This window comes from Enterobacter sp. K510, assembly GCF_055804875.1.
This window is the reverse complement of sequence record NZ_JBNRLQ010000007.1, coordinates 113257-228599: the sequence shown is the minus strand read 5'-3', so window position 1 is coordinate 228599 and position 115343 is coordinate 113257. Positions and strand designations below refer to the sequence as shown.

101 protein-coding genes and 3 pseudogenes (2 of these 104 only partly in view) are annotated in these 115343 nt (G+C 56.8%); 43 read left to right on the top strand and 61 right to left on the bottom strand.

Features of this window, described 5'->3' with window-relative positions; all coding sequences use genetic code 11:
* Window positions 1-1888: the 3' portion of an EAL domain-containing protein gene (locus ACQUTD_RS14265; RefSeq protein WP_473275706.1), read on the top strand. Its footprint begins 614 nt before the window's first position; the window shows 1888 of its 2502 coding nt (coding positions 615-2502); the start codon falls outside the window, past its left edge; its stop codon occupies window positions 1886-1888.
* A gap of 36 nt (window positions 1889-1924) precedes the next feature.
* Here ACQUTD_RS14265 and ACQUTD_RS14260 read toward each other — a convergent pair whose 3' ends face one another.
* The 4 genes from ACQUTD_RS14260 to ACQUTD_RS14245 all read right to left on the bottom strand — a co-directional run bounded on the left by ACQUTD_RS14260 (window position 1925) and on the right by ACQUTD_RS14245 (window position 7056).
* Window positions 1925-2878 (bottom strand): aminoimidazole riboside kinase, encoded by a 954-nt coding sequence (locus ACQUTD_RS14260; protein WP_473275707.1) that lies wholly within the window; start codon window positions 2876-2878, stop codon window positions 1925-1927.
* A 21-nt stretch (window positions 2879-2899) separates the two neighbouring features.
* Window positions 2900-4243: a carbohydrate porin gene (locus ACQUTD_RS14255; protein WP_473275709.1), complete on the bottom strand. Its 1344-nt coding sequence runs from the start codon at window positions 4241-4243 to the stop codon at window positions 2900-2902.
* Between the two features lie 121 nt (window positions 4244-4364).
* Window positions 4365-5798 carry a sucrose-6-phosphate hydrolase gene (locus ACQUTD_RS14250; RefSeq protein WP_473275711.1) on the bottom strand — a complete coding sequence of 478 codons (1434 nt, stop codon included), beginning with the start codon at window positions 5796-5798 and terminating at the stop codon, window positions 4365-4367.
* 16 nt (window positions 5799-5814) lie between these two features.
* A complete protein-coding gene (locus ACQUTD_RS14245; RefSeq protein ID WP_321987463.1) occupies window positions 5815-7056 on the bottom strand; it encodes an MFS transporter in 1242 nt (413 codons plus the stop codon).
* A 243-nt stretch (window positions 7057-7299) separates the two neighbouring features.
* Here ACQUTD_RS14245 and ACQUTD_RS14240 point away from each other — a divergent pair, with 243 nt between their 5' ends.
* Window positions 7300-8295: a LacI family DNA-binding transcriptional regulator gene (locus tag ACQUTD_RS14240; protein ID WP_072568468.1), complete on the top strand. Its 996-nt coding sequence runs from the start codon at window positions 7300-7302 to the stop codon at window positions 8293-8295.
* Window positions 8296-8331: 36 nt separating this feature from the next.
* On the opposite strand, the gene ACQUTD_RS14235 is transcribed toward ACQUTD_RS14240, so the two are convergent.
* The 4 genes from ACQUTD_RS14235 to ACQUTD_RS14220 form a co-directional block, all read right to left on the bottom strand.
* Complete coding sequence (locus ACQUTD_RS14235; protein WP_473275715.1) at window positions 8332-9540, bottom strand: DUF4432 family protein; 1209 nt, start codon at window positions 9538-9540, stop codon at window positions 8332-8334.
* A 209-nt stretch (window positions 9541-9749) separates the two neighbouring features.
* A complete protein-coding gene (locus ACQUTD_RS14230) occupies window positions 9750-11111 on the bottom strand; it encodes a NosD domain-containing protein (RefSeq protein ID WP_473275717.1) in 1362 nt (453 codons plus the stop codon).
* Window positions 11112-11125: 14 nt separating this feature from the next.
* Window positions 11126-12520, bottom strand: a complete 1395-nt coding sequence (locus tag ACQUTD_RS14225) for a glycoside-pentoside-hexuronide (GPH):cation symporter (protein WP_473275719.1) — start codon at window positions 12518-12520, stop codon at window positions 11126-11128.
* Between the two features lie 108 nt (window positions 12521-12628).
* Window positions 12629-13639, bottom strand: coding sequence for a substrate-binding domain-containing protein (locus tag ACQUTD_RS14220; RefSeq protein ID WP_473275722.1), 1011 nt, complete (start codon window positions 13637-13639; stop codon window positions 12629-12631).
* A 192-nt stretch (window positions 13640-13831) separates the two neighbouring features.
* On the opposite strand from ACQUTD_RS14220, the gene ACQUTD_RS14215 reads away from it, so the two are divergent.
* Complete coding sequence (locus ACQUTD_RS14215; protein ID WP_473275725.1) at window positions 13832-15205, top strand: family 10 glycosylhydrolase; 1374 nt, start codon at window positions 13832-13834, stop codon at window positions 15203-15205.
* 3 nt (window positions 15206-15208) lie between these two features.
* On the opposite strand, the gene ACQUTD_RS14210 is transcribed toward ACQUTD_RS14215, so the two are convergent.
* Both ACQUTD_RS14210 and ACQUTD_RS14205 read right to left on the bottom strand, forming a co-directional pair.
* Window positions 15209-15940, bottom strand: a complete 732-nt coding sequence (locus ACQUTD_RS14210; protein WP_072568473.1) for a MerR family transcriptional regulator — start codon at window positions 15938-15940, stop codon at window positions 15209-15211.
* A gap of 177 nt (window positions 15941-16117) precedes the next feature.
* A complete protein-coding gene (locus ACQUTD_RS14205) occupies window positions 16118-17338 on the bottom strand; it encodes an EAL domain-containing protein (protein WP_473275729.1) in 1221 nt (406 codons plus the stop codon).
* Between the two features lie 343 nt (window positions 17339-17681).
* Here ACQUTD_RS14205 and ycgZ point away from each other — a divergent pair, with 343 nt between their 5' ends.
* From ycgZ to yddG, 11 genes are all read left to right on the top strand, one after another.
* Window positions 17682-17927 carry a regulatory protein YcgZ gene (gene ycgZ / locus ACQUTD_RS14200; RefSeq protein WP_136129556.1) on the top strand — a complete coding sequence of 82 codons (246 nt, stop codon included), beginning with the start codon at window positions 17682-17684 and terminating at the stop codon, window positions 17925-17927.
* A 111-nt stretch (window positions 17928-18038) separates the two neighbouring features.
* A complete protein-coding gene (locus ACQUTD_RS14195) occupies window positions 18039-18314 on the top strand; it encodes a biofilm development regulator YmgB/AriR family protein (protein WP_220408914.1) in 276 nt (91 codons plus the stop codon).
* 236 nt (window positions 18315-18550) lie between these two features.
* Entirely contained in the window at window positions 18551-20422 is a 1872-nt protein-coding gene (locus ACQUTD_RS14190) for a beta-glucoside-specific PTS transporter subunit IIABC (RefSeq protein WP_473275733.1), read from the top strand.
* 124 nt (window positions 20423-20546) lie between these two features.
* The gene (locus ACQUTD_RS14185; RefSeq protein ID WP_473275735.1) at window positions 20547-21554 is read left to right on the top strand and encodes a substrate-binding domain-containing protein; all 1008 of its coding nucleotides are present in this window, start codon (window positions 20547-20549) and stop codon (window positions 21552-21554) included.
* Window positions 21555-21849: 295 nt separating this feature from the next.
* On the top strand, window positions 21850-23388 hold the full coding sequence (locus ACQUTD_RS14180; RefSeq protein ID WP_473275736.1) for a methyl-accepting chemotaxis protein: 1539 nt from the start codon (window positions 21850-21852) through the stop codon (window positions 23386-23388).
* Window positions 23389-23797: 409 nt separating this feature from the next.
* Entirely contained in the window at window positions 23798-25510 is a 1713-nt protein-coding gene (locus ACQUTD_RS14175; protein WP_473275739.1) for an ATP-binding cassette domain-containing protein, read from the top strand.
* 192 nt (window positions 25511-25702) lie between these two features.
* A complete protein-coding gene (gene sra, locus ACQUTD_RS14170; RefSeq protein ID WP_072568482.1) occupies window positions 25703-25840 on the top strand; it encodes a stationary-phase-induced ribosome-associated protein in 138 nt (45 codons plus the stop codon).
* Between the two features lie 179 nt (window positions 25841-26019).
* Window positions 26020-27717, top strand: a complete 1698-nt coding sequence (locus ACQUTD_RS14165; protein ID WP_072568483.1) for an NAD-dependent malic enzyme — start codon at window positions 26020-26022, stop codon at window positions 27715-27717.
* Window positions 27718-27807: 90 nt separating this feature from the next.
* Window positions 27808-28098: a type II toxin -antitoxin system TacA 1-like antitoxin gene (locus ACQUTD_RS14160; protein ID WP_473275746.1), complete on the top strand. Its 291-nt coding sequence runs from the start codon at window positions 27808-27810 to the stop codon at window positions 28096-28098.
* Complete coding sequence (locus tag ACQUTD_RS14155; protein ID WP_473275749.1) at window positions 28083-28601, top strand: GNAT family N-acetyltransferase; 519 nt, start codon at window positions 28083-28085, stop codon at window positions 28599-28601. Before ACQUTD_RS14160 ends, ACQUTD_RS14155 begins: the two co-directional genes overlap by 16 nt.
* Before the next feature lie 65 nt (window positions 28602-28666).
* The gene (gene yddG, locus ACQUTD_RS14150; protein WP_473275752.1) at window positions 28667-29548 is read left to right on the top strand and encodes an aromatic amino acid DMT transporter YddG; all 882 of its coding nucleotides are present in this window, start codon (window positions 28667-28669) and stop codon (window positions 29546-29548) included.
* Here the strand turns inward: yddG and ACQUTD_RS14145 are convergent.
* Window positions 29545-31041 carry a SmvA family efflux MFS transporter gene (locus ACQUTD_RS14145; protein WP_473275754.1) on the bottom strand — a complete coding sequence of 499 codons (1497 nt, stop codon included), beginning with the start codon at window positions 31039-31041 and terminating at the stop codon, window positions 29545-29547. The two genes, yddG and ACQUTD_RS14145, sit on opposite strands and share 4 nt — an antisense overlap.
* A gap of 112 nt (window positions 31042-31153) precedes the next feature.
* Here ACQUTD_RS14145 and ACQUTD_RS14140 point away from each other — a divergent pair, with 112 nt between their 5' ends.
* Window positions 31154-31732 (top strand): TetR family transcriptional regulator, encoded by a 579-nt coding sequence (locus ACQUTD_RS14140; RefSeq protein ID WP_321987476.1) that lies wholly within the window; start codon window positions 31154-31156, stop codon window positions 31730-31732.
* Window positions 31733-31743: 11 nt separating this feature from the next.
* Here the strand turns inward: ACQUTD_RS14140 and ACQUTD_RS14135 are convergent, their stop codons facing one another.
* The 4 genes from ACQUTD_RS14135 to ACQUTD_RS14120 form a co-directional block, all read right to left on the bottom strand.
* A complete protein-coding gene (locus ACQUTD_RS14135; RefSeq protein WP_473275759.1) occupies window positions 31744-32580 on the bottom strand; it encodes an arylamine N-acetyltransferase in 837 nt (278 codons plus the stop codon).
* Window positions 32581-32656: 76 nt separating this feature from the next.
* Window positions 32657-34312 (bottom strand): ABC transporter permease subunit, encoded by a 1656-nt coding sequence (locus ACQUTD_RS14130; RefSeq protein WP_473275762.1) that lies wholly within the window; start codon window positions 34310-34312, stop codon window positions 32657-32659.
* Window positions 34313-34351: 39 nt separating this feature from the next.
* Complete coding sequence (locus ACQUTD_RS14125; protein WP_473275767.1) at window positions 34352-35320, bottom strand: extracellular solute-binding protein; 969 nt, start codon at window positions 35318-35320, stop codon at window positions 34352-34354.
* Complete coding sequence (locus ACQUTD_RS14120; protein ID WP_072568491.1) at window positions 35317-36018, bottom strand: ABC transporter ATP-binding protein; 702 nt, start codon at window positions 36016-36018, stop codon at window positions 35317-35319. The genes ACQUTD_RS14125 and ACQUTD_RS14120 overlap by 4 nt, the downstream gene beginning before the upstream one ends.
* Before the next feature lie 229 nt (window positions 36019-36247).
* Here ACQUTD_RS14120 and ACQUTD_RS14115 point away from each other — a divergent pair, with 229 nt between their 5' ends.
* Window positions 36248-36817, top strand: coding sequence for a flavin reductase (locus tag ACQUTD_RS14115; protein ID WP_473275774.1), 570 nt, complete (start codon window positions 36248-36250; stop codon window positions 36815-36817).
* Window positions 36818-36910: 93 nt separating this feature from the next.
* On the opposite strand, the gene pptA is transcribed toward ACQUTD_RS14115, so the two are convergent.
* From pptA to ACQUTD_RS14070, 9 genes and pseudogenes are all read right to left on the bottom strand, one after another.
* Window positions 36911-37141, bottom strand: coding sequence for a tautomerase PptA (pptA, locus tag ACQUTD_RS14110; RefSeq protein WP_072568493.1), 231 nt, complete (start codon window positions 37139-37141; stop codon window positions 36911-36913).
* 56 nt (window positions 37142-37197) lie between these two features.
* A complete protein-coding gene (locus ACQUTD_RS14105; RefSeq protein WP_473275780.1) occupies window positions 37198-37731 on the bottom strand; it encodes an AAA family ATPase in 534 nt (177 codons plus the stop codon).
* 102 nt (window positions 37732-37833) lie between these two features.
* Complete coding sequence (locus ACQUTD_RS14100; protein ID WP_473275784.1) at window positions 37834-38724, bottom strand: transporter substrate-binding domain-containing protein; 891 nt, start codon at window positions 38722-38724, stop codon at window positions 37834-37836.
* Window positions 38725-38733: 9 nt separating this feature from the next.
* Window positions 38734-39507 (bottom strand): amino acid ABC transporter ATP-binding protein, encoded by a 774-nt coding sequence (locus ACQUTD_RS14095; protein ID WP_072568496.1) that lies wholly within the window; start codon window positions 39505-39507, stop codon window positions 38734-38736.
* Window positions 39491-40417: an amino acid ABC transporter permease gene (locus ACQUTD_RS14090; RefSeq protein WP_318362946.1), complete on the bottom strand. Its 927-nt coding sequence runs from the start codon at window positions 40415-40417 to the stop codon at window positions 39491-39493. Before ACQUTD_RS14090 ends, ACQUTD_RS14095 begins: the two co-directional genes overlap by 17 nt.
* A gap of 9 nt (window positions 40418-40426) precedes the next feature.
* Window positions 40427-40933, bottom strand: coding sequence for a GNAT family N-acetyltransferase (locus ACQUTD_RS14085; protein ID WP_318372737.1), 507 nt, complete (start codon window positions 40931-40933; stop codon window positions 40427-40429).
* Window positions 40934-40943: 10 nt separating this feature from the next.
* Window positions 40944-43207: pseudogene (locus ACQUTD_RS14080) on the bottom strand (NtaA/DmoA family FMN-dependent monooxygenase).
* A 9-nt stretch (window positions 43208-43216) separates the two neighbouring features.
* Window positions 43217-44341, bottom strand: coding sequence for an amidohydrolase (locus tag ACQUTD_RS14075; RefSeq protein ID WP_473275796.1), 1125 nt, complete (start codon window positions 44339-44341; stop codon window positions 43217-43219).
* Complete coding sequence (locus ACQUTD_RS14070) at window positions 44338-45354, bottom strand: MsnO8 family LLM class oxidoreductase (RefSeq protein WP_318372735.1); 1017 nt, start codon at window positions 45352-45354, stop codon at window positions 44338-44340. Before ACQUTD_RS14070 ends, ACQUTD_RS14075 begins: the two co-directional genes overlap by 4 nt.
* Before the next feature lie 311 nt (window positions 45355-45665).
* On the opposite strand from ACQUTD_RS14070, the gene ansP reads away from it, so the two are divergent.
* The 3 genes and pseudogenes from ansP (at window position 45666) to ACQUTD_RS14055 (ending at window position 49104) form a co-directional block, all read left to right on the top strand.
* Window positions 45666-47159 carry an L-asparagine permease gene (ansP, locus tag ACQUTD_RS14065; protein WP_072568503.1) on the top strand — a complete coding sequence of 498 codons (1494 nt, stop codon included), beginning with the start codon at window positions 45666-45668 and terminating at the stop codon, window positions 47157-47159.
* A 239-nt stretch (window positions 47160-47398) separates the two neighbouring features.
* A pseudogene (locus ACQUTD_RS14060) lies at window positions 47399-47800 on the top strand (MBL fold metallo-hydrolase); the annotation flags it as partial.
* Between the two features lie 101 nt (window positions 47801-47901).
* Window positions 47902-49104, top strand: coding sequence for a DUF3644 domain-containing protein (locus tag ACQUTD_RS14055; RefSeq protein ID WP_473275798.1), 1203 nt, complete (start codon window positions 47902-47904; stop codon window positions 49102-49104).
* A gap of 50 nt (window positions 49105-49154) precedes the next feature.
* On the opposite strand, the gene yncE is transcribed toward ACQUTD_RS14055, so the two are convergent.
* Entirely contained in the window at window positions 49155-50216 is a 1062-nt protein-coding gene (gene yncE, locus ACQUTD_RS14050; protein ID WP_473275800.1) for a 7-bladed beta-propeller protein YncE, read from the bottom strand.
* Between the two features lie 266 nt (window positions 50217-50482).
* On the opposite strand from yncE, the gene pqqU reads away from it, so the two are divergent.
* Window positions 50483-52591, top strand: a complete 2109-nt coding sequence (gene pqqU / locus ACQUTD_RS14045) for a TonB-dependent receptor PqqU (protein ID WP_473275803.1) — start codon at window positions 50483-50485, stop codon at window positions 52589-52591.
* Window positions 52592-52628: 37 nt separating this feature from the next.
* Here the strand turns inward: pqqU and ACQUTD_RS14040 are convergent, their stop codons facing one another.
* The 3 genes from ACQUTD_RS14040 to ACQUTD_RS14030 form a co-directional block, all read right to left on the bottom strand.
* A complete protein-coding gene (locus tag ACQUTD_RS14040) occupies window positions 52629-53297 on the bottom strand; it encodes a GntR family transcriptional regulator (protein ID WP_473275805.1) in 669 nt (222 codons plus the stop codon).
* A 207-nt stretch (window positions 53298-53504) separates the two neighbouring features.
* Window positions 53505-54539 carry a zinc-binding dehydrogenase gene (locus ACQUTD_RS14035; protein ID WP_473275808.1) on the bottom strand — a complete coding sequence of 345 codons (1035 nt, stop codon included), beginning with the start codon at window positions 54537-54539 and terminating at the stop codon, window positions 53505-53507.
* A 65-nt stretch (window positions 54540-54604) separates the two neighbouring features.
* The gene (locus ACQUTD_RS14030) at window positions 54605-55180 is read right to left on the bottom strand and encodes a helix-turn-helix domain-containing protein (RefSeq protein ID WP_473275811.1); all 576 of its coding nucleotides are present in this window, start codon (window positions 55178-55180) and stop codon (window positions 54605-54607) included.
* Window positions 55181-55218: 38 nt separating this feature from the next.
* Between ACQUTD_RS14030 and ACQUTD_RS14025 the strand changes: the two genes are divergently transcribed.
* Together ACQUTD_RS14025 and ACQUTD_RS14020 are read left to right on the top strand one after the other, a co-directional pair.
* Window positions 55219-55737: a GNAT family N-acetyltransferase gene (locus tag ACQUTD_RS14025; RefSeq protein ID WP_318362935.1), complete on the top strand. Its 519-nt coding sequence runs from the start codon at window positions 55219-55221 to the stop codon at window positions 55735-55737.
* On the top strand, window positions 55734-56183 hold the full coding sequence (locus ACQUTD_RS14020) for a DMT family transporter (RefSeq protein WP_072568510.1): 450 nt from the start codon (window positions 55734-55736) through the stop codon (window positions 56181-56183). Before ACQUTD_RS14025 ends, ACQUTD_RS14020 begins: the two co-directional genes overlap by 4 nt.
* Before the next feature lies 1 nt (window position 56184).
* Here the strand turns inward: ACQUTD_RS14020 and ACQUTD_RS14015 are convergent, their stop codons facing one another.
* Both ACQUTD_RS14015 and ACQUTD_RS14010 read right to left on the bottom strand, forming a co-directional pair.
* A complete protein-coding gene (locus tag ACQUTD_RS14015; protein WP_072568511.1) occupies window positions 56185-56418 on the bottom strand; it encodes a DUF2526 family protein in 234 nt (77 codons plus the stop codon).
* A gap of 16 nt (window positions 56419-56434) precedes the next feature.
* Window positions 56435-58033 (bottom strand): ABC transporter substrate-binding protein, encoded by a 1599-nt coding sequence (locus ACQUTD_RS14010; RefSeq protein WP_321987491.1) that lies wholly within the window; start codon window positions 58031-58033, stop codon window positions 56435-56437.
* Between the two features lie 281 nt (window positions 58034-58314).
* Between ACQUTD_RS14010 and ACQUTD_RS14005 the strand changes: the two genes are divergently transcribed.
* The 6 genes from ACQUTD_RS14005 (at window position 58315) to ACQUTD_RS13980 (ending at window position 66474) form a co-directional block, all read left to right on the top strand.
* Complete coding sequence (locus ACQUTD_RS14005; RefSeq protein WP_473275818.1) at window positions 58315-59658, top strand: SrfA family protein; 1344 nt, start codon at window positions 58315-58317, stop codon at window positions 59656-59658.
* Window positions 59659-59662: 4 nt separating this feature from the next.
* Window positions 59663-62641, top strand: coding sequence for a virulence factor SrfB (locus tag ACQUTD_RS14000; RefSeq protein ID WP_473275821.1), 2979 nt, complete (start codon window positions 59663-59665; stop codon window positions 62639-62641).
* Window positions 62638-64809 (top strand): virulence factor SrfC family protein, encoded by a 2172-nt coding sequence (locus ACQUTD_RS13995; protein WP_473275824.1) that lies wholly within the window; start codon window positions 62638-62640, stop codon window positions 64807-64809. The genes ACQUTD_RS14000 and ACQUTD_RS13995 overlap by 4 nt, the downstream gene beginning before the upstream one ends.
* Window positions 64810-65062: 253 nt before the next feature.
* Entirely contained in the window at window positions 65063-65386 is a 324-nt protein-coding gene (locus ACQUTD_RS13990) for an antibiotic biosynthesis monooxygenase family protein (RefSeq protein ID WP_318362929.1), read from the top strand.
* Window positions 65379-65783: an amino acid-binding protein gene (locus tag ACQUTD_RS13985; protein WP_473275827.1), complete on the top strand. Its 405-nt coding sequence runs from the start codon at window positions 65379-65381 to the stop codon at window positions 65781-65783. The genes ACQUTD_RS13990 and ACQUTD_RS13985 overlap by 8 nt, the downstream gene beginning before the upstream one ends.
* A complete protein-coding gene (locus ACQUTD_RS13980; protein WP_473275830.1) occupies window positions 65764-66474 on the top strand; it encodes a metalloregulator ArsR/SmtB family transcription factor in 711 nt (236 codons plus the stop codon). The genes ACQUTD_RS13985 and ACQUTD_RS13980 overlap by 20 nt, the downstream gene beginning before the upstream one ends.
* A 99-nt stretch (window positions 66475-66573) precedes the next feature.
* On the opposite strand, the gene ACQUTD_RS13975 is transcribed toward ACQUTD_RS13980, so the two are convergent.
* Together ACQUTD_RS13975 and ACQUTD_RS13970 are read right to left on the bottom strand one after the other, a co-directional pair.
* Window positions 66574-67827: a putative acyl-CoA thioester hydrolase gene (locus tag ACQUTD_RS13975; protein ID WP_473275832.1), complete on the bottom strand. Its 1254-nt coding sequence runs from the start codon at window positions 67825-67827 to the stop codon at window positions 66574-66576.
* Window positions 67828-67927: 100 nt separating this feature from the next.
* On the bottom strand, window positions 67928-68101 hold the full coding sequence (locus tag ACQUTD_RS13970; RefSeq protein WP_072568518.1) for a GhoT/OrtT family toxin: 174 nt from the start codon (window positions 68099-68101) through the stop codon (window positions 67928-67930).
* Between the two features lie 91 nt (window positions 68102-68192).
* On the opposite strand from ACQUTD_RS13970, the gene ACQUTD_RS13965 reads away from it, so the two are divergent.
* The gene (locus ACQUTD_RS13965; RefSeq protein WP_473275836.1) at window positions 68193-68882 is read left to right on the top strand and encodes a hypothetical protein; all 690 of its coding nucleotides are present in this window, start codon (window positions 68193-68195) and stop codon (window positions 68880-68882) included.
* On the opposite strand, the gene ACQUTD_RS13960 is transcribed toward ACQUTD_RS13965, so the two are convergent.
* The 7 genes from ACQUTD_RS13960 to ACQUTD_RS13930 form a co-directional block, all read right to left on the bottom strand.
* Entirely contained in the window at window positions 68874-69047 is a 174-nt protein-coding gene (locus ACQUTD_RS13960) for a GhoT/OrtT family toxin (protein ID WP_473275839.1), read from the bottom strand. The genes ACQUTD_RS13965 and ACQUTD_RS13960 overlap by 9 nt on opposite strands.
* Window positions 69048-69130: 83 nt before the next feature.
* On the bottom strand, window positions 69131-70555 hold the full coding sequence (patD, locus tag ACQUTD_RS13955; RefSeq protein WP_473275840.1) for an aminobutyraldehyde dehydrogenase: 1425 nt from the start codon (window positions 70553-70555) through the stop codon (window positions 69131-69133).
* A gap of 25 nt (window positions 70556-70580) precedes the next feature.
* Window positions 70581-71375 carry an ABC transporter permease gene (locus ACQUTD_RS13950; protein ID WP_318362922.1) on the bottom strand — a complete coding sequence of 265 codons (795 nt, stop codon included), beginning with the start codon at window positions 71373-71375 and terminating at the stop codon, window positions 70581-70583.
* On the bottom strand, window positions 71365-72306 hold the full coding sequence (locus ACQUTD_RS13945; protein ID WP_473275843.1) for an ABC transporter permease subunit: 942 nt from the start codon (window positions 72304-72306) through the stop codon (window positions 71365-71367). The genes ACQUTD_RS13950 and ACQUTD_RS13945 overlap by 11 nt, the downstream gene beginning before the upstream one ends.
* Entirely contained in the window at window positions 72307-73320 is a 1014-nt protein-coding gene (locus tag ACQUTD_RS13940) for an ATP-binding cassette domain-containing protein (protein WP_473275845.1), read from the bottom strand. It lies immediately after the preceding gene.
* A 2-nt stretch (window positions 73321-73322) separates the two neighbouring features.
* Window positions 73323-74468, bottom strand: coding sequence for a putative ABC transporter substrate-binding protein YdcS (ydcS, locus tag ACQUTD_RS13935; RefSeq protein ID WP_072568523.1), 1146 nt, complete (start codon window positions 74466-74468; stop codon window positions 73323-73325).
* Between the two features lie 154 nt (window positions 74469-74622).
* Window positions 74623-76032, bottom strand: a complete 1410-nt coding sequence (locus ACQUTD_RS13930) for an aminotransferase class I/II-fold pyridoxal phosphate-dependent enzyme (RefSeq protein ID WP_473275848.1) — start codon at window positions 76030-76032, stop codon at window positions 74623-74625.
* Window positions 76033-76215: 183 nt separating this feature from the next.
* On the opposite strand from ACQUTD_RS13930, the gene ACQUTD_RS13925 reads away from it, so the two are divergent.
* Genes ACQUTD_RS13925 through ACQUTD_RS13915 form a run of 3 tightly spaced genes read left to right on the top strand, consistent with a single transcriptional unit; the run spans window position 76216 to window position 78739 of the window.
* Window positions 76216-77601: a cytochrome ubiquinol oxidase subunit I gene (locus ACQUTD_RS13925; RefSeq protein ID WP_072568525.1), complete on the top strand. Its 1386-nt coding sequence runs from the start codon at window positions 76216-76218 to the stop codon at window positions 77599-77601.
* Window positions 77601-78611 (top strand): cytochrome d ubiquinol oxidase subunit II, encoded by a 1011-nt coding sequence (cydB, locus tag ACQUTD_RS13920; protein ID WP_473275851.1) that lies wholly within the window; start codon window positions 77601-77603, stop codon window positions 78609-78611. The genes ACQUTD_RS13925 and cydB overlap by 1 nt, the downstream gene beginning before the upstream one ends.
* Window positions 78611-78739: a DUF2474 domain-containing protein gene (locus ACQUTD_RS13915; RefSeq protein WP_318362917.1), complete on the top strand. Its 129-nt coding sequence runs from the start codon at window positions 78611-78613 to the stop codon at window positions 78737-78739. The genes cydB and ACQUTD_RS13915 overlap by 1 nt, the downstream gene beginning before the upstream one ends.
* Window positions 78740-78845: 106 nt before the next feature.
* Here ACQUTD_RS13915 and ACQUTD_RS13910 read toward each other — a convergent pair whose 3' ends face one another.
* Both ACQUTD_RS13910 and ACQUTD_RS13905 read right to left on the bottom strand, forming a co-directional pair.
* Window positions 78846-80810, bottom strand: a complete 1965-nt coding sequence (locus ACQUTD_RS13910; RefSeq protein WP_473276123.1) for a U32 family peptidase — start codon at window positions 80808-80810, stop codon at window positions 78846-78848.
* Between the two features lie 80 nt (window positions 80811-80890).
* Entirely contained in the window at window positions 80891-81436 is a 546-nt protein-coding gene (locus tag ACQUTD_RS13905; RefSeq protein WP_473276127.1) for a helix-turn-helix domain-containing protein, read from the bottom strand.
* 88 nt (window positions 81437-81524) lie between these two features.
* Between ACQUTD_RS13905 and ACQUTD_RS13900 the strand changes: the two genes are divergently transcribed.
* Entirely contained in the window at window positions 81525-82691 is a 1167-nt protein-coding gene (locus tag ACQUTD_RS13900; protein WP_473275855.1) for a benzoate/H(+) symporter BenE family transporter, read from the top strand.
* On the opposite strand, the gene ACQUTD_RS13895 is transcribed toward ACQUTD_RS13900, so the two are convergent.
* Window positions 82671-83543: a helix-turn-helix transcriptional regulator gene (locus tag ACQUTD_RS13895; RefSeq protein WP_072569451.1), complete on the bottom strand. Its 873-nt coding sequence runs from the start codon at window positions 83541-83543 to the stop codon at window positions 82671-82673. The genes ACQUTD_RS13900 and ACQUTD_RS13895 overlap by 21 nt on opposite strands.
* An 8-nt stretch (window positions 83544-83551) precedes the next feature.
* Complete coding sequence (locus ACQUTD_RS13890; protein ID WP_473275859.1) at window positions 83552-83719, bottom strand: hypothetical protein; 168 nt, start codon at window positions 83717-83719, stop codon at window positions 83552-83554.
* Here ACQUTD_RS13890 and ACQUTD_RS13885 point away from each other — a divergent pair.
* Window positions 83718-84626, top strand: coding sequence for an EamA family transporter (locus ACQUTD_RS13885; protein ID WP_473275862.1), 909 nt, complete (start codon window positions 83718-83720; stop codon window positions 84624-84626). The genes ACQUTD_RS13890 and ACQUTD_RS13885 overlap by 2 nt on opposite strands.
* Before the next feature lie 30 nt (window positions 84627-84656).
* Here ACQUTD_RS13885 and ACQUTD_RS13880 read toward each other — a convergent pair whose 3' ends face one another.
* The 3 genes from ACQUTD_RS13880 to tehA form a co-directional block, all read right to left on the bottom strand.
* Window positions 84657-85325, bottom strand: a complete 669-nt coding sequence (locus tag ACQUTD_RS13880) for a DUF3313 domain-containing protein (RefSeq protein WP_072568532.1) — start codon at window positions 85323-85325, stop codon at window positions 84657-84659.
* Window positions 85326-85458: 133 nt separating this feature from the next.
* Complete coding sequence (gene tehB / locus ACQUTD_RS13875; protein ID WP_072568533.1) at window positions 85459-86055, bottom strand: tellurite resistance methyltransferase TehB; 597 nt, start codon at window positions 86053-86055, stop codon at window positions 85459-85461.
* Complete coding sequence (tehA, locus tag ACQUTD_RS13870) at window positions 86055-87056, bottom strand: dicarboxylate transporter/tellurite-resistance protein TehA (RefSeq protein ID WP_473275865.1); 1002 nt, start codon at window positions 87054-87056, stop codon at window positions 86055-86057. Before tehA ends, tehB begins: the two co-directional genes overlap by 1 nt.
* 111 nt (window positions 87057-87167) lie before the next feature.
* Between tehA and ydcK the strand changes: the two genes are divergently transcribed.
* Window positions 87168-88148, top strand: coding sequence for a YdcK family protein (gene ydcK, locus ACQUTD_RS13865; protein WP_473275868.1), 981 nt, complete (start codon window positions 87168-87170; stop codon window positions 88146-88148).
* Here ydcK and rimL read toward each other — a convergent pair.
* From rimL to ACQUTD_RS13850, 3 genes are all read right to left on the bottom strand, one after another.
* On the bottom strand, window positions 88140-88691 hold the full coding sequence (gene rimL, locus ACQUTD_RS13860; protein ID WP_473275870.1) for a 50S ribosomal protein L7/L12-serine acetyltransferase: 552 nt from the start codon (window positions 88689-88691) through the stop codon (window positions 88140-88142). The genes ydcK and rimL overlap by 9 nt on opposite strands.
* Before the next feature lie 166 nt (window positions 88692-88857).
* Window positions 88858-90513, bottom strand: a complete 1656-nt coding sequence (locus ACQUTD_RS13855; RefSeq protein WP_473275873.1) for a glucan biosynthesis protein — start codon at window positions 90511-90513, stop codon at window positions 88858-88860.
* A gap of 209 nt (window positions 90514-90722) precedes the next feature.
* The gene (locus ACQUTD_RS13850) at window positions 90723-91583 is read right to left on the bottom strand and encodes an AraC family transcriptional regulator (protein ID WP_072568538.1); all 861 of its coding nucleotides are present in this window, start codon (window positions 91581-91583) and stop codon (window positions 90723-90725) included.
* Window positions 91584-91783: 200 nt separating this feature from the next.
* Between ACQUTD_RS13850 and ACQUTD_RS13845 the strand changes: the two genes are divergently transcribed.
* The 4 genes from ACQUTD_RS13845 (at window position 91784) to ACQUTD_RS13830 (ending at window position 96808) form a co-directional block, all read left to right on the top strand.
* Window positions 91784-93637 carry a DUF2264 domain-containing protein gene (locus ACQUTD_RS13845; RefSeq protein ID WP_473275877.1) on the top strand — a complete coding sequence of 618 codons (1854 nt, stop codon included), beginning with the start codon at window positions 91784-91786 and terminating at the stop codon, window positions 93635-93637.
* Window positions 93638-93640: 3 nt separating this feature from the next.
* Entirely contained in the window at window positions 93641-94888 is a 1248-nt protein-coding gene (locus ACQUTD_RS13840; RefSeq protein ID WP_318362907.1) for an oligosaccharide MFS transporter, read from the top strand.
* A 14-nt stretch (window positions 94889-94902) separates the two neighbouring features.
* The gene (locus ACQUTD_RS13835) at window positions 94903-96060 is read left to right on the top strand and encodes a glycoside hydrolase family 88 protein (protein WP_473275879.1); all 1158 of its coding nucleotides are present in this window, start codon (window positions 94903-94905) and stop codon (window positions 96058-96060) included.
* Between the two features lie 64 nt (window positions 96061-96124).
* Window positions 96125-96808, top strand: coding sequence for an oligogalacturonate-specific porin KdgM family protein (locus tag ACQUTD_RS13830; protein ID WP_473275881.1), 684 nt, complete (start codon window positions 96125-96127; stop codon window positions 96806-96808).
* Window positions 96809-96855: 47 nt separating this feature from the next.
* On the opposite strand, the gene ACQUTD_RS13825 is transcribed toward ACQUTD_RS13830, so the two are convergent.
* Entirely contained in the window at window positions 96856-97635 is a 780-nt protein-coding gene (locus ACQUTD_RS13825; protein WP_321987514.1) for an ABC transporter substrate-binding protein, read from the bottom strand.
* Between the two features lie 12 nt (window positions 97636-97647).
* Entirely contained in the window at window positions 97648-98817 is a 1170-nt protein-coding gene (locus tag ACQUTD_RS13820; RefSeq protein ID WP_318375471.1) for a pyridoxal phosphate-dependent aminotransferase, read from the bottom strand.
* A gap of 112 nt (window positions 98818-98929) precedes the next feature.
* Between ACQUTD_RS13820 and ACQUTD_RS13815 the strand changes: the two genes are divergently transcribed.
* Window positions 98930-99781: a LysR family transcriptional regulator gene (locus tag ACQUTD_RS13815; protein WP_473275883.1), complete on the top strand. Its 852-nt coding sequence runs from the start codon at window positions 98930-98932 to the stop codon at window positions 99779-99781.
* Here ACQUTD_RS13815 and nudI read toward each other — a convergent pair whose 3' ends face one another.
* The 3 genes from nudI to hglS all read right to left on the bottom strand — a co-directional run bounded on the left by nudI (window position 99782) and on the right by hglS (window position 103201).
* Window positions 99782-100207 carry a nucleoside triphosphatase NudI gene (gene nudI, locus ACQUTD_RS13810; protein WP_473275886.1) on the bottom strand — a complete coding sequence of 142 codons (426 nt, stop codon included), beginning with the start codon at window positions 100205-100207 and terminating at the stop codon, window positions 99782-99784.
* 99 nt (window positions 100208-100306) lie between these two features.
* Window positions 100307-101815, bottom strand: a complete 1509-nt coding sequence (locus ACQUTD_RS13805; RefSeq protein WP_473275889.1) for a carboxylesterase family protein — start codon at window positions 101813-101815, stop codon at window positions 100307-100309.
* Window positions 101816-101857: 42 nt separating this feature from the next.
* Entirely contained in the window at window positions 101858-103201 is a 1344-nt protein-coding gene (gene hglS, locus ACQUTD_RS13800) for a 2-oxoadipate dioxygenase/decarboxylase HglS (RefSeq protein ID WP_473275892.1), read from the bottom strand.
* Window positions 103202-103499: 298 nt separating this feature from the next.
* Here hglS and ACQUTD_RS13795 point away from each other — a divergent pair, with 298 nt between their 5' ends.
* The 3 genes from ACQUTD_RS13795 to ACQUTD_RS13785 all read left to right on the top strand — a co-directional run bounded on the left by ACQUTD_RS13795 (window position 103500) and on the right by ACQUTD_RS13785 (window position 109542).
* A complete protein-coding gene (locus tag ACQUTD_RS13795) occupies window positions 103500-104423 on the top strand; it encodes a LysR substrate-binding domain-containing protein (protein ID WP_318373877.1) in 924 nt (307 codons plus the stop codon).
* A gap of 129 nt (window positions 104424-104552) precedes the next feature.
* Window positions 104553-106850, top strand: coding sequence for an FdhF/YdeP family oxidoreductase (locus ACQUTD_RS13790; RefSeq protein ID WP_473275895.1), 2298 nt, complete (start codon window positions 104553-104555; stop codon window positions 106848-106850).
* 307 nt (window positions 106851-107157) lie between these two features.
* Window positions 107158-109542 carry a membrane-bound PQQ-dependent dehydrogenase, glucose/quinate/shikimate family gene (locus ACQUTD_RS13785; protein WP_473275898.1) on the top strand — a complete coding sequence of 795 codons (2385 nt, stop codon included), beginning with the start codon at window positions 107158-107160 and terminating at the stop codon, window positions 109540-109542.
* Window positions 109543-109587: 45 nt separating this feature from the next.
* Here ACQUTD_RS13785 and ACQUTD_RS13780 read toward each other — a convergent pair whose 3' ends face one another.
* The 7 genes and pseudogenes from ACQUTD_RS13780 to ACQUTD_RS13750 all read right to left on the bottom strand — a co-directional run.
* Complete coding sequence (locus tag ACQUTD_RS13780; protein ID WP_072568552.1) at window positions 109588-111276, bottom strand: methyl-accepting chemotaxis protein; 1689 nt, start codon at window positions 111274-111276, stop codon at window positions 109588-109590.
* Window positions 111277-111448: 172 nt separating this feature from the next.
* Window positions 111449-112567 (bottom strand): S-(hydroxymethyl)glutathione dehydrogenase/class III alcohol dehydrogenase, encoded by a 1119-nt coding sequence (locus tag ACQUTD_RS13775; RefSeq protein ID WP_318362894.1) that lies wholly within the window; start codon window positions 112565-112567, stop codon window positions 111449-111451.
* Between the two features lie 36 nt (window positions 112568-112603).
* Complete coding sequence (locus tag ACQUTD_RS13770) at window positions 112604-112879, bottom strand: metal/formaldehyde-sensitive transcriptional repressor (protein WP_072568554.1); 276 nt, start codon at window positions 112877-112879, stop codon at window positions 112604-112606.
* A 116-nt stretch (window positions 112880-112995) separates the two neighbouring features.
* Window positions 112996-113427, bottom strand: coding sequence for a glutaredoxin-dependent arsenate reductase (arsC, locus tag ACQUTD_RS13765; RefSeq protein WP_473275902.1), 432 nt, complete (start codon window positions 113425-113427; stop codon window positions 112996-112998).
* A 12-nt stretch (window positions 113428-113439) separates the two neighbouring features.
* Window positions 113440-113665 (bottom strand): annotated as a pseudogene (locus ACQUTD_RS13760) (ArsB/NhaD family transporter); the annotation flags it as partial.
* A 217-nt stretch (window positions 113666-113882) separates the two neighbouring features.
* Window positions 113883-114416, bottom strand: a complete 534-nt coding sequence (locus ACQUTD_RS13755; protein WP_473275907.1) for a hypothetical protein — start codon at window positions 114414-114416, stop codon at window positions 113883-113885.
* A gap of 76 nt (window positions 114417-114492) precedes the next feature.
* Window positions 114493-115343, bottom strand: the 3' portion of a protein-coding gene (locus tag ACQUTD_RS13750) for an MFS transporter (protein ID WP_072568558.1). The gene runs 475 nt beyond the window's last position; the window shows 851 of its 1326 coding nt (coding positions 476-1326); its start codon lies beyond the right edge, outside the window; the stop codon is at window positions 114493-114495.

Sequence of the window (115343 nt, the reverse complement as noted above, 5' to 3'; positions counted from 1 at the left end):
TGGCGGCACGCCGTATCGCCAGGGCGAGGTGTCCATCCCCACCGATGAGGGCAGCATGATCCTGAACTGGAAAAGCGATGATCCGGGTGGAGCGCTGTTAAAGTGGGAGTTACCGTTATTGCTCGGTATGGCAGCCATTACGCTGTTACTGGTGCTGGCGCTGCTACGCAACGTATTAGCCAAAGCGCGCAGCAACGATAACAATATCGGGCTATTAAAACAGAGTCAGCTGGCGCTGGCGGCGAGTGAGCGGCGTTTTCGCGATGTCGCCGAAGCCACCACCGACTGGATCTGGGAAATAGACCATCAGCGTAAACTTAGCTGGATCTCAGAACGTTTCCCGGCGATCACCGGCTATCCAACCCGTCACTGGCTCGGGCGAAGCCTGACCGACTTTTTGCCCCAGTCTGCCGCCGAGATTTCGCAGTGGTTCAGCGATCCCCGCGCGGATACGCTTTTTACCTTAAAAAACTGCCGTTATGTCTCCGCCAGCGGGCAGACCCGTTATTGCAGTCTGGTGATAAAACGCGTCGATCTGCCGGGTGGCAGCACGACTTACAGGGGCACGGCGACGGACGTCACCGCCGAGCTGGAAGCCCACGAACGCGTGAAATTCCTCTCCTGCCATGATGAATTAACCGGCCTGGCGAACCGCATGTATCTGAAGGATTTTCTCGAAACCAGAGTGCGTGAGCAGCCCTATTTTGGCCATCAGATTGCGGTCATTACCCTGGATCTGGATAAATTCAAACCGGTTAACGATCTCTTTGGTCACGCCGCCGGTGATACCCTTCTTAAACAGGTCGCACGCCTGCTGGAAGGCTGCATCAATAAAAACGATCTGGTCAGCCGCCACGGCGGGGATGAATTCGTGATTATTCTTTCCGATATTCAGCACGTAGCGCAGATCGATGCGATATGTGAAAAAATTAATGCGGCGATCACGGCGCCCTTTAAGATAGTGGAGAACAACGATATTTATATCGGCGTCAGCATGGGGATCGCGCTCTATCCGCAGGATGCGCAAACGCCCTGGGATTTAATGCGCTTTTCTGACATCGCCCTCTACGAAGCGAAAAAAGAGGAACATACCCGCTGGATCTACTTCCGCCAGAATATGATCGAGCAAATCATCCAGCGGCGGGAAATGGAAAACGATCTGCGCTGCGCTATCAATGAAAACCAGTTCATTTTGTATTATCAGCCGCGCTACGACCTCAAGCAGTCGCGTATTAACGCGGTTGAAGCCCTGGTGCGCTGGGAACATCCCCGCCTGGGGCTGCTGATGCCCGACCAGTTTATTCCGCTGGCGGAAAGTTCCGGCCTGATTATGGGGCTGAGCCGTTGGGTGCTGACCAAAGCCTGTATCGATATCAGCGAAAGCCTGCCGGAGATGATCCTGTCGGTGAATATCTCCGCCGTGGAGTTTCTCAATCCCGGACTGGTGCAGCGGGTGAAGGAGGCGCTGAACGTATCCGGCCTGCCTGCCGCGCAGCTTGAGCTGGAAGTCACCGAAAACGTGACGCTGTCACAACCGGAGCGTGTGCTGGAGATCATGCATGAACTTAAATCCATCGGCGTGCGCTTCCTGATTGACGATTTTGGTACCGGCTATTCCTCCCTGAACTATCTGCGTACCTTTCCTTTTGACGGCATCAAGCTGGATAAGTCCTTTATCTTTGCCATGGAGTCTTCAGAGACCGCGAAAGACGTGATCGAGAATATGATTAATCTCGGTAAATCCTACTCCCTGAACGTCACGGCGGAAGGCGTGGAAACCACCGGGCAACTCACTATGCTGGAGAAGTATAAGTGCGATGAGGCGCAGGGCTACTACATTGGCAGGCCGATGCCGCTGGATAAAATCCAGCTCAATAAAATGATGTGATACGGGAGCCGCGAGGCTCCCTGTTTTACCCGCAGGCTAGCGCGCCGGGCGCAGGTTAACCGCCAGTTCCGCGGCGGATGCCCTGAACGCCTTAAGGACGTTTTCATCCGGCAGCGCGGCTAACGCCCCTTTGGCGGTGGTAGCCAGCGCGCCGCAGGCGCTGGCCTGGCTGACAGCCTGCGTCAGCTGCGTCAGATCCGCTAACGCATTCCCCTGCGCCAGGCTTGCCAGCAATCCCGCCATAAAAGCATCTCCCGCGCCGGTGGTATCCAGACTGCCCACCTTATATGCGCTCATCTCAACGATCTGATCCTGCCATAACACCACAGAGCCATCCGACCCGCAGGTCACCACCTTCAGGCGCGACGGATACCCGCCCAAAATCGCCAGCGCTTTGTCATGCTGCGTGGTGCCGGTTAACCAGTACAGCTCCTCCTGTGAAAGCTTGAGGATATCGGCCTGGCGCGCAAAATGACGCACCGTGTCGGACATCTCCTGCGCATCCGGCCACATCTGTTCACGCAGATTGATGTCAAAACTCAGCAGACCACCGCGCTGTTTAATGCTGCCAATGGCGCGCACCAGGGTTTCGCGACAGGTGGTGGCTACCAGCGCCAGCGAACAAAAATGCAGAATGTCGTCGGCAAATTCCGGCAGATCCTCTGCCGTTAAAAACTGATCGGCGGAGGGATCGACCAGAAAAGTGAAACTGCGATCCCCCTCGTCCCCCAGCGCCACCAGCACCGTGCTGGTGCGGTGCTGCGCGTCAAACTGCATATGACGGGTATCCACGCCCTGTTCAGCCAGCGTTGTTTGCAGAAAATGGCCAAAGGGATCGTCCCCGGTACGGCCAATAAAGCCACAATCCGCGCCAAGTTTCGCCGCGCCAACCGCGACGTTAACCGGCGCTCCGCCCGCACAGGCGCTGTACTGCATCTCTCCCTGCGGTAACAAGTCGATCACCGCGTCGCCTAATGCCCAGATTTTCATACACTCCCCTTAAGCTGATTATCAGAACAGATATTTAAAGCGCACCCGCGCGCCATAACGGTCGTCATTGCTGCCGCTTTCAGACGCCGATGCATCAAGCCAGGAGGCGTATGCCCCGAGGTAGATATTGAAGTTCGGCAAATCCATGATCTCCGGCAGCTGCCATGAGGTATGCAGGGTATGGATATCGTAACGACCAGGTGCGAGGATCGCGCAGTCGCTGTCACAGTCGGCATTGACGCCTGCCATATTGAAGCGGTCGATTTTGTTATGGGCGTAGATATAGCCCAGCTCGACGCGATGCCAGAGGGCATTGATACCGGCGCTGAAGTCTTTTTCGTCTGCCGCATCCAGGTAGGCGGTACTCAGGTTCACCACCGCGCCGTTTTCCGCGTCGATCCGCTGGGTGTTCCAGCTCATGGTCATACCGTAACCGGTGCGGCTGGACTGATCGCGAAAGCGGCCGTTCTCCTGCTGGTAGCCGTAAGCGTTATTGACCAGATTGCTCTCCAGCGCGGCGGCCACCGTCCAGGGGCCGGACTGCCAGGCGGCGACCGGGCGCACATAGACCACGTTTTTGCGGTTATCGAGGGCGTTGCCGTGATAGTTCTGATCGACGAACAGCGAACTGCCGTCCTCAACCAGCGTATTGACCTCGAAATACCAGTTATCAAGGTTTTTACTGAGCAGGAAATTACCGCCGCTGTTGCTGCGTCCGCGCCCTTCTTTCATCATGTAGATATAGCCGTAGCCATCGCTGTAGAGATCGTTGGCGGTATTACCGGAATATTCAATAAAGGTATCCTGATTTAACGGGAACATATCCCAGGCTTCAAAACGCCCTATTTTAATTCTCCAGTCATCCTGCTGACCGAAGAAAAAAGCCGCGTCGTCGAGATTCATTTTGCCGCTCATATCCGCCAGCGGCTGTACGCTGAATCCGGCATATTTGCCGTCTGCGCCCTTTCTCATCCCGTCGAAGCCAAGCAGAATGCGGCCGTTAATATCCCAGCGCTCTTTCTCGCCAGGTGTCCAGTCTTTATTGGCGCTGGTTTTCAGCGACGTCAGGCCGCCGGTGCGGCTGGCGCCGTCCATATTAAATTCGACATCGCCATAGAATTTTAATTCGTCGGTGTCATTCACCTGTAAAGAGGGTTTTGCCGGTGCAGCGCTGGCAACCGCACGGGGCGCGTCCTGCCGTTTTAAGGCGCGGATCTCCGCTTCCGCGCTGGCGGCTCGCGCTTCGGTGGCCTTAAGGCGGCTTTCCATTTGCGCCAGACGCGCTTCCAGTGAAAGATTTTCCTGCGCACAGACCACGCCGCTGAATACAGACGTCAACACACAACCGATCCATAATATTTTCATCGGGGAACCTTTTTTATTATTTCGCTAATCAATCATTAATGGTGCAGAGGGTATTCCGGCGACAGCGACAGCAATAACCCGCCCGTCGCCAGGGACGGGTTATTGATAATCTGAGTGTGATTTATTCCAGCTGCCAGGCGCCGCCGTCGGTTAATGAAGCGCTTCCGCTCCAGGCGAATAAACGTAATTCCCGGTTTCCGGCATCCGGATAAATACGGCTGCTGAGGCAGGCTTCGCCGTTATTCACAAAAACTTCAACGGAGGAGCTGTCGATAAACAGCCGCACACTGAGATCGCGATCGGGGGATAACGGCACGCTGCGCGTCCCGCATAAAGCGTGCTGCGGATAATACCGCTCCAGCACCAGCCGCTGCTGCTGGGCATCGACATACACCCGCAGGCCGTCGCCGAGGCTGATGCCGTATTGTTCGGCGGTGCTGTCGGCGCTATTCCAGTTCAGCACCACTTCCATGGCCCCGGCGTTTTCCGCCACGCTGATCTGCTGATTTTTAAGGGTGCTGACCGGCCAAGGGAACCAGGCCTGACGCAGGCTCTCCACCTCTTTCGCCGGGCGCATTTGCAGGCGGTTATCATGGCTCAGGCTAAGTTCCCGCGGCAGGGAGAGCATCCCCGCCCAGCCGTCCTGCTGCTCCGGCAGCGGCGACTCCCACATATCCAGCCAGCCGATCACAATGCGGCGTCCGTCCGGCGTTGCGAAACTCTGCGGCGCGTAGAAATCGTGGCCGTGATCCATTTCGGCAAACTCACCGGCGCGGATAAAAGGCTGGCCGGGCTGCCAGTCGCCCACCAGATAACCGCTCTGGAACAGATTGCGATTTTTGAAGCCGTCGGCGTTCATGCCCTGCGGCGAGAACATCAGCACGCGCCTGCCGTTCAGGGTGAAGAAGTCCGGGCACTCCCACATAAAGCCCATGCCGGCTTCCGCTTCATCGAGCACGCCTTCGTCCTGCCACTGGCGCAGATCCGCCGAGCGATACAGACGCACCTGTCCGGTTTCGCCCAGACGTGCGCCGACGATCATGTACCAGCTGTCCCCTTCGCGCCAGACCTTGGGATCGCGAAAGTGATGCACGCCCGGCGGCGTATCCACCACAATGCCCTGCCGCTCAAAGTGGATCCCGTCGCGGCTGGTGGCCAGACACTGCACCTGATAGAGGTTGTCTTCGTTACCGGCGTCGCCGTGAAATTTATGGCCGGTGTAGATCAGCGCGAGGGTGTCGCCGTCCACCACCGCCGAGCCGGAAAAACAGCCGTCTTTATCTTCAGGTCCTTCCGGGGCGATGGCCACCGGCAAATGTTCCCAGTGCACCAGATCCTTACTGCGCGCATGCCCCCAGTGCATCGGTCCCCACTGCGTGGAATACGGATGATGCTGATAAAAGGCGTGATACCAGCCGTCGAACCACACCAGCCCGTTGGGATCGTTCATCCAGCCCGCACGGGCCGCCAGATGGTAATGCGGATACCAGCGCAGGTTGAGCGCGTCGCGCTTTACCCTGAGTTCCTGTTCAGCGTCAGCAATTGAGTAGGTCATAGTCTTCACTCTTTATTCAGATAGCGGAAAGTTGGGGTAGCTGCGGATCCGCTGAAGCCTTGCCGGATCGCAGTAAAAAGATGGAGATAAAGGTGATGCCGAACACCAGCATGCCCATAAACAGATAGGATTCGGCGAAGCCATATTTTTCGTAGCTGTAGCCTGCCAGCGGCGACAGCACCGAGGCGATCACTGAACTGGTGCAGGCAAAGCCCACCAGATAAAGCGTGGAAGAGAGGCGTTTGTCGAAATTCAGGCTGTTGTATTTGAAGATCGCCACCAGCAGCACCGGCAGCTCGACGGCGTGCAGCAGTTTGGTGATGGAGATCAGCAGCGGCCCTTCCACCAGCCCGGAGGCGATCATGCGCATCGCCATCACCATGCCCGCGAAGATCAGGCCATTTTTCGCGCCGACGCGGTTCACCAGCCAGGGCGCGCAAAACATCCCGGCGGCTTCAAGAAACACCTGGAAGGAGTTCAGATAGCCGTACATCGCATTGCCTTCCTGCGGCGTGGCGAACTGTGACGAGAAATAGACCGGGAACTGCTGATCGTAGACGCTGTAAATACAGGTGCCGACGACGAAGAATACCAGCGCCCAGAAGCGCGGCAGCGTCAACAAACGCAGCGCGTCCGCCAGGGTGACTTTACCGCCCGCTACCGCCTCCTGCATGGCATGGGGCGCGGAGGAGACCCGCAGACGGGCCAGCAGCACCATGAATACCAGCCCGGAACAGCTGGCAACCGCAAAGTTCAGCCGCGGATCGATGTTAAACAGCAGCCCGGCGAAAAAGGTCGCCACCGCCCAGCCCAGCGATCCCCACATGCGCGCCTTACCAAATTCAAACTGGCTCTGACGCGCCACGCGTTCGGTGTAGGATTCCAGCACGCCGATGCCGCCATTAAAGGTCAGGCCGATAAAAATGCCGCCGAATACGCTGCCGAGCAGAATGTTAATGGTCAGCAGATGCCCGAACAGCAAATACGCCGGGCCGGAGAGGATCAGCATCGCCGTCAGATACCACAGCAGATGCTTGCGCAGACCAAGTTTATCCTGCACAAAGCCGTAACAGATCTGCGCGAACAGCGCCGAAACCGACAGTACGGCAAAAATAATCCCCGTATCCCCCGCCTTCAGCCCGACTTCCTGATGCAGCCAGATGGAAAGCAGCGAGCCTGAGGAGGACCAGGTGACAAAAAAGAAGAACAGCAAGGCACTGAGTAAAGGGTAACTGTGAGAATGATGGACTTTCATCATGGCGATCTCGTGTTGGAGTAATGCTTCAATGGTAACGTTAACAAAAGCTCGCCCTCACGCCGTTTTGCTGAGATTCATGATGTTAATCACAAAAGTTAACGTTAACATAACAGGGATGAGATCGCGATCAACATTTCAGGCCTACAGACCGCGACACAGCGGAAAAGGAATAGCGTATGATCCTTTTACATCAGCAACTTAGTTATACTGCCGCAGGCAGCGCGGCAATGATGGAGTAAAAGAATGGCCTCCCTGAAAGATGTGGCAAAACTGGCAAACGTATCGCTGATGACCGTATCGCGGGCGCTTAACAGCCCGGAACGGCTAAAACCGGAAACCCTGGCCCGCGTACAGCAGGCCATTGAACAGACCAATTACGTGCCGGATCTGTCCGCCAAGAAGATCCGCGGCGCCCATGCCTCCCCCAGCACCATCGGCGTGCTGGCGCTGGATACCGTGACCACGCCTTTCTCGGTGGAGATCACCCTTTCTATTGAAGAAACCGCCCGCGCCCACGGCTGGAACAGTTTTGTGGTCAATATGTTTTCCGACGACAGCCCGGACACCATGGTCGATCTGCTGCTCTCCCACCGGCCGGACGGCATTATCTATACCACCATGGGCCTGCGCCAGGTGCCGCTGCCTGCCAAGCTGCTGACGCTGCCCTGCGTGCTGGCGAACTGTGAAAGCCTGCACGATCCGGTGGCCAGCTATATCCCGGATGACGAACAGGGTCAGTACAGCGCGGTGAAAGCGCTGCTGGCGGCGGGCTATCGCCGCCCGCTCTGTCTGCATCTCCCGGAAAAACATCTGGCGACCATCCGCCGCCGTCAGGGGCTGGAGCGCGCCTGTCGGGAAGCGGGTATCGATCCGCATACGCTTAACCACGCCTATATGGAATTTGGCGACGAGCACTATCGGGATATGCCCGCCCTGCTGCTGGCGCATATCCACGACGGCAGACCGCAGTTCGACGCGGTGATCTGCGGTAACGACCGCATCGCTTTTATGGTCTACCAGACGTTGCTGGCACAGGGGCTGCGCATTCCGCAGGACGTGGCGGTACTGGGTTACGATAATATGGTGGGCATCGGCGATCTGTTTGTGCCGCCGCTCTCGACGGTGCAGCTGCCGCATTATGAGATTGGTCGTCTGAGCGCGTTGCATATCATTCAACAGCAAACTCATCGCGATACTGTCCGTGTGGAAAGCCCGCTGCTGCTGCGCGAGTCGTTGTAAAACGCGCCCCCGGACAGGCGGGCGCGTGTGCCGGGATTACTCTTTAGCCATCGGCGTGGCGTTCTCGTCGATTTTCGTCTCGCCCTGAATGGCGGTAATTTTCTTCTCTACGTCCGCCACCTGTTCACTGCTGTGCAACAGGGTGTAGGTCAGATCAAACTGCGTACTCGCCCCCGGCTGGAGCTGCTTCACGCGTTTCTGCTCGCGCTCTATGGTCACCGGATAGGCGTAGCTGGTGCCCGGCTCAATGCCGGTGACGTAGCCCTGTTTGAGGGTGTCGGTATTTTTCCACAGCGTCAGCACCGGCAGCTGGCGGTTGTCGAACTGGATGGATGCGCCCTTATCACCCGCTTTGTTTACCACGGCCGCCAGCGTCTGATGATCTTCCCCTGCCAGCGGCTGAATGTTGAATACCATCTCGTCAAAGCCTTTGGTTGGCCCGGCGTAGGTCTGCCAGCTTTTCAGACCGTCTTTGGCGTAGTCATTAAACGGACTGATAGCGGACATCGGCGCAAGGAAGCGCGCGCCCTCTTCCAGGATCGGCATGCCGAAGTTGCTGTGATAGATGATCTGGTAATCGTGCGGGTAATCCGCATGGTTGGTCAGCACATCGTGCAGGCTGAAACTGTTGCTGCCCGGCACGTAGCGCAGCTCGGTCAGGGTCTGCAGATCGGCTTTTTTGAAGGTGCTTTCTTTAATCAGCCCGCGAATGCGGATCTCATAGGGCGCGGCGTCCGCCACCTCGACTTCCACCTGCGAGGCGGGCGTATTCCCCGCTTTGCCATGCAGCGTATAGATTTGGCCGTCAGCGGTGACCGGATGGCCGGTCCATTCATAGCCGCAGCGCACCATCATTTCGTTGAAACCTTCCAGCCAGCCCGCGCCGTTACGGCTTTCCAGATTAATAAAAGCCGGGTTAACCACCTCTTTCACCGGCGACTCCCAGCCCATTTTTGAGCCGAAGCCTTCCACGCGCAGCAGATTCATGCCGCGCGTCGGGCTAAGGGTAATGGTCAGCCCGTCCTGACTGGTAATAACGAGAATTTTGCTCCCTTCCTGCTTACCGCCGTGCAGCACCTTTTGCTCAATGCTGAAGCTGTGATCTTTGACGTTCAGCTCCTGGCTGGAGATCTTCCAGTTTCCTTTCTCCACGCCCTGTTCAGCGCTGGTCAGCACCCAGGTTTTTGCCGCCACCTGTCCCGAAATCATCACTGCAAGTACCGTTAAAGCCAGTTTAATTTTCATTTTTCGTCCTTTTGCTGAATCGATTATTGACTGACCCGCCCGAATCTACTGTTTAGCAGGTTAAAGAAATGTGACGAGGTTCACCTGCCGGGAAAAGCAGCGTTTTTAAGCAAAATTATGTGGTTTTGATCGCATTAATAATGAAAAATCCCCGCACGATTGCCGTAATTATGCGGGGTTGAACAGATAATGCTTTAACGATTCAGCGGCTAAACAGGCTGGCCGGGCACGGGTGTGGCGCGAAAGGCGTTAAGGCTGCGGTCCAGTAGGACCTGATGATCCGCCCCGGAATCCAGCACCGTATTGTGCGTGGCTGTGGACGCCACCAGCACGGCTGTTACCTCCAGCGCAACGCGGCGATCCGTTGCCAGCAAGGCCCCCACCTGGGTGGTAAAACAGGAGCCAGCGTCAGCAGACGGTTCAGCTCCTGCATCGCGGGTGGCGATGATATGATTATTAGCGATGTAATTCCCCTGCCCGGCGACGAGATGAATGATCACCGGCCTTACGTCCGGCGGTGTGCTAAGCGCCGTGTCGGGGGTCGCAGAGATATGATTACCGATCACGGAATTGTGATCGCCATTGATACGCACCAGCCCGAAGCTGTCATCAAGGCCATTGTCGTAGCCCTGCATTGGCGGCCAGGGTTCACGGTCGCGCAGCAAATGGTTGGCGGAAATCAGGTTTTCCGAGCAGTTATCTTCAAGGATCACCATCCCCGGATAAAAGGCGTGAAAACGGTTGCCGGTAATACTTGATCGCGCCACCCCCGAGAAATGCACGCTGCTTTTACCGCGCGGAAAGATATTATTGGCGGCGATCAGCAGCCCGCCAAAATTCTGTGCATAAATGGAGTAGCCTTTGTAGCCTGCACCAATCAGGTTATCGGTAATTTTTGAGGCCTGGCCCGCGCCGCGCAGTTCCACGCAGTTACCGCATTCGGCAATGAAATTATCATGCACCGACAGCGCGTCGGCATGATAAATGGTCAGGCCGTGCTCCAGATAGACAAAACCCATGCCGTTGATGCGAAACGAGTCCTGGGCGCTGGCGATATAAATCCCCGTCTTACCGTTCACATAGCTGTTTTCCGGATCGTTATGCCCCAGGTCGTCATCGACGAAATGCAGCCCATCAATGCAGAAGCCGGAAAACTCCACCGAGCTGATGCGCGGCTCGCCGCTGCGCTCCACATAAAAGGCCGCCCCTGCATGCTCCGGCTGCCCGTCGCCTGCGGCAATATCCACCAGAATACGGCTGCCGCCCGGCCAGATTTCATGCCAGTTCGGCCATTCATTTTGCGGCGCGTTAAAGCGGATGCTGGAAGACGTAAAGCCATGCCCGGCGCCCATGATTTTCAGGTAACTGATGTCGATGAGTACCTGCGTGGTGAGGTGATAGTCACCCGGCGGAATATAAATGACCGCGCCGGGCTTGCCGCCGCCGTTACTGTCAGTCTGCGTTTGTCGGCTTTTTATATCGGCGATGATGCTGTTGATCACCTCGCCAATATCACTGTACGGGTTGCCGGTATGCCAGCGGGTGACATCATAATGGTTATTGCTCGTCATCAGTAGATCCTCATTTACATGACAGAAAGTTCGCGTTTAGCCAGGTCGACTTTGATTCTTTCCAGCAGTTGATTGTCGAGTTTGAAATAACGCACCATCCAGGCGCTGATGAAATAGCTCACCATCGGCAGTAAGGAGAACATGATAATAATGCCCTGGAGGGTTTGCGGATTTTGTTGCGGCTGGTTGGCGACGTAGCCGGTAAAGGAGAGGATCCAGGCGACGATAGCCCCGGCGACTGCCAGCCCCATTTTCAGCATAAAGAGATTGCCCGCAAAGGAGATGCCGGTCAGACGCTTGCCGTATTTCCAGTCACCGTAATCATCCACGTCGGACATCATCGCCCACAGAATCGGACCGGACTGGATCAAATGCAGAATATTGATCGCGATAAACAGCGCAAGCACCGGCGTGAGCGATTGCGGATCAACAAACCACAGCGCGAATGACAGAATGCCGAGAATAATATTGATAATGCGGAACAGCTTAATTTTATCGAAGCGGTCGGTAAGCGGTTTGGCAATGACGCTACCGAGCATATTACAGGCGACGCCGAGCGCCATAAAAAAGGTCACAAATCCTACCGAGGCGTGCATCACATAGGTGGCGTAATAAATGGTCACTGCCCCACGGATAAAGGCCGGGAAAACGTTTAAAAAGGTAATTGAAATCATCAGCAGCCACTGATCATTTTTGATGATGTCTTTCAGATCGCGCATTAATGAATCGCTGGCTTTTACTGATCTCACCCGCTCTTTAATACTGCTGAAGCAGAACAGGAACATTAGGGTGGCGGCAGCACCCATGATCATCATGGTCTGCTGAAAACCCGCCGCGCGGTCGCCCTCTCCCAGCCATTCGGTGAGCGGCAGAATAGACGAGGACACAATCAGCGTCGCCAGTCCGTTCAGGAAGAAGCGCCACGACAGACAGCCCAGCCGCTCTTTCTGATTCAGCGTGATCACACCCGCCACCGAGCAGTAGGGAATATTTATCGCGGTATAAATCAGCGACATCACCAGATAAGTCACCCAGGCATAGATTATTTTGCCGCTCATCGTCAGATCGGGCGTGGTAAACATCACCACCGCGCCCAGACCAAAAGGCACCGCCATCCACAGCAACCACGGGCGGAATTTGCCCCAGCGACTTTTAGTGCGATCGCATATTGCGCCCATCACCGGATCGCTGAAGGCATCAAATATACGGATCACCAGAAATAAGGTGCCCACGACGCCGGCATCGAGGCCATAAATATCGGTGTAAAACCAGGTCAGATAAAGCGCAAGCACGCTCCAGATCATGCAGGAACCGGCATCCCCCATGCCGTAGCCCACTTTTTCTTTCAGGCTGAGCTTTTCATAAGCGCTGTGCTTTGATGTTGTTTTTACAGACAGAGTGACAGACATAGCGTGTACCTTTTCATTGCGCAGTCGTGAACGCCGGGCACGGGTCATCAGACCGGTCCCATCCGGGATAAATGTCGTGTTGATTAATTCAGGCGAAAATTAAACGTATCACAGCGTCGTGATATTCAGCCTGACGCTGCTCTCGCGGATAATTAACCGCGAAACGATCTCCACCATGTCGATACTTTCCAGCTGGCTGTTATTTTTCACCATCTGAAACGCCAGGTGCGCAATTTCATTTATTGGCTGCGCGACGCTGGTTATTTTTTGTGTTTGCGCCAGCACAGTATTATCAAAGCTGGCGATGGCAATATCGTCCGGAACGGTCAGCCCCTGCGCTTTCAGGCCATCGATAATGTAGCAGGCGGCGACATCGTTATAGACCAGCAGACAGGTGCAACGCGCCGGGTCATTTTTCAGTTTATCGATGATCACGTCCAGGTTATGGATATGCCCGGAGGTTCTCTCCCCCTCGCCTTTACCGATCCAGAACTGGTGCGCCAGCGCCAGTTGCAGGCCGTGCCCGGTAATTTTCCTGCTGTAGGCCGACGCCTTGCGATTATCCACCCCGTCCTGGGCGATAAAACCAAAGGCAGTGTGGCCGGTATGAATAAAATGCCCGGCGATATTCTCCGCGCCACGGGTCTGGTTAATGGACACTGAATTAAAGAAGCGGGAGACCTGCGTGACTACCGCCACCGGTATGTGGGTGGCACGAAGCCATTCCGATAATTCCGCCTCGGCTTCAGTGGGCACCCACAGCAGACTGTCTATGCCCATGCCAATCAGACTATGAATAATCTGTTTATCCTGTTGCGGCTGATTCTGATGCGTTTTCACAATCACCGATTTGCCAATATAGCGGGCCTCTTCTTCAAAGGTGGCCAGTAATTCGCAAAAGTGAGGGTTGACCAGATTGGGTAATACCACGCCAATCAGACCCGAACATTTTCCGCTGAGTTGCACGGCGCTTTTCAGTGGCACATAACAGAGAAAATCCATGGCATCCCGCACCGCCTGGCGCGTTTCCGGATTTACGCCCGGATGATTATTCAGCACCCGGGATACGGTGGCGGTTGATACACCGGCTTTTTTGGCGACGTCTTTCAGGGATGCCATAAGAAGTTACTGTGTCTCTGTTTGATGTGCAGTCACTATAGAGTGTGATCAGGTTCAAAAATGTTAGCCCGTTCACATGTCATTTCGTTACATCAGGGCAGAGATCGGGATCTCATTTTTCATTTGATTCAGGAGAGACTACCATCATTACCAGTTATCTAACTCATTGACTTAAGTCTGAATACCATGAAAATGACGCCACCCACACCGCTTTATGCGAATCCGGAGACTATCATCGCCCGTTATCATCGCTTTCCGCGGCTGCGCCGCGTTGCCCGCGTGGCTGCCCTTACCGGCTGCGCCCTGCTGCTGGTCAGCTGTTCCTCCAGAGCGCCGCATTCGCTGGTCACCCCGCTGCCGCCGGTGACAAAGCAGCCGCTGGCGGATAAATCATCACAGCCTGACGAACCGGTGCGCGGGGTCTGGCTGGCGACGGTGTCCCGCCTCGACTGGCCGCCGCGTGAGTCGGTCAACGGCAGCAGCAGCGCGGTGCGCATCCGGATGCAGCAGGAAGCGCTGAAAACCAAGCTGGATAATTTGCAGCGGCTTGGCATCAATACGGTTTTTTTCCAGGTAAAACCCGATGGCACAGCGATGTGGCCGTCAAAAATTCTGCCGTGGTCAGATATGCTGACCGGAAAAATTGGTCAGGATCCTGGTTACGATCCGTTGCAGTTTATGCTGGATGAAGCGCACCGGCGCGGCATGAAAGTCCACGCCTGGTTTAACCCCTATCGCGTCTCCACCAATATCAAACCCTCTACCGCCAGCGAGCTGAACAGTACGCTGGCGCTGCGTCCTACCAGTATTTTTGTGCTGCATCGTGACTGGATCCGCACCGCAGGGGACCGCTATGTGCTCGATCCCGGCATTCCGGAAGTGCGCGACTGGATCACCAGCATTGTGGCGGAAGTGGTGACAAGTTACCCGGTGGATGGCGTGCAGTTCGATGATTATTTCTATGCGGAAACGCCTGGTTCGCCGCTTAACGACAGCCAGACATTCCGGCAGTACGGGCAGGGATTTGCTTCGAAAGCAGACTGGCGGCGGCATAATACGCAACAGCTGATCGAACAGGTGTCGCGCACCATCAAGCAGCTGAAACCCGAAGTGGAATTTGGCGTCAGCCCGGCGGGGGTCTGGCGCAATATTTCCCACGATCCCTCCGGTTCGAACACGCGCGGCGCGGCGGCCTATGACGAATCCTATGCGGATACGCGGCGCTGGGTACAACAGGGATTGCTGGATTATATCGCCCCGCAGATCTACTGGCCTTTTGCACGGGATGCGGCGCGTTACGATGTGCTGGCGCACTGGTGGGCAAACGTGGTGAAGCCGACAAATACGCGCCTGTATATTGGCGTCGCATTATATAAAGTGGGTGAAGCGTCGAAAAATGAACCCGACTGGACAATTAACGGCGGTGTGCCGGAGCTGAAAAAACAGATCGATTTGAACGAGTCTGTGCCGAATATCAACGGCACTATTCTGTTCAGGGAAGACTATCTTAATCAGCCCCAGACCCGGGAGGCGGTCAGCTATTTGCGTGGCCGCTGGGGAAAATAACGCTTACTTACCGTGAAATACGATGGTGAAACCCTGTTCGTGCCAGTGCTCAAACTGTTCCTGCTGGCGGCGCGTCAGGGTTTTACCTGTCCAGATAAAAATATGCTGCCCCGGGAAGAGTTCCGGACGCGGCAGATCCAGCGGTTCGGCGAGCACGTCAATATGCCATCCCCGCTGCGAAAGGCGCCAGGCTTCCAGCCACAGCCGGGTACGGTCGTCAGTATCCCAGCCTATCAGTAGCGCCTCTTTACCTGGTTTTAATCGCGCCTGCGCGACACAGCTCACGGCGTATTCAATCAGCGCGCCATCCAGCAGGCTGCTCATAGCGCGGGCAGTATTTTGATCGAGATTTAAACGCTGACGCACCGGGGTATAAACATGGTCGATTAAGGCATCGACCGGGTGCTCACGCCCTGCTTCATTAATTTTGGCGCGTAAGTTCGCAGGATTGACCCGGCGCAGCACGGCCATCATCTCTTCCTGCTGTAATGACCAGCCGTCGTCCACCGCCACTTCTTTTGCTTCCAGCAATGCCTTCACCTTTCCGACCGGTACGCCGCTTTTGATCCAACGCTTAATATCTTCGATGCGCTGAATATCCTCTTCATCGAACTGTCGATGGCCGCCTTCACTGCGCTGAGGTTTCAGCAATCCATAACGACGTTGCCAGGCCCGCAGCGTTACAGGATTGATTGCGCATCGTTCAGCGACATCGCCAATACTGTAATGAGCCATAGGTCTCCTTTGTACATCTATTTAACACTTCACATTAAACTAACCAATATCCTGAGCTTGTACAAACCCTTTTTTGTTGTACAAGAATTATGTGCCTGTTAATAAACACTATTTATAATTTTCGAATGAAAAAAAAGCCCCGCTTCTGCGGGGCTTGTACAAAGGTGTAGCGGATGATTATAAGTCGGCTTTCTTTTCCGGCCAGGCCACCTGCGGGATTTGATCAAAGGCCGGACGGGCAAAAAGATGTCCCTGGAACTGGCTGATGCCAGCCGATTCCAGCCACATCCATTCTTCTGCTTTCTCGACGCCCACCGCGGAAACGGCAATTTCAAGCGAGTGGCAGCATTTGATAATCGCCTGTATGACCGCCTGGCGCGGACCGCTGGTATGCACGTCCTTGATCAGCTCGCGGTTAATCTTGATCCTGTCCGGCTGAAACTGCGTCAGCAATTGCAGACCGGCAAAACCTGCGCCGAAATGATCGATGGCCACGCTGATACCTGCGGCTTTCAGCTGACGCACCGCGCCGGTAAAGGCGTCAAAACCGGATATTACCTCGCCTTCGGTAAACTCCACGATGATCTGTTCCGGCACCAGTCCGCTGGTGGCGATACCCTCTAACAACACATCAACCGCTTCGGGTATTTTCACCAGCGTCATCGGCAACAGATTCACCGACAGCGCCTGCTCATGCAGGTTTAATCCCCCCGCCATCGCAAAAGCGACTTTTTTGCTGTGCAGATCGGCAAGGTATACCTCATCCCCCTGCATACCCGCAAAATACGCCTGCGGGCCGCCGCCATCCGGTGTACGTAACAACGCTTCTACCGACGCGATTTCACGGGTCAGCGGGTCGATAATGGGCTGAAACGCAAAGCTGTACTCTGTTGACGTTGATTTCAACGGTGCGCCAAGTTGTACAACCTCATTATCAGGTACAAATTCCCATGCATCACCGGCAGGGATCTCAAAATAATTCTCTTTTTCTGTGGCTTCGACAAAGGTGCGGAAGAATTGCAGCGCCCTGTCGTTATACGTTAACTGATATTTCGACGTGCCTTTGTCCAGTACGACCTGCAAAACTTCCTCTTTTTCGGACTGCCGTAAATCAAACAATTCCATACCGGCTTTGCCGAAGCGTCTTGCAGGAGCGTAATCATACAGAAGCTCCACTACGTTATAGTGGCGTTGGTCGCGACAGATATGACGGTAAATTTCCACCACATTTTCTTCAGGGCCTTCAAGCAACTGGAAAAAATGTGTGCCATTGAAAAGTAAAATGCCCGTAACATTTGCCCGACTATTTATCTGGTTTGCACCCGCTACCATTTCTTCCAGCGATTTAACTGAAACGTTATCGCATATATGGCTGCGGTAGATGATGGTTGTGAGCATTTTTTCCCCGAGAGTGTGATATCTGCGGCCAACATTAACAGATGCCAGGCTATTCGTCTTGTCCGTCTGTGGTCTTCAGAAAATATATTTTTGTCCAGATATTACAGTGGCTTAAGCCCGATACGAAAGTCATTTTCAGTACAAATTTGCCTTGTATAAGCTGTACAACTCCCCATTCACACCACCAATTTTTTTTCGGTCCTAAAATACTGAAATTAGAATGATATATCTTCCAGACTCCAAAATACCTAAAAACCTGTACGCTGGCTATGTACAAGTTTAGAAAGTTTGTATAACTTAGTCGACAAGTTAACAAGTTCAGCACATTTAACAGGAGCGACCAATGCAACAGGACGGGTATACCTTCGATTCATCTGCTGCCATTGCACAATATTTTAGTAAAGCCGCTCTGCCGACTCAGCAGGAAACGCTGGGTGAAATTGTGGTGGAAATCCTGACGACAGGTCGCCATCTCAATCGCAAAAATCTTTGTACAAAATTACTGGTACGCCTTGAACAGGCCACCAGCCAGGAAGAAGAACAACATTATCAGGCGCTGATCGGCATGTTATTTGAACGCCAGATTTGATGTCTTCCATTTAATGAATTATTTGTTTTCGAATGAAAGTAAAAGGCCGGTATTTTCCCTGACTCTGGTCAGCCAATAAACTCTTAACCGCGGTGAAATATAATGAATTCCATGATTGCACATGCACAGCAACCAGACGTATTTTCAGCACTGCACAACCCCGCTTTATCTGCTTATGTTCGTAACGCCGCTGATTTAATGCCGGATGAATCCGCCCTGCTGGCTACCGCTATCAGAAGCCTGCTGGTGTCCCAGGGACATGCCAGCAATAAAGACATTATCCTGTGGTTAATCGGTACGCTGGAAACCACGCACGATGCCACCACCGCTGATGTGATCCGTCACTGCCTGGAACTGGTGGTTAGCTACACCATGGACGACATCTGAGACAGATTTAAACCTTGATCAGGCCAATGGATTGGCCCCCCTCTTTACCTCGCCTTTTGCTTCCCCGGTTTTTGCATTTCATCCCCCACTGTCTGTTTTATTCATTCAGCCAATCAATGTGATTCAGCCCACACTCCGCCATGAAACCGGTTGCACGCGAATCCTTCACTGCTAGCATGAAACCGGTTACACGAAAAGTCACATAAAAATTTACCCATAAAAAAGGTACATGAATAATGGCAGTTATCAGGGATTACAATAAGTTAGCCAGTGACATCCTTCGCGAGGCAGGTGGTGAAAATAACATCAGCAGCTTTACCCGCTGCGCCACCCGGTTACGCCTCGTACTCAATGAAACTCCTGCGGAAGCTAAAACGCGCATTCAGGATCTGCCCGGCGTCATCGCCGTGGTGGAAAGCGGCGGTCAGTTTCAGGTGGTGATTGGCACCCACGTCGCCGACGTATTCAACGCGCTCTCCGCCCTGCTCGGCGAAAACCATGCCGGTGCAACAGCCAAACCGAAAACCCGCTGGCTGGATGCAGTGATCGGCACCATGTCGGCGGTGTTCGCGCCCATCGTTTATATTCTGGCGGCAGCCGGGATCTTACAGGGGCTGCTGATTGTTGTCGGGCTTATCGATGCCGATGTAAAAACCACCGGCACCTTCGCCATTCTGAACTTTATGTCATGGACGCCCTTTGCGTTCCTGCCGGTGTTTATCGCCATTACCGCCGCGCGCCATTTCAAATGTAACCCCTATATTGCGGTGCTCTGCTGTTGTGCGCTGATCAACCCGGAATGGTCTGCCATGGCGGGCCGCATCGCGGGCGGCGAAACCATTACTTTCCTGTTCATCCCGCTGGCGAAAACGGTGTACACCTCGTCGGTGCTGCCGCCGTTATTTCTTGTCTGGGCGCTGTCGTGGCTGGAAAAGCGGGTCGAGCGCATCCTGCCGGACGTGGTCAGCGCCCTGTTCACTCCGCTGGTGTGCTTTGTGATCATTGTACCCCTGACGTTGATTATCATTGGGCCGGTCACCACCTGGGCGGCGATGGGCATTGCCTCCGGCTATAACGCGCTCTTTGCGGCAGCCCCTGCGGTGGCAGCGGCGGTGATTGGCGGCGTGTGGCAAATAGTGGTGATTTTTGGAGTTCACTGGGGCATTACGCCGGTGATCATGGCGAACTTCGACACCCAGGGCTATGACTCCTTCCAGGCCTACCAGACCATCGCGGTGATCGGCCAGATGGCGGCGGTGTTCGGCGTCTTCCTGAAAAGCCGCAACCGCGAACTGAAAACCACCTCGCTGTCGGCGGGTGTGACGGCGATTTTCGGCATTACTGAACCCGCGATTTACGGCGTTACGCTGCGCTTTAAAAAGCCATTTATCTGTGGCTGCATCGGTGGCGCGGTCGGCGCTGTTGTCGCCAGCCTGTTCGGTTCCCTCTACTACGCCTACGCCGCGCTGCCGGGTCTGTTCACGCTGGTGAACGCCATCAGCCCGGATGCGCCCCTGTCCTTTATTGGCGAGCTGGCGGGCAGCGCCACGGCCATTGTGCTGACCATTGTGCTGGTACAGTTTGTCGGTTTTGAAGATCCGGTGGCTGAAGAACAACGTGGCGAACCGGCAAATAATCCTGTGACGGCTGCGCCTGCCAGCCTGAACATCATGAGTCCGCTGGACGGCGAAGTGATGGCCCTTGAAGATGTTGCCGACGACGCCTTCGCGCAGAAAGCGCTGGGTGACGGTATCGCCATCCGACCGCAGTCGGGTCTGGTAGTCGCCCCCTGTGACGCTCGCGTAGAAACGTTAATCGACTCCCATCATGCGGTCGGGCTGGCGTGTGATAACGGCGCAGAGCTGCTGATCCACGTCGGCCTGAATACGGTGAATTTACAGGGGCAACATTTCCGCCCGCTGGTAAAAGAAGGCGATGTGGTAAAAGCGGGAACGCCGTTGCTGGAGTTTGATAAAGAGGCTATCGAGCGTGCCGGTTACGACCTGACCACGCCGGTGCTGGTGATCAACAGCGACGACTACCGCTTAACCAAACATCAGTCTCACGGGGATATCCGGCAGAACACGCCGCTGATGACCGTGGCCTGAGGCCGTCATCCTGCGGCAGAGTGGCCAATTCGCTGCTCTGCCGCACAATTTCCGCTGCAAAATCCCCTTACTATCATGCTCCTGCTGCATAATAGGCAGAGGTATTGATAACAAGCAGGAATTTATGGTCACGATACTGGATGTTGCCAGAAAAGCGGGCGTCTCAAAAGCGACAGTGTCACGCGCGCTTAACGGTAAGGTAGTGGTCAGCGAGGACGTTAAGGCCCGCATCTTTCAGGCCATTGAAGAAACCGGCTACCGGCCTAATCTGCTGGCGCGCAAACTGGCGACCAGCGAATCAAATTCCGTCGGGCTGGTGATCACCAACGGCCTGTATAACGGCCCCTTCTTTTCCGCCATGATTTACCAGGCCGCGACCTGTAGTGAAGATCACCAGCGCCAGCTGGTGCTCGCCGACGGCAAGCACAGCCGGGAAGATGAGCGTAATGCCATAAATTTCCTGCTTCAGCTGCGCTGCGAGGCGATCATGATCTATCCCAAATATCTCAGCGTTGACGAACTTGATGACATCATCGATCAGAATACGGTGCCCGTTGTGGTGATTAACCGCGAGCTGAAGCGTAACCGCAACAACGCCGTGTATGTCGATCATCACCGTTGCAGCATGCAGATGATGAACTATTTGCTGGAACAGGGGCACCGCACCATCGCCTTTGTGGGCGGCGCTGAAGGTTCCCCCACGGGCGACAGCCGCCTTGCCGGGTATCGCGATGCATTAAACCAGGCGGGAATTGTCCCGGATGAATCCTTGATCGTACGCGGCAGCTGGAGCACAGAAAGCGGCTATGAAGCCGGGTGCGCGCTGCTGAAACAGCGTCGCGACATGACCTGCATTCTGGCGGCTAACGATGATATGGCCATCGGCGTCACCAAAGCGCTGACCGATCAGGGTTTCCGCGTACCGCAGGACATCTCCGTCGCCGGTTTTGATGATTCCACTATCGGGCGATACTTCACCCCGACGCTGACGACGGTACATATCCCGATGGATGAGATGATCAGCGACGCGGTGCGCATTCTGTTATCGCCCACCGCCGAAAGCGAAACCGCCCCGCTGCCGCGCCACGAGGGAACGCTGATTATTCGGGAGTCGGTGGCTGCACGTCGCTAAATGTGCATGAGGTGTTAATAAAATGCCTCATGCGAAAATGCCTGGCCTGCGTTTATTCAGGAAATGTTCTTTTTATTTGCGATAAGTATTGAGGTCGTTCTTTAAATAAGACTGCCGGTATTTTTATTTATCAATTTTATAACACGCTTATTTAATCCCTGCTTAAAAAAATATTTCTCCCGCCTACTATCCGTTGCATTGCGCTTAGTAGAAAATGCCACGCCGAAAACAAAAATATGCACTGCACGACACTTATTTTCAGGGTTTACCTGAAACACTTCATCGTGGGGATTTTATGAAGCGTAACACTCCTGTTACACAAAAAGAGTATTTGCTTAAAGATGGCATGACATTAATGTCGACCACCGATACGCACAGCCATATTACGTATGCTAACTCCGCTTTTATTGACGCAAGCGGCTATGAAGAAGAACAGCTGACGGGCGAACCGCATAACGTTATTCGCCATCCCGATATGCCAGCGGCGGCCTTTGCGGATATGTGGTTCACCATTCAACAGGGCGAAAGCTGGACGGGGCTGGTGAAAAACCGCCGTCAGAACGGTGACCATTACTGGGTACGCGCCAACGTCACGCCGGTTTATCAGCAGGAGCGGCTCACAGGCTACATCTCGGTGCGTAATATTCCGTTGCGCGACGAAATTAACGCCGCCGAAAAACTCTACGCCGCGGTAAATGAAAATAACCTCAAAGGTCACCGCTTTTATAAAGGCCTGCTGGTGCGGCGGGGTTTATTTTCCTTCCTGTCGCTGTTTCAGTGGATCAGCCTCGCCCGGCGAATTCATCTTGGAACAGGTATTAGTCTGCTGGCGATTGTGGGGCTGCAAATGATGCCCGTGATGTTGCCGGTAAAAATAAGCGCCACGGTGCTTATCCTGGCGCTGTTATCATGGTTTCTCACCGCGCAAATTGCGCGACCACTAAAAACCATTCTTACCCAGATGCAGAAAGTGATCTCCGGGCGCAAGGCCGATTACGTGCAGTTTAACCGCGTCGATGAGATTGGTTTACTGCTGCGCATGGTGAATCAGTCCGGGCTTAATCTGAATTCCCTGGTGGATGACGTCACTACCCAGCTGCACGGCATCCGGCAGATCAGCCAGCGCATCGCCAAAGAAGGCATTTCCCTGCATACCCGCACGGAAGAAACCTCTGCCGATTTGCACCAGACGGCAGCGGCGGTGGAAGAAATCGCCAGTGCGGTAAAACAGACGGCGGAAACCGCAGGCGAAGCGATGCTCCGCGCCGATGAAACCAGCGGCAATGCCATGAACAGCGGCAACATCATGAAACAGACCATCAGCATGATGCAGTCCGTATCCCGTGATAACCGGCAGATTGTTGACATCATCAGCGTGATCGACAGTATCGCCTTCCAGACCAATATTCTGGCGCTGAATGCGGCGGTGGAAGCTGCCCGCGCGGGCGAGTCCGGACGCGGTTTTGCGGTGGTCGCCGCTGAGGTACGGCACCTTGCGCAGCACTCGGCGTCGGCGGCGAAAGAGATCAAAACGCTGATCGAGAAAAATGTGGCCAACGTCAGTCATGGCGTGGCGATGGTGGAGAGCACCGAATCGCACCTGACGGCCATGATCGACAACGTGCTACAGATGTCACAGATGATCAAAGAGATCGGCACCGCGACCCGGGAGCAGACACAGGCGCTGGCGCTGATCAATGAGTCCGTCTCACGCATCGGGGTGATGACGCACAACAATAATGTCATGGTGGAGCTGGTCACTACCGCCGCAGGAGATCTCTCTGCCCGCGCCGCGCGCCTGCAGCGGGCGGTGCAGGTTTTTGGCAGCCACTAACCTGGCATGGATGGAAGCCTGGTGCTCCCTCTGTACCTGCTCTGCTGCTGTCAATAACCGCCTTGCCCCGCTGCGCCCGCTCAATAACGTGCGGCTGGGGGGATCTTATGCGTCTGACAGAGCAAAATCTGGTAGCGAGGGGCCACTAGTCAAACTTCGGTTCCCCCGTTACACTCACTGTATTCATTCACCTGATAAATATAAAAGGAGGTTACTTATGCTGTGCTGTGAATTGTTTATCCATTCACATCATTTTGGCGATCGCCACTGCTCAAGCGTTACCAGTATCGTGCTGCGATAACTGAAGCTTGAGCGAAGCTATCACCTGAGTCCCTTCTCTCGGGCTTACTGGGTTATCGTCAGCGATGTTTGACGAGGCACACCTGTGCCTGTAACTCTTGAGTAAGCAATGAGCACATTACTAACTGCACAATCACTTCGTGTCGATACGGCTTTCGGTTCGCTGTTTCGCGATCTCTCTTTTACCGTTAAGAAAGGCGACCGCATTGGTCTGGTGGGCTATAACGGCTGCGGCAAAAGCACGCTGTTAAAAGTGCTGGACGGCACCCTTTCCCCGACCGCTGGCGTCTATTCTGTGGCCCGACACTGCCTACTGGCGCGGGTCGAACAACACCTGCCCGATGAGCTTGCTTCTCTCTCCATGCTTGACGCGGTGCTGTCGCAACTGCCGCAGGCGGAACGCGATGCCCGACGCTGGCAGGCGGAAACGCTGCTTGCCAGCCAGGGCTTCAGCGAGCGGGAGTGGCAATTATGCGCGGGTACGCTCAGCGGCGGTCAGCACACGCGGCTGTTGCTGGCGCGGGCGCTGATCCGTCAGCCGGATCTGTTACTGCTGGATGAGCCGAGCAACCACCTCGATCTGCCGACGCTGCTGTGGCTGGAGCAGTTTTTGCAGCGCTGGAACGGCAGCTTTGTGCTGGTGTCCCATGATGCGCGACTGCTGGATGCGGTGACCAACACCACCTGGATCCTGCGCGACCAGACGCTGAACTGTTTTGCCCTGCCGTGCCAGGCCGCACGACGGGCGCTGGCTGAACGGGATGAAGCCGACGCCCTGCGTCAGAAAGCCGAGCAGAAAGAGATCGACCGCATCACCGCCAGCGCGAAACGGCAGGCGACCTGGGGACAGGTTTACGATAACGAAGATCTCGCCCGCAAAGCGAAGCAGATGGAAAAACAGATCCTGCGCCTGAAAGAGGTACAAACCGACGTCACCGCCGGTAGCCACTGGACGCTTACCTTGCAGGGCGATGCGCTGCGCGCCGACCGTCTACTGGAGTTGAGCGAACTTGATGTCGCTCCGGCAGCGGATGCTGCGTCGCTGTTCAGATTGCCCCTTGGCCGAATCAAAAGCGGCGATCGGGTGGCGATTATGGGACGCAACGGCTGTGGGAAATCATCGCTGTTACGCCTGCTGTGGCAGCATTACCGGCAACCGCGGCTAAGTGAAGGCGTGGTGTTGCATCCGCGCGTTACCATCGGCTACTACGATCAGACGCTCCATCAGTTGCATGATGAGGATACGCTGTTCGATGCGCTGGAGCCGTTCGCCCCGCCGCCGGAGGTGCGGAAACAGGCGCTGATCGCCGCCGGTTTCGCCTGGGCGCGTCACGGGCAGCGGGTCAGCACCTTAAGTGGCGGCGAGCGCTCGCGTCTGCTGTTTGTCGGCATGTCGCTGGCGCGTTATGCCCTGCTGATGCTGGATGAGCCGACCAACCATCTGGATATGGAAGGCAAAGAAGCGCTGGCGCAGACGCTTTCCGGCTTTGACGGCGGCGTACTGCTGGTGAGCCACGATCGTGATTTGATCGCCAGCAGCTGTAACCGTTTCTGGCTGATTGAGGACGGCGAGCTTAACGAGTGGCACGACGTCGAGGCGGTGTTTGCGCGGCTGCGGGAGCCGGACGCGGTGACGGCACCTGTCGCGGCGGGATCTTCCCCCCGTTCGCCAGAAACTGATGACGATCGGCTGCTCGCTGAGCTGATTGCGCTTGAAACCCGGCTGGCGGAAGATCTGGCGCGCAAGCCGAAACATCAGAAGCCGCAACTTCAGGCGCAGTGGCGGGCCGCTATTGACGACATCAACCGGCAGCTGGAGTAGCGAAACCCGCGCCGGGTCACAGACTGTTCTGAAACCCGGCGCGGCCATTGATATTTGGCATGGGATGACCCAACATCAAAGGTGCCGCGCACTTTTCGTACCGCGCGGCATTGGCTTTCGCTATGGGATTACGCTCACCCGTCAATGTTGCGGGCGCGTCCTTGAAACTTGTCACAGGATTAAGGAGTCAGCATGAAAACGAATCGTCAGGCACGTCACATTCTGGGTATGGACTACAAAGTGTCTAACCAGAGAAAAATCGTTACCAGTGAAGATCAACCGACGGTAGTCACCCACCGCACCGGTCGCCATCGTCGCGCGAAGTCATAATGTTATCGCCCGGCGACGCACGTCTGCCGGGCCTGCTGAACCCGCCTCGCAATTCTTTAACATTCTCCTTACGATTAGACGCATCCGGGAAGTATTTGCCATCGGCATGCTTTATACTTGCGCCGCCGCCGTCCCCGTCGGCATGCAGGCGACGGGATCGTTTTTTAAGGAGTTTTGAGATGTTACTGAAGTATAAAAAAAACCGTTCTCTGTACATTCCCTATGCCGGTCCGGTGTTGCTGGAATTCCCGCTGCTCAATAAAGGCAGCGCCTTCAGCCTTGAAGAGCGCAGCAACTTCAACCTGTTGGGTCTGTTGCCGGATGTGGTTGAAACCATTGAGGAGCAGGCTGAACGCGCCTGGCTACAGTACCAGGGCTTTAAAACAGAAATCGATAAGCACATTTACCTGCGTAACATCCAGGACACCAACGAAACCCTTTTCTATCGTCTGGTCGATAACCATCTCGACGAGATGATGCCGGTGATCTACACCCCGACCGTCGGCTCCGCCTGCGAACGTTTTTCTGAAATTTATCGCCGCGCGCGCGGGGTATTTATCTCCTATCAAAACCGTCACAACATGGACGACATGCTGCAAAACGTGCCGACCCACAATATCAAAGTGATTGTGGTGACCGACGGCGAGCGCATTCTGGGGCTGGGTGACCAGGGTATCGGCGGCATGGGGATCCCCATCGGCAAGCTCTCCCTTTACACTGCCTGCGGCGGCATCAGCCCGGCGTACACCCTGCCGGTGGTGCTGGATGTCGGCACCAATAATCAGCAGCTGCTTAACGATCCGCTGTATATGGGCTGGCGTCATCCGCGCATCACCGGCGATGAGTATTACGCCTTTGTCGATGAATTCATTCAGGCGGTGAAACAGCGCTGGCCGGACGTGCTGTTGCAGTTCGAAGATTTTGCGCAGAAAAACGCTATGCCGTTGCTGACCCGTTACCGGGATGAAATCTGCTCCTTTAACGACGATATTCAGGGCACCGCAGCGGTAACTGTCGGCACGCTGATTGCCGCCAGCCGCGCCGCGGGCAGCCAGTTAAGTCAGCAAAAAGTGGTATTCCTCGGCGCAGGCTCTGCCGGTTGCGGCATCGCCGAGCAGATTATCGCCCAGATGCAGCGTGAAGGCCTGAGCGAGGAAGCCGCGCGGCAGAACGTCTATATGGTGGATCGTTTTGGCCTGCTGACCGACCAGATGCCGAACCTGCTCTCCTTCCAGAGCAAACTGGTGCAGAAGCGCGACAACCTCCAACACTGGGATACCGATGCAGAAGCCATGTCGCTGCTGGATGTGGTGCGTAATGTGAAACCGGATATTCTGATCGGCGTCTCCGGGCAGACCGGATTATTCACTGAAGAAATTATTCGTGAAATGCATAAGCACTGCCCGCGCCCTATCGTGCTGCCGCTGTCGAACCCGACCTCCCGCGTGGAAGCCACCCCGCAGGACATTATTACCTGGACCGAAGGCCAGGCGCTGGTCGCCACCGGCAGTCCATTTATGCCGGTCCACTGGCAGGATAAAATCATCCCCATCGCCCAGTGTAATAACGCCTACATTTTCCCTGGCATTGGCCTCGGGGTGATCTCCTCCGGCGCGTCACGCATCAGCGACAACATGCTGATGGCCGCCAGCGAAACCCTGGCGCAGCACTCCCCGCTGGCCAACCACGGCGAAGGCATGGTGCTTCCGGCGCTGAAAGATATTCAGACCGTGTCGCGGGCGATTGCGCTGGCGGTGGCAAAAATGGCGCAGGAAGAAGGCCTTGCGGTGAAAACTTCCGCCGAAGCCTTGCAGCAGTCCATCGAAGAAAACTTCTGGCAGCCGGAATACCGCAGCTACCGCCGGACGTCTATCTGAGTTTTATGGCGCCAGCGATAACCCGCTGGCGTCATTTTAATCAGCTATGATAGAATGTACGGCAATTTACCGTACATACGAAGGTTGACCATGTCCACCGCGAAAAAAGAACGCTTTGATTTCCGGCTTGATGAAAGTCTGAAAAAACAAATGGAAGAAGCCGCCAGCCTGCTAAGCATACCAGTCAGTACTTTTGTGATCGATGCGGTGCGGGAGCGGGCAGCAGAAGTTATTAATGAGCACCGGCGTATCGTGCTGGATGAGCAAAACTGGGAGCGCATTCAGACCTTGCTGGACAATCCCCCACAGCCAACGGAACGCATGAAAGCAGTGGCTGCACATTATCATGACAAGGACAGCTGGACGTGGCAGAAGAATTAACGTTAAGCATAGAGTCATACGATCCTGCCCGAACCTATCGGACAGAAAATTTCAGTTGTGGCGTTGAGGCGCTGGATGTGTTTTTAACGTCCCAGATGTCTGTTCAGCAAGAGCGACGTATTCTGCGTTGCTACGTGCTGGTCACAAACGAAGCCGTTCCTGAAATTATGGGATTTTATACCCTCTCGGGGGCTTCATATGAAAAACAGCACCTTTCCGGATCCCAGCAACGCAAACTACCTTATCGTAACCTGCCCTGTGTTCTGCTTGGCAGAATGGCGGTTGATCGACGCCTGCAACGACGGGGTTTCGGTGAGAAATTATTGTTTGATGCCCTACGCCGCACCTGGTTAACCGCGGGCATGGTCGGCATCTATGCGCTTTTCGTCGAAGCCAAAGACGAGGCCGCCGTAAACTTTTATCAGTCATTAGGCTTCACGCTTTCAAAATCGCAGCCGTTAACGCTCTTCTACCCCGTTAATCAGTTCGAATTTTTAATCTGATCCCTGGCTGGCGAAAATAGTGTTATAAATTAGACTTCGGTATTCAGAAAAATAACGGACGAGGGATGACCAAAAAAAGAGCAACGCTGACCGGCTTAGTGGCGATTATATTATGGAGCACCATGGTCGGGCTGATCCGTGGCGTCAGTGAAGGACTGGGACCGGTTGGCGGCGCGGCCATGATTTACACCCTCAGCGGTTTATTGTTACTCCTCACCGTAGGTTTTCCCGATATTCGTCGTTTCCCGCCACGTTATTTACTGGTGGGTAGCCTGCTGTTTGTCAGCTATGAGATGTGCCTCGCCCTGTCGTTGGGCTATGCCGCGACGCGTCAACAGGCGATTGAGGTGGGCATGGTGAATTATCTGTGGCCCAGCCTGACCATTCTGTTTGCCATCCTGTTTAACGGGCAAAAATCCAGCCTGTGGGTGATCCCCGGTCTGTTGCTTTCCGTGCTTGGCGTCAGCTGGGTACTCGGCGGTGAGAATGGTCTCAACCCGCAGGATATTATCCGTAATGTGGTCTCCAGTCCGCTGAGTTATATTCTGGCATTCTGCGGGGCCATTATCTGGGCAGCGTACTGTACGGTCACCAGCAAATATGCCCGCGGGCATAACGGCATCACCTTTTTTATTTTGCTGACCGCCATGAGCTTGTGGATCAAATATGCGCTCGGCGAGCAGCCGCCGATGTTGTTCAGCTGGCCGGTGACGCTAAAATTACTCCTGGTGGCCTGTGCGCTGGGCTTTGGCTATGCGGCATGGAATACCGGCATCCTGCATGGTCACGTCAACGTGCTCGCGGCGGCATCCTATTTCACGCCAGTACTCTCCTCGGCGCTGGCGGCGTTGCTGCTGAGCGCCCCGCTGTCATTGTCGTTCTGGCAGGGGGCGCTGATGGTCTGCGGCGGATCGCTGCTGTGCTGGTACGCCACCCGACGGCGTTAATCCGTCTGGCGGTTATCGGTACCCGCAAGGCTAAACCAGATCCCCACCGCCAGGATAAACAGCATCACGCCTGCGCTGCTTAACGCCACACTGTGCGAGCTGATAAAGGCCGTTTTTGCCGCCTGCATAACAGCGGCGGCAAGTCCCGGCTCCAGCGTCTGCGCCAGTTGTACCGCCTCACCAATGGACGACGTCGCCTGCGCCGCCTGATTGACGGTGAGCGCATCCGGCAGGACGATGGACGCAGCAAAACTGCGGCTTAGCAACAGGCCAAAAATGGCGATCCCCAGTCCCGCCCCCAGCTCGTAAGCCATGGTTTCGATTGCGCCGGCGGCGGCCGCTTTCTCTTTTGGCGCGGCGGCCATAATCGCCGCGGTGGAGGCCAGCAGCGCGCTGGCGGCGCTGAAACCTAACAGCGCCATCAGCGCGGCGGCCTGCCACTGCTGGCTGCTGAAGTCAGTGACCGACAGGCCAAGGAAACTCAGCGCGCTCAGCGCCATGCCGCCCGTCGCCACCCGGCGCAGCCCAAGCCGCGACACCAGCAGACCGGCGATGGGGCCGCTGAAGCCGCTCGCCAGCATCACCGGCAGCATAAAGATCCCGGCGGCGAAAGGCGTAAAGCCGTGCACAAATTGCAGCTCCTGCGCCATTAACAGCTCAAATCCCACCAGGGTGATCATCGAAGTGATAGCCATTATCACGCCGCTTAAAATAATGCGATTCGTAAACAGGCGCATATCGATCATCGGCGTGCGGGCGGCAAGCTGGATACGCACAAAGGTCACCAGCAGGATCATGCCGAGCACCGCCCCGCCTGCCAGTAATCCCGGCGCGACAGTGGTTTTCAGCGCCATTTTGACGCAGTAAACCAGCAGTAATATCGCCACAATCAGCATTACCGCATGGCCGAAATTAAGCGGCTGGTCGCGGCGACCGGTCTGGCGCGGCACCTGCCAGGCGGTCAGCGCCATCACCACCAGAACGATCGGCACGTTGATCAGAAACACCGAGCCCCAGTAAAAGTGCTCCAGCAGCAGACCGCCCACCAGCGGGCCAAAAGCCGCACCGCCGGAACCGACTGCCGCCCAGATGCCAATCGCCATATTTCGATGGCGGGTTTCGGTAAAGGTGGCGCGGATCCCGGCAAGGGTGGCGGGCACGATCATCGCCGCCCCTGTTGCCAGCAATGCCCGCGCCAGGATCAGCCCGCTGGCGCTGGAGGCGCTTGCCGCCAGCAGCGAGGCCACACCAAAAAGCGCGCTGCCACACAGCAACAGGCGTTTAAAGCCGATGCGATCGCCGAGCGCGCCCATCGGCAGCACCATACCGGCCATTACCAGCGAATAGATATCAATGATCCACAGCAGCTCATTGCTGCCGGGGCGCAGGGTCATACTCAGCGTCGGTACCGCCACATGCAGTACGGTGGCGTCAATCGCCACCGGAATATAGACCAGAACAATAATCCACAACGTCAGCCACTGACGAAACATAGCCCTCTCTCCCTAATTTGGACACCCGTCCAGAAATGGCGATCTTACGTAAAGTTGGACGCATGTCCAGCTTATTGTTATATTCTTTTCGCCCATTATTCAGAGAGCCGCTATGAACTACCTCAATCGGGAAGACCGCCGGGAAAATATTCTGCTCGCCGCCATGCGCGTGGCGCTGGACGAGGGATTATCCGCCATGACCGTGCGCCGCATCGCCAGCGTGGCGGGTGTGGCCGCAGGCCAGGTGCATCACCACTTTGCCTCTACCAGTGAACTGCGCGCGCTGGCGTTTATCCGTCTGATCCGCGTGCTGCTGGACACCGAAGTCGTGCCCGAAGACGCCAGCTGGCGTCAGCGCCTGCATTCCATGCTGGGCAGCGATGATCGCGGCTTTGAGCGCTATATCAAGCTGTGGCGGGAAGCGCAGTTGATGGCGATGCGCGATCCGGAAATTAAAGGGGCTTACGTACTGACCATGGAGATGTGGCATGAGGAGGCGATGAAAATTATTCATGCCGGACAGCAGGCCGGAGAATTCACCCTTAGCGACAGCGTGGAAAACGTCGCCTGGCGACTGATTGCGCTGGTGTGCGGTCTGGACGGCATGCACGTGCTGGGACTTGAGGGGCTGGATGACGAAGCTTTCGATCGCCACATTGACCGGGCGATCGAACTGGAGCTTAACCGCTGACGACGGCCCTGTTACTTCTCCCGGGCAGCGATGCCCGCCATCACCGCGCTCAGTTGTGACAACGTCACGCCATGACTGGCATCGTCAGTCCCCAGCCCGAAGCGGACATGTAAGAGTTCATGGAGCGCGGGCACATCCACAGCGTTAAACTGCTCCACCACCTCCCCGTCCTGCCAGTGGGTGAAGTGAAAATTATTGAGCGTCAGTTTGCTGCCATCCGGCAGATGACGACACATCAGCAGATGATGGCGAAAATGCGAGTGCGGGAAGTGCGCGGTATAAAGATTCCCGGTCACAAAATCAGAGAAGTATTGCTGGCTTAAATCGAAGCGGTACATCTGCTGCCAGCGATCGTGATGCCTGAACTGTAAGATCCAGTCATCCCCCTCCCGTTGCAGGCGATAAAGGCCGTGCGGCGTCTTTTGCTCAATATCCGTTTGCAGCCGGATCGGCGCGGTGAGCGATTGCCCGCCAAATCCAACGTCCGCCAGCCAGGGCTCGCCGTCCAGCTCAACCAGCAGGATGCGGTGCGTGCGCGGCGGCATCTGCTCCGGGTTGGCCATCACCACACGACCAAGCAGACTGCGAACACTGAAGCCGATTTCGCGCAGCCCGCGTTCAAACAGACCGTTCAGCTCAAAGCAGTAGCCGCCGCGCCGGGCGACAACCAGCTTGGCGAACAGCGCCTCGTCCGTCAGTTCAATTTCCCGCGGCAGCAGCACGTCGAGATTTTCAAAAGGGATAGCGCTGTTATGGTGCTGGTGCAGCGACTGTAGCGTCGGCAGATCGGCCTGCGGGACACCCGTCCAGTTCAGGCGTTGAAACCAGGCTGTTAAAAAAGGACTCATTTCACACTCCGGCAAAAGATGAGTCCTATTTATACACTGGATGAATATTTTGATGCGGCAATTTGTGCACTGCCGCTTACGTCCGGCCTTTTCGCTGCATAATGCCCAGCGCTGTGAGCATCAGGATCAGCCCGGTGACCAGCGTCAGCGTCGCCATCGCCATGCCCTGCCCAACGGATCCCTGCTCAAACTGACGCCAGATAAAGACTGCGACGGTTTGCGTACCGGCAGGCGCCAGCAGCAGCGAAGTCACCAGCTCCCGCGAGGCGATGGCGAAGACCATCAGCATGGCCGCCAGCAGCGCCGGAAACACCAGCGGCAGGACGATCAGCCGCAGCGCCTGCAATGCGCTTGCGCCATGCACACGGGCGGCAGGCTCCAGATTACCGCCGAGCTGCCGCAGCGCGCTGCCGACATAGCGCACCGGCCAGGGCATCAGCAGACAACAGTACGAGAGCAGCAAAATCATCCAGCTGTTATAAGGCGACACCGGCCAGAAGGTGCGGTTCCAGAGCAGGATCAGCCCGACGCCCACCACAATCCCCGGCAGCGCGGCAGGCATCAAAGACAGCGCATCCAGCACCGCGCGGCCACGAATTTTTTGCACCACTACCAGCCAGGCCGCCAGCAGCCCTAGCACGCCGGTGACCAGCGCCGAGCCCAGCGCCAGCGACAGACTGGTGCCAAGGGCGGACAGCGCATCTCCCTGTTGAGAAAAGAGCGCATGATAATGGCTGCCGGTCACGTTATCCCAGGAAAGCCCGCCGGAAAGCGTTGACATAATACCAGTCACCGCCATGGAGATCCCCGGCAGACCGACCGCCAGAAAACCGACGCCGCCCATTAGCAGCATCACCGGCACGGTGGCGATACCTAATGACGCGCCGGTATTTTCCGTGGGTTTGCCCGTCACGCTGGTCACGTCTTTATCCCCCACCAGCTGACGTTGCAGCCACCAGCCGCCAAGCGCGATAACGATCAGCATCAGCGACAGCAGCGACGCGCCAGGCAGATCAATCGGCCAGTCGGCCAGCTTTTTCTCAATGCCGACGGTCATCATCACCACGCCGGATCGCGATCCCAGCGCGGCCGGTACGCCATATTCTTCAACGGCCAGGGTAAAGGCCAGCAGCATACCCGCCGCCAGCGCGGGCGAGAGCATCGGCAGCGTGACGTGCCAGAAGGCGCGCCAGGCGCTGGCCCCGTGCACCCGGGCGACAATCGCCAGTCGCTGCCCGCTGGCAAGCAAACTGCGGGATACCGCAAAATAGACCACCGGGAAAATGTTCAGCGTCATCACCAGCACGATCCCGCTGCGGCTGAACAGCAGATCGTTGAGATCAAACCCCGCCACCTGCGCCAGATAGCCGTTGGTCTGCAACACCAGCATCCACGAAAGCGCGGCGATATAGGGCGGCGTAAGAAATGGGATCAAAAAAAGCACATCCCATAGTCGTGGGCACGGCAGGTTAAATAATCCACGCGCCACGCCCAGCGGCAAACCGATCAGCGCGCTCAGCAGCGCTACGCCTGCGGCGATCCACAAGGTGCCGCCGAGCATGGCGGGCAGTTGCGGATCGCTGAATTGCGGCAATATGGCGCTGAACGGCGCGGCAAAAGAACCGGCGCTGAATGACGGGAAAATCGCCTGTAAAACAATAAAGGACAGCGGCAGCGCCACCAGTATCACCAGCAGCGCCAGCGTCAGGACAGAAAGCATTCTCTGATTCACAACGGATCCTGAAGACGGGGTCGCCCCCGTCGGCTGAATTTACTTGCTGAAAAGGGTATTGAAGCGTTGCAGCACTTCGCTGCGCTCGCTGTTACCGTCCTGACTGGTTGGCAGAATATGCAGATCGTTGAGCAGCGGGCGTTTGGCTTCCACGTCAGTACGCGCCGGCATCAGCCAGGCGTCAGCGACCATCGCCTGTCCTTCCGGCGACAGGACGTAATCGACAAAAGCTTTGGCATCGTCAGCATGCTGAGTGGTTTTGAGGATCATCATTGGTCGCGGCGCGATCACCGTGCCGCTGGCCGGGAAAATCACCTTCAGGGACTCGCCCTGGCTGATGTTGCCATAAGAGACGTAATCCACCGCGCCGAATACTGCCGCTTTCGCCCCCTGCATCACCGGCGTCACCGCCTGGGCGTTGGGGCCGCTGACCACCATACCGTTCTGCTTCAGCGCGTCGAACAGCGCCCAGGCTTTATCGCCCATACTGTTTTGCAGGCCGATCAGCAGATCGAGGGACGCGCCGGACAACGCCGGATCCGGCGTGGTCACTTTGTCTTTAAAGGCCGGAGCGGTCAGATCCTGCCACTCTTTCGGCTCTGGGGTACCGCTTTTGGTGTTCCAGACAATACCCAGCGCCGACACGCCCTGCGCCACGTATTCGCTGGTTTTCAGCGCCGCGGGCACCTTTTCGGCATTGCTGCTCTGGTACGGCAACAGCCAGCCGCGGGTATGCAGATCTTCTGCGGTATCCCAGGAGGCGGAGATCAAAATATCCGCCTGCGGATTGGCCTGTTCGGCCTCCAGCCGCGCCATCACTTTGCCAGTGGTGGCCTGGAAAATATTCACTTTCACGCCGGTCTTTTTCTCGTACCCGCTGGCGAGACTTTTTGCCAGCGATCCCGGACCTGCGGTATAGACCGTCAGCGCGTGGGCGCTGGAGATCATGACGGACGACAGCATCATGGCGAGAGCAACTCCTTTCTTCACAGACATTACAGCTTTCATGCATATTCCCCTGAGGATGGTGTGACAGCGCGTACAGCGGCAATGCTGCCCGCAGAAAGATGCACGATGCGGTCGGCCAGCAGTTCGGCTTCCCGGCGATCGTGGGTGACATAGACGGCGGTGATGCCGAGCTGGCGCAGCAGGCGCGACATCTCAAGGCATAACGACTCACGAAGTTCACTGTCGAGATTGGAGAGCGGCTCATCAAATAACAACACGCGCGGCTCAGCGACAATCGCCCGCGCCAGGGCGACGCGCTGTTGCTGCCCGCCAGATAAGCCTGCCGGTTTACGGTCGGCGAAATCCGCCAGGCCGACGCGATCCAGCGCCGCCAGCACGCGGGCCACCCGCTCACCGCGCGGCACGTTGCGCATCTTCAGCGGGAAAGCGACGTTCTGCGCCACCGTCATGTGCGGCCACAGGGCGTAGTCCTGAAACACCATGCCGATGTCGCGCGCTTCCGGCGGCAGTGACCAGTGGGGTTTCGCCACCAGACGATCGCCGAAATAGATTTCGCCTTCCGCAGGCTGCGTAAGCCCGGCCAGCAGGCGCAGCAGCGTGCTTTTGCCGCACCCCGACGGGCCGAGGAGCGCCACAATGCTGCCGGCGTCGACAGTGAGATCGATCTGATTGAGAACGGTATGTGAGCCGAAGGCGAAAGAGACGCCCTGCAGCCTTATATCGGTGAATGCGTTCACGATCGCCCTCCCGCAGCGGGAAGCCGACACGCGCCCGGGATCGACATCCGCCGGGCCGCACTCACCTGTGGAAAACACAGGGGAGTAAACATATTGTTATCCTCTTTGGGACTTAGTAAGGCGAGACTATAGGGAGGGAGTGTGACGGATGGATTACGCTTGTGTTACGACTTGCTTTCCGGACGCTTTCAATCCTTTAATGCGTCATCAACCTGACGAGGACAATATCATGAGCCATTTCCGCCCTGTCGCCCTGGAACACGCCAGCCGCCTGCTTAATCACGGGCCGACCATTATGATCACCAGCCGCGACGAACAGATTGACCGCCGGAACGTGATGTCCGCCGCGTGGTCGATGCCGGTGGAGTTCTCGCCGCCGCGCATTGCCATTGTGGTGGATAAAAGCACCTGGTCGCGGGAACTTATCGAGCGCAGCGGCATGTTTGGCATTGTTATCCCCGGCGTCGCCGCCACCAACTGGACCTATGCGGTCGGCAGCGTGACCGGGCGGGATGAGGATAAGTTTAACTGTTACGGCATTCCGGCCATTGCAGGGCCGGTACTGGGATTGCCGGTGGTGGAAGAGAAATGTCTGGCATGGATGGAGTGCCGCCTGCTGCCCGCCACCGCCGCGCAGGAGAAATACGATACGTTATTTGGCGAAGTGGTTTCCGCTGCCGCCGATGAACGGGCGTTTATCAATGGCTGCTGGCATTTTGATGACGATAAGCTCAACACCCTGCACCATCTGGGCGGCGGGAATTTTGTGGCGAGCGGAAAGGCGTTGAGTGTGAAGTAAGCGCCGGGTGGCGCTAGCGCTTACCCGGCCTACAAAAAACCAGGCGTGTGACGTGTAGGCCGGGTAAGGCGCAGCCGCCACCCGGCGCAAAAATCACATCGAATAACCCGGTTTTTTGATTAACTCATCCATCTGCGGGCCGATTTGCGTATCCCACACCTGCGCTTTCCAGTCGTCCGGCTGCACCTGGCTGTACGCCACGCTCACCGAACTCTCCTTGCTGTCAAAATGGCTGACGATCACCTGGGTGATGGCCTCCGCCAGCGCGGCTTTTTGTTCATCGTTAAAATCACGCGGAAAACTTTTAATATCTACGTGTGGCATAGCAGGCTCCTTATTGAGATAACGTTAAACCTAACACACCGCACCGCCGCAGATTATCAATTGATGCCGTTATTCAGAAAGTCCCTGGTCTGGCGCGGGCTGCGCAGACGCACAAAGCGGATATGCGCAAAAGCCGGATCCGCCAGATCCGCTTCATAACGCGCGCGGTTGCTGCGCCAGGTTTTCAGCGTCCACAGCAGAATTGACTCACGGCTGAAAAACGACTGGCGAAAGCTTTCACGGTTGCCGGTGCCCGGCCAGAGTTCCTTTTTATGCCAGGCGCGTTTCAGGGCGCGCATGACGGCCTGGCGCAGGGTACGGGCAAATCCATAATCCACCCATACCACCATATCCACCTTTTGCCATTTCACCGGCCGTGTGCGGTTGTAATTACCATCCAGCACCCAGCCCGGCGTGGCGTTCAGCTTTTCGCCAAGCAGCGCCAGCAGCTCTTCATCGGAAACGCCCTTCCAGTTGGGTCGCCAGTACAGCGCATCCATTTCGATATAAGGCACATCCAGGTGTTTTGCCAGACGGCGGGCGAGCGTGGTTTTGCCGCTGCCGCTGGTGCCGATGACGTTGATTTTCATGCGCAGGCTGACCCTTCATTCTTCATTCATGGAAATTATGAAACTAAGGATCCCTGAATTAGCCGGGTGGCGCAAGCTCACCCGACGCTGAAGAGTGTGTGCTTAATAAGTGATCCCCGGCGGGTTGATTTGTGACGTTGTCACCGCTTCTCCCGCTTCCCCCCAGCGTGCCAGCACTTTCTGGTACTCTCCCCTTGCGATAGCGCCATCCAGCGCCGCTTTCAGCGCCTCAACCAGCCCGTTGCCTTTTTTGGTAGTGGTGGCGACATAGGCTTTTTTCGGGCCAAGGCCGACCACTTTGGTTTTACCGGTCAGCGCCGCTTTATAAGACGCCACTGACTGCGGACCGAAAAACACATCCGCGCGCCCGGACTGAATATACAGATTGCCCGAGGCGTCATCGGTCAGATAGACCGGCAGCGCGGGTTTTCGCCCTGCCCGTTCGTTTTCCGCATTCCAGCCGAGCAGGATCTTCTCCTGATTGGTGCCGGAGCCGACAATCACCTTGCGCCCCGACAAATCCTCAGGTCCGCGCACTGCCTCAATGGGACTGGTGGATTTCACCGAAAACGCCAGCGAATCCACGCGATAGGTGGCAAAGTCATACTTCTCTTTGCGCTGCTCGGTGACGGCGATATTCACCAGCGCCACGTCATAACGCCCGGCGGAGATCCCCAGCGGCCAGTCTTCCCACGCCGTCGGCACCAGCTTTAACTTCAGCCCGAGACTGTTCGCCAGCAGGCGGGCAATGTCCGGATCGCTGCCGATGCGGGTACGGTTATCGCTGGCGAGCAGCGCCAGCGGCGGCGAATTCAGCGCCGAAATAGCCACCGTCAGCGTACCCGGTTCGACAAAGGCAAAATTCGGCGGAATTCTGGCGATCGCCGCCTCATCGCCCTGGCTGTGCAACGGCGTCTCGTTAGCTTTCAGATCGATACCCTGCGCGCCGCTGAGCGTACTGACCAGCAACAGCGCCCATAATCCCTGTTTCATGCTCTCTCCTTACAACACTTTGGATAAGAATTGCCGGGTGCGCGGGTGCTGCGGATGGTTCAGCACCTCGTCGCTGCTGCCCTGCTCCACGATTTTGCCGTCCACCATAAACACCACGTTGTCGGCCACCTCGCGGGCAAAGCCAATTTCATGGGTGACCACCACCAGGGTGGTTCCGGAACGCGCCAGCTTTTTGATCACATCCAGCACCTCGCCCACCAGTTCCGGATCGAGGGCCGAGGTCGGCTCGTCAAACAGCATCACCCGCGGGCGCAACGCCAGGGCGCGGGCAATGGCGATGCGCTGTTGTTGCCCGCCGGAAAGGTGCCGTGACCAGGCATCGGCTTTATTACGCAGCCCCACGACGTCGAGCAATTCATAGGCCCGCTCGATGGCGGCCTTACGGCTGAGCTGTTTGTGGGCGATGGGCGCTTCGATCAGGTTTTCCAGCACCGTTAAGTGCGGGAAGAGATTGAAGTTCTGGAACACATAGCCGACGTTGACGCGCTGGCGCAGGATCTCCTTCTCCTTGAGTTCATAGAGTTTGTCACCCTGGCGGCGGTAGCCGATGTAATCGCCGTCAATCTGGATAAAACCTTCATCGACACGCTCCAGATGATTAATCGCCCGCAGCAGCGTGGATTTTCCGGAGCCGGACGGCCCGAGGATCACCGTCACCGAACCCGGCGCTAACTCCAGTGAAATATCATCCAAAGCTTTGTGACGGCCAAAGTATTTGCTGACGCCGGTGATGGAAATATGGCCTTCATGAGAGGTGTGCATGGACTGGCTCCTGTGGCTGCGCGACGCGACCCGGCGCGGCAACGCGGGCGACGCGGGTGGAATTGATCGCCGAGCGGCGCTCGCTGCGCGCCATCCAGCGCTCGACCAGATGCTGGATCAGCGACAGCACGCTGGTGATCACCAGATACCACACCGCCCCCACCATCAGCAGCGGGATCACTTCCTGGGTGCGGTTGTAGATCATCTGAATGGTGTAAAACAGCTCTGGCATTGCCAGCACGTACACCATCGCCGTGCCCTTGGCGAGGCTGATGATCTCGTTAAAGCCGGACGGCAAAATCGTCCGCAGCGCCTGCGGCAGAATAATGCGCAGCGTGCGGCGGCTGGCGGGCAGCCCCAGCGCGGCGGCGGCTTCGTACTGCCCGTGATCGACCCCCAGAAAACCGCCGCGAATAATCTCCGCGGTATAGGCGCTCTGCACCAGCGTCAGCCCCACCACGGCGGTGGAGAATTGCCCCAGCACGTTAATGGTGTCATAGCTCGCCCAGGTGATGCCGGTAAAAGGAATGCCGATGGCGAGCGTGTCATAGAGATAGGAGAAGTTATAAAGGATGATCAGCACCACAATCAGCGGCAGCGAACGGAACAGCCAGATGTAACCCCATGCCAGACTGCTCAACAGCCAGGACGACGACAGCCTGGCAAGCGCCAGTAATCCGCCAAAAATCACGCTTAGTACCGTACCCAGCAGCGTCAGCAACAGGGTTTGCCCCAGCCCTTCAAGGATCACCGGATCGAAGAACCAGCGGGCAAACACGCTCCACTCCCAGCGCGGATTAAAGGCAACCGACTGGATCACAATGGCCAGCACCAGCAGCGCCACGACCGCGCCGACAATACGCAGCGGATAACGCGCGGGGATCACTTTAATGGGTTCAGATGTTTTCATGTTGATTCCTCAGGCTGATTTCCCCAGCGCCACGCCGAGCGCTTTGATAAAGCGCAACCGTCCGTCATAAGGCGGCTGGCTGTAGATTTCCGGATCGCGCTCGACATCAAACTGTGCCTCATAGCCCTGGCTGAGATAGAGCCTGACCGCTTCCGGCTGACGAAAACCGGTGGTCAGATAAATGCGGCTATAGCCCGCCAGCACCGCCCGCCGCTCCAGCTCGCGCACCACCCGCGCCGCCAGCCCCTGCTGACGCAGGGTTTTGTCCGTCCAGATGCGTTTAATTTCGGCGGTGTGCGCGTCATAGGGTTTATACGCGCCGGTGGCGATGATCTTCCCGTCGCGCTCCAGCACAATAAACAACCCCTGCGGCGGCAAGTACCATTCGGTCAGCTCCACTTCGGCGTCTTTCGAAAAGTAATCCCCGTAGCGCGCGGCGTATTCCGCAAATAAACCTTCGATGACCGGCTGAAGTTCCGGTGCTTCCGGGGAGAGATCGCGAAAATGTTCGCTCATGGGCCGCTCCTTAATCGCCAAGGCCTGGCGGGTTGATTTCCGATGACGGGATGCGTTCGACGCCTTCACCCCAGCGGGCGAGCACTTTCTGGTAGTCGCCGTTTTTGATCGCGCCGTTAAGGGCGGTTTGCACCGGTTCTGCAAGGCCGCTGCCTTTTTTCAGCGTCACGGCAATGTGCGCCGCTTTCGGCCAGCCGCCGTCCACCACGCCCACCAGTTTGGTTTTTTGCGTCAGCGCCGCTTTCCAGGCACCCGTGACGTTCGGGCCAAAAAAGGCATCGGCGCGGCCTGATTGCAGCGCCAGCGTCTGGGCGGCGTCATCCTTGGTATACACCGGCACAAAGGGCTTCAGCCCCTTCTGCTGGTTCGCTTTGTCCCACGCCAGCAGGATCGCTTCCTGATTGGTGCCGGAGCCGACGATAATGCGCAGCCCGGCGATGTCTTCCGCTTTCTCAATGTTGCTGATTGGGCTGGTTGATTTCACGTAAAAGCCCAGCGAATCCTTGCGGTAGGTGGCGAAATCAAACTTCTCTTTGCGCTCTTTGGTGACGGTGATGTTGCTGATGGCGGCGTCATATTTGCCCGAGGCCACGCCCAGCGGCCAGTCCTCCCAGGAGGTCGGCACGACGTTTAATTCCAGTCCCAGGCTGTCCGCCACCAGACGCGCTATGTCCACCTCGCTGCCGAGCAGGGTTTTGTTGTCATCGGAAAACACCGTCAGCGGCGGCGAGTTCAGCGCGGCGACCGCCACGGTGAATTTCCCCGGCTGCACAAAACGGTGATCTTTGGGCAACTGCGCGATTGCCTGCGGGTTGGCCGGAGTATTGATCGGCGTTTTATTGGCCTCAATGCTGACGCCGGTGCCGTTGATATTGACCTCTTTTGCATACGCCAGCGGCGTTAAGGCGAGGGTCATAGCCAGTAACAGTGAAGTTTTCTGCATAGCGTTATTCTCTATTTTGTTTTTATAAACTGATTCACCGGCAATTCGAGGCCCAGACTTTCGCGCAGCGTGGTGCCGGGGTAGTCGGTGCGGAACAGGCCCCGTGCCTGTAACAGAGGCACCACCTGGTCAACAAAGCGCGGGAAGGTATCCGGCGTACCGCCCTGAATAATGAAACCGTCGGCGGCGTACTGGCTGAACCACTGTTCAAGACCTTCTGCGACCTCCTCCGGCGTGCCGGCAAAACGCGCACGGGGTGAGGCGGCTTCCAGCGCCACCTGGCGCAGCGTCAGGCCACGTTCTCGGGCATTGCGTTTGATCTCATCGGTGGTGCTGCGGAAACTGTTTTGCCCCAGATCGCCGATGTCCGGGAAGGATTCATCCAGCGGATACTGGCTGAAATCGTGATGTTCGAAATAGCGCCCCAGATAGTTGAGCGCGTCCTCAACCGAAACCAGTGCGGCAGTGGTCTGATACTGCTGCTCCACGTCCGCCGCGTCTTTTCCGACAATGACGCTGACGCCCTGAAATATATGCAGTTCATGCGCCTGACGGCCATTGGCTTCAAGCTGGAGCTTAACGTCGCGATAAAAGGCTTTGGCTTCTTCTAACGTATCGTGATGGGTAAATATCGCGTCGGCATGTTTGGCGGCTAATTTCTTGCCATCATCAGACGCGCCAGCCTGAAATACAATTGGGCGTCCCTGCGGCGTACGGCCAATATTCAGCGGCCCGGCTACCTTAAAGAATTCTCCTTCATGATTAAGCGTGTGCAGTTTCGTCGCGTCAAAGAATTGTCCGCTGGCTTTATTACGCACAAAGGCATCGTCTTCCCAGGAATCCCACAGGCCTTTCACCACGTCGAGATATTCATCGGCGATGCGGTAACGCAGCGCATGTTCCGGGTGTTTATCACGGGAGAAATTTTTAGCCGACCCTTCAAGCGGCGAGGTCACGACATTCCAGCCCGCGCGGCCCTTGCTCAGATGATCGAGACTGGCGAACTGGCGCGCCACGGTAAAGGGTTCGCTGTAGGAGGTGGAGAGCGTCCCGACCAGACCGAGATTTCTGGTCAGGCTGGCAAGCGCCGATAATACCGTCAGCGGCTCAAAGCGATTTAAAAAATGTGGAATGGATTTTTCATTAATATAAAGACCATCGGCGACAAATAAAAAATCCAGTTTGCCCTCTTCGGCTTTCAGCGCGGTTTCTTTTACAAAATCAAAATTAATACTGGCGTCAGCGGCGGCCGCCGGATGTCGCCAGGCGGACATATTCCCTGACGCGCCATGCAAAATGGTGCCCAGGCGTAATTGTCTTGCGCTTGTCATAGAATGTCCTCAGTCAGTATGTAATAACGCTTTTTCTGCCAGCCGTGCGAAATATCGCGCCGCCCCTTCCAGTAAGGTGTCGTCGGGATTAAAGGCCGGATGGTGTAAACCGTATTCGCTGGCGCTGCCGATGCTGACGAACGCGCCGGGGATGTGTTGCAGATAGACCGCGAAATCTTCACCGCCCATATGCAGCTCGGCGTGATGGGTGCGATAGCCCTGCTCGTCGGCGACGTGGCGGGCGAAGGCGGCCCACTTTTCATCGTTAACTAACGCCTCCGGGCCGTCGAACCAGGTCACCGCGATCTCCGCGCCGAACGCCTGTCCTAACCCGGCGGCGATCTCGTTGACGCGATCTTTGACCTGCTGGCGCACTGCACGCTTATGGGTACGCAGCGTGCCTTCCAGCTCGACGGTTTCCGGCAGCACGTTCCAGGTATTGCCCCCGGCGATGCGCGTTACGCTCAGCACCACCGAATCCAGAGTATTCACGTTACGGCTGGCGACGCTTTGCAGGGCATTTACCAGCTGGCTGGCGAGCAGGATGGCGTCATTGCCTTCATGGGGCCGCGCGGCGTGAGCGCCTTTGCCCTTCACCGCGATCACAAAACGATCGACGTTGGCGTAAAACGGCCCGCCGCGGGTGGCGAACTCGCCGACGGGTAAGCCCGGTTCGTTGTGCATGCCGAAAATTGCGCTGACGCCTTCCAGCGCCCCGGCTTTGATCAGCCGTTTCGCGCCGCCAAAATTTTCTTCAGCGGGCTGGAAAAGAATACGCACCCGGCCAGCCAGTTGCTGTTCGTTCGCTTTTAACAGCAGCGCCGCGCCGAGCATCGCACTGGTATGAATGTCATGTCCGCAGGCGTGCATCACGCCCGGATTCAGGGAGCTGAAAGGTACGCCGCTGCTTTCGGCGATGGGCAGCGCGTCGATGTCGGCACGCAGCGCGATGATTTTTTCCCCTGTCCCCACTTCCGCCACCACGCCGGTGGGCAGATCACAGGGCAGCAGGCGTAGCCCGGCGACTTCCAGCCACTGGCGCACGCGACGGGTGGTTTCGAACTCCTCCAGCGACAGTTCCGGGTACTGATGCAGCTCGCGCCGCCAGTCGATTAGCTGTTGTGCAAAACTCATCCGGCGACCTCCTGCAAGGCGTTTGCTGAGGCGTGCGCCTCCGCCAGCAGACGCAGGGAGTCGAAACGCGGCTGGCCCTCCGCCACCGGCGTATCAATGACAAATTCATCGATGCTGTGGTCGCGGTGCAGTTCGTCGAGGGCGGCAAGAACGCTCCGGGCGGTGCCTTTGATCACTGCGGATTCCCGCCGCACGATCTGCTTCGCCGGACTGCCCGCCTGGCGGGCAAAGGCCTGCGCCTGGGATTCGCTCGCCACGGTGACGCGCTGCCCGTTTTCCAGCTCCACGCCCCAGAGTTCTATCTGCGCCGCCTGCCGGTCGGCCTGTTGCTGCGTCGGGGCAACGATCGCCTGCACGGCGACCAGCGTGTTGCGCGCGCTGTTCTGCTGCCAGATGCCGAGCACCTCGCGCAGCAGGTTTTTGTCGCCGTTAAGGTGGGCGGCAAAGACAAAGTTCCAGTCCAGCGCGGCGGCGAGGCGCGCGCTTTCCGGGCTGGCGCCGAGTAAAAAGCCGTCGACGCGCTGCGGCGGCACCGGGGTGGCTAATACCGTTTCGGCTTCCTGTTCATTAACGCGCAGCGACAGCCAGTGATCCAGCTGCGCCAGTTGATCGGCAAAGCTGCCCTTCTCCTGCGCGTTAACGCCCTGCTGTAACGCCCGCGTGGACAGCGGCAGACCGCCCGGCGCTTTACCGACGCCCAGATCGATACGCCCCGGCGCCAGCGACGCCAGCAGGTTGAAATTTTCCGCCACTTTATAGGGGCTGTAGTGTTGCAGCATCACGCCGCCGGATCCGACCCGAATACGCCGGGTTTGCCCGACAATCCAGGCAATCACCAGTTCCGGCGACGGGCTGGCGAGCTGTGCGGTGTTGTGGTGTTCCGCCACCCAGAAACGGTGATACCCCCACTCATCGGCCAGTCTGGCTAATTGCAGGGTACGCGCCAGCGCCTCTGCTGCGGTTTCGCCTTCCGCGAGGGGACTTTTATCCAGAATACTCAGACGATATGACATGCGCACACTCACTCTGCTTAACATGTCACCATTAATAAATCCCTATGAAACACTTGTGAAACAACTAAATAACATTTGAAAAGCTAAAAAGTGGCAAAGTGCCGTTTCAGGGTTATGAAGGCTGTCAATTTTTGGCAGGCCAGGCTTTGCGTAGCTTACGGTTTGCAGGTAGGATGCTGCGCCATGTTTTGTCTTATCCATACGCAGAATGACTGGAAAGACAGTGCATTAATTCGTCAGGGCAATCGTTTGTTCTGTCCTGACGGGTGAGGAAATCCTTCGATGATTCAGACAGGTCAACAGGTAACTCAATGAACAAAAACAACAACAGCGCAGCGGAGCATCATGCTGCAAAACGTCGCTGGTTAAACTCTCATGAAGAGGGATACAACAAAGCGATGGGCAACCGACAGGTGCAGATGATAGCGATTGGCGGGGCGATCGGCACCGGGCTGTTCTTAGGCGCGGGCGCACGACTGCAAATGGCCGGGCCGTCCCTGGCTATCGTCTATGCCGTTTGCGGTATCTTCTCTTTCTTCATCCTCCGCGCGCTGGGCGAACTGGTGTTGCATCGTCCGTCCAGCGGCAGCTTCGTCTCCTACGCCCGTGAATTCCTCGGCGAAAAAGCCGCTTATGTAGCGGGCTGGATGTACTTCGTTAACTGGGCGATGACCGGCATCGTCGACATCACCGCCGTGGCGCTTTATATGCATTACTGGGGCGCGTTCGGCGATGTGCCGCAGTGGGTCTTCGCCCTCGGCGCGCTGGCCATTGTCGGCACCATGAACATGATCGGCGTGAAATGGTTCGCCGAGATGGAGTTCTGGTTCGCGCTGGTTAAAGTGCTGGCCATCGTGGTGTTCCTCGTTGTCGGGACGATTTTTCTCGGCACCGGTAAACCGCTGGACGGCAATGCCACCGGCTTCCATCTGATCACCGATAACGGCGGTTTCTTCCCGCACGGTCTGCTGCCGGCGCTGGTGCTGGTGCAGGGCGTAGTGTTTGCCTTCGCCTCCATCGAACTGGTGGGCACGGCGGCAGGCGAATGTAAGGATCCGCAGACCATGGTGCCAAAAGCCATCAACAGCGTGATCTGGCGTATCGCCCTGTTTTACGTTGGCTCGGTTGTGCTGCTGGTGCTGTTGCTGCCGTGGACGGCCTACCAGGCGGGACAAAGCCCGTTCGTCACCTTCTTCTCGAAGCTGGGCGTGCCTTATATTGGCGACATCATGAACATGGTGGTGCTGACCGCGGCGCTTTCCAGCCTCAACTCCGGCCTCTATTCCACCGGGCGTATTCTGCGTTCCATGTCGATGGGCGGTTCCGCGCCGAAGTTCATGTCGAAAATGAGCAAGCAGCAGGTGCCGTGGGCGGGTATTCTGGCAACGCTGGTGATTTACGTTTTCGGCGTGGTGCTGAACTATCTGGTTCCGGCCAGCGTGTTTGAGATCGTGCTGAACGTGGCGGCGCTGGGGATTATCGCGTCATGGGCCTTTATCGTGGTCTGCCAGCTGCGCCTGCGCAAAGCCATCAAAGAAGGTAAAGCAGCGGATGTGTCGTTCAAACTGCCGGGCGCGCCTTTCACCTCCTGGCTGACGCTGCTGTTCCTGTTAAGCGTGCTGGTGCTGATGGCGTTCGACTACCCGAACGGCACCTACACCATCGCCTCTATCCCGTTCCTCGCGGTGCTGTTAGTGGCGGGATGGTTCGGCGTGCGTAAGCGCGTCAATGAAATCCAGAGCACCGCGCCGGTACATCCGGAAGACGGTAAAGACGGGAAGTTAACGGAAGAGTTGTCCCGTTAAGACAGTGTGCCGGGTGGCGGCTGCGCCTTACCCGGCCTACAAAAACCATAACCCGTAGGCCCGGCAAGCAAAGCGCCGCCGGGCATAAAAACAATTTCATGATCCATTGGCTGTATCAGAATCCGGAAATCTTATTCGTTTCCGGATTTTTTTTGTGAATTGCTTATCACCCCATTTGTTTGCTCTGTGCATAGCCTCATAAAAATCCATACGCGTGGAAGTTCAGGGAGAGAAAACACATGGCAATTACCGTCAGCGTATTACTGGAAAACCGGCGAAGCCGTAGCGCAAAAAATGCATTGCACACTAAAGCCGGGCTAAGTTTGTTTATTCAGGATGAAGATGATGCAATTTTGTTCGATACCGGGCCAGACGACAGCTTCCTGCATAATGCTGACCTGAAGGATATTGATTTAACTGGATTAACCGCGACGGTGCTCTCACATGGTCATTATGACCATTGCGGCGGCGTTCCATGGCTGCCGGCCCGCTCGCGGATAATTTGTCATCCACAAATTGTCAGTGAGCGTTACTCAGCAATAAATATAGCTGGCATCACTTCACCGATAAAAAAATTATCTCTCGATGTTGATTATTCACGTTTACGTATGGAGTACGGTAGAACTCCCTGCACTTGGGGAACATAGCAGTTAAGGAAAATCGAACTTATATTGATCAAACCAAGTTTTTTTAATCTTTCGACGTGCTACTTTTTACTCCGGCAATTTGAAAGGTGCAGAAAATGAATAAAGTTATAGATAAATCAGAGTTAGCTTTTTCTTTTTTCACAAAAATGAAACGTGAAAACAAGCTATTTAATTTTATCGACATTGAACAAGCAACGGGTTGGGGGCGTTCTACTGTAAGAACTTACTTCAGCAAAAAGTGGGCTAATATCCTAACAAAAAGTGAAGATGGTATTTTCGTAAACAATAAATTCGACAATTTTACACTAAAATCTTTTATACAACATCATAGTCAAACTGAGATAACAGACAAATTTTTCTTTAACGTTTTATTAAAAAAATCCGTTGCAGCAGGCGTTACAGCGATTGAAGTTTATAATAAACCTGATTTTAAATTTAGGGAAGAAAGTTTCTCGATATTAATGGTTAATGCATGGGAGTTGTTATTAAAGGCCAGAATATTACAACTAAACCATGATCGGAAAGAGTCTATTTATATTAAAAGTAAAAGCGAAGTCGTTTTATCCCCTTCCGGAAATCCAAAAACTATATCAATTACTAAAGCTGTAGCAATTTTGCAATCATATGGGGAAATTAATTCAATCATTGCTGATAATATCCAACTGCTCATCCTTATTAGGGATGAATGCGTCCATTTTATAAGTGAAGATAACGAACTTAGTGTAAAGGTGCAGAGGCTAGGCACTGCTTCGCTAAAAAACTTTATGACATTAGCTATGAAATGGTTCGATTTTAATTTTAATCAGTTTAATTTTTATCTAATGCCCGTATCCTTTTATCACCTCACTGATATGTGCAGTTTTAGTATAGACAATAACTTTAAAGAAAATATGCTCCACTATTTTAACTCTATAGAACATGCACATGATAACGATGACGATGACAATTTTAGTATTTCTTTAAAACTTGAAACCAAACTGGTTAAAACCACCGCAGCGGAAGCAATGCAGATACGCCTTACTGATGACCCAACTGCACCAGAGTTGCAGATAAATGAAGAGGATGCCCTTAAAAACTATCCTTATACTTATATTGCGCTGTGTAATATTTTTCGAAAGAGATATTCTGACTTTAAGCAAAATAAAGATTTTAACAAAATAATGAGAAATTTGCAGGTGCAAGGTGAGAAATTCTGCAAACAGCGGAAATTAGATCCTAATAACCCGAAAAGTATATATAAAACTTTCTATAGCTCAAGGATTGTAGAAGAGTTAGATAAGCACTACACGAAAATATAACAACCTACGATATTGTAAAAGGCTCCTTACGGAGCCTTTCTTTTTTCACATCACAGCGCAATGCGGATCACATCATCCGGCTGGGTGGCTTCTTTCTCGCGGGTGGAGGCCTGCTTCACGCTGACGTACAGCGTTTTACCGTCTGCGGACAGCGCCAGGCTGTTCGGGTGCGTCGGGGTGTCGATGGTTTTCACCACTTTGTAGCTCTTCGCATCGATCACGCTCACTTTACCGGCCTGACGGTGGGTGACATAGACTTCATTACGCGCCGGGTTAAACAGCACCGCCAGCGATTCCGGGGCGGCGATCTTCTCGATCACGTTACCGTTGCGGGTGTCGATCACCACTACTTCCGGCGCTTTGGAATCGGTCAGGAAAGCGCGATGTCCGGCGGTATCCAGGCTCAGGTTAAGATAGAAATGCTCTTTGCCATCGTCCTGCACTTTTTTGCGGCTGAGAATTTTATTAGTCGCGGTGTCGATGGTGATGAATTCACCGTCGCCGTTAGTGGTATACAGGCGTTTGGCGGCGCTGTCGATAGCCAGACCGGTGGCAAAAGTGCCGGTGCCGGTAATGGTGGTTTTCAGTGCGATGTTGTCGCCATCCACCACCCAGATCGCACTCTCTTTGCCGACGCCGGTGATATAAACGCTGTCGGTGCTTTCGTCCACGACCAGCTCACGCGGCTGCAACGGGCGCACGGTTTCGGAACGCTTACGCTCATCCAGCACCAGACGACCTTTCACATCGCCGGTTTTGGCGTCAATGGCGGTAACGGCGCTGCTGGTCGTGTTGCCAAACCACAGGGTCTGCGTCTTCGTGTTGATGGCCGCGCCAAACGGTTTTAAATCGTTATGGATCGCCTGGGTCACGTTCAGCGTGACCGGATCCAGACGATAAACCACCCCGCCCTTGTCTGTTTTACGGCTCTGCGATGTCGCAAGCCACAGCGCGTTTTCCTGCTGGCTGAACGCCATTTCATAGGCCCCTTTCCCTACCGGCTGACGCAGCATTTCTTCCGCTGCGGTGGCGTTGAACGTGCCGGCGAGCAGCAGAGAACCTAATAACAGTGAACCACGCAGGCGCGGTGAGCTTAAATGACGAGTAAACATGACGACTCCCTTTGATAACGAATGTATAGCTGCATCACATGGCTTCCGGTCAGCGAAGTCGCGCTTCGCTTGTTTTTCTAAGTGAGAATAGTAATCATTAATTGATTAAAATGGCAGTCTTTCTTGCCGAATCCGCCATTCAGGCCATAATTTCTCCCGGCGATTATTCACAGTAAGTGCCGTTAAAGTTTTCAATTTCTTTACATTACCCGTAACATGTTGGCGCATGTTCCATTTGGTACGTATTATTTTTAACCGGTTTAACCATGAAAATCATTTTTGCACGCCCGGCGGCCCTGCCGTTTTTGTTACTTCCCGCGGTCTTTAACCCTGCCTTCGCGGCAGCGGAACAGACCATGATCGTCACCGCTTCCCCGCAAACCGTCTCCGAACTGGATACGCCTGCCGCCGTCAGCGTGGTCCAGGGCGAGGATATGCGTCAGGCGACGCCGCGTGTGAACCTCTCGGAATCGCTGACCAGCGTACCGGGCTTACAGATCCAGAACCGCCAGAACTACTCCCAGGATTTGCAGCTGTCGATCCGCGGTTTTGGCTCCCGCTCCACCTACGGCGTGCGCGGCATTCGTATGTATGTGGACGGCATTCCGGCGACCATGCCGGACGGCCAGGGCCAGACGTCCAACATCGACATCAACAGTATTGAAAGCGTCGATGTGCTGCGCGGTCCCTTCTCTGCCCTGTACGGTAACGCGTCCGGCGGCGTGATGAACGTCACCACCGAAACCGGTCGTGAACCCGCCACCATTGAAGCGAGCAGCTATTACGGCAGCTTTGGCAGCTGGCGTTATGGCCTGAAAGCCACAGGCGCGGTCGGCGATGGCACGCAGCCGGGCGACGTGGATTACACCGTTTCCTCCAGCCGTTTCGCCACCCACGGCTATCGCGATCACAGCGGCGCGCAGAAAAACCTCGCCAACGCCAAACTGGGCGTTCGCATTGATGACGTTAGTAAGCTGACGCTGATCCTTAACAGCGTCGATACCAAAGCGAACGATCCCGGCGGCCTGAGCAAAAGCGAATGGAAAGATAACCCGCGCCAGTCGCCCCGTGGCGATCAGTACAACATGCGTAAAACCATCAAGCAGACCCAGGCAGGGCTGCGCTATGAACGCCAGCTCAGCGAGCAGGACGATCTGAGCGTGATGATGTACGCCGGTGAGCGCGAAACTACCCAATACCAGTCTATTCCCCGCGCCCCGCAGCTTAATCCGACCCACGCGGGCGGCGTAATCGACTTAACCCGTCATTATCAGGGCGTCGACACCCGCTGGACGCACCGTGGCGAACTGGGCGTGCCGGTTACTTTTACCACCGGTCTGAACTACGAAAATATGAGCGAAGATCGTAAAGGCTACGAGAACTTCGTGATGTCCGGCAGTACGCCGGTATACGGGCAGAAAGGCCAGCAGCGCCGTAACGAGCGCAACCTGATGTGGAACGTGGATCCTTACCTGCAAACCGCCTGGCAGCTGACCGACAAGCTTTCTCTGGACGCGGGCGTGCGCTACAGCTCCGTATGGTTTGACTCCAACGATCACTATGTCACCCCGCGTAACGGCGATGACAGCGGTGAAGCCAGTTACCACAAATGGCTGCCGGCCGGATCGCTGAAATATGCGGTGACCGATGCGTGGAATCTTTACGTGGCGGGCGGTCGTGGCTTTGAAACGCCGACCATTAACGAGCTTTCCTATCGTTCCGGCGGCCAGAGCGGCCTGAATTTCGATCTGCAACCGTCCACCAATACCACCTGGGAAGTGGGCAGCAAAACCCGTATAGGTAACGGCCTGCTGACCGCGGCGCTGTTCCAGACCGATACCGATAATGAGATCGTCACCGATGCCAGCAGCGGCGGCCGCACCACCTATAAAAACGCAGGTAAAACCCGTCGTCAGGGCGCAGAGCTGTCGGTTGATCAACAGTTTGCCGGTAACTGGCGCGCGAAAATGGCCTGGACCTATCTGAATGCCACCTACCGCACTAACGTCTGTAATGACGGCGACTGCAACGGCAACCGTATGCCGGGCATCGCGCGTAATATGGGCTTTGCATCACTGGGCTGGCAGCCCGAAAGCGGCTGGTACGCCGGGGCGGATGTGCGTTATATGAGCGATATCCAGGCTGATGACGAAAACAGCGCTAAAGCGCCGTCTTATACCGTGGTTGGCCTGAATAGCGGCTACAAACTCAATTATGGTAACTGGATGATGGACGTGTTTGGTCGCGTGGATAATCTGTTTGACCGGGAATATGTCGGTTCAGTTATCGTCAACGAATCTAACGGTCGCTACTACGAACCTGCGCCAGGCCGAAATTATGGCGTTGGCTTGTCCGTGGCCTATAGCTTCCAGTAAAACGATTCCGGCCTGATCATCAGGCCGGATTTTTTTATTAGTGCATATCGTTGTCATACTGACGAAGCAGAATTGTTTCACCCACCTCGATAGCATCTATTATTGCCTGTTTACTTTCCGCGCACTGACCTTTTTCCAGCGAGGATAATAATTCATCGTAAGCGCCGTGACTGCGCATTAAACTTTCGGACGAAGGATAGAGATAATTAAAGCATGGGCCGAGGCGCACCCAGAGTTGCTCAATGATCGCCGTCAGCGTAGGCATTTGCGCATAATCATAAAGACAAAAACGGAACGTACGGTTGGCCTGTAAGGTCTGTTCAATATTGCCGCTGGCCAGCGCTTCCTGATAACTTGCCGCCAGCTGTTGCAGCTTTTTCATTTTATCGGCATCGAGATTAGCGCAGGCCACTTCCACCGCCATACCCTCGACTTTTTTGCGTATCGCGTTGATTTCCAGATACCTTTCCCGACGCACTTCCGGCACCAGAAACGCCTGTGCGGGGGTGGCATGCAGCGCGCCTGCGGAAACCAGCCGTAAAAACGCCTCTCTCACCGGCGTAATACTGGTACCCAGTTGATCGGCAATTTCTTTAGTGATGAGCCGCGCGCCAGGCTTTAATGCGCCAACAATAAGTGCGCTTTTCAGGCTTACTTCCACCTGCATAGTAAGGCTCATGCGTTGCGCTTTGACCAGATCAAGCATATTCCGTTCCTGTCCAATACTTAACAATCTCAAGCGGGCTAGTGTAATTAAATGCACGAAATCGTAGGGATATATTCTCTTTATGCATGCCTGGTATGGTTCGTCTCTGAAAGGTTAGTATAAATTTTGGTTATTCAGAGTTAATTAAAGACGCTAATGGAAATTTTGCCTGGAATTTGATGGCGGCATTGACCGCCATCAATGTTGTTATGACCGTTCGGCAACCTTAATCACCAGTTTGCCGAAGTTTTTCCCTTCCAGCAGACCGATAAATGCCTCGGGCGTATTTTCCAGCCCTTCAGTGATGTGTTCACGATAGTGGATTTTGCCCTCTTTCACCCAGGGGATCATCTCGTTGCGGAATTCGTCGAGGCGATGGCCGTAATCCTGATTGATGATGAAACCCTGCACGCGCAGACGTTTTTTCAGGATGGTGCCCATCAGCAGGGAGAGACGGTCCGGGCCGTCCGGCAGGTCGGTGGCATTATAGCCGCTGACCAGACCACACACCGGCACGCGCGCCGCGCTGTTCAGCAGTGGCAGAACGGCGTCGAAGACTTTGCCGCCGACGTTTTCATAATAGATGTCGATGCCGTCAGAACAGGCCTTTTTCAGCTGTTCGGCGAAATCGTCCGCCCGGTGATCGATACAGGCATCAAAGCCCAGTTTCTCCACCGCATAGCGGCATTTCTCTTCGCCGCCGGCAACGCCCACCACACGGCAGCCCTTGAGCTTACCAATTTGCCCGACGGTGGCGCCCACCGGCCCGGTGGCGGCGGCTACCACCAGAGTTTCACCTGATTTTGGCTGCCCGATATCCAGCAGGCCCATATAGGCGGTAAAGCCCGGCATTCCCAGAACACCCAGCGCCCAGGACGGATGTTCCGTTTCCTGAAGCTTCACCAGCCCGCTGCCGTCGGAAATCTCAAACTCCTGCCAGCCGCTGTAGCCCAGTACCAGATCGCCTTCGGCAAAGTCAGGGCTAAAGGATTTCACCACCTGGCTTACGGTACCGCCGCACATCACCTCATCAATCTGTACTGGCGGCGTGTAGGACGGCGCATCGCTCATACGGCCACGCATATAGGGATCGAGCGACAGGTAGAGCGTGCGCAGCAGCACCTGGCCTTCCCCCGGCGTGGCGATGTCATCTTCTTCCAGGCGGAAGTTTTCTTTTACCGGTGCGCCTTTCGGACGAGATGCCAGTACCCAGCGACGATTACGTTGTGAATTTTGACTCATACGGATTTCCTTTCGAAGTAAACCTTAAACAAGGGTAGAAGCTTAAAGCCAGGTTTGCTTTCACATTACGAGCCAGAATGGTTTAAGCGCACCACCAGATAGCGGCAGATCTCTGCGGAATCGTTGATAAATCGGCAGTCATTGGGCGGGCCGAGCTCCAGACAGTCACCGGCGTGCATGTGATGGCGGGTATCCCCTTCGACAAACGTCAGCTCGCCCTCCTGCAACCAGATCAGCTGACGCGCCAGCGCATAGGACGACGCGGGCATGGGAATGTCGCTGCCCGGCGGCAGCTCCACCTGCACCAGATCAAGAGGCAGATCGGTGCGCGGCGAAACATGGCGGCGCAGGTAATGGGTTTGCGGATCTCGCCACAGCGGTTGATCGGCAAAGCGCAGCAGTTTGCCCTCCTGCATTTCCGCCCGGGCGATGAGCGTCGACATGCTGATGCCGAAAGCGCCCGACAGCCGCGCCAGCAGCGTGGCGGTGGGGCTGCTCTCGCCCTTTTCAATCTTGTGGATCATCGCCCGCGACACGCCGGCACGGTTCGCCAGATCGCTTAACGACCAGCCGCGCGATTCGCGCTCAAGACGAATTCGCACACTGATCCGTTGATTTATGTTGTCTGTAATAGTATTCATATCGTAATACTATAGTGAACAACTGCAGAGGTTCAACCATGAATATTCGTTATGCGCATAAGGACGACTGCGCGGCTATCGCTGAAATTTTTAACCATGCGGTATTGCACACCGCCGCCATCTGGAACGACGCCACGGTGGATGTGGATAACCGTATCGCCTGGTTTGAAGCGCGCTCGCTGGCGGGTTATCCGGTGCTGATCAGCGAGGAAAACGGCATCGTGACCGGCTACGCTTCGTTCGGCGACTGGCGCGCCTTCGATGGTTTTCGTCACACGGTCGAGCATTCGGTCTATGTGCACCCGGCGCACCAGGGCAAAGGCATCGGCCAGGCACTGATGATCCGGCTCATCGAAGAAGCGAAGCGCATCGGCAAACATGTGATGGTGGCGGGCATTGAGTCGCAAAACCACGCCTCCATTCATCTGCATGAAAAGCTCGGCTTTACCATCACCGCGCAGATGCCGCAGGTGGGCACCAAATTTGGCCGCTGGCTGGATCTGACCTTTATGCAGCTCCAGCTGGATAACCGAAGCGAACCGGACGCGCTGCCATGAATCAGTCGCTGACGCTGGCGTTTCTGGTGGCGGCGGGCATTGGTCTGGTGGTGCAGAACACGCTGATGGTGCGCATTACCCAGAGTTCCTCAACCATTCTGATCGCCATGCTGCTGAACTCGCTGGTGGGCATTGTGCTGTTTGTCAGCATTCTGCTGATTAAAAATGGCTTCGCGGGATTCAGTGAACTGGCGGCGACGGTGCGCTGGTGGACGATTATTCCCGGCCTGCTGGGATCCTTTTTCGTTTTTGCCAGTATCAGCGGTTATCAGTATGTCGGGGCAGCCACGACTATTGCCGTGCTGGTCGCCAGTCAGTTGATTGGCGGGCTGGTGATGGACGTGCTGAAAAGTCAGGGGATCCCGCTGCGGGCGCTGATTGGCCCGGTGTGCGGCGCGGTGTTGCTGGTAGTCGGCGCCTGGCTCGTGGCCAGACGCCAGTTTTAGATCAGAGAATAACGCCGCCCTGGGTCAGGTGCTCGCGCCTGGCCTCCAGCTCTTCCTTGTTATGACGATCTTTATGCGCGATAGCATGGCGCAGGCGCTGCTGCTGCTGGTAACGTTCCTCCCGGCTCAGCTCCGCGTCATCGCTCAGGGCGATCAGCAACTCGTTCATGTGCGCGATGACGTTCTCGTCAATGGTGGCATCCACGCGCGCAATAACCTCATCCAGATGCGACATACCCTCTCCTTACGATCTAGTTAACTTTGGCTTTGGAAAAATCACTGCCCATCAGACTGACACTATACCCGCTGACGTTGCTGCGCGTGGCATAAAAGGTTTTGCCATTCGCCAGCGCGATCCACGGCGCCTGCTGATAGAACACCTCCTGCGCCTGTTCGTACAGACGCGCGCGTTCTTCCGGCACGCTGGTCAGCTTCGCTTTTTCAACCAGATCGTTATAGCCTTTATCGCACCAGCGGGCGGCGTTGGAGCCGGTTTTGATGCTGTTGCAGCCGAGCAGCACATCGGCAAAGTTATCCGGATCGCCGTTGTCAGACATCCAGCCAAAGAGCGCGCTGTCGTGCTCGCCTTTACGCATGCCGGAGAGATATTCGCCCCACTCATAAGAGACGATTTTTGCCTTCACGCCCACTTTTGCCCAGTCGCTCTGGATCATCTCAGCGATGCGTTTGGAGTTCGGGTTATAAGGACGTTGTACCGGCATTGACCACAGCGTCACTTCTGTACCCTCTGCCACCCCTGCCTGTTTCAGCAGCGCTTTGGCTTTTTCCGGATCGTACTGGTAATCCTTCAGATCTTTATTAAAGCCGAGCATATTTGGCGGCAGCGGCGATTTCGCCACCGTGCCGGAGCCGAGGAACACCGCGTCCACAATGGCTTTTTTATCGGTGGCGTAGTTCAGCGCCTGACGCACCAGCACGTTATCGAAGGGTTTTTTCTCCGTGTTAAATGCCAGATAACCGACGTTCAGCGCATCGACGGAATGCAGCGTTAAATCCTTATTCTTTTTGATCTCGTCAAACTGCACCGGAGCAGGCGCCGGAATGATCTGGCACTCATTGGTTTGCAGTTTCGCCAGACGAGTCTGTACGTTCGGCGTGATGGAGAAGATCAGGTGTTTGGTCGGCACTTCACCGTCCCAGTAATTCGGGTTGGCGACGTAACGGATCAATGAATCCACTTTATATTGTTGCAGCGCATAAGGGCCGGTACCGATGGGCCAGGTATCGACATATTCCGGCGTGCCCTTTTTCAGCATCGCATCGGCGTATTCGCTGGAGAGAATGGAGGCAAAATCCATGCCCCAGTCGGCAAGAAATGCCGCGTTAGGTTCGTTAAGAACAAACTGAACGTGATAATCATCCAGCTTTTTCACGTCTTTGATCAGCTTATCCAGACCGACGTCGTTAAAATATTCGTAATTGCCCTGGGAAACATTGTGATACGGATGGTCGGCATTTTTCTGGCGTAGTACCGAGAAAATCACATCGTCGGCATTAAAATCCCGCGTCGGTTTAAAATATTTATTGCTGTTAAATTTCACGCCCTGACGCAGGGTAAAGGTATAGGTTTTGCCGTCCGGGGAAATTTTCCACTCCGTCGCCAGCGACGGCACCGGGGTATTATTTTTGGGGTCGAAATTCACCAGCCGGTTATACAGCACCTGGGAGCTGGCTACGAAGGTCGGGCCAGAGCTGGCGATCTGCGGGTTAAAAGATTCCGGAGATGCTTCAGAGCAGTAAATCAGCGTGTCGTTAGATGCCGCCAGCGCGGCGCTTGCCGGTAAGAATGTGCTCAGCGCCAGCGCGAGCAGCGTTTTCCCTGTATTCATTGTTATGCCTTATGGATTTTTATGACAGACAGTGATCACAGCACAGCAATATAAAACTGGCAAATAACGAATCACTATCAGGTTATTCTAATGCCGCGTTTTTTGTTGAATATTCATCCACTGAACCGCTGAAAATTTGCGTTAAGTATTTTCGCAAAGGTCAAGCCCTGAAGACGCTCTCAATACGACGAGAATTCAACGCTTTTAGCCTCTCTTCTGTCGTTTGTTTACATGCCGGTTTGCGTAAAGTAGACGTGTGAAGAAGTCTATGGGATGAAAACGTGGCAAAAACTCTCTTGCGCAGCGGCGATCTGGATGATTTTCAGGCAGTTGGCGGCGGCGGTCAGGCCGTATTTGATTCGGCACTGCAAATTCGTGAAGCATTACGTCTGCGTAAACAGCAGGCGATGGTGGATTGTCTGGCAATCCCGCAGGTCAACGACGACGGCGATCGCGTTGACTGGTATTCGCCGATTGACGGACGCGCCATCTCGTGGAAAGCCGCTGATGAGGACGCGCGTTTTCGTGCTCTGCGCTATCTGGAAAGCACCCTCGACAGTGCCGCCGCGCTGAGCCGCAAAAGCCTGCAATCAAATAAAACCGCGCAACAGCTGTTTGGCTCGCTGCTGGAAAAAGCTTTGCAGTTTCCCGGCGTTAACCACGTTTTCCTGGTGGATGGCAAACCGGTTATCACCTTCTGGGGCTTTGTGAATCTGAACGAAAGCGCCCGTGACGACGTGCTGGCCTGTCTGCGCGAGCAGGCGCTGCCGGAACCGGTAATTTCGCTGGTTGAGCCACCCGAGCCGGAAGAAGAGCCCGCGCCGGTGGTTAATTTCAGCCAGGCGGACGAACCGCTGATCGCCCCGCCGCCCGTGGTGAAAACCGAAGAGGTTGCTGAAGCCGTTTATGAAAAACCCCAGCCTGCGGCCCCCGTTACCCCAACGCCTGCGCCGGAACCGGCTGCCGCGCCTGTGGCTAAAAAACGTTCCCCTGCGCTGTGGCTGCTGCCCGTCGCGGCACTGGTCGCCGTTGCCGTCGCCGCGCCCATGCTGCTGAAACAACAGGTTACCCCTGAAACGCCGCTGGCCAGCGCCGCCGCGCCCGTTACCCCGCCCGTGCCGGTGACGCCTGCGCCACAGCTCACCGCTTCCCTGCCGCTGCATCAGGCGGATGTCGTCGCCGTGAAAACCCCGGTTGTCGAAGAGAAGAAAAGCGAGCCTGCGGTGATCGCCGCCATCCCGAAAGACGTGATGGTGATGGATGCCATTCAGGTGAAAACCGGTAATACCCGCTTCCTGAATGGTAACTGGCGCGTAACGCCAGAGATCAAAGATCACGCCACCGGCAAAGCGCCGACCCTGCGCTACCAGATCCAGAACAACAAAGGCACGGCCCGTCTGGTCCAGGCTGGCAATATCACCTGCCGCGCCGATCTGTTCTCGGGTCTGCATCAGACCGGCGAACTGATGATCAAAAGCCGCAGCAATGCGCGTTGCAGCGATGGCTCCCGCTACCCGATGCCGGAAATCACCTGCACCGCGGGCAGCAATGATATTGCGCAATGTACCGCACGCTATGACGGCAACACCGTTGTGCCGGTAACCTTCAGAAAAACAGGTGCCTGATTTTATGCTGGTAAATCTTTGCGACTACAAACAGAGCGTGACGCTGATTGCCAACAGCGGCGTGCAGTTTCTTGATTTCGGGCTGACGCCGCTGGTGTCCACCCACAATGGCCGTTTCGTGCGTAAAACCGCCAACGGCCCGCTGCTGCGTCTGGATTACGATCTGGTGAACGAGCGCTTTACCCTGCCCGCCAGCAACGGCGGCCCGGCGGAAGTGGTCAAGCCGGAAAACACCATTGGCCTGCTGGCGTCTCTCGCCCTGCTCGATGGCGTCTGGCTGCCAATCCCGTTTCTGCGTTTCAACCCGCCGCGCACTTTTGTGGAAGGCCCGGACAACTGGGCGCGGGTGCAGATCCGCAAGCTCAGCGAGCCGGACAGCAACGGCCACACCCATCGCGTGACGCTCGCGCTCGACAGCCAGATCAACGATCTCTCCCCTGCCGCCCTTGCGCCCATTGAAAACGACATTCTCAACGGTACGCGTTTTTCACTGGCATGGCGTGATGATGAAGTGGCGGATTTCCTCGATCAGACGTGGATCGACGGCTGGCTGCGGGAAGTCTTTTTGCAGGCCATCCAGGATGAAAACCGCAGCGAGCGCGACGTGGCGCAGGCGCTGCGCGGCTTTGAATATCAGGCGCACTGGCTGAACCTGATGACGCTGCTGGGCGAACAGCTCAGCGTGCCGGAAGTGAAGATCGTTACCCATACGCTCAGCACCCCGGCGATCCCGGTGGATTTAATTCTCGACGTGGGCAACACCCACACCTGCGGTGTGATCATCGAAGATCATGGCGATGCCAACGATGGCCTGCGCCAGACAGCTGAACTCCAGGTGCGCTCGCTGAGCGAACCGCAATTTTTAAACGAGCCGCTGTTCACCAGTCGCCTTGAGTTTTCCGAAGCGCGCTTTGGCAAACAGCACTTCTCGGTGGAAAGCGGCCGTGAAGATGCCTTTATCTGGCCGTCCATCGTGCGCGTGGGTGACGAAGCCCGCAAACTGGCGACGGGTCGTCTGGGTACCGAAGGCAACAGCGGCATCTCCAGCCCGCGCCGTTACCTGTGGGATGAAACCCCGGTGTTGCAGGACTGGCGCTTCAGCCAGATGAACAGTAAATCCCAGCGCGAGCCGCTGGCGACCGCCTTCCCGCTGATGAATCTGATGAACGACGACGGTCAGCCGCTCTACACGCTGCCGCTGGACGAACGTCTGCCGGTCTTTTCGCCGCAGTACAGCCGAAGCACGCTGATGACCCATATGCTGTGCGAACTGCTGGCGCAGGCGTTAGGACAGATCAACAGCGTGGCGACGCGTCTGCGTCTGGGCTTCCCCGCATCGCCGCGTCAGCTGCGCACCATTATTCTTACCCTGCCGTCGGCGATGCCGAAACAGGAGCGCGAGATCTTCCGTCGCCGCATGTTCGAAGCCATCGCGCTGGTGTGGAAAGCGATGGGCTGGCACCCGCAGGACGATGATTTCGCCAGCCGCAAGCAGCAGGAAAAAAGCGTCGTGCCGGTACCCCGCATTCAGATGGAGTGGGACGAAGCCAGCTGTGGTCAGCTGGTGTGGCTGTATAACGAAGCCATTTCCCACTTTGCCGGACAAACGGAAACCTTTTTCGCCTCCCTCGCCCGCCCGGATCGCCCCACAGCGCCTGGCGAAGCGCCGGGACGCGCCTTGCGGGTGGCGTCCATTGATATCGGCGGCGGCACCACCGATATGGCGATCACCCACTATCAGCTGGATGACGGCACCGGCAGCAACGTCAAAATCACGCCGCAGTTATTGTTCCGCGAAGGCTTTAAAGTCGCGGGCGATGACATTCTGCTGGATGTGATCCAGCGCTGCGTGCTGCCCGCGCTGCAAACCCAGCTGCAAAAAGCCGGTATTACCGACGCCGCCGCGCTGATGGCGACGTTGTTCGGCGATTCCGGGCGCATTGATACCCAGGCGGTACTGCGCCAGCAAACCACCCTGCAACTCTTTATGCCGGTGGGTCATGCAATCCTGGCGGCCTGGGAATCCAGCGACGTCAACGATCCGCTGGCCGGTCTGCACGCCACCTTTGGCGAGCTGATCAAACAGCCGCCGACGCGCAACGTGCTTAACTATCTGAAACAGGCCATCGATCCGGCGCTGCCGCAGGGCGCGGCGGAATTCGATATTTTCGCCGTGCCGTTACAGGTCAATTTCAGCGAACTGCAAAGCGCGATGCTCGCCGGGCAGTTCACCCTGACCGCCCCGCTGCATGCGGTGTGCGAGGCCATCTCCCACTACTGCTGCGATGTACTGCTGATCACCGGGCGTCCGGGCTGTCTGCCGGGCGTGCAGGCGCTGATCCGTCATCTGCAACCGGTGCCGGTCAACCGTATGGTGTGGCTGGATAAATACCGCGTGCATGAGTGGTATCCGTTCAGCCAGCAGGGGCGCATCGGCAACCCGAAATCAACCGCCGCCGTGGGCGCCATGCTGTGCAGCCTGGCGCTGGATCTGCGTCTGCCGCGCTTTAACTTTAAAGCGGCGGACATCGGCGCGTATTCCACCGTGCGCTATCTCGGCGTGCTGGATAACACCGTTAATACGCTGCGCGACGAGAACGTCTGGTATCACGATATCGATCTGGACAAGCCCGGCGCGAAGCTCGACGCCAGACTGCATTTCCCGCTGCGCGGCAACGTCACGCTCGGCTTCCGTCAGCTGGCCAACGCCCGCTGGCCCGCGACGCCGCTGTATACGCTTAGCATTAATTCGCCGGAGCTGGCGAAAGCCATTGCCGGAGATGGCGTGCTGAATGTACGTCTGCAATTTACCGGCGGCAGCAAAGCCCAGGGGCCGGAAGCCTTCACCCTGAGCGACGCCTGGCTGACGGACGGCACCCCGGTGGATGCCGATGCGTTGACGTTTAAACTGAATACGCTGGCCGATCGCCGTCATAGCGGCAGCCACTACTGGATCGACAGCGGGAGTGTGTACCTGAAATGAAAGCGCCTTTAAAAATTTCCCAGGCCGTGATGTCCTGGGTGCATGACACCCGTGGCCATGCGCCACTGCTCGACGATGACGCCGACGCCCTGCTGGCGCGCCTTACCGCCGCCTCGGCCCAGGAATCCGTGCTGATGCAGGCGGCAGAGACCACCTGCACGGTGGCGCTGTACGGTCATTCCCAGCCATCGAAAGCCCATCTGCTCGCCGCCCTGTGCAACAGCGGCAATGGCCGGGTGAATGTTAAACCCGGCGACAAAACCCTCGACTATTTTACCCATATCAATCCGGGCCATGCGCTGACCGGTATGGCGCTGCGTTTCACACAGACCTGCGCGACCCCTGACGAGCGTTTCCCGCTGCAACTGGGCATTCTGAGCGAAGCAGAACTGGTGCAGGTATTTATCGCCCATGCGCAGCATCTGCCGGATCTGCGCACGGTGGATAGAAGCGTCATTGAAGATCGGCTGATCCGCTGGCGTGCCCTGCGCCAGCCGCAACAGGTGCCGGGGATCACTGCCGACGAGGTGGGCGCAATAGCCCGTTTCTGGCGCGCCACGGTCCCGGCTGCCCGCCAGCAGCTGGACGACAGATTATGGTATGAGTTTATTACGCTATTGCCGTCGCTGGATCTCAGCGCCCGCGCCAGCGCGTGGTCGCTGCTGTGGGGCGAGCATCAGGAGTTAACGCAACAGTGGCTGGCGCTGGCGCACATTCTGCATCAGACCGGGAACGCCCGCGCATTGGCCGCGCCGCTCAGCCTGTTGGTGGATAACTTCGCCCTGCCGACGGAAGGTTTTCTGAACCCGCAGCCGGAAGACGGCGACAGCCCCCACGGCGAAGTGGTGGTGCATCCCTGGTCGGAAGATCGGTTACAGAATGCCGTCAGCATTCCGCTTGCCACACTGGCGCTGCTGACCCGTGAACTGGTGCTGCCGGTGGAAAGTGGTGTGCTGGACGGCGTGGATATTGTCGATATTCCGGTACCTGCCCTGGGCGCGCAGCCGTCGCTGCAAAACAGTAAATGCCGCTGGCTGCCCGACCATTATCGTCAGCAGTTGCAGCCGGACGTGCTGATGATTTGTAACGCCACGCCGCAGCGCAGCGAAACCGCCACTACCGCGCGCACGCTGCTTAACTGGGTGAAGGAAACCCAGTCCGGCCAGGAGACAGCGTTGCCGGGGCTGGTGTGGGCGATCACTCCGCAGGACGCGCGTTTCACTACCGCGCAGAATTTGGATGAAACCGTGCAACAGCTGCTCGGCAAACCAGGGCAATACTGGGGCACGTTGCAGGCGCTGGATGCCAGCAGTCTGCAACGTCTGATCGAGTGGCTGTCGCAGGCCACGGCTACCTCACAGCGCACGGTGCGCCTGAAAGCGCTGCGCGATCGCCATCAGCAATTGCTGCGCGATCTGATGCAACACTGGACCGCGCCGCTGAAAGAGACGCCGGAAAGCCAGCGCGCCCGCGCTGAAGCGGCGATCCGCGAGTTACAGGGCCAGGCGAGCCGTCACGGTGAACTGCTGGAAGCTTTACTGCCGGAGATGAAGCATTTTGACGCGCTGTGGAAAGTGCAGCAGCCGCGTGAAGAAAAAGTCAGCGGGCTGTTTAACGACGCCATCGATCTCTTTGCTGATGTCGCCGCGCAGCCGGAAACCGTCACGGCGGCGAAAGACACCGGCCATCAGGCCCATGCGATGTGGATCAATCATCTGCGCCAGTGGAGCCGTAACGACGCCAGCGCCGAACGCTTAGGGCTAACCCCTGCCGCGCTGCGTCAGGTGGCGGACACACTGATCGTCACCAGCTATCGACTGGAACTGCCGCAAAGCTTACAGCAGATCATGCAGCGCGATACCGCCTGCGCCGCGCAGCTGCATGCCGCGATAGGTAATTTTATTGCCTGGCTTGGTTATGCGTCGCTGCCGGAAGATCAGCGTCCTGCCAGCCGGGTGCAGAAAGGCCAGGGAATTTTCAGCGCCAGCGCCCCCGCAGCCAGCGATGCCCGTCTGACGCGGCTGGGCGAGCAGCCGGTCCATGCCGCCACGCGCTATGTGTATGACTGGCTGGTCGCGCTGTACGCCCGCAGCAATGAAAACATCGGCTATCAGCATCCGCTTGATGTGCCGTTGGCGATGCGTAAGAAACTGATTAAGCTGGTGTGATGGTGATTGCCGGGATTTAACGCCGGGTGGCGCGTTGCTTACCCGGCCTACCGATCTGGCGTAGGCCCGGCAAGCAACGCGCCGCCGGGCACCGCATGCCCATAATTTCGGTGGACATACCCCGTAGGCCCGGCAAGCGTAGCGCCGCCGGGCACTGCCACCCCTCCACACCACATCCACATTTCGCTCCCCGCCGAAGCATCCGTCTTTCATCCCCATTACGCTGGCTGAAATTCAACGACGGAGAAAATCCATGATCGCAGTTCTTTTCGAGGCCGACGCCCTGCCGCACGCACAGGAACGGTATTTGCAGCTGGCGGCAGAGCTGAAACCCTTGCTGTCAGACGTGCCCGGTTTTATTTCTATCGAACGTTTCCAGAGCCTGAGCACGCCGGGAAAAATCCTTTCGCTTTCCTGGTGGGAAGATGAAGAGGCTGTGGCTGGCTGGAAGCACAATCTGCGCCATCTCGCCGCCCAGCAGGAAGGGAAAACCTCGATCTTTTCTTTTTACCGCATTCGCGTCGCCACCGTGTTCCGCGATTACTCTTCTGATAAGGAAGCAGCGACCCATGCATGATATTCACGTGATCCTCAACAATGCGCCCGGTGCGCTGGCATCGCTCGGTCGCGAGCTGGGCAAAAGCGGTGTCGGACTGGAAGGCGGCGGTGTCTTTTCCGTGGCGGACGTCAGCCACGCCCATTTTCTGGTGGAAGACGGTGAAAAAGCGCGCACGGTGCTGCTTGCCGCCGGTTTTGACGTCGTGAAGATCAGTTGGCCGGTGATCAGAAAACTGCCGCAAAAACGCCCCGGCGAGCTGGGAGAAATTGCAGATGCGCTGGCCCGCCACGGCATCAATATTCTGGTACAGTACAGCGACCACAGTAACCAGCTCATCCTCCTGACGGACGATGACGCGCGGGCTGCTGATCTTACCCGCCAATGGATGCCGCTGCATGAGTCTGCTGAACACTGAATACCAGGATGACCCGAATGAGGGACTGGAAAAATCCATGTCGCTGGTTGCCGCCGCCCTTGCCGATCCGTCGCGGGTCAGCATTTTATGCGCGCTGATGGATGGCCGCGCCTGGAATGCCACGGAACTCAGCGCCGTGGCAGGCATTGCCGCCTCCACGACCAGCGGGCATCTGACTCGTCTGCTCAATAACGGGCTGGTGATGTGTCTGACCCAGGGGCGGCACCGTTATTACAGCCTGGCCGGGCATCACATCGCTGGCCTGCTGGAAAATCTGATGGGCGTATCGATGCAGACACATGCTGCGCCGGTGACCCGCACGCCGCAGCATCTGCGTTATGCCCGCACCTGTTACGATCATCTGGCGGGTGAGCTGGCGGTTAAAATCTATGAATTTATGCAGCATGAGAAGTGGATCAGCACTGACGGCACGGCGCTGACCGCCATCGGCAAAGATCAGTTGCAGCGCCTCGGCACGGTGTTAAATCCTCATACGCGCCGCAAGCCCTGCTGCCCTTGTCTGGACTGGAGCGAGAGACGCTGTCATCTGGGCGGCGATGCGGGCGCGGCGCTGATGGCGTTATTATTGCAAAAAGCCTGGATCAGCCGCACGCCGGGATACCGCGAGGTAAGCGTGACGACCAGCGGGAAAGTCGCCATGAGCCGGTTGTTTGGGCTGGCGCTGGGGTGAGCCTTGTTGCCGGGTGGCGCTGCGCTTACCCGGCCTACAAAATATTATCGGTGGACGTATCACGTAGGCCCGGCAAGCGCAGCGCCGCCGGGCAAAAACTCACTGCCACCGGGCCTGCCACTCCCATAATCGGTTCCATGCGGTGTCGTTGAGGTTGCGATCCGCCGCCACGCTGGCACGATATGGCCGCGAGGTGGTCGCCGCCGCTCCCCAGGGTGATAACCGGTCATAGCTGGAATCTATCGTACTCCAGGCAATCAGCACCTGACCGTTCGCGGTATTACCCGGCAGATACCCGGTCTTGCCCGCGCCCTGATCCCATGCCCGTCCCAGCTTCGCTTTAAAGCTTCCCTGATAACCCGCATCACCGGTGAAACGGCTGTTCAGCACCAGAAATCCATATGGCTGATCCGGCAGGGTGTTTGGCGCAAGCACGTAAGCTTCCTGCGAGCGGCGCGTGGATACCGTGTGGAACTCCACGCCGTCAAACACCACGCTGGCGCGGCCAAATACGTAATCCACATCCCCTTCGATATAGCTGTCTTTCACCAGTACGCGGCTGATGCGGTCGGTCACCGCGAGATTTTCACGGTTACTGGTATTGAGATACACCGTGTCCTGGCGGCCAATCAGCCGCACGTTCTCCAGCTGCACGCGGTCGCCGTCGGTGCGCAGCGCCACGCCCTGATGGGTACCGCCATCTACAGTATCGAGCAGCGAATTCACCACGCTGAGCTGCGCCAGCTGAAAATCATTACTTTGCGACCAGACCACAGCCGCGCAGTTGGTGCCAATCAGCGCGCTGGTTTTACCGGCACATTGCGCATAGAGATACCAGGCGGGATCACCCTTGCGGAACTGCTGCGCAGGATTGACTGTCTGGCGATAGCGGGCGGGAGAAAACTGTGAATCGAGCGCCAGTTCAAGGCGCACATCCTGGGGCTGCTCACCTGTGCCGAACAGGGTGATTGGCGGCGCGTCGGCGGGAATATACACCGCGCCCTGATAAACGCCAGGCTGCACGCTGATATAGATGCGCGAGCGATCGGTGGCATTACGAATGGCGGCGTTAATCGCCTGTTGCACCGTCAGCCAGGCTTCATGTGGCCCGACGCGCCACGGGGTGGAAATAGCCGTGAGATGGATGGCTTCCGGTTGCCACGGGCCGTCCGGGGCGGCAAGCAGACCGCCGCGGGCAAAATAATTTTCCGGCGTATAGGGAGCCGCTTCCTGCGCAGTCAATATACCGCGCGTTTGCGTTCCCGGTACTTTTCCGCCGCCGTTGGCACAGCCATGCAACACCAGCGGCATACATAATGCTGCTGACAGACCAAAACCGCGTTTCGCCATCATCTCGCCTCGTCATTTTAAGAAATGGAGGATTGATATTAATGGAACGCTGTTTTGATTAACGACCCAGGGATCACGCTTTTGCGTCAGCCCGTTGAATCAATTAGAAAAGTGAGATCAACAGCGCGACCGGAAAACTCATCGGCCAGGTGGAACCGACCAGAAAAGCGCTGAGGAAGCGAATACGCTTGCGATCTTTCGACAAAAACCAGGTGATCAGTGCGCTGATGGCGGCCATGACAGCGTAGAAAGCCAGCATTTTTTGATATAGCGTCATTGTTGTGATCGATTCCAGAGACAAAACCGCCGCAATATGCATCGTTTATTGATATTAATCAAGTTTTGTTACAACAAAAGGAAGGGGTAAATTGATTAAGACACTAAATGCGCTTTACGACAGTACTTCATCCCGCACCCTGGCGGCCTGGGCGCAGGATCCCGGCACGGGTGCGACACGCAGCAAGCCGCGTTATGCGAAAGATAAATACGCGCTGGCGACGGGCATCACCCCGCCGTTATCGCCTGCCATCGCCACCCTGTTACAGGAGTTGCATAGGCTGGCGGCAGGGGATCCGCTGGCGGATGTCATGCCTGTCGGGGCGCTGCACTTTACCTTTTTAGCCGTTACCGATGCGCTTTATGACAGGCCGCAGCCGCCGCAGGAACTCGCCAGCCTGAAGGCGGCATTTATGGATATAGCGCCGCAGACCGTGACCATCAGCGATCTGCGGCTGGTCGCCCTTCCCGATCAACTCCTGCTTGCCGGCACGCCGGATGCCGTCAGTCTGGCGCGGCGGCAACATTTTGCCGATGCCCTGCTCGCCAGCCCCTGGAAAGCAGCGTTAATGCAGCGTTACGGCAACACGCCGCTGCCGCCCCCTTTCTGGCACAGCACGCTGGTGCGTTATGAGGCGGCCCGTCTGCCGGTGCGCTTTCGTGAGTTTTTTGAGAAGGAGCGCGCCTCACGTTTTGGTGCCGTGAGCGCACCGCTGATGCTGGCGCTGGTCAATTACAACTGGAGTGAAAAGAGGATCCTTGCTACCGGGGATTCAGAATAGCGAGAGCAGTAACGCCATCGGAAAGCTCATCGGCCACGTCAGCCCGACCAGCACGGCGGCGAGCAGGCGAACCCAGACTTTGTCTTTGGTGAGAAACCAGGTGATGACGCCGCTCACTATCGCCATCACCCCATAAAAAATCAGTAGCTTCAGATACAGTGTCATGGTGACAGACGCTCCCTGCGGAAAGGCAGCAGGTATTATCAACCGAACCCGCTGCCTTAAAGGCGACGCCTGTCACAGGGATGTTAATGTTTTATCATCACATGCCGTACGACGGTGTAGTCTTCCAGCCCATAAACCGACATATCTTTGCCGTAGCCGGACATTTTCTGCCCGCCGTGCGGCATTTCGCTGACCAGCATAAAGTGCGTATTCACCCAGGTGCAGCCGTATTGCAGGCGAGCGCTCAGGCGGTGCGCCCGGCCCACGTCTTGAGTCCATACCGATGACGCCAGCCCGTACTGCGAATCGTTGGCCCATGCCAGTACCTGATCTTCATCGTCGAATTCTGTCATGCTGACCACCGGACCGAAGACTTCGCGCTGGACGATGGCGTCCTCCTGCTTCGCCCCGGCCAGCAGCGTCGGCTGGTAATAGTAGCCCGCGCCCTCGCGCTTCGCCCCGCCGGTGATCACTTTGATATGCGGCAGCGCTTTGGCTTCTTCGACCGCCGCCGCCACGCGCGCCAGGTGTGCTTCGGAACTTAATGGCCCCAGTTCGGTGGAGCCGTCCTCCGGCGCGCCCATTTTCAGACTGGCAATGGCCGCACCGAGTTTTTCCACCAGCGCCGGATAAATGCCCTTTTGCGCATAGATACGACAGGCGGCGGTGCAGTCCTGTCCGGCATTGTAATAGCCGAAAGTGCGCACGCCTTCGACCACCGCGTCCAGATCCGCATCGTCAAAGACGATCACCGGCGCTTTGCCCCCCAGTTCCATATGGGTGCGTTTCACCGAGGAGGCGGTATGGGCAATAATATGCTCGCCGGTGGCAATAGAGCCGGTGAGCGACACCATACGCACTTTTTCATGACCGGTCAGCGGATCGCCAACGGTTTTGCCGCGCCCGAACAGCACGTTCAGCACGCCTGCCGGGAAAATGTCTTTTGCCAGTTCCGCCAGCTTCAGCGCGGTCAGCGGCGTGATCTCCGAAGGTTTGATCACCACACAGTTGCCCGCCGCCAGTGCCGGTGCGAGTTTCCAGGCCGCCATCATCAGCGGATAGTTCCAGGGGGCAATGGACGCCACCACGCCCACCGGATCGCGGCGGATCATTGAAGTGTGACCTTCCAGATATTCCCCCGCCGCCAGACCATTAAGCGTGCGCGCCGCCCCGGCAAAGAAGCGGAATACGTCCACCACGGCCGGGATCTCATCGTTTAACGCGCAGTGCAGCGGTTTGCCGCAGTTCAGCGATTCGAGTTTTGCCAGCGCGTCGGCATTATCTTCTATCACCTGCGCCAGTTTCAGCAGCGCTTCGGCACGCACTTTCGGCGTGGTCTGCCCCCATTCGCTAAAGGCGCGATCGGCGGCGCGCACGGCGGCGTCGACCTGGGCTGCGGACGCTTCGGCGATCTCCAGCAACACCTCCCCGGTGGCCGGGTTATACACTGCCTGGGTTTCGCCTTCGCCGTTGATCAGCTCGCCATTAATTAACAGTTGATGTTGCATAATATGGTCCTTTCTCTGTGGTCAATTATTTCCCGGTGTCGTCCTCGCGGGTCAGCCACCAGGCACCGAGGATCGGCAGCATAGTTACCAGCATCACCAGCAGCGCCACCACGTTAGTCACCGGCACGTCGCGCGGTCGGCCTAACTGGTTGAGCAGCCACAGGGGCAGCGTACGTTCATGCCCGGCGGTGAAAGTGGTGACGATAATTTCGTCAAACGACAGCGCGAACGCCAGCATGCCCCCCGCCAGCAGCGCCGAACCTAAGTTCGGCAGCACCACATAGCGGAAGGTCTGCCAGCCGGTCGCGCCCAAATCCATCGACGCTTCCACCAGGCTCCATGAGGTGCGGCGAAAGCGCGCAATCACGTTGTTAAACACCACCACCACGCAAAAGGTCGCATGGCCGATGACGATGGTTAAAAAACCCGGCTCCAGATCGACGGTTTTAAAGGCCGTCAGCAGCGCCAGTCCGGTGATAATCCCCGGCAATGCAATGGGCAGCAGCAACAGTAAAGAGATGGCGTTTTTGCCAAAAAACGTGCTGCGCCATAACGCTGCTGCAGCAAGCGTGCCAAGTACCAGGGCAATCGCCGTCGACAGCGCGGCGATTTTAAGTGACAACGTCACGGATTCGAGAATATCGCCCCGCGTGGCGGCCACGCTGAACCAGCGCAGCGTCAGCCCCTGCGGGGGAAAACTGAAGGCGGCGTCTTCGGTGTTAAACGCATAGATGGCGATGATGGCGAGAGGGAAATGCAGGAAGATCACCCCGCCCCAGGCCGCGACTTTGAGCAAAAAGGGGGCGCGATCAGAGTGCATCGAAAGCTCCCAGGCGTTTCACGAACGCCAGATAAAGGGCAATCAGTACAATGGGCACCAGCGTAAAGGCCGCCGCCATCGGCATATTGCCAATCGCCCCCTGCTGGGAATAGACCATGTTGCCGATGAAATACCCTGGCGGGCCAATCAGTTGCGGTACGATAAAGTCCCCCAGCGTCAGCGAGAAGGTGAAAATGGAACCGGCGGCAATGCCAGGAATGGCCAGCGGCAGCACCACATAACGGAACGTCTGCGCCGGACGCGCGCCCAGATCCGCCGACGCCTGCAACAGCGAGGCGGGTAAGCGCTCCAGCGCCGCCTGCACCGGCAGGATCATGAATGGCAGCCAGATATAGAGAAACACCAGAAAGCGCCCGAGCCCGGAGGTGGAAAGCGTGCTACCCCCCACGGCGGGCAGCGTCAGAATTGCCGCCAGCAGCGGTTGCAGCCCCAGATGGCTTAAAAACCACTGTGCCACCCCGTCTTTCGCCAGCAGCAGCGTCCAGGCGTAGGCTTTGACGATGTAACTCGCCCACATCGGCAACATCACGGCGATATAGAAAAACGCTTTCATTTTGCCGGTGGTATAACGCGCCATAAACCACGCCATCGGGAAGGCAAGAATGGCGCTGGCAACGGTGACCGCCAGCGCCATGGTGAGCGTGCGCAGAATGATGTCGTAGTTGGCGGGATTAAACAGCGCCCGCAGGTTCGCCAGCGTCAGATCCGGCGTCACCGACATGGTGAAATCGTCGAAAGTGTAAAACCCCTGCCAGAGCAGCGTGAGCAGCGATCCGAAATAGACCACGCCGAACCACATCAGCGGCGGCACCAGCAGCAGGAAAAGCCCGAGGCCGGGCCTGCGCCAGAAAAAGCCCGACAGCCGCCCCGTTCGCGGCGGCGCAGAAAGACGGGAGAGGTTTATCGCCATTCAGCCCGCCCCCTGCAGTGGCACCATCGCCGCCCGCGCCCAGCAGGCCTGCACCCTCTGGCCCGGCTGTAACAGTTCGGGCAACTGCGCGTCGGAGAGATTCGCCTGGCTGACCAGTAATTTTTCCCCGCCCGGCAAGCGCAGCTCAAAGCGCGTCGCCGCCCCCTGATACTGCACCGCCTGCACGATGCCCTGCACCTGGATCTCGCCGGACTCGTTCAGCCGGATATGCTCCGGACGCAGGGAGTACATCCCCGTCATACCGCACAGCTGACGGGCGGTGTCGGCGGTAAAAACGTTGGCGGTGCCGACAAAACCGGCGACAAAGGGCGTGCGCGGTCGCAGATAGAGCTCGCGCGGGCTGTCGATTTGCTCGATGCGGCCATTGTTGAACACCGCCACCCGGTCAGACATCGACAGCGCTTCGCCCTGATCGTGAGTCACAAAAATAAAGGTGATGCCCAGATCCTGTTGCAGCTTTTTCAGTTCGAACTGCATCTGCTCACGCAGTTTGAGATCGAGCGCGCCGAGGGGTTCATCCAGCAGCAATACCCGCGGTTCGTTGACCAGCGCGCGGGCGATTGCCACCCGCTGCCGCTGGCCGCCGGAAAGCTGCGACGGTTTACGGGTGTGCACAAATCCCAGCGCCACCTTTTCCAGCGCCTCGCGGGCGCGGGCATGGCGCTGTTTTTTGTCGACGCCTTTCACCATCAGGCCGTAGGCGACGTTGTCGAGGATCGACATATGCGGGAAGAGCGCGTAATCCTGAAACACGGTATTGACGTCGCGCTGCCAGGGCGGCAGCGTGCTGGCATCCTGCCCGAAAATACGTATCGCCCCGCCGGACAGTTGTTCAAACCCGGCGATCAGCCGCAGGCAGGTGGTTTTGCCGGAGCCGGACGGCCCCAGCATGGAGAAAAACTCCCCGTCCTGCACCTCAAGGCTGACACCATCCACCGCCCGCACATCCCCATACAGGCGCGAGACATTCTGAAACTCTACGGCCCAGGCCATGCTTAACGTCCACCCATAATGGCGATGTAATCCTGCGTCCAGCGGCTGTACGGCACATATTTACCGCCGTCCGCCACCGGCGTTTTCCAGAAGGCGATTTTGTCAAAGAAGCTGTAGCCGTTGGTGTCGCAGCCTTTCTCGCCCAGCAGCGTGCTGGCCTTGCAGCCTTCCGGCACCACCGGCAGCGAGCCAAACCAGGCCGCCACATCGCCCTGCACTTTTGGCGTCAGCGACCAGTTCATCCACTTATAGGCGCAGTTCGGGTGTTTGGCGTCGGCGTGCAGCATAGTGGTGTCCGCCCAGCCGGTGACGCCCTCTTTCGGAAAGACGGTGGCGATGGGCTGATTTTCGCCTTTCAGCGCGTTTGCCTGATACGGCCAGGCGCTGGAGGCCACCACGCCTTCGTTTTTGAAGTCGCTCATCTGCACAGTGGTGTCATGCCAGTAGCGATGGATCAACTGATGCTGGTCGCGCAGTACCTTCAGTACGGCGTCGTACTGCTGTTGGGTGAGCTGGTAGGGATCCTCAATGCCGAGTTCCGGCTGGGTGGCTTTCACATAGAGCGCGGCATCGGCGATATAAATCGGCCCGTCATAGGCCTGTACGCGCCCCTGATTGCTTTTACCGTCCGGCAGTTGCTGTTTGATAAACAGCACCGCCCAGCTGTCCGGCGGCGTGGGGAACGTGGTGGTGTTGTACATCAGCAGGTTCGGCCCCCACTGATACGGCGTGCCGTAGACTTTACCATTGACGTTAAACCAGTCGCCCTTCTCCATACGCGGATCGACGTTTTTCCAGTTCTCTATCAGCGCGGTATTGATCGGCTGGACGCGTTTTCCCATGATCAGCCGCAGGGAGGCGTCGCCGGAGGCGGTAACCAGGTCGTAGCCGCCCTTCGCCATCAGGCTGACCATTTCATCGGAGGTGGCGGCGGTTTTGACGTTAACGGCGCAGCCGGTCTCTTTTTCAAAGGCCGTCACCCAGTCGTAGTCCTTATCGGTTTGCCCGCGCTCGATATAACCGGGCCAGGCGATAATATCGAGCCGCCCTTCGCCATCGCCGATTTTTGTGGGCGGTTCGGCGGCGTGGGCGCAGGCAAGGGTCATGCCCAGCGAACACAGACAGCTGCGCGCAAATGTTTTGCTCATACGGATGTACTCCTGTCGCAATAAGAGGTGCGGCAGCCGTGCCGTTAAAAAGTCTCCCTTCATAAAGGTAGACAGCGGCACGATCCGTATAAAAGAAATTTGCTCAGGTTGTGACCGGCGTTAAATTCAGTAAATAAGCCGCCGCAAAGAGTTGTTATTTCAGCAATTCACGAATTAATTGTCCGAGGATCTTCACCGCCTGTTCCTGGCGGTCGCCCCACTCCCAGGAGGTGTTAAAGCGGAAAAACGGCACCCAGGCGTCGGAGGTGGAAAACATCTTGCCCGGCGCGATGCTGATGCGGTGCGCCAGCGCCTGCTCGCTTAATTTTCCCGCATCCAGGGTTGCGGGCAGTTCGATCCATAAAAAGTAACCGCTGTCGTTGTGGTGAATCTTCACCTCCGACGGAAGATGGCGCAGCAGCGCCTGCCAGCTTTGCTGTTTGCGGGCGGCGAGCGTGCGACGCAGGCGGCGCAGATGGGCGTCGTAACGCTGGGTGGAGAGGTAATCGACCAGCGCCAGCTGCACCGGCGAACTGGTGGATAAGGTGCTCATCAGTTGTAGCTGCTGGATACGCCGCGCGTGTTTTCCCGCCGCCACCCAGCCGATACGAAAACCCGCCACCAGACATTTTGAAAATGACGAGCAGTGCAGCGTCATGTCCTGGGTATCCCAGGCTTTCGCGGGCAAGGGTTTTTCACGTCCGTAATACAGCTCGCTGTAAACATCATCCTCTATCAGCGTGACGTTATGCTGGGCCAGCAGCGCGACCAGCCTGGCTTTTTTGTCGGCGCTGAGGGTAAAGCCGAGCGGGTTCTGGCTGTTGGTCATCAACCAGCAGGCTTTTACCGGATAGTCGTTCAGCGCCTGAGCGAGCGCTTCCAGATCGATACCCTCTTTCACGTCCGTCGCCACCGACAGCGCCTTCAGCCGCAGCCGCTCCAGCGCCTGCAATGCGCCGTAAAAACAGGGGTTCTCGACAATCACCCAGTCTCCCGGCTGCGTGACCGCCTGCAAACTCAGGTTGAGCGCTTCCAGCGCCCCGGCGGTGATCACGATTTCATCCGGCGAAATAGTCATGCCCTGCTGGGCGTAACGGCGGGCAATGGCATGACGCAGCGCGGCATTGCCCGGCGGCAGGTTTTCGATCACGCTCATGGCGGTGGCGGTTTTGCCAATCGCTGAAAGCGAGCGGTTAAGCTGCTGCTGCGGGAAAAGATGTGGATCGGGAAACGCCGAACCAAACGGCAGCACCGAGGCGTCACAGCTGGCCTGTAATACGTCAAAAATGTAGGTGTTGATGTCCACCGCCTCATCTCGCATCACCTGCGCGGGCGGCGTCAGTTTCTGGCTCACCGGACGCGGCGCGACGAAATAGCCGGACTGCGGGCGGGCGACGATGCGCCCCTGGCTTTCCAGCATCTGATAGGCATGGCCAACGGTCATAAAGCTCAGGCCGCTGTGCGTCACCTGCTCGCGCAACGAAGGTAAACGGTCCCCTGGCTGCCAGACGCCGAGCTCAATCTGGTCGATAATTTGTTGCGCAAGGCGCTGATATTTTTTCATTTCACTTACACAAAACTAACCTAAACTTACCGTACCACGACAGTTGCCCTTTCGCTATATCAGTTCACTCAAAATGACGGCTTTTCGCAAACTGTTATCTAAAAATATCGGGTATCTGCGTCTGCACGTTTTACTCCCGGATCATTACCATTAACGCTAACAGCAGGTTATCAGAGGTTGTCTATGTTCGGTCTTGATGCGTTTCATCTGGCGAGGATCCAGTTCGCTTTCACGGTTTCATTCCACATTATCTTTCCGGCGATCACCATCGGGCTGGCCAGTTACCTTGCGGTGCTGGAAGGATTGTGGCTGAAAACCAAAAATCCGGTATGGCGTGCGCTGTACCATTTCTGGTCGAAAATCTTCGCCGTAAACTTCGGTATGGGGGTGGTTTCCGGTCTGGTGATGGCCTATCAGTTCGGCACTAACTGGAGCGGCTTTTCGCAGTTTGCCGGCAGTATTACCGGGCCGCTGCTGACCTATGAAGTGCTGACGGCATTCTTCCTTGAGGCGGGTTTTCTCGGCGTGATGCTGTTCGGCTGGAATAAAGTCGGGCCGGGGCTGCACTTTCTGGCGACCTGCATGGTGGCGCTGGGTACGCTGATGTCCACCTTCTGGATCCTGGCGTCCAACAGCTGGATGCACACCCCGCAGGGCTTTGAGATCGTCAACGGTCAGGTGGTGCCGGTGGACTGGTTCGCGGTTATTTTCAACCCTTCCTTCCCGTACCGGCTGCTGCATATGACGGTGGCGGCGTTTCTCAGCAGCGCCCTGTTTGTGGGGGCGTCCGCGGCCTGGCATCTGCTGCGCGGTAATAACACCCCCGCTATTCGCACCATGTTTTCCATGGCGCTGTGGATGACGCTGATTGTCGCGCCCATTCAGGCGATGATCGGCGATATGCACGGGCTGAACACGCTGGAGCATCAACCGGCCAAGATCGCTGCCATTGAAGGCCACTGGGAAAACAGACCGGGCGAAGCGACGCCGCTGTTGCTGTTCGGCCTGCCGGATATGGAAGAAGAGCGCACCCGCTACGGGCTGGAGATCCCGGCGCTTGGCAGCCTGATCCTCACGCACAGTCTGGATAAACAGGTTCCGGCGTTAAAAGAATTTCCGAAAGAGAACCGTCCCAACTCCACCATTGTGTTCTGGTCGTTCCGCATCATGGTGGCGATGGGCCTGCTGATGATGCTGCTTGGCGTCGCGGCGCTGTGGCTGCGCTATAAACACCGCCTTTATGAGTCACGGCCTTTCCTGCATTTTGCGTTATGGATGGGGCCTTCCGGACTTATCGCCATTCTCGCCGGATGGGTGACGACGGAAGTCGGCCGTCAGCCCTGGGTGGTGTATGGCCTGCAACGCACTATCGACGCGGTTTCCGCCCACGGCGATTTGCAGATGAGTATCAGCCTGCTGACCTTCTTCGTGGTCTATACCTCGGTCTTCGGCGTCGGTTACAGCTACATGGTGCGCCTGATCAAACTGGGGCCGCAGCCACCTGACGAACATCCCACAGATGGCCGGCCTGCCCGCCCGCTGTCGGCCACCAGGGAGGAGTTTAAATAATGGGTATCGATCTGTCGGTAATCTGGTTTGTGATCATCGTCTTCTCCACGCTGATGTATATCGTGATGGACGGCTTTGATCTGGGCATCGGCATTCTGTTTCCGCTGGTACAGGATGAAGACGAACGCGATGTGATGGTCAACACGGTCGCCCCGGTATGGGATGGCAACGAAACCTGGCTGGTGCTGGGCGGTGCGGGTCTGTTCGGTGCGTTCCCGCTGGCCTATGCGGTCATTATTGACGCGCTGACCATCCCCCTGACGCTGATGCTGATTGGGCTGATTTTCCGCGGCGTGGCCTTTGAGTTCCGCTTCAAAGCCACCCCGGAACATCGCCCGTTCTGGGATAAATCGTTCCTGTGCGGTTCGATCCTCGCCACCTTCACTCAGGGTATCGTGGTGGGCGCGGTGCTGAACGGTTTCCCGGTGACGGGTCGTACGTTCAGCGGCGGTCCGCTGGACTGGCTGACGCCCTTTAACCTGTTCTGCGGTTTTGGACTGGTGGTGGCTTATGCCCTGCTGGGCGCAAGCTGGCTGGTAATGAAAAGCGGCGGTGAACTGCAGGAGAAAATGCGTCGTTCGTCGAAACAGCTACTGCTGGCGCTGCTGGTGGTAACTGCGGTGATCAGCCTGTGGACGCCGCTGGCGCATCAGGCGATTGCCGATCGCTGGTTCAGTATGCCGAATATTTTCTTCCTGATGCCGGTACCGGTGCTGGTGGTGCTGCTGAGCCTGTGGCAATGGCGCAGCCTGAGCAATGTCGAGCACCATTCGTTGCCCTTTGTGCTGACGCTGGGGCTGATTTTCCTGGGCTTCAGCGGCCTTGGCATCAGTATCTGGCCGCACATTATCCCGCCGTCCATCACGCTGTGGGAGGCGGCCGCCCCGCCGCAAAGCCAGGGCTTTATGCTGGTCGGCGCGCTGCTGATTATTCCGGTGATCCTGGTCTATACCTTCTGGAGCTACTACGTGTTCCGCGGCAAAGTTAAACCCGGCGAGGGCTATCACTGATGCAGAAACCTTTATGGAAACGGCTGATGTGGCTGGTGATCATCTGGGGCGCCAGCGTGCTGGCGCTCGGCGCGGTGAGTATGGGGTTCCGGCTGCTGATGAGCGCGGCGGGGTTTAAGGCACATTGAGTCGTTATTTAGTGCCCGGCGGCGCGTTGCTTGCCGGGCCTACAAAATGACGCAACCACATCATACCCCAGGCCGGGTAAGGCGTTGCCGCCACCCGGCGTTGCCGTCAAACCCCTTTGCGTTTCGGCAAGGTCTTCATCAGATCTTCAGGACTCATTGACGCCACCACGCTGCCCGGATGCGGCATTTTGAGGATATGATTTTTGATCTTGCCCACCACGTGCATCTCGCACGGACGGCAGTCAAATTTCAGGGTTAACACCTCATCGCCATGCACCAGCTGCATTGGCGTCGCTTTCCAGCTCTTGATCGAACCTTTAGCCTGTTTCGGGCAGAGATTAAATGCAAAACGCAGGCAGTGTTTAGTGATCATCACCGGCACGTCGCCCTTCTCTTTGTGCGCCTCGTAAGCGGCATCGATCAGCTGTACGCCGTAGCGATGATAAAACGCCCGCGCTTTGGCGTTATAGACGTTGGCGAGGAACGACAGATGCGTTTCCGGATACACCGGCGCAGGTACCGCCACCGGTTTACGGCTGCCGCGCTCATAGTTAGCCAGACGGGCGTCGTCCAGCAGTTCAATGGTTTCACGGCGCAGCTGGTTGAGCAGGCTGTTCGGCACAAAGAGCGCGCCTGGCAGGTTTACCTGAATATCGCGCGCGTAGTAACGGGTCTGGCCTAATTTTGCCAGGCCATCCTGCAACTGGTTTAACGCTTTTTCGGCGTTATTGGCTTCATCGAACTGACCGTCCAGCGTATGGGTGACGCTGATGCCGTCTTCACAGGTGACGGTGAGGATCAGCTGTTCCTGCCAGCCGCCCAGCTCGATATCCACCGCGATACGGCGTTCGCTGGAGGTTTTGGTCAGCGCCTGCTGCCAGTTATGGTCGAGGTTGCGGTTCAGCGCGGTATGCGGCTTCACTTTATGCAGATCGGCGGGCATCTCGTTCGGGAAGACGCGATAACGGTTTTCGGCGGTTTTCTCCACCGTGTTGGCGCGAAAACCAACGATTTCGCGCTTGATCATCACGTTCAGCCCGTCGCCGTTCGCCAGGGGTTCAGTGACTTCCACATCCAGGTGATCTTTACCCACACGCAGGACTTCTCCTACCGGCAGGCCGATAAATTTCGGCGAATCAAAGGCGCCGATGTCAGCCTTACGGGCATTCACAAAATAATCGGTACTACCACGATGGAAAGTTTTATCCGTGGACGGAACAAAGAAGTGCTCGGTACGCCCCGCTGAAGAGCGCGCCAGGTCGCCGCGATCTTCAATAATGGCATCGAGCATCTGGCGATAATGGGCGGTGATGTTCTTCACATAGCTCATGTCCTTATAGCGCCCTTCGATTTTGAAGGAGCGCACACCGGCGTCAATCAGCTGCCCAAGGTTGGCGGTCTGGTCGTTGTCTTTCATCGACAGCAGGTGTTTTTCATAGGACACCACGCGCCCCTGATCGTCTTTCAGGGTGTACGGCAGACGGCAGGCCTGCGAGCAGTCGCCGCGGTTGGCGCTGCGCCCGGTCTGCGCGTGGGAAATGTAGCACTGACCGGAGTACGCCACGCACAGCGCGCCATGAATGAAAAATTCAATGGTGGCGTCGGTGGCCTGATGGATGGCTTTGATCTGCTGAAGGTCAAGTTCACGCGCCAGTACGATCTGCGAAAAGCCGACATCCGAGAGGAATTTGGCTTTTTCAACGCTGCGAATATCGCACTGGGTGCTGGCGTGCAGTTCAATCGGCGGAATATCCAGTTCCAGCACGCCCATGTCCTGGACGATCAGCGCATCCACGCCGGTCTGGTAGAGATCGGTGATCAGCCGCTGCGCCGGTTCCAGTTCATCATCATGGAGAATGGTGTTCAGCGTCACAAACACCTTCGCGCCATAGCGATGGGCAAAAGGCACCAGTTTCGCAATGTCCTGCAAGCTGTTGCTGGCATTGTGGCGGGCACCAAAGCCGGGGCCGCCGATGTACACCGCATCCGCGCCGTGAAGAATGGCTTCGCGGGCGATGTCGGTATCACGGGCCGGGCTTAATAATTCAAGATGATGGGATTGCAGGCGCATACGGTCGTCGTTATCCAGGATGGTCAAAATGGCCGCTATTGTAGTGAGAATAGCCCACAGACCAAAACACTTTCCACGCCTTAACCGCGGCTTTTTTCTTTGGGGTAATGGATCAGTGAATGAAAGTGCACGGTCTGCGCGGTGCTGTTGCGATAGGCATGCGCTTTATCCGCCGCAAAACGCAGGCCGCTGTTGGCGCTAATGCTCTGCCACTGGCCGTCGAGACACATCTCCAGCACGCCTGAAATCACCACCACATGTTCAATCACACCGCATTCGTGGGGCGTGGATTCGCTCAGCGCGCCGGGGGCCAGCGTGATGGAAAACAGATCAAAGTGCAGTTGCGCATCCCAGGGGAACAAGGGCGTGATAACCATCGCCTGCTGGTCGGGATCGTAGGCCTGCGGCGCCATCGTATCGGGCGCGGCAATAAAGGTCGAAAACGGCACGTTCAGGCCGGTGGCGATTTTCCACAGTGTCGCCACCGTCGGGCTGGACTCGTTGCGCTCAATCTGGCCGAGCATCGCCTTGGATACGCCGGTTTCTTCCGCCAGCCGTGACAAACTCCAGCCCCGCGCCTGACGCAGGCTTTTCAGCGTCCCGGCCAGATACTGTGTCAGATCCATCATTTTCTCCTGGTTGCATTACCCGTCGCTTGTACGTTATAGCGCACAATGATAGTTTGTGCGGACGTTATAACGCACAAGGATCATTATGCGTCCGTTCTCTTTCCCACTCCCCGCGCTGCTCGCGGGTTTTGTTGCTGTGCTGGTCGGTTACGCCAGCTCGGCGGCCATTATCTGGCAGGCCGCTTCTGCCGCCGGTGCCAGCGAGGTGCAGATCGCCGGCTGGATGACCGCCCTCGGCCTCGCGATGGGCGTCAGTACGCTGGCGCTGACGCTATGGTACCGCGTTCCGCTGCTCACCGCATGGTCCACGCCCGGCGCGGCGCTGCTGGCGACCAGCCTGCACGGGGTAAGCATTAACGAAGCGGTAGGCGTTTTTATTTTCGCCAATGCGCTGATCCTGCTGTGCGGCCTCACCGGCTTATTTGCGCGGCTGATGAAAATTATTCCCCATTCGCTGGCCGCCGCCATGCTGGGCGGCATCTTACTGCGTTTTGGCCTGCAAGCCTTCAGGAATATTGAGGGACACTTTTTATTGTGCGGCAGTATGCTACTGGCGTGGATGCTGGGCAAGGCGTTCGCGCCCCGCTACGCCATCGTCGGCACGCTGCTGGCGGGGATTGTCGCCGCATGGGCTTCGGGTGACGTTGTCACATCCGGGCTGCATTTTAACCCGGTCATGCCGGAATTTATCGCCCCGCAGTTCAGCCTGACCACCCTTATCAGCATCGGCATTCCTTTTTTCCTCGTCACCATGGCATCGCAAAACGCGCCTGGCGTGGCGACCTTTCAGGCGGCGGGCTATCAGGTTCCCGTTTCGCCGCTGATGATTTTTACCGGCGGGTTAACGGTACTGCTGTCGGGTTTCGGCGCGTTTTCGGTGTGCATTGGCGCGATCAGCGCGGCGGTGTGTCTCAGCCCGGATGCGCATCCTGACGCCAGTAAACGCTGGCTGGCTGCAATGGCTGCCGGAGGGTTTTATCTGCTGGCAGGGATTTTTGGCGGTTCCATTACCGCGCTGATGACGGCGCTGCCGGTGAGCTGGATCCAGACGCTGGCGGGGCTGGCGCTGCTCGGCACCTTCAGCGGCAGCCTTTATCAGGCGCTGGCGCATCCCCGTGAGCGTGACGCAGCCATTGTCACTTTCCTCATCACCGCCAGCGGCATTACGCTGCTCGGCATCGGCTCCGCCTTCTGGGGATTGATTATTGGCGGCGCATGCTACGCCCTGCTGTCACGCGCGGCGCGCGCGTAGCTGCGACGGCGTTATACCGGTGACGCTTTTAAAGCGGTTGCTGAAATGGCTGGCGGAGTTAAAGCCGCAGGCCAGCGCAATATCGGTCAGGGAGCTGTCGCTGTAGCGCACCATCTGCTCGGCCTGCGCCATGCGGCGCTGCATCACATACTGGTGCGGCGCCAGCCCCATCGACTGGCGGAACATGCGCGCGAAATGGAATTCGCTTAATGCCGCTTCGGCGGCCAGATCCGCCAGCGTCAGCGGTTGCGCGAGGCTGGCGTCAATATAGGCCAGGACGTTGCGCAATACCGACGGCGACAGCCCGCCGGTGACGGTCGGCAGCCGCCAGCGCACGTTGCTGTAGTGCTGCACCAGATGGGTTAACAGTAAGGTTGAGGCAGTGCTTAGCGTCAGCTGGTTCGCCTGCTGCTGCCAGTCGCAGCCGAGCAGAAAATGACGGTACAGCGCGGTGATCTGCGCGTCTTCGCCAAACATCTGTTCGTTCAGGGTTAAGGATGCGGGACGGCGATCCCAGATTTGCTCGCTGACCGTACGCAGATGCGCATCGGTACAGTAGAGATGCACAAAGGAGAGGTCGTCGCGAATATCCCAGCTGGATTCGCTGTCGGTCGGCATCAGGCAGAAACGATCCGGGCCACCGCCATTTTTCCAGCCGCCGGACGTTTTGTGATAGCTCTCGTAACCGTCGGCGATGTACAGGCTCAGCGTGTGGTGATCGCAATACTGGGTGATGTTGTCGCGCGTGTTTGACCAGGCCGCCAGCTGCATACCGGTATTAAGCGCCACCGAATCATGCAGCACCGCATTGTGATTGCGCAGATTTTCAAACGCCCGATAAGTTTCCGCCATAACGCCGCTTAACAAATGATTAACCAGATCCGCAGTTTACCCGCCTTCCCCGCATATTGTCCCGCCGCCCGATAAAAAAGCGCAAGAATTTGCAAGTTGACCGCAACGCGGTGCAAGCCGCGGGCGAAATACCGCGCCAGAATCAGCAGCAGGTCAACCGTGAAGAGATAAAACATGAACGCATTATTGTATTGCCTGGTGGTAGTGATATGGGGCACCACATGGATCGCCATCTTTTTACAACAGGGCAGCGTCCCGGCACCGGTTTCTATATTCTGGCGCTTTGCGCTGGCGACCCTGGTCATCATGACGGCGCTTATTGCGTGGCGGCGACTGCGGCCGCTGGCGCGACGCGATCACCTGTTTTGCCTGTTGCAGGGCGGCTGCGTGTTCGGCTTTAACTTCTGGTGTTTTTATACCGCGGCGGCATGGATCAATACCGGGCTGGAGTCGGTGATCTTCTCCATGGCGGTGCTGTTTAACGCCATCAACAGTTTTCTGTTTTTCGGTAACCGGCCACCTGCCCGCTTTTATCTGGCGGCGGTGCTGGGACTGTGCGGCATCGTCGCCCTGTTCTGGCACGATCTGGTCGCCACCGATATGAGCAGTACGCTGCTGATGGGTATCGGCTTGTCGGCGCTCGGCACCCTGGGTTTCTCGATGGGCAATATGATCAGCCTGCGCCATCAGCGTAACGGGCTGGAAACCATGACCACTAACGCCTGGGCGATGCTCTACGGCACGCTGATTATGGGCGGGATTGCGCTGGTGCGCGGCGACGATTTTACCCCGGACTGGACGCTCTCTTACCTCGGCGCGCTGGTCTACCTGGCGCTGTTTGGCTCGGTGATCGGCTTCGGCGCGTACTTCACGCTGGTCGGACGCATCGGCCCCAGCAAAGCGGCATACAGCACCCTGCTGTTTCCGCTGGTCGCCCTGACCATCTCCACCCTGTATGAGGGTTATGTCTGGCATCTGAATGCAGTGTGCGGACTGGCGCTGATCCTGGTGGGTAATCTGGTGATGTTCGCCCGCCCGGAAAAGTGGTTTACCGGCAGAAGCTGGCGGGTGAAACAGGCATAAAACTGCGCCACCGGTCGGTGGCGCGCGGTTTTACTTTTTGTTGAGATCGAACATGGTGGCGTCGGTCGCCATGTCGTCAACCACCTGTTTTAAGGTTTCGACGGTCATCGGCGTGCTTTCATTGTTGAGATCTTTCCCTTCGCCCTTACGCACCACTTTCAGCACCGGTTTATTGGTGGCGGCGTCAATCAGTTCGCCTTCAAAATAGAGATGCGTGTCCATGGTACGGTGCCCGGTGGCAGCCTGCGTCCCGGCGACCAGCAGCGCGACGGGCACCACTTCATAGAACTGTAGCCCTTCTTTGCTGGAATTCACCCCGGTGATCGCCCCGCGGAAAATCAGGCTGTGCGCGCCGGGCGACGTCACCAGCGGTTTACGCTGTCCGATGGCAGGTTTCAGTTTGCTGTTGGTGTAGTTCAGCAGACCATCCAGCGTTTGCTGCCCGATTTGCGAGGTCGGTTTTGCCACCGGATAGTAAGTCACCGGATGATAAATAATGCTGTCGTACTGGTTGGGATCAAAATTGGGATCCACCCAACGCAAAACAGGTTTACCCGATGCGGAGGTGGTTTGCTGCAAGCCAGAATAATCTTTCAAAAACCCGGAATAGTTATCAGGCTCCGCCACTTTCGACGCACAGCCTGCCAGGGTGAGCAGGCCGGTTAGCACTGCAACTTTAAATAAAGTATGAGTACGCATAATAAGATCTCAGTTAGTGCACATATGCACAGGTGGTTATAGCAAAACCATTGTGTCGCTGTTGTGACTAAAAGAGGCGTGGCGCACATTTCAGGCAAATAAAAAACCCGGCGTCAGGCCGGGTAATTTATGCTCAGGCGGCTTTACGCGCCAGCAGCGTGGCGAAGCGCAGTTTAATGCGGTTGCCATTCGCATCGGTGCGGTGTAATTCCCCCGGATTTTCATTGTATTTCACGATCTCCCAGCCGTCGTAATAGTTGCGCAGTTCACCTTCTTTAAAGGCAAACGGGAAGCCGACATTGCACGGAAAATCTTCGGTATCCATGGCGGCGACAATCAGGTTATAGCCCCCCGGCACGGTGCAGCGCTGCATATTGGCGATCAGTCCCGGAATAGTCTGCGGCTCAAGGAACATCATCACCACGGTGGACAAAATAAAATCATAGTCGCCATCGAAGGTCAGCGCGTTCAGATCCTGAATAGCAATCTCAAGGTTATCCAGCCCTTCCGCCGCTTTGATGCGTTGCAGATTAGCAATGCTGTTGGGGTTTTTATCCCAGGCCGTTACGTTAAAGCCTTTTGCCGCCAGCCAGACGCTGTTGCGCCCGTTGCCACAGCCCAGATCCAGGGTTTTACCCGGTGGGATCATCGCCCCGGCTTCCAGCACTTCGGAATGGGTACGGGTCAGGCCGTATTTCTCAGTAAAATAGTTTTCATCGCGAGTGGTCATTATTCATCCTTAGCGTTAATTAATTGTGCCGGGTCGACGCGGATCAGCAGTTTGCCCTGAAATAACAGCATCAGGGTCTTGATCCCCAGCAGCACTATGATCAGGTTACAGAACACAAACAGCGGCAGCGCCAGCGTGTGAAAGAATCCCGCACCCGCGCTGTGCCCCAGATGTAATCCGGTAGTGGCCAGCGCCGACACGCCGAACGAGAAGCTCCAGAAAGTGGCGTTAAACGGCTGCGACAGATACCAGGGGATCAGCCGCAGCATAAACAGCAGTTGCAGCAGACCATAGCCAAACAGCATTTTGGCGAAGGTGTCCGCCTCGCCGCCGTTGACGCTAAACCAGGCGCTACAGGCGACCAGCGCGGGCGCAAGCTGAATGCCGAGGGACGTGCGCATGGCGACGGGCAGCTCCCCGGCGCTGCGCAGCCGGTGAAGGATCGCCGGTTCAAGGCTGAGCCAGGAGAAAACGCCGGCTCCTAAAAACACCAGCCCGGCGTCATGAAAACCGAGCGCGCCGCAGGCCATGGCGCTGATAAAGTTATTGGCTACCGTCGGCAGATACAGCCCCGGCGTGGTGGCGTCCTGCGGATGACGGCCACGCCAGAGGCCTGCGGATTGCCAGGCGGCATAGGTCAGTTGCACCGTCACCCCGACGATAAACAGTCCCAGCGCCAGCGCGCGCCACCAGGGCACCATGCCGATGGCCACCAGCATGGTGGTCGCCGGAAAGAGGCTCACAAAGCTGCTCTGCACCGGATGACGCATCTCCCGCAAAACGCTGTACGGATAGCGCGCCAGTCGCCACAGAAATGCCAGCGTCAGCAACGCCCAGATACAGGTCGCCAGCGCGACCAGCCCGTCACCAATCGCATGGCTGACCGGCCAGATAGTGCTGGCATAACGCCAGGCGAAGCCCATGCCGATAATCCCCAGCACCATCCCGAAATAACCGGCGGGCAAATGCAGCACTTTTTTGCTAACAATTCGGTTACACATTTTGTTGAATTTTTAAATGATATTTGAAATACATTTTATGGAAATTCGCGCCAGATAGCCAGTGACGTAAATTTTGCTACGCTCAGTGAAGGCTTCTGCGGAATAACCAAGATGAATAAATATCGTCTCAGCGATGAGTGCCGCACGTTCAGCTATCAGGACGGCGTGGAAAAGCGCAGCATCAGTCTGCGCCAGATTATAGCCCTTAACGATTTTAACGATGTCACTGCCGGGACGCCCGGCGGCTGGATCGATGATGAAAGCGTGCTTTCTCAGCACGGCGACTGCTGGATCTACGATGAAAACAGCCTCGCTTTTGACGGCTGCCAGATCCGCGATAACGCCCGTATTACCGGCGCATGCATTCTGCGTCATAACGCAGAGATCAGCGATAACGCCTGGGTGGACGCCGCGGAAATCAGCCATGGCGCGAGGCTGTGCGGCAGCGTGCTGGTCCAGTCATCAACAGTGCGTGGCGACTGCGACATTGCCGACGAAGCGCGGGTGCTTAACGGCAGTGAAATTATCGCCGCCCGCGGTATGACGCCCGACCAGCACCAAAGATTGCGTATTTTCCAGCGCGCCACTGTCAGCCGTTCCCGCGTGGTGCATCAGGCGCAAATCTACGGTGACGCCATCGTCAACGACGCTTTTATTGAGCACCGCGCCGAGGTGTTTGATTTCGCCCTGCTGGAAGGCAATGAAGAAAATAACGTCTGGGTATGCGACTGCGCCAAAGTTTACGGCCATGCGCGGGTGGTGGCAGGCAGTGAGGAAGACGCCATTCCGACGCTGCGCTACAGCGCGCAGGTGGCGGAACATGCGGTAGTGGAAGGTAACTGTGTGCTCAAACATCACGTGCTGGTCGGCGGTCACGCATGGCTGCACGGCGGCCCGATCCTGCTGGATAACAAAGTCATTATTCAGGGCGAGGCGAAAATCAGCGGCAATGTCTTGATCGAGCAGCAGGTGGAGATCAGCGGTACCGTCAATATCTCAGGCCAGGCGGACGGCGGCATTCATCTGAGTGGGCCAAAGGTGCTGAACGGCGCGGAGCATATCACCCGCACGCCGCTTATCGGCTCACTGTGACGCCGAATCGATAATACGCGCGTAAATATACTGATCGTCAAAGCGGCCGTTAAGGAATTCGGCCTCTTTCAGACAGCCTTCGCGCGTAAAGCCATTGCGCAGCGCTACCTGATTGCTGGCGGCGTTGTCCACCCGGCATTTGATCACAAAACGGCGCACTTCCCCGCGCGCGGCGTAAAACGCCATAAACGCCTGTAACGCCTGCGACAGCAACCCTTTCCCCTGATGATCTTCATCCAGCCAGTAGCCGATATAAGCCGTTTTATTGGACGGCTCTACAGAGTTGAACGACAGCACGCCGACGATGCGTCCGTTGTACTTCATCAGGAACATTTTCGCGTAGCCGCGCTGGTGCAGCATGATGTTGCTCTGCGCATTCTTCAGGGAGTCGTCTTCCGATCCGACATACTGCGGCCAGTCTAAAAACTGTTGCAGCCAGGCTTTGTTTTTCAACACCAGTTGGTGCAGTTCGGGGACATCCTGCTCGTTGATGGCGCAGAGCGTGAGAGTGTCGCTGACGGGAATAAGGTCGTCCTGAGTCATGGGAACTCCTTGAGGCGGGAAAAATGCCGGGTGGCGCTGACGCTTACCCGGCCTACGGTTTACAGGCGCTGAGCAGAAACGTAGGCCCGGCAAGCCTGCGCCGCCGGGCACAATACCGGCACCGCCGGGTGGCGCTGATGCTTACCCGGCCTGCAAATTACAAATATCAACGCATTACGCGGTCATCGACGTAATTACGCTTGTCGGGCGCGGGAGGGAAATACTGGTACAGCCAGGTTTCGCTGATGGCATCGCCCTGACAGCGCAGGAACATGCGCATATCCACCGGATCGGTGGAATCGTTGGTCGGATACCAGTCGAACTGGATGCGATAGCCATCGATCGGCTCAACGTAGAGGATCTCCACCTGTTTCGCTTCGCCGTTCGACAGGGTGATCACCGGCTCAATGCCCTTCGGTGCTGACGCTTTAATATCGCCGCCGACAAAATCCACCGCGAAGCGACGCGCCCATACCTGCGGATAATGCTCGCCCGGCGCCCAGCCTTCCGGGAAACCGCCCATGCCGGTACGGGTCGCCAGCACGCGCGCCATCGGCGTATGCACCGGCGGCTGTGCGCTCCAGTAGAGACGGTACTGGAAGGCGAGATCTTCACCTGCTTTGATCGGCCGCTCCGGCTGCCAGAAGCAGACGATATTATCCAGGGTTTCGCCGGTGGTCGGGATCTCCATCAGCGCCACAGACCCTTTGCCCCACTTGTTGCGCGGCTCCACCCACAGGCTCGGGCGTTTGTTATACCAGCCCATGATGTCCTGATAGTGGGAGAAATCGCGGTCCAGTTGCAGCAGCCCGAAGCCCTTCGGGTTGTCGTCCTGAAAGGCGTTGAACTGTAATTTCTGCGGGTTATTCAGCGGGCGGCAGATCCATTCGCCGTTGCCGCGCCACATCGCCAGACGGTCGGAGTCGTGGATCTGCGGGTGAATGGTGTCGCACATGCGGCGTTCGTTGTTGCCGCAGCTGAACATGCTGGTCATCGGCGAGATGCCGAGCTGTTTGATGTCTTTACGCGCGTACAGATGGTTATCCACCTCCATGATCACCTGGCTTTTCTCGCAGTGGATCACGAATTTGTAGGCACCGGTGAGGCTCGGGCTGTCCAGCAGCGCATACACGGTGAAGGTGGTGTCGGTGGGTTTCGCGGTTTCAAACCAGAAGGAGGTGAAATCCGGGAACTCTTCCGGCGTGTCGGTAAAGGTGTCAATCGCCACCCCGCGCGCGGATAAGCCGTACTGGTAGGTGCTGTCCACCGCGCGGAAATAGCTCGCGCCGAGGAAGGAAACAATATCCCGGCGCGCCAGCTCCGGCGCTTTAAAGGCGCGGAAACCGGCAAAGCCCAGATCGCTCTGCCCTTCCAGCTGTCTGGTGTCCACACCCGCGTCGTGGTAGTTGAACAACTCCGGACGGAAGTGGATCTCGCGTGCTTCAGAGGAGGCCGGATCCAGCGAGAACATGCGCACCCGGCGGCGGAAACCCATGCCGACGTGGAAGAACTGAATATCCAGCTGGCGATCCGGGATGTTGTTCCACAATGAGTGCTGCGCATCGTACTGGATGCTGTTGTAAGCCTGCGGCGTCAGTGTGGCCAGCGTATCCGGCAGCGGCTTAGGTTTACCGGCCCAGGCGTTCTGCGCCAGGTCATGGGCCATGGATTGCAGCACGGAAAAATCGAAGCGACGGCTTTGACCATCGGCAATGCCAGGTTCCGCAGCAAATGCCGCACGGGGGAAGAGAGAGGCGAATCCCGTTGTTCCGCACGCAGCGGCCAGGGCCATAGAGCCTTTAATAAATCGTCTGCGGTTCATGCCTGAGAAAACATCCTTCTGGTCGGGTGAATGCGTTCCGCCACTGGCGAAACAGCGGCATCAAAAAGAACGCTCACTCTAGACAAAAAACATAGAGAATCCAATGCCTGGTTGGTGATCGTCTGCGCAAAGTTGCAATATCGCCCTGTCGATGGGAGCGCACTGATTCCTGCGTAAAGAAGTGTATGAAATGTCAACAGAATGTATGACTAACACGCCGATTTTTTAGGGGTAATCATCCGCTGTTTATACTTCAGCGGCGCACAGCCCATTACATCATTGAAACACTTAATAAAATAGGTGACATGGTTAAAACCACTTTGCGTGGCGATGTCTGCCACAGAAAGGGTGGAATGTTCCAGTAATTCACAGGCATGTTTGATGCGGCGAATAATAATATATTCCTGAATGGTGCCGCCGGTTTCCTTACGAAATGTCCTGGACGCATAACTCCCTGAGACATTCAGGCTGGCCGCCATATTTTCGAGGCTAATTTTATGTGCATAATTCACCTCGATATAATTCATGATTTTCGATGAAAGTACCCCGCTGTTCCCTGCCCTGACATAAACGCCACTGGAGAGAAAACCCAGAATATTTAACAGCAGCAGCGCCATGAGTTCGGTTTTACTGCCCGCTTCATGATAACTTTCCCAGAAGGTTTGCAGCATTCCTGCAAATTTATCCGCCGCGCCTGAAAGATCGTAAATCGATACCCGCGCTCCGGCGTCGGCTATCTGTAAAAATAATTGATGCCGCTGGGAAAAAGGGCGCAGATAGCCGCTCATCATCGCCGCATCGACATGAATAATAGTGCGGCGATAACGGTTAGTATCGGAATTCTCCACCATAACCTTGTGGATTTTACCCTGTGGAAAAACAAAAAGCCGCCCTGCTCTGGCGGTGAATTTCTGATTATCCACCACCACAATGCCCACCCCGCTTTCGATGTAAAGCAGCTCCAGGCACTGATGCCAGTGGTAATAGTTCACACTCCTGCCGCTGCTTCTTTTGAATTCCGCTGAGAAGTCATCAAGGCTGATGCGATCTAACAGGGCCTGGTCAGTCATGGGCTAAGGTCAAGATAGTTAAATTTTGCTTCAGCATAGTTAAAAATATTCCCCGAAAATAGCCGTATTATCCTGTCTGCTTCCCTCCATGTTTTCTTTTGTGATCTTGCTAACGCTTCGCGGTGCTGATCCCCCCTATTTTCGTCGTCATCGAATACAGAGTGAAACTTTGTTTCAGTTACTTCATCGAGTAAGGAAATATGATTTACATACACACTAAATTGCCTGAGATACAAACACGATCGGAAACTAAAGCGTGTTTTAAAAACTTATTTAATGCCGTCTGGCAACAGCGCAATGATGACTGTGCGGGTATTTTAACCGGTAATCGCATTCCTCTTTACGGCGAAAAAACCGCGGCGATGGAAACCTTCAGCCGCCTGCTGTGGGGAATATTTCCCCTGTTAGCGCAGGGAGAAGTTAATCACGACATCACCGCGGAAATTATTCGTCGTATGGCCGAGGGTACCGACCCCTCGCACCCGCATTATTGGGGTGACGTGGGGGACTTTGACCAGTTGAGCGTTGAAATGGCGGTGTTTGGCGCAGGCCTGGCGCTGGCAGGTAAACAACTGCGGGATCAGATGCGCGATGAGGAGTGGCAACGGCTGATCGACTGGCTGCGGCAATTACGCCATGCAAAAATTCCGGCGAATAACTGGTCGTTTTTTCCCGTCATGATCGAAATGGGTTTTTGCCTGTGCGGTGAGTCCTGGTCGATGGACATTATTCAGCAGCACTTTTCCCGCCTGGACAGCTTTTACTGTGGCGATGGCTGGTACAGCGACGGCCTTAATCGACCCCGCGATTATTATAATGCGATGGCGCTGCATTTTTACGGCCTGATCTATTCCCGTCTGATGGGCGATTATGATCCGCAGCGCTGCGCCCTGCTGCGTGAACGCGCCGATCGCTTCGCCCGCGATTTTATCTGTTTTTTTAATCACGACGGCGCGGCCATCGCTTTTGGCCGCAGTATGACCTATCGCTTTGCACAGGCCGCTTTCTGGAGCGCCGCCGCGTTTGCCGGGTTAAGCACTTTTCCGCCTGGCGTGCTGAAAGGCCTGGTGTTACGTCATCTCAACGACTGGCTGCAACGGGACATTCTCGACGCGCGCGGCGTGCTCACCGTCGGATATGGCTACGCCAGCGATCTCATTGCCGAAGAATACAACGCGCCCGGCTCGCCGTACTGGGCCTGTAAGCTGTTTCTGGTGCTGGCCCTTAATGACGATCACCCCTTCTGGGCCAGCGATGCGCAGCCGTTGCCTCCGCGCGAACCGCGCCGCGCCTTACCCCATGCCGGACAAATCATTATTGACGACGCCGTTGCCGGACATCATTACCTGCTTAATGGCGGCCAGTGGCCAGGGAAAAATTACGCCAACAGCGAAAGCAAATACAGCAAATTTGCCTGCTCGTCGCTACTGGGATTTAACCTGGAACGCAGCCGCTACGGTATCGAACTCAACGCCTGCGATTCCATGCTGCTGCTCTCGGAGCACGACGGGTATTACCGCGGGCGTCGCACCAGCGAACTGAAAACCTGCACGGAAAACGAACTGCATTTTGTCTGGTCGCCGTGGCCGGATGTCACTATCCATAGCTGGCTGCTGCCGCTCGCGTCAGGCCATCTGCGTCTGCATGTGGTCAATACCGCGCGATCGCTGCACAGCGTGGAAGGCGGCTTTCCGGTGCCGATCACCGGCAATCCGCAGCGTTCCTTTGATGCCTGCTTCGGAACCTGCGTCAGTCCGCAACACGGTTTTTTCTCGCGCATGGTGGATCTGTCACCGGCGCTGGCGCGCCCCTGTAGCCTGATCGTCAGCCCGCCTGCCAGCAATATTCTTTACCCCTGCTGTAGTGCCGTTCCGGTTCTGCAACAGGATCTCGCGCCCGGCGAGCATATCTTGTGTTGTTTTGTGCACGCCGGGACCACCCCGCCTGATGAGGTTGCGCTGCCGGAAATTATCCGTCAGCCGCAGCATATTCAGGTGGTGCTTCACCCCCATGTTTATGACATCCCCTTGCCCTGTACCGTCACTGTGGAGTAGGAAATGAACACCACCCATCGTATTGATTATATAAAGATCAGCGCCTTTATTTTTTTGTATTTTGTTATCTGGACTATGAGCTTCAGCTTATATTCCATCTGGCTTGGTCAGCATGCCGATTTAACCAGCGCGGAAATCGGCGCGGTATTCGCGGTGAACGGTGCATTCGCCGTGGTAATGAAACCGGTTTATGGTTTTATTACCGATAAACTGGGAATGAAAAAATATCTGCTTTATTTTGTGGCGATCATGTCGTCGCTGCTGATGCCGTTTTTCGTCTATGTTTATCACCCGTTACTGAGCAGCCATTTTTCGCTCGGCGTGGTGGCGGGCGCGCTCTATCTTAGCCTTGCGTGGTACGCCGGGATCGCCGCCTCTGAATCCTATTGTGATCGCTTTGGCCGCTTAAAAGGCTTTGAATTTGGCCGCATCAGAATGTGGGGATCCTGTGGCGCAGCGGTTACCGCTTCGTTTGCGGGGATCTTATTTAATATTTCGCCGACCATTAACTTTACCATTAGCAGCATCACCTCGCTTATCATGCTGGCGCTGCTGGTGAGCATTAAAATTCCGGCCTCCGATAATCAGGAAAACGCCGTGGTGCCGGAGAAGAAAATCAGCCTGCCGGACGTGCGACGCCTGCTGAAAGATGGCAAGTTCTGGCGCTTCTGTTTTTATGTTGCCGGTATTGTCTGGATCATGCATATCGCCGAACAACAGTTCCCGCGCTACTTTATTTCCTTCTTTCATGGCGATAATTCCGGCACCTCCTGGTACGGCTACCTCAGTACCGTGCAGGCTATCGTCGAGTTTATTTCAATGCTCACCATGCCCTGGGTGGTGAATAAACTTGGCGCACGCAAAGCGCTAATATTTGCCGGTCTGGTTATCGGCCTGCGGCTGGTCGTTTCCGGTTTCGCCACCGGTCCGTTAATGATCGCCTTTATTAAACCATTATATGGTCTGGAAAATGCCCTGCTGTTAATCGCGGTGTTCAAATATATCGCCAATCACTTCGATAAAAAGGTCAATGCCACCATGTACCTGATTGGCTACCAGTGCACCATGTATGTCGGCACCATATTTGTCTCGGCGCCAGTGGGTTATCTGTATGACCATATTGGTTTCGGCAATACCTATTTCATTATGGGCGGCATCGTGATCCTCTTTGCCCTGCTCTCCATCTTTGTGCTCTCTGATAATGATGAGCGGCTGGCGCTTGCCAGTAATACTAAACCTTCCGTCTCGTAAGGACTTACTGTCACATGACTATGCATCAAAACAGCCTGAAAGATAAATCACTGATTAGCGATCTCAATGCGATACGGGTCAGCATGACCCAAAAGCTGAAGTATCAACTGACAGGTTTTGCAGGACGCTATCCCGCGGCGTGCAGTATTAACAGCGCTTACCCGACAACGCCCAATACCGACTGGACGACGGGTTTCTGGAGCGGTATGACCTGGCTGGCGTGGCAGATGACGGAAGATGATTTTTTCCTCCGCCAGCTGCAACAACAATTACCCGGTTATGCAGAACGCCTGGATAATCAACATGATATTGAAACGCACGATCTGGGGTTCTTATTCAGCCTGTCCTGCGTAAACGCCTGGCGCTGCACCGGGGATGAAAATGCCCGCACCCAGGCGCTGCGGGCGGCGGATTTACTGATTGCCCGCTATCACCCTCATGCGCAGATTATTCAGGCATGGGGCGATTTAGCGGATCCGCACCAGCAGGGCCGCATGATTATCGATTGCCTGATGAATTTACCGCTGCTGTACTGGGCTTCAGAGCAAACCGGCGACCGCCGCTATGCGCAGATCGCCCGTCAGCACGCCTGCCAGGCGCAGAAATATCTGCTGCGGGAAGACAGCTCCACCTATCACACCTTTTATATGGATGTGGAAACAGGCGAACCGCTAAAAGGCACCACGCATCAGGGTTATGCCGATCATTCGTGCTGGGCGCGCGGCCAGGCGTGGGCGATCTATGGTTTTACCCTCAGCTGGCACTACACCGGAGAAAGACAGTTCCTTGAGGCTGCGACCGCAACGGCACGTTATTTTTTGCGGCATCTGCCCGACGATACCATCTGTTACTGGGATTTGAGCCTCAGCGCACCCGGCACTGCGCGGGACAGTTCAGCGGCGGCCATTGCAGTTTGTGGTTTACTGGCGCTGGCGGATTCGCTGTCCGTGCTTGATCCCGAACGCGGGAACTTCATTCACAGTGCGCTGACGATCATGAATGAACTGTGCGTGAATTATTACGATCCGGCATTAACGGACAGCGGTTATTTAAAGCATGCGGTTTACAATATGAATAAATCACGCGGCGTTGATGAATATTGTCTGTGGGGCGATTATTTTTTCTTTGAGGCAATTTCACGCCTGCATTCGCCGTTAGCAAAATACTGGTAATCATATTTATCTAAAAAAATATCAGCTTTGCTGAGAATATCTTATCTCTGTCAAAAGGTTTGTTATGAATAAAAGTATATTGCTTCTGGCTATTGCGCTGCCCGCCTTTAGCCATGCCGGCGGCTATCTTGAAGTGCGCGAAGCCTGGGAAAGCGCGTCGGAAGAGCACCAGTTTAAAATGGGTGCGGGCTATAATTTTGATAACGGCGCGGGGTTACTGTTCCAGACGGTTTATAATACGGGTGAGCTCAATCAGCTTAAGCACAGCTTCGATGAAATAGAGGGCTGGTACCCACTGTGGAAAATTACCGACAAAATCACGCTCAGTCCCGGCGGTATTATCAACTCGACTAATGCGGGCTCTACCACCTCGCCTTATGTGCAACTGGGTTACAGCATTAATCCGGATCTGGCCGCCGCGTTTAAATACCGGTTTAACCATATGAACTACCGGACCCGCAGCCTGGATCGGGAGATGGAATATAATGATAATCACCAGCTGGTAATGGTGGTGAATTATAAAATCAGTGAGGTGCTGAGTTATGAATTTGAACCGGATCTGTATATCAACACGCAGAACTATAACCGTAAAAACGGCAAAGATCATAGCTGGGAGCTGAACCATAAATTCAGCTGGAAAATGACCCGCAACTGGCGTCCTTTTGTGCAGCTGTCCTGGCTGGATCGGGATACCGGTAATCATGCGGAGCGTTACCGCATCCGTCTTGGGATGCGCTATTACTTCTGAGGTGCAGCAATCCCCCGCCGCTGGTTTACGGGCGGGGGATCAGGGCGTTATTTCCCGCTGACGCTGACGTCAATGCCAGGGAAATATTTTGCTGCAAGACGGGTGATGGTGCCGTCGGCGCGCACTTTATCAATGGCCGCGTCCAGCTGTTTTTTCGTCGCCTCATCGCCTTTACGCAGACCAAAACCGATACCGCTGCCCAGAATGGTGTCGTCCGATACCGGCTTGCCGATAAAGCCAAAGCCTTTGCCCTGCGGCTTGCTGAGGAAACCGGCCTGTCCGGCAGCGGACATCACCAGCGAGGCGTCGATGCGGCCATTGAGCAGATCCGCCCACGCCAGATTTTGATCTTTATAAGAAACCACGGTCACGCCCTGTTTTTCCCAGTGCTCTTTGGCGTAGGTTTCCTGAATGGAGCCCTGCAATACACCTACGGATTTACCTTTCAGTCCCTCCGGCGTGGCTTCCATACCGCTGCCCGCTTTGCCCACCAGCTGCGACGGGATACGGTAGATCGGCTGGGTAAAATCAATACTCTGACGACGCTGTTCAGTAATGTTCATCGCCGAGTTAATGGCGTCATATTTTTTCGCCACCAGTCCCGGGATCAGGGCATCGAAAGAGGTTTCCACCCAGCTGCATTTCAGCGCCGCCGCTTTGCAGATGGCGTTGCCGAGATCAATATCAAAACCTTCCAGTTCGCCGCTGGCGTTGCGGCTTTCAAAGGGCGGATATTCCGCTTCCAGCCCGTAACGCAGCTCGGCGGCCGCAAAGGACGACAGCGAGCAGAGCATACCCATTCCCAGACAGAGTGCTTTCAGTTTCATCATTGACGCTCCTTAGCGTGGCTTAACCCGACACAGGGCCTGCGCCCCTGCCCGTAATGTTGCCTCGTCTTTCGCAAAAGAGAGGCGGATCAGTTTGTTATCCGTACCATCGGTATAAAACGCCGACAGCGGAATGGTGGCAACGCCGCATTCGACGATCAGCCGTTTCACCAGCTCGCTGTCGCTTTCGTCGCTGAACGCGCTGTAATCCGCCAGCAGGAAGAAAGAACCCGCCCCCGGCAGCACGCGAAACGGCGAGTCTTCGAGCAGCGATTGCAGCATATCGCGCTTACGCTGATAAAACGCCGCCAGCGACAGCCAGGTTTGCGGATCGTTCATATGTTCGGCAAAAGCGTACTGCATCGGCGTATCGGCAGAGAACATCATAAACTGATGCACTTTGACGATCTCATCCATCAGCGCGGCGGGAGCGATACAGTAACCAACGCGCCAGCCGGTAACGTGATAGGTTTTGCCGAACGAGGAGATAATCACGCTGCGCTCCGCCAGCTGCGGGTGCGTCGCCATGCCGTGATGCTGCTCCCCGTCAAAGACCACGTGTTCGTACACTTCATCCGACAGGATCACAATATCGGTATTGCGCGTCAGGCGCACCAGTTGCTCAATATCGTGACGGGAAAAGACCTGTCCGCTGGGATTATGGGGCGTGTTGACGATGATCATCCGCGTGCGCGGCGTGATAGCGGCGCTGACCTCTTCCCAGTCGACGGCAAACTCCGGCACCGTCAGCTTGATTGCCACTGGCGTTGCGCCCTGTAAACGCACAATGGGCGCGTAGCTGTCGAAGGATGGCTCAAAGTAGATCACTTCATCGCCCGGATGCACCAGCCCGCTGATGGCCGAGTACAGTCCTTCGCTGGCGCTGGCGGTAATCAGCACTTCGTCATCCACGTCATACCGGGTACCGTATAGATCCTGCACCTTTTCAACGATGCGCTCTTTCAGCGGACGCAGGCCGGTCATGGCGGCGTACTGATTATGTCCGGCCTGCATGGCACGGGTGACGCCCGCGATCAGCCCGGCATCACACATAAAATTGGGCGCGCCCTGAGAAAGGTTAATGGCATTATGTTCAGCGGAGAGCTGACCAATGACGGTAAAAATGGTGGTGCCCACATCGGGAAGTTTTGAGCGGGTCTGCACCGGCGTACGCAAAGTCATTTTTGTTCCTTTCTCAGCAAAATTGCATAACCATTCAAACCAAAAGTCGATTGAGGCGACAACCGAATTGTTGTCATAATAGCCATGACAAAAATGCATACCCGGAGACACCATGCTGCGTCGTTCCCTGCCCCTTAACGCTATTGACGCCTTTCTTGTGACCGCCCGGCATCTGAATCTGACCCACGCCGCGAAAGAGCTGTGCCTGACCCAGGGCGCGGTGAGCCGCAAAATCGCCGCGCTGGAGCAGTGGTTTGGCTTTCCGCTGTTCGAACGTCACGCCAGAGGCTTGCGCCTGACGCCCCAGGGCAGCGCCCTGCTGCCGGAGTTACAGGCGGCGTTTGAACATCTGGCGTCGGTGGCCGAGCAGGCGCGCCAGCAGCAGACGGTGGTGCGGCTGAAAGCGCCCACCTGCGCCATGCGCTGGCTGGTGCCACGGTTATTAAGGCTGGAGCGGGAAAACCCGGATTTGCAGGTGTCGCTGACCACCACCAGCGATCACACGGTCAATTTCAAAACTGAACCTTATGACGCGGCCATCGTGTTTGGCACACAGCTGAGCGCGGGCGATCTGTTGTTTGAAGAAGCACTGACGCCGGTGATCGGCGCGCAAGGTGATGAGCACAGCGCGCCGGAGAAGATGACCTTTCTGCACCCGACGCGGGATAAAACCGACTGGACATTGTGGCTGACGGGCCAGACGCAGATCGCCCCGGTCATGAAAAAAAATCAACACTTCGACACCATGGATCTGGCGATCAGCGCGGCGATCCAGGGCTTTGGCATCGCCATCGCCGATGAAACCCTGGTGGCCGAAGATCTGCGTGCCGGGCGACTGCGCCGCCCGTTCAGCCACAGCGTGAAAACCGGCGCCTGTTACCGGCTGGTACTGCGCGCCTCGCCGGATAAAGCCGCCGGGCTGGCCATCTGCCGCGATATTCTGCTGACGGCTACTCCAGACTGACTAAAGCAGTCCTTTCTGTTTAAAGGTCATGCGGGTGGCCTCATTCAGATCCAGCGCTTTCAGCGCGTCCGCTGATGCCCACATCACCTCTTCGAATTCTTCATTAAAGGTAATGTGGCGGTTGGCGCTTATGCAGTCGAAAATCAGGTAGATCATGTAAATCTCTTCAGTGGTGCCATCCGGGTAGGTTTTAGTACGCACATCATCACGAAACGCCCAGGGCTGAATATCCGTAATCGTAAGGCGCTCCCCTAACTCTTCCCTGATTTCGCGTCTGAGCGCGATTTCCATCGTTTCCCCTGGCTCCATGCCGCCGCCCGGTAACGCCCATTGTCCGGGAAAAACACCCCGATCGGCAGCCATCTTACACAGCAGATACTCTCCGTTATTCTGGATCACCGGACACACAATCACTCGCTGGCGCATTTTATCTCCTTAATATCAATGTCTTCTGAACCAATCTATCAGAAAAGCCTTCCCTCTTATGCGACCAGAAGCCGATCTTCTGCTATGCAATTTGGATCGCTAATCCAGGCTAACGTGCTGGTGCATCACCCGTTTAAACAGCTCCATCCGCGCCCGCATAAAGCGGTTGACCAGCTTAAACCCGGCATACTTATTCAGCCCGATGCGTAACAGGCGGTCTTTACCACGCACGCTGGCCTGCCAGCGCACCGGGCCGTGCAGCGCAGTGCAGCTGAGGCTGGCGTGACGGGAGAAATTAACCCAGTAATCCGCCACTTGTCCGGCGAATTTCAGGTCGCTTTCTGTGACATAGTCGCAGGACGGTGAAATCTCGCCGAGGGTGTCGAACACATAGGGCACATCGTTGCCATGCCAGGCCCCGTGGGGATAGGTTTCATGCTCGGCCTCCGCCACATAATCAAACCAGTAGCGCCAGCACGGCTGGCCGATGCGCTGCTGCGCCTGCATCACCACAAATCCCATGGTGGTAAAGGCCATATCGCGGCACACCTGGCGGCCCAGTTCGGTATCACCTTTGACGCCGGGATAGAGCAACTTAATAAGCCCGAGACCGAAGCGGCGCTGACGGCGCAGCTTCTGGATCTCCCCCGCCAGATCGACGCCGAATACCGACATGACGCTCGCCTCGTCGCTGTTGGAGCCGATCATTACTGGCATCGGATGCTGGCGGGCGTTAAAAAAGCATTCAATCATCGGCTGCGGCAGCACGGCATCGCCGACAATCGGCACAGGCGCAACATTGTGCGGCGCGGCCAGCGGCCACAGATTTTCCGCCGGAATGGCGCGCAGCTGTTCGGGCGTGGCGTCCGGCAACCCCAGATGCTCCGCCAGCGCTTTGCCTTTCGCCAGCGCCGTACGCCGCGGCGTATCGGGCAGCGCATAGCCGCTCTGAATAATGGCTTTATGGAACAGATCTTTTGCCAGCGGCGACACCATCAGCGATAACGCGCTGCGCGCCCCGGCCGATTCGCCAAACAGCGTGACGTTTTCCGCATCGCCGCCGAAGGCGTGAATATTCTCTTTCACCCAGCGCAGCGCGGCGATCTGATCGAGCAATGCAAAGTTATACACCCGCTCGCCCGCTTCCTCTTCCAGCGCCGGATGCGCAAAGAAGCCCAGATGCCCGAGGCGGTAATTAAGGGTGACCACCACCACATCGCGTCGTGCCAGCCCGCTGCCGTTATAGGGCGGCAGACCGCCCGCGCCTATGGTGAAGCCTCCGCCGTGCAGCCAGACCATGACCGGCAGCGGTTCACGACGCACCGCTGGGGACCAGATATTGAGATACAGACAGTCTTCCGAGAACTCGCCCGGATCGCCGCCGCCCAGCGCGCGGCAGTATTCACTGCTCTGCCAGCTGGAGGGCGAAAAGGTGTCGGCGACGCGGGGGATTGACCAGGCGGTCAACGGCTGCGGCGCACGCCAGCGGCGGTCACCCACCGGCGGCGCAGCATAAGGGATGCCCCGCCAGACGTGCAGTCCGTTTTCCGCGAGGCCAATAACCGTTCCCTGGCGGGTTTCCGCCAGCGGGGTGGAGGGATTTTCCATAAGCGCATTCCTCTTGCTGTTCAGTCCATCAGCGTAGCGGGTTTACAGCAGACCGCAACGCTGTTTACTGCGATCCTCCGCCGCCTGATAGAGACTGAACTCATCCAGCACCGCGCAGCCGAGCGCCTGCTCGAAGGCTTCGCGGCTGGCGTTACCCTGGCGGCGCTGCCGGGTTTCATTGCCCAGATTAGACTGGAAAATCCCTGCCGCGCTGACCGGCAGAAAGTCTTCATAAATGATGGGCTGCGCGGTGACCCAGCCGCGTTCAATCAGCGGCTGCGGATCGTCGCCGGGGCGGATAGCCTGGCGGTGCGCCTCGCCGGTTGGCGTCAGGCGGTAGCGGAAATAGGCCAGCCCCTGGCGGCGCAGCAGCAGCTCACTGTCCGGGAAAGCTTTAAACACCGCCTGGAGATGCAACTGGTGATTGAGGTTGTCCTTGCCGGTGCCCGCCTCGCTCAGCAGACGATCATAAAGCGCGCGGCCTTTCGGCGTCAGCGCCACGCCACGCTGTTCGATTTCGCCAAAGCGCGCCGTATGCGTCCCCTGCTCCTCCCCGACAAAGCGCACCGGCTCTTCCAGCGCTTTGAAACTGGTCTGACGCAGCAGCAGCGGCACTTCACGACGCGGCGGGCCTTCAATCAGAACTTTGGGTTCGATACCATATTCAGGCATCAGCGACTGCACATGATCGATATCCAGCGTGCGCGGCGTTAAATGGTTGATATGACAGCCCGGAAAGCACACCACATCCGCAATCAGCCGGTGCTCATTGTGCAGCGCATGATAGGTGGCGTGATCAACGGTGGCATGCTGATGCCAGCGAAAGGTTTCCAGCGCCTCGCGCACAAATTCGCGGGCTTCGGCGGCGGTGAACTCTCCCTGCTGTTCATGCCGTTCGATGAGCGCCAGGCAGCGCGGGGTAAAGATATTACGGGCGGCGAGGATCGCTGCCGAACGCTCGCGCAGATCGGGATTTTCGATCAGATCGAGGCGCAGGAGCGAGGTAAAGACGCGAAAGGGATTTTTCAGCAGCGCCGCGTCGTCAATGGGACGAAAAGCCGTGGAATGTACCGGCACGCCAGCCTGCGAGAGATCGTAATAGCTCACCGGATACATACCCATAATGGCAAACATACGCCGCAACGTCGCCAGCTCTGACGCCCTGCCGACGCGGATCGCGCCGTGCCGTTCGACGTTCAGCCGCGCCAGCTCATCGGCGTTCGCCAGCTGTTCATGCAGACGCGGATTTTGTTCCAGTACCGCCAGGTTTACATCGGCCACCAGTTCCAGCAACGTGCCGTACTGCGGAACTTCTTGCTGATACATTGTCGACATGGCCTGCGAAAAGTCTTCCCGAATATCATCTGCCGTGATGTTGCTTGCCATATTGTCATGCCTCTGGTTGATATATCTGGAGTGTAGAGAAGGCGGCAGGGCCGTGCGGGAAGAATTTAGAAAGTGTGATCCTTGCCAGCCCCCGGCCAGTACCCATGCCCTCTTACATAACAAAACATTATGTTCTCACCCTTCTGGCAGTCTCTCCTCCCTTCGGCAGCAACACCCGCATTGCGCAATAAGCAGTTGTAAGACAAATAGATTAAATGTTAATAATATTTTGCTAGCAGGTTATCAATATTCAACAACTACTCTTGTCAGCGGGTACGCTCTGTTTTTAACATTACTTATGGAAAAAAATGGTCTGTTCAGTCAGCGCATCCGTCTGCGCCATCTACATACATTTGTCGCCGTCGCTCAACAGGGTACCCTGGGGCGTGCGGCTGAAACCCTTAACCTGAGCCAGCCGGCGTTATCAAAAACGCTTAATGAACTGGAGCAACTAACCGGCACCCGGCTGTTCGATCGCGGCCGCATGGGCGCGCAGCTGACGTTGGTCGGCGAACAGTTCCTTAGCCACGCCGTGCGTGTGCTTGAGGCGGTGAACTCCGCCGGGCAATCCCTGACCCGTAAAGAAGGCGTCAAAACGGACGTGGTGCGCATCGGCGCGCTGCCCACCGCCGCGCTGGGTATTCTGCCGACGGTGATCGGCGAGTTTCACCCGCATCTGCCGGACATTACTATTCAGGTCGGCACCATGAATAATCCGATGCTGCTGGCGGGCTTAAAAACCGGCGAGCTGGACATCGGCATCGGGCGCATGTCCGATCCGGAACTGATGAGCGGGCTGAACTACGAGCTGCTGTTTCTTGAATCCCTGAAACTGGTGGTGCGTCCGCGCCATCCGCTGTTGCAGGATACCGTGACCTTAAGCCGCGTCCTTTCCTGGCCGGTGGTGGTCGCACCGGAAGGCACCGCGCCGCGCCAGCATACCGAAGCGCTGCTTGCCACCCAGGGCTGTACGCTTCCCACCGGCTGCATCGAAACGCTGTCTGCTTCCCTCTCCCGACAGCTGACCATTGAGTATGACTATGTGTGGTTCGTGCCGTCCGGCGCGGTGAAAGACGATCTGCGCCAGGGCGCGCTGGTTGCCCTGCCGGTACCGACGCAGGGCGCGGGCGAACCTATCGGTATCATTACCCGCATTGACGCCCCGCTTTCTGCCGGTGCGCAAACGCTGCTCAGCGCCATTCGCAAATCGATGCCGGAGTAACGCCGGCGTTCTTCCTGTTGCGCAATTTATGAATTTTTCGTTAATTGTGTGATAATAAAGTTGTTGATTAAGGGTTGCTGTTACACACATTACACTCACTCTTCAGCAACCCGCTGTCAGGAAGAACCGATGAAATTCAAAACCGCCATAAAACCCTACCACGCTGCTGCCGGTGGTCTGGGCTCTCTTGAAGCGACCACCCGCTTCGTGATTGACAGCAAAAACGCCCTCAGCAATATGCGCAACCTGCTGCGTATGAACAAAGCCCGCGGTTTTGACTGTCCCGGCTGTGCCTGGGGCGACGACAATAAAAGCACCTTCAGCTTCTGCGAAAACGGCGCGAAAGCCGTGACCTGGGAAGCGACGCGCCGCGAAGTGGACGCCAGTTTTTTTGCGCAACACAGCGTCACCGCCCTGAACGCGCAGAGCGACTATTTTCTGGAATACCAGGGTCGTCTGACCGAGCCGCTGAGCTATAACCCGCAGAGCGATCGTTATGAGCCGATAAGCTGGGCAGAGGCGTATGCATTAATTGCGCAACATCTGCATTCCATGGATCACCCCAACCAGCTGGAACTTTACACCTCCGGACGCGCCAGCAACGAGGCGTCTTACCTGTATCAGCTGTTTGGCCGTATGCTCGGCACCAATAATTTTCCTGATTGCTCTAATATGTGCCATGAAGCCAGCGGCGCAGGGCTGAAACGCAGCATCGGCGTTGGCAAAGGGACCATCCATCTGGATGACTTCGCCCATGCGAACGCCATTTTCGTCTTCGGGCAAAACCCGGGCACCAATCATCCGCGCATGCTGCACAGCCTGCGCCACGCCGCCGATCACGGCGCGAAAATCGTCACCTTTAATACCCTGCGCGAGCGCGGACTGGAGCGTTTTGCCGATCCGCAAAAACCGCTGGAACTGGTTACGCCAAAAGCGGGTACCATCAGCTCGGCCTATTATCAGCCGAATCTTGGCGGCGATATGGCGGCGGTACGCGGCATGGCGAAAGCGTTACTGGAAACCCAGCGTCAGCGTCTTGCCGACGGCCAGCCGGGCATTTTTGACGAGACCTTTATCAATCAGCATACCCACGGCATTGACGCATGGTTTGCGCAAATCGATGCCACTTCCTGGGACACTATTACGCAACAGTCAGGTCTCACTGAACAACAACTGCGTGACGCCGCCGCCGTGTGGCAGCATGCGGAACGGGTGATCTGCACCTGGGCGATGGGCATCACCCAGCATAAACACTCGCTGGACACGGTGCGGGAGATCGCCAACCTGCAACTGCTCGGCGGTCACCTTGGCAAGCCCGGCGCGGGACTCTGCCCGGTGCGCGGTCACAGTAACGTGCAGGGCAACCGCACCATGGGGATCGACGAGAAGCCGCCCGCCGCGCTGCTCGACAGCCTGGCGCGTCACTTCAATTTCGAGCCGCCGCGCGAGCCGGGTCACCATACCGTGGACGCCATCGAAGCCATGCTGCGCGACGAGGTAAAAGTGCTGATCGCGCTTGGCGGCAATCTGGCCGCTGCGGCACCGGACACGCCCCGCGTTCACGAGGCGCTGCGCCGTTGCGGGCTGACGGTGTATATCAGCACCAAGCTTAACCGCAGTCACCTGATGCCGGGTCAGGCGTCGCTGATCCTGCCGACGCTGGGCCGCACGGAAGAAGATATGCAGGCCAACGGCCGCCAGTTCGTCACCGTGGAAGACTCCTTCAGCATGGTGCACGCCTCTGAAGGTATCGGCAAACCACTGAGCGCGCTGCAACGCTCGGAAACGGCCATTGTGGCGAACATCGCCCATGCCACGCTCGGGGATGAGAAGCTGAACTGGCTGGCGTTAGCGGACGATTATTCGCTGATCCGCGATCACATCGCCGCCACCCTGCCGGGTTTTGAAAACTTTAACGCCCGCTGTGATGAACCCGGCGGTTTCTGGCTGGGCAATGCCGCTGCCGCGCTGAATTTCAGTACGCCGTCAGGCAAAGCGGAATTCAGCGCCGCGCCGCTGCCCGTGTCCATCTGCCCGGATGTGGAATCCCCATTTGTGCTGCAAACGCTGCGTTCGCACGATCAGTACAACACCACCATTTACGGGCTGGACGATCGTTACCGCGGCGTGTACGGCCAACGTGATGTGCTCTTTATGCATCCGGACGATATCGCCGCGCTGGGGCTAAGCGATGGCGATCGGGTGGACATTACCACCGCCTCCCGCGACGGCATCCTGCGTCAGGTGGAGAATTTCCGCCTGGTTTCTTATGACATTCCGCGCGGTAATCTGGCGGCCTATTACCCGGAAACCAATCCGCTGGTGCCGCTGACCAGTTTTGGTGACGGCACCGGCACGCCGACCTCGAAATCGATCCCGGTGTCGGTGACGCCGGCGCAGACGCGACCATCGTTGCGTATTGCCTGATCTTCCTGCCTTGCCCGGCGGCGCGCGCTTGCCGGGCCTGGATTCTCCATTAACTTCACCCTGCCCGGCGGCGCGCGCTTGCCGGGCCTACGTTATTTGTTCTCCCCCCTTCGTTCCCAAATAATGCTGATTTTATTTTTAACAATTGCGTAAAACAATTTAACAGTTTTATCATGTTGCCCGTTCACCAGATGGTTCATTAACTTATTATCTGGTGGGTAAAGACCCCATCTTTACGCTAAATTTAGAGTTTTATTTATCCGTCTGGTTCGTAATGATCAGCGGGTTGGTGTGTTCAGGAGAACTTATGGCAACAAGCAACAGGCCGCGCGGGATGGTTCGTATCCTGCAGTGGTTACTTGCCGGGCTGATGATCCTTATCGGTCTGGCGATAGGTATTCCCGGTATTAAGCTCGTCTCCCTTGGCGGCAGCGCTTACTTCCTGGTGATGGGCGTGGTGATGCTGATCGCCGCCGTGTTGATTATCCGCACGCGCAGCAGCGGGATCCTGCTGTATGCGCTGGCATTTATCGCCTCCATTATCTGGGCGATTAGCGATGCAGGCTGGGAATTCTGGCCGCTGTTTTCACGGCTGTTCACTTTCGGCGTGCTGGCGTTTCTGGCCGCTATTCTCTGGCCTTTCCTGCGCGCGGCGCAGACTGCGCAGCCGATCAATAAAAAACCGGCCTTTGGCGTGGCGGCGGTTCTGGCGCTGGTGCTGCTGGTCAGCGCGGGCTGGATGTTCAAACCGCAGACGCTGGTCAGCGCCAGCGAAGAGGTGCCGGTGCAGCCGGTCGCGCCCGGTCAACAGCAGAAAGACTGGAAGCACTGGGGGAATACCACCCACGGCGACCGCTTTGCCGCGCTGGATCAAATCAACAAGCAGAACGTTAACGATCTGAAAGTGGCCTGGGTTGCCCATACCGGCGATATTCCGCAGAGCAACGGCTCCGGCGCGGAAGATCAAAACACGCCGCTACAGATTGGCGACACGCTGTTCGTCTGTACGCCTTACAGTAAAGTGCTGGCGCTGGACGTGGACACCGGTAAAGAAAAATGGCGTTACGACAGTAAAGCCACCGCGCCTAACTGGCAGCGCTGCCGTGGTTTAGGCTATTACGAAGAGACGCAGGCGCAGAGCGCACCGGCGCAAAGCCCGCAGGTCGCGGCCTGCCCGCGTCGTCTGTTCCTGCCGACCACCGATGCGCGTCTGGTGGCGATCAACGCCGATAACGGCCAACTTTGTGATGATTTTAGCGATCATGGCGTGGTGGATCTGAGCATCGGCATGGGCGAGATCAAACCAGGCTATTACCAGCAAACCTCCACGCCACTGGTGGCAGGGGATGTGGTGGTCGTCGGTGGGCGCGTGGCGGATAACTTCTCCACCGGTGAACCGCCGGGCGTAGTGCGCGCGTATGATGTGCACAGCGGGAAACTGGCCTGGGCCTGGGATCCGGGCAATCCGGCGCTGACCGGCCTGCCGTCGGAAGGCCAGACCTATACGCGCGGTACGCCGAACGTCTGGTCGGCGATGTCCTATGACGCGAAACTGAACCTGATCTATCTGCCGACCGGCAACGCCACCCCGGACTTCTGGGCGGGTCAGCGTACGGAACTGGACGATAAGTACAGCTCGTCAATCGTGGCGGTAGACGCCGCCACCGGTCAGGTGCGCTGGCATTATCAGACCACCCACCACGATCTGTGGGACTTTGATCTGCCGTCGCAGCCGCTGCTGTACGATCTGCCGGACGGTAAAGGCGGCTCCACCCCGGTGCTGGTGCAGACCAGCAAACAGGGCATGATCTTTATGCTCAACCGTGAAACCGGCGAGCCGGTGGCGAAAGTGGAAGAGCGCCCGGTGCCTGCGGGCAATGTGGAAGGTGAACGTTACTCCCCGACGCAGCCCTATTCTGTTGGCATGCCGATGATCGGCAATCAGACGCTGACCGAGTCAGATATGTGGGGCGCCACGCCTGTCGATCTGCTGCTGTGCCGTATCGAATTTAAGGCGATGCGTCATCAGGGCGTCTTTACCCCGCCGGGTCTGGATCGCTCGCTGCAATTCCCCGGCTCGCTGGGCGGCATGAACTGGGGCAGCGTGTCCGTCGATCCCAACAATAGCTTGATGTTTGTCAACGACATGCGTCTGGGACTGGCGAACTACATGGTGCCGCGCGCTAATGTGGCGAAAAACGCCAGCGGGATTGAAATGGGGATTGTGCCGATGGACGGTACGCCGTTCGGCGCGATGCGCGAACGTTTCCTGTCGCCGCTGGGCATTCCGTGTCAGAAACCGCCGTTCGGTACTATGTCAGCGGTGGATCTGAAGTCCGGCAAGCTGGTGTGGCAGGTTCCGGTGGGTACCGTGAAAGATACCGGTCCGCTGGGTATTCGTATGCACCTGCCGATCCCGATTGGTATGCCGACGCTGGGCGCTTCGCTGGCCACGCAATCTGGCCTGCTGTTCTTCGCGGGGACGCAGGATTTTTATCTGCGCGCCTTTGATACGGCGACCGGGAAAGAAATCTGGAAGGATCGTCTGCCGGTTGGCAGCCAGTCCGGCCCGATGACTTATGTGTCACCGAAAACCGGTAAGCAGTACATCGTGATTAATGCGGGCGGCGCTCGTCAGTCGCCGGATCGCGGTGATTATATTATTGCTTACGCGTTGCCAGAAAAACCGTAACACGCTCCTCATCCCGGTCGGTGTCTGACCGGGATGAGGGTTCTGTCAGAAGGTTTCCCAGTTATCGTTATTCGCCATCGCCGGGCGCGTTGTCGCCAGCGGTGCTTTTGGAGCCGCTTTCTCAGTACGAACCGGTGCGGCCTTTTGCAGACGGAATGCGCCTACCGCCTGAGTCAGACGCGCGGCCTGCTCTTCCAGCGAGGCAGCGGCGGCCGAGGCTTCTTCCACCAGCGAGGCGTTCTGCTGGGTGACGTTATCCATTTCAGTAATCGCCTGGCTTACCTGCTCGATACCTTTACTCTGCTCATCCGAAGCGGCAGCAATTTCCAGCATAATATCGGTCACACGTTTAACCGCGTCCACAATATCGCCCATGGTGTCACCGGCAGCGACCACTTCGTTTGAACCCCGTTCAATCAGGGATACGGATTCACTGATCAGCCCCTCGATCTCTTTGGCGGCGTTCGCACTGCGGCTTGCCAGGGTGCGCACTTCGCTTGCCACTACCGCAAAACCACGCCCCTGCTCACCCGCACGGGCAGCTTCAACGGCGGCGTTAAGCGCCAGAATATTGGTCTGGAAGGCGATACTGTTGATCACCGCGGTAATTTCAGAAATTTTCTTCGAGCTGCTGGAGATATTGCCCATGGTTTTCACCACGCCGGAGACAATCTGCCCGCCCTTGCTGGCTTTACCGGAAGCGTCACCGGCCAGTTTACTGGCGTGATGCGCGTTGTCGGCATTCTGTTTCACGGTGGCGGTGAGCTGCTCCATGCTGGCAGCCGTCTGTTCGATAGCGGCAGCCTGCTGCTCAGTACGCGAGGAGAGATCGGTATTTCCCATCGAAATCTCGCTGGTGCCGCGATAAATCTCTTCTGCCCCTTCCCGCACCGTGCCCACGGTCTGCACCAGCGAATGCTGCATTTTTTGCAGATCGCGGGTCAGCAAGCCGATCTCGCTGCGACCGGTAGGTTCGTCGGCCAGCGTCAGATCGCCTGCGGCAATGTGCTCAATGCGATTTGCGGCGCGTTGCAGCGGCTGGATCACCGTACGGCGCAGCACCACAAAGGTAATGAGCGTCAGGATCAGCGCGATGACAAAGGCCGCGCCCATAAACATCAGGCCGAGCTGCGTACGCTGGTGCGCCAGATCGCTCAGCGCCGCGGCGCGTTCGGTACGGATCTTGATCGCCTTCATCAGCACGTCGTTATAATCGCTGTCCAACTGACGGGCGTGTTCGTTTTCGTGGTTAATAATGGCTTCAAACATGCCGTTTTTGGCATATTTCAGCATCGGTTGCAGGCCGTTGATATAGGCGTTGTAGCGGGTGGTGAGTTCGCCGTCCAGCGCTTCGTCGGCGGAGGTTTTTACGCCGCGATTCTGATAGACGGCAAAGCCTTCCTGCGACTGCTTAATGCGCTTTTCCGCTTCCTGGATGTTGGCTTTCATATCATCCATTTCCGCAATGCGGCTGGCCGCGCCGGCATGGATCATATTGATACGCGCTGTGCGTAAATGGTTGGAGCTGTTCGATAATCCCATGCGTATCTGAATTTCTTCAGTGACGTCGCGCTGATCGCCATCAGCCTGAATCAGAAAATATCCCGCCAGCCCTGCACTCAATGCAAACAGCACCAGGATGCCGCTGAGAATTGAAGAAAACAGAGGAACTAACCGTATGTGATGTAAAAAACCTACGGTTTGCGGTTTGTGCATCGCTGCTGTGTTGTCCATGCTATCGACTCTCTTATAGGAAGGTGCGTCATACACGCCTGTAAAATAGTCATCGGCAATCCGGGAATTTCCCTTATGCCTAAAAGCGCTAGCTGGCTCACAGATTCAGACAATACCCCCTAAAGAAATCCTGAAGGGGTAAATTGCCGGCGGCAGACCGCCGGCTGTGGCATTAGTTATCGCCGAAATGGATAACGGTACGGATAGATTTACCTTCGTGCATCAGGTCAAAGGCTTCATTGATCTGATCCAGAGGTAAACGGTGGGTGATGAAAGGATCGAGCTGGATTTTGCCGCTCATCGCGTCTTCCACCATGCCCGGCAACTGGGTACGGCCTTTGACGCCGCCAAAGGCGGAGCCGCGCCATACGCGCCCGGTGACCAGCTGGAACGGACGGGTTTTGATTTCCTGGCCCGCACCGGCCACGCCGATGATCACGCTCTCGCCCCAGCCCTTATGGCAGCACTCCAGCGCAGCACGCATTACGTCGACGTTACCGATACATTCGAAGCTGAAATCGACGCCGCCGTCGGTCATTTCAACAATGACTTCCTGAACCGGCTTGTCGTAATCTTTCGGATTAACGAAATCGGTCGCGCCCATTTCACGCGCCAGCTTGAATTTCTCCGGATTGGTATCCACCGCCAGAATGCGCCCGGCTTTCGCCTGGACCGCGCCCTGGATCACCGCCAGACCAATACCGCCCAGACCGAACACCGCAACGGTATCGCCCTCTTTTACTTTAGCGGTGTTATGTACCGCGCCGATACCGGTGGTCACGCCGCAGCCGAGCAGACAAACTTTATCCAGCGGGGCTTCCGGGTTCACTTTCGCCAGGGAAATTTCCGCCACTACGGTGTATTCGCTGAACGTACTGGTGCCCATGTAGTGATAGATCGGCTCGCCGTTGTAAGAGAAACGGGTGGTGCCGTCCGGCATCAGGCCTTTGCCCTGAGTGGCGCGTACTGCCTGACAGAGGTTGGTTTTGCCGGATTTACAGAACTTACATTCACGACATTCAGCGGTGTAAAGCGGGATCACATGATCGCCCGGCTTCAGGCTGGTGACGCCTTCACCCACTTCCACCACTACGCCGCCGCCTTCATGACCGAGCACCGCCGGGAATACGCCTTCCGGATCGTCCCCCGACAGGGTAAACGCATCCGTGTGACACACGCCGGTATGAGTGATTTTAACCAGCACTTCGCCCTTCTTCGGCGGCGCAACGTCAATTTCTACAATTTTCAGGGGCTGGCCTGGCCCGAATGCTACTGCAGCACGTGATTTCATAGTGTCTCTTCCCTTCTGTTCTTTGAACGGTAATGATTATTTTAGATAAGAGCGCAAAAGATGACCGACTTCGGCCATCCGGGCTGCACGTTGATCCGGTGACGTGTCACCGCTGACCAGCTCATCTTTGAGGTGAATTTCGACCATCTCGCCCATCAGGCCATTAGCCGCACCGCGAACGGCGGCGATTTGCTGCAAAATGGCAATACATGGTTCGCCTGCGTCCAGCGCACGCTCCAGCGCCTCAACTTGCCCGCGGATGCGACGCACGCGGGTTAATACGCGTTTTTTGTCTTCGGGTGAATGCGGCATACATTCTCCTTCTTATACTGTAGGGGGGTATAGTAAACAGTTATGGGTGTTCATGTAAACAAGAAATCTGAATGAAAAAACCCGCCGAAGCGGGTTTTAGTCAGTATCAATTTGCGCTATTGCGGTTTTACCCGATTGCCGGAGGCATCGATCACTGTTTCGCCGTCTTCTTTCGTGAAAGCGCCTTTCTGAGGCGCCGGAAGAATATCCAGCACCACCTCAGAGGGGCGGCACAGCCGGGTACCCAGGGGGGTTACGACGATGGGACGGTTGATTAGCAGAGGATGCTGGAGCATAAATCCGATTAACTCCTCATCGCTAAAACTGGCATCCGCAAGACCAAGCTGCTCATAATGCTCGACGTTCTTGCGTATCAGCTCCCGTACAGAAATTCCCATATCGTTAATGAGTTTTACCAGCTCATCGTGCGACGGAGGGGTATCAAGATAATAAATGATGTCAGGCTCATGGCCGCTGTTACGGATCATCTCCAGCGTATTGCGCGACGTGCCGCAAGCTGGATTGTGATAGAGGGTAATGTTGCTCATAGTGTTATCTCATTACAATGTGAAAGAGAGACGCAACGCCAGCGCGGCCAGAGTGACAAACAGCACTGGCAGGGTCATGATGATACCGGTGCGGAAGTAGTGTCATCACACCGCTCGCCGCGCTGCCATCAATCGACAGCGCGCCGATCAGCACCGTTGGCATATTATTCATGATCGACGACAGAAAAGCAGTCAGGAAACCCGTGCCAAATGTGGCTGCCCATAAGCCCTTTTCTGCCCAACCTCCTGATTGATTTCTCACAATTAAGAGGCTAATCTTCTGTTGTCTAGGCATTGGATTGGCCTCATTCGATTTATAGTCGAGTGGGGCTTTTCTCTTTCTGCCCGGTACACTCAAAGCAGAAAGCCTCAAGCACCCGTCAGCCATACTACGCAGCAGAATTTAGTAAAGCAAATCAGCAACATAACCATTCATTTGATAAATAGATCTGCGCTTAACACTCCCAGCCCAGACTTTTTCGTATTGCCTGCCGATACGGCGTTTCGAATTCAGTGGGAACCCTGCGCAGATAATCCTGCGCATGTTGCCGCTTTTCCCCTTCCAGCGTAGCCAGGTAGTCCAGCACTTCTTTCACGCAGGGTACGCGGCCTTCAAGACCATGAATGCGCGGCGGCAGCGCCGTCCAGATCACCGCGTCCAGCTGTTTTTCCCTTGCCCATTCAGCTAATGGACCTGCAGGCGTACTGTTAAACACCATCACGCCGACGCCATCACTACGGGAGACGGGGATTTGCTCGCGTTTACGTAGCGCTGAAACCGCATCATGCAGCGTTTCGGCATTCAGCATCGCCCAGAAAACATGCGTCAGCGGCGCATTCATGCACACCGCGGTGGCCAGTTCGCCGCCATCACCGACGCGGGAAAATTCGATGGGTAGTGCTGGTCCATCTTTGAACCACTCGCTGGCCAGCGGCAATGCCTCTGGCTTCCAGATTAGCGATCCCCAGCCAAGACATGCAATTTTCACGATCCCATCCCTTCTTATTTTTGTCGCTACGCTCAGGTAGTTAAGCTTAGGAGGTGCATGAGAAAGTGCCACTCGGTTACCGCTTCAGCGGCAGCCCCGCCGTTTCCTTCGCGCGCATCACCGTCAGGAAGGTGATCAGCGCCGCGCCCATTACATAGAACGCCGGGGAGAATGGATTACCGGTAGAGGTAATTAACCACACCGAGAACCACGGGGTGATGCCGCCGAAAAAGGCCACGGCAAAGTTATAAGCGATGGAGAGCCCGCCGTAGCGAATGCGGGTCGGGAAGAGTTCGGCCATGGCCGCGCTGCATGCGCCGTCGAAGGCGGCGATAAACGCGCCCAGCATCAGCATTGCCAGCACCGCTGACAGCATATTGCCGTTCGCCATCACCATCATGGCCGGATAGCTGAACAGGATGAAGCCGCCGCAGCCCGCCAGCATCAGCGGCTTACGACCATATTTATCCGACAGCAGCCCCATAAAAGGCACCAGTATGGCGATGCCAAACAGCCCGATAGTGGTGATGGCGTAAGCGTCGAGTTTTGAAAAATGCATCTGCGTGGACAGATAGCTCGGCATAAAGGTCTGCAACGTCCAGTGCCCTACCGCCTTGATCACCACAAAGCCCACGCAAAACAGCAGCGCGCCCCAGGCGGTTTTTACCGCCGTACGCAGCGGCGCGGCCTCTTTTTTACCGAGCTTTGCCATCGCCAGAAATTCCGGCGAGTCTTCAAGATGCTTACGCAGATAAAGCCCAACCCAGCCCAGCGGCCCGGCGATCAAAAACGGGATCCGCCAGCCCCAGTCGTTCATCGCCCCTTCGCCCAGCAGCGCGGTCAGCAGGAACACCAGCCCGGAACCAGCGACAAAGGCCATAAAGCCGAAGTTATCGATCCAGCAGGTAAAGTAGCCGCGCCGGGCAT

What these genes read in the sequence shown, in the direction of transcription:
- ACQUTD_RS13805 (WP_473275889.1), bottom strand. Translation starts at nt 101,815, where the DNA reads ATGGAAAATCCCTCCACCCCGCTGGCGGAAACCCGCCAGGGAACGGTT.
- ACQUTD_RS14105 (WP_473275780.1), bottom strand. Translation starts at nt 37,731, where the DNA reads ATGAAAATCAACGTCATCGGCACCAGCGGCAGCGGCAAAACCACGCTC.
- ACQUTD_RS13900 (WP_473275855.1), top strand. Translation starts at nt 81,525, where the DNA reads ATGCGTCCGTTCTCTTTCCCACTCCCCGCGCTGCTCGCGGGTTTTGTT.
- ACQUTD_RS14205 (WP_473275729.1), bottom strand. Translation starts at nt 17,338, where the DNA reads ATGCTCACAACCATCATCTACCGCAGCCATATATGCGATAACGTTTCA.
- sra (WP_072568482.1), top strand. Translation starts at nt 25,703, where the DNA reads ATGAAAACGAATCGTCAGGCACGTCACATTCTGGGTATGGACTACAAA.
- ACQUTD_RS14260 (WP_473275707.1), bottom strand. Translation starts at nt 2,878, where the DNA reads ATGAAAATCTGGGCATTAGGCGACGCGGTGATCGACTTGTTACCGCAG.
- ACQUTD_RS14140 (WP_321987476.1), top strand. Translation starts at nt 31,154, where the DNA reads ATGAACTACCTCAATCGGGAAGACCGCCGGGAAAATATTCTGCTCGCC.
- ACQUTD_RS14255 (WP_473275709.1), bottom strand. Translation starts at nt 4,243, where the DNA reads ATGAAAATATTATGGATCGGTTGTGTGTTGACGTCTGTATTCAGCGGC.
- ACQUTD_RS13895 (WP_072569451.1), bottom strand. Translation starts at nt 83,543, where the DNA reads ATGGCGGAAACTTATCGGGCGTTTGAAAATCTGCGCAATCACAATGCG.
- ACQUTD_RS14025 (WP_318362935.1), top strand. Translation starts at nt 55,219, where the DNA reads ATGAATATTCGTTATGCGCATAAGGACGACTGCGCGGCTATCGCTGAA.
- ACQUTD_RS14100 (WP_473275784.1), bottom strand. Translation starts at nt 38,724, where the DNA reads ATGAAACAGGGATTATGGGCGCTGTTGCTGGTCAGTACGCTCAGCGGC.
- ACQUTD_RS14090 (WP_318362946.1), bottom strand. Translation starts at nt 40,417, where the DNA reads ATGAAAACATCTGAACCCATTAAAGTGATCCCCGCGCGTTATCCGCTG.
- ACQUTD_RS13970 (WP_072568518.1), bottom strand. Translation starts at nt 68,101, where the DNA reads ATGACGCTATATCAAAAAATGCTGGCTTTCTACGCTGTCATGGCCGCC.
- yncE (WP_473275800.1), bottom strand. Translation starts at nt 50,216, where the DNA reads ATGTTTACTCGTCATTTAAGCTCACCGCGCCTGCGTGGTTCACTGTTA.
- ACQUTD_RS13790 (WP_473275895.1), top strand. Translation starts at nt 104,553, where the DNA reads ATGAAATTCAAAACCGCCATAAAACCCTACCACGCTGCTGCCGGTGGT.
- ACQUTD_RS13815 (WP_473275883.1), top strand. Translation starts at nt 98,930, where the DNA reads ATGCTGCGTCGTTCCCTGCCCCTTAACGCTATTGACGCCTTTCTTGTG.
- ACQUTD_RS13885 (WP_473275862.1), top strand. Translation starts at nt 83,718, where the DNA reads ATGAACGCATTATTGTATTGCCTGGTGGTAGTGATATGGGGCACCACA.
- nudI (WP_473275886.1), bottom strand. Translation starts at nt 100,207, where the DNA reads ATGCGCCAGCGAGTGATTGTGTGTCCGGTGATCCAGAATAACGGAGAG.
- ACQUTD_RS13835 (WP_473275879.1), top strand. Translation starts at nt 94,903, where the DNA reads ATGACTATGCATCAAAACAGCCTGAAAGATAAATCACTGATTAGCGAT.
- ACQUTD_RS14085 (WP_318372737.1), bottom strand. Translation starts at nt 40,933, where the DNA reads ATGAGCGAACATTTTCGCGATCTCTCCCCGGAAGCACCGGAACTTCAG.
- ACQUTD_RS14015 (WP_072568511.1), bottom strand. Translation starts at nt 56,418, where the DNA reads ATGTCGCATCTGGATGAGGTTATTGCGCGCGTGGATGCCACCATTGAC.
- yddG (WP_473275752.1), top strand. Translation starts at nt 28,667, where the DNA reads ATGACCAAAAAAAGAGCAACGCTGACCGGCTTAGTGGCGATTATATTA.
- ACQUTD_RS13960 (WP_473275839.1), bottom strand. Translation starts at nt 69,047, where the DNA reads ATGACACTGTATCTGAAGCTACTGATTTTTTATGGGGTGATGGCGATA.
- ACQUTD_RS14145 (WP_473275754.1), bottom strand. Translation starts at nt 31,041, where the DNA reads ATGTTTCGTCAGTGGCTGACGTTGTGGATTATTGTTCTGGTCTATATT.
- ACQUTD_RS13975 (WP_473275832.1), bottom strand. Translation starts at nt 67,827, where the DNA reads ATGATGGCGAAACGCGGTTTTGGTCTGTCAGCAGCATTATGTATGCCG.
- ACQUTD_RS14245 (WP_321987463.1), bottom strand. Translation starts at nt 7,056, where the DNA reads ATGATGAAAGTCCATCATTCTCACAGTTACCCTTTACTCAGTGCCTTG.
- ACQUTD_RS14195 (WP_220408914.1), top strand. Translation starts at nt 18,039, where the DNA reads ATGATTGCACATGCACAGCAACCAGACGTATTTTCAGCACTGCACAAC.
- ACQUTD_RS13770 (WP_072568554.1), bottom strand. Translation starts at nt 112,879, where the DNA reads ATGCCGCATTCACCCGAAGACAAAAAACGCGTATTAACCCGCGTGCGT.
- ACQUTD_RS14180 (WP_473275736.1), top strand. Translation starts at nt 21,850, where the DNA reads ATGAAGCGTAACACTCCTGTTACACAAAAAGAGTATTTGCTTAAAGAT.
- ACQUTD_RS14000 (WP_473275821.1), top strand. Translation starts at nt 59,663, where the DNA reads ATGCTGGTAAATCTTTGCGACTACAAACAGAGCGTGACGCTGATTGCC.
- ACQUTD_RS13845 (WP_473275877.1), top strand. Translation starts at nt 91,784, where the DNA reads ATGATTTACATACACACTAAATTGCCTGAGATACAAACACGATCGGAA.
- cydB (WP_473275851.1), top strand. Translation starts at nt 77,601, where the DNA reads ATGGGTATCGATCTGTCGGTAATCTGGTTTGTGATCATCGTCTTCTCC.
- ACQUTD_RS13830 (WP_473275881.1), top strand. Translation starts at nt 96,125, where the DNA reads ATGAATAAAAGTATATTGCTTCTGGCTATTGCGCTGCCCGCCTTTAGC.
- ACQUTD_RS14210 (WP_072568473.1), bottom strand. Translation starts at nt 15,940, where the DNA reads ATGGCTCATTACAGTATTGGCGATGTCGCTGAACGATGCGCAATCAAT.
- ACQUTD_RS14135 (WP_473275759.1), bottom strand. Translation starts at nt 32,580, where the DNA reads ATGAGTCCTTTTTTAACAGCCTGGTTTCAACGCCTGAACTGGACGGGT.
- ACQUTD_RS14075 (WP_473275796.1), bottom strand. Translation starts at nt 44,341, where the DNA reads ATGAGTTTTGCACAACAGCTAATCGACTGGCGGCGCGAGCTGCATCAG.
- ACQUTD_RS14190 (WP_473275733.1), top strand. Translation starts at nt 18,551, where the DNA reads ATGGCAGTTATCAGGGATTACAATAAGTTAGCCAGTGACATCCTTCGC.
- ACQUTD_RS14040 (WP_473275805.1), bottom strand. Translation starts at nt 53,297, where the DNA reads ATGCTTGATCTGGTCAAAGCGCAACGCATGAGCCTTACTATGCAGGTG.
- ydcS (WP_072568523.1), bottom strand. Translation starts at nt 74,468, where the DNA reads ATGAGCAAAACATTTGCGCGCAGCTGTCTGTGTTCGCTGGGCATGACC.
- ACQUTD_RS14030 (WP_473275811.1), bottom strand. Translation starts at nt 55,180, where the DNA reads ATGAATACTATTACAGACAACATAAATCAACGGATCAGTGTGCGAATT.
- ACQUTD_RS14235 (WP_473275715.1), bottom strand. Translation starts at nt 9,540, where the DNA reads ATGAAAATTAAACTGGCTTTAACGGTACTTGCAGTGATGATTTCGGGA.
- ACQUTD_RS13905 (WP_473276127.1), bottom strand. Translation starts at nt 81,436, where the DNA reads ATGGATCTGACACAGTATCTGGCCGGGACGCTGAAAAGCCTGCGTCAG.
- ACQUTD_RS14230 (WP_473275717.1), bottom strand. Translation starts at nt 11,111, where the DNA reads ATGACGAGCAATAACCATTATGATGTCACCCGCTGGCATACCGGCAAC.
- rimL (WP_473275870.1), bottom strand. Translation starts at nt 88,691, where the DNA reads ATGACTCAGGACGACCTTATTCCCGTCAGCGACACTCTCACGCTCTGC.
- ACQUTD_RS13880 (WP_072568532.1), bottom strand. Translation starts at nt 85,325, where the DNA reads ATGCGTACTCATACTTTATTTAAAGTTGCAGTGCTAACCGGCCTGCTC.
- tehB (WP_072568533.1), bottom strand. Translation starts at nt 86,055, where the DNA reads ATGACCACTCGCGATGAAAACTATTTTACTGAGAAATACGGCCTGACC.
- ACQUTD_RS13930 (WP_473275848.1), bottom strand. Translation starts at nt 76,032, where the DNA reads ATGAAAAAATATCAGCGCCTTGCGCAACAAATTATCGACCAGATTGAG.
- ACQUTD_RS13785 (WP_473275898.1), top strand. Translation starts at nt 107,158, where the DNA reads ATGGCAACAAGCAACAGGCCGCGCGGGATGGTTCGTATCCTGCAGTGG.
- ACQUTD_RS13995 (WP_473275824.1), top strand. Translation starts at nt 62,638, where the DNA reads ATGAAAGCGCCTTTAAAAATTTCCCAGGCCGTGATGTCCTGGGTGCAT.
- patD (WP_473275840.1), bottom strand. Translation starts at nt 70,555, where the DNA reads ATGCAACATCAACTGTTAATTAATGGCGAGCTGATCAACGGCGAAGGC.
- ACQUTD_RS14185 (WP_473275735.1), top strand. Translation starts at nt 20,547, where the DNA reads ATGGTCACGATACTGGATGTTGCCAGAAAAGCGGGCGTCTCAAAAGCG.
- ACQUTD_RS14175 (WP_473275739.1), top strand. Translation starts at nt 23,798, where the DNA reads ATGAGCACATTACTAACTGCACAATCACTTCGTGTCGATACGGCTTTC.
- ACQUTD_RS13980 (WP_473275830.1), top strand. Translation starts at nt 65,764, where the DNA reads ATGAGTCTGCTGAACACTGAATACCAGGATGACCCGAATGAGGGACTG.
- ACQUTD_RS13950 (WP_318362922.1), bottom strand. Translation starts at nt 71,375, where the DNA reads ATGCACTCTGATCGCGCCCCCTTTTTGCTCAAAGTCGCGGCCTGGGGC.
- ACQUTD_RS14020 (WP_072568510.1), top strand. Translation starts at nt 55,734, where the DNA reads ATGAATCAGTCGCTGACGCTGGCGTTTCTGGTGGCGGCGGGCATTGGT.
- ACQUTD_RS14160 (WP_473275746.1), top strand. Translation starts at nt 27,808, where the DNA reads ATGTCCACCGCGAAAAAAGAACGCTTTGATTTCCGGCTTGATGAAAGT.
- ACQUTD_RS13850 (WP_072568538.1), bottom strand. Translation starts at nt 91,583, where the DNA reads ATGACTGACCAGGCCCTGTTAGATCGCATCAGCCTTGATGACTTCTCA.
- arsC (WP_473275902.1), bottom strand. Translation starts at nt 113,427, where the DNA reads ATGAGCAACATTACCCTCTATCACAATCCAGCTTGCGGCACGTCGCGC.
- ACQUTD_RS14115 (WP_473275774.1), top strand. Translation starts at nt 36,248, where the DNA reads ATGAGCCATTTCCGCCCTGTCGCCCTGGAACACGCCAGCCGCCTGCTT.
- ACQUTD_RS13855 (WP_473275873.1), bottom strand. Translation starts at nt 90,513, where the DNA reads ATGAACCGCAGACGATTTATTAAAGGCTCTATGGCCCTGGCCGCTGCG.
- ACQUTD_RS14095 (WP_072568496.1), bottom strand. Translation starts at nt 39,507, where the DNA reads ATGCACACCTCTCATGAAGGCCATATTTCCATCACCGGCGTCAGCAAA.
- ACQUTD_RS13940 (WP_473275845.1), bottom strand. Translation starts at nt 73,320, where the DNA reads ATGGCCTGGGCCGTAGAGTTTCAGAATGTCTCGCGCCTGTATGGGGAT.
- ACQUTD_RS13910 (WP_473276123.1), bottom strand. Translation starts at nt 80,810, where the DNA reads ATGCGCCTGCAATCCCATCATCTTGAATTATTAAGCCCGGCCCGTGAT.
- ACQUTD_RS13840 (WP_318362907.1), top strand. Translation starts at nt 93,641, where the DNA reads ATGAACACCACCCATCGTATTGATTATATAAAGATCAGCGCCTTTATT.
- hglS (WP_473275892.1), bottom strand. Translation starts at nt 103,201, where the DNA reads ATGGCAAGCAACATCACGGCAGATGATATTCGGGAAGACTTTTCGCAG.
- pqqU (WP_473275803.1), top strand. Translation starts at nt 50,483, where the DNA reads ATGAAAATCATTTTTGCACGCCCGGCGGCCCTGCCGTTTTTGTTACTT.
- ACQUTD_RS13925 (WP_072568525.1), top strand. Translation starts at nt 76,216, where the DNA reads ATGTTCGGTCTTGATGCGTTTCATCTGGCGAGGATCCAGTTCGCTTTC.
- pptA (WP_072568493.1), bottom strand. Translation starts at nt 37,141, where the DNA reads ATGCCACACGTAGATATTAAAAGTTTTCCGCGTGATTTTAACGATGAA.
- ACQUTD_RS13985 (WP_473275827.1), top strand. Translation starts at nt 65,379, where the DNA reads ATGCATGATATTCACGTGATCCTCAACAATGCGCCCGGTGCGCTGGCA.
- tehA (WP_473275865.1), bottom strand. Translation starts at nt 87,056, where the DNA reads ATGTGTAACCGAATTGTTAGCAAAAAAGTGCTGCATTTGCCCGCCGGT.
- ycgZ (WP_136129556.1), top strand. Translation starts at nt 17,682, where the DNA reads ATGCAACAGGACGGGTATACCTTCGATTCATCTGCTGCCATTGCACAA.
- ACQUTD_RS14215 (WP_473275725.1), top strand. Translation starts at nt 13,832, where the DNA reads ATGACGCCACCCACACCGCTTTATGCGAATCCGGAGACTATCATCGCC.
- ACQUTD_RS13795 (WP_318373877.1), top strand. Translation starts at nt 103,500, where the DNA reads ATGGAAAAAAATGGTCTGTTCAGTCAGCGCATCCGTCTGCGCCATCTA.
- ACQUTD_RS13890 (WP_473275859.1), bottom strand. Translation starts at nt 83,719, where the DNA reads ATGTTTTATCTCTTCACGGTTGACCTGCTGCTGATTCTGGCGCGGTAT.
- ACQUTD_RS14125 (WP_473275767.1), bottom strand. Translation starts at nt 35,320, where the DNA reads ATGAAAGCTGTAATGTCTGTGAAGAAAGGAGTTGCTCTCGCCATGATG.
- ydcK (WP_473275868.1), top strand. Translation starts at nt 87,168, where the DNA reads ATGAATAAATATCGTCTCAGCGATGAGTGCCGCACGTTCAGCTATCAG.
- ACQUTD_RS13915 (WP_318362917.1), top strand. Translation starts at nt 78,611, where the DNA reads ATGCAGAAACCTTTATGGAAACGGCTGATGTGGCTGGTGATCATCTGG.
- ACQUTD_RS14225 (WP_473275719.1), bottom strand. Translation starts at nt 12,520, where the DNA reads ATGTCTGTCACTCTGTCTGTAAAAACAACATCAAAGCACAGCGCTTAT.
- ACQUTD_RS13945 (WP_473275843.1), bottom strand. Translation starts at nt 72,306, where the DNA reads ATGGCGATAAACCTCTCCCGTCTTTCTGCGCCGCCGCGAACGGGGCGG.
- ACQUTD_RS14070 (WP_318372735.1), bottom strand. Translation starts at nt 45,354, where the DNA reads ATGTCATATCGTCTGAGTATTCTGGATAAAAGTCCCCTCGCGGAAGGC.
- ACQUTD_RS14220 (WP_473275722.1), bottom strand. Translation starts at nt 13,639, where the DNA reads ATGGCATCCCTGAAAGACGTCGCCAAAAAAGCCGGTGTATCAACCGCC.
- ACQUTD_RS14240 (WP_072568468.1), top strand. Translation starts at nt 7,300, where the DNA reads ATGGCCTCCCTGAAAGATGTGGCAAAACTGGCAAACGTATCGCTGATG.
- ACQUTD_RS13775 (WP_318362894.1), bottom strand. Translation starts at nt 112,567, where the DNA reads ATGAAATCACGTGCTGCAGTAGCATTCGGGCCAGGCCAGCCCCTGAAA.
- ACQUTD_RS14250 (WP_473275711.1), bottom strand. Translation starts at nt 5,798, where the DNA reads ATGACCTACTCAATTGCTGACGCTGAACAGGAACTCAGGGTAAAGCGC.
- ACQUTD_RS14010 (WP_321987491.1), bottom strand. Translation starts at nt 58,033, where the DNA reads ATGAATACAGGGAAAACGCTGCTCGCGCTGGCGCTGAGCACATTCTTA.
- ACQUTD_RS14035 (WP_473275808.1), bottom strand. Translation starts at nt 54,539, where the DNA reads ATGAGTCAAAATTCACAACGTAATCGTCGCTGGGTACTGGCATCTCGT.
- ACQUTD_RS13990 (WP_318362929.1), top strand. Translation starts at nt 65,063, where the DNA reads ATGATCGCAGTTCTTTTCGAGGCCGACGCCCTGCCGCACGCACAGGAA.
- ACQUTD_RS14165 (WP_072568483.1), top strand. Translation starts at nt 26,020, where the DNA reads ATGTTACTGAAGTATAAAAAAAACCGTTCTCTGTACATTCCCTATGCC.
- ACQUTD_RS13820 (WP_318375471.1), bottom strand. Translation starts at nt 98,817, where the DNA reads ATGACTTTGCGTACGCCGGTGCAGACCCGCTCAAAACTTCCCGATGTG.
- ACQUTD_RS14055 (WP_473275798.1), top strand. Translation starts at nt 47,902, where the DNA reads ATGAATAAAGTTATAGATAAATCAGAGTTAGCTTTTTCTTTTTTCACA.
- ACQUTD_RS13825 (WP_321987514.1), bottom strand. Translation starts at nt 97,635, where the DNA reads ATGAAACTGAAAGCACTCTGTCTGGGAATGGGTATGCTCTGCTCGCTG.
- ansP (WP_072568503.1), top strand. Translation starts at nt 45,666, where the DNA reads ATGAACAAAAACAACAACAGCGCAGCGGAGCATCATGCTGCAAAACGT.
- ACQUTD_RS13780 (WP_072568552.1), bottom strand. Translation starts at nt 111,276, where the DNA reads ATGGACAACACAGCAGCGATGCACAAACCGCAAACCGTAGGTTTTTTA.